Raw genomic sequence first — 113,158 nt, forward strand, 5'->3', positions numbered from 1 at the left:
TCCGGTGCCCGGCTGCCGCTTGTTGCAGCGCGCGCCTTCGACATCGTAGAAATATATGCAGCGCGTACGCTGTAGGATATTGCCCCCGACCGTGGCCATGTTGCGGATCTGCGCGGAGGCGCCGGCGAGCAACGCGCGCGCAAGCACCGGGTAGCGGCGGCGCACGACCGGATCGGCAGCGACGGCGGCGTTCTTGACTGACGCGTCGATGATCAGCCCGCCACCATCGGTTTCCCGGATGGCGCCCTCCAAAAGGCTGACGTCCACCAGGTCGCTCGCCTGTTCGACATTCTGCCGCAGAAGATCGACGAGGTTGGTCCCGCCGCCCAGAAACCGTGCGCCACTCTCCACGCGAGCAAGCGCGTCGGCCCGATCCGTAGCGCGACCGTAAGTCAAGGGCGTCATGCCGCTGTCTCCACCAGCATCGCCTCGATCGCCTCGACGATCCCGTTATGTGCGCCGCAACGGCAGAGATTGCCGCTCATGCGCTCGCGTATCTCCGTGCGCGTTGCGACCGGTGAGGCGGCGAGATCGAATGTCACGTAGCTTGGGTCGCCTCGGCGAAGTTCCTCCGCCATGCCGATCGCCGAGCAGATCTGGCCGGGCGTGCAGTAGCCGCATTGCAGCCCGTCATGCGCAACGAAGGCCTGCTGCAACAGGTGAAGATCCCCGTCTTCACCCGCCAGGCCTTCTATCGTCCGCACCTCGCAACCGTCCGCCTGAGCCGCCAGGGTCAGACAGGACAGGACGCGGCGGCCATCGACAAGAACTGTGCACGCGCCGCAGGCACCCTGATCGCAGCCCTTCTTTGTACCGGTGAGATGAAGATGCTCGCGTAGCAAATCCAGCAGCGAGACCCGGGCATCGCCGGGCGGCGGAACTTCTGTGCCGTTCACAGATATCGTCATGACTTGGCTCCATCCGTTCGCGCGACGCGACTCGTGCGATGTCATCCACAAGATACTACGAAGTTCGGACTATTCAATCTTCGTTGTAGACGATCTTTGTAATCATCGCGATGAACCGATCTCGTTCCTCGGCCGACAGCCGCGAAAGCATCAGCATATACATTTGCCGATATTTCTCGACCTGAGCCTGGGCGTGGGCCGCACCAGCCTCGGACAGGGTCAGCGCGACCGCCCGGCGATCCACTTCGATCCGCTCGCGCTTCAGGAAGCCTCGCTTCACGAGCCGATCCGTCGCCGACGACAAGGTCGTCGTCGGCACCGCGAGGAAGCGCGCGACATCCGTCGGCCCGCAACCGGCATGGTCCGCGACATAGAGCAGCACGGCCTTGTCCAACTCGGCGAGCGGCCGCTCGGAACGTCGGGCGTCGGCCAGCTTGTATCGCCGCGCGAAGGTGTCGAACGCGGCGCTCAGTGCGGCGAGCTGGTCTTCGGTCGGATCGCTCATTCTGCCCGCATATCGCGTCTTCGCCTGCGCGAGAAGCGCGACCGCGTGAATCGGTATCTGCTGCGTAAGCTGGTGATCGAGCGGCCCAATCACGTCCTCGTGTGCCGACGTGACCTGCGTCCCCCCGACATCGGGTTCACGCACATCGCAGACGGCGGAGGGACGTTCGCGCATGTCATAAGCAGCACGGCAGGTTGAAGCCGATCGGCTGCGACAACCCTATCCCGAACGGCTGGCTTAGCATGAATGTGATGCGGGCGCAGGCGGCGCGATCCGGTGCTGGGGCTGTGCCGCGTAGGGCGCGGCAGTAGTGCGTATGGAATTCCTCATTCATAGCGCAGAGCATGAATCGGGTTCGTGCGGGCCACCCGAAAGCTGTGCGCGCCAATGGTCGCGACCGCGATCAGCAGGGCCAGCCCGCCCGCCAGCAGGAACGGCAGCGGCGTCAGAGCGATCCGCGCGTCGAAGCCATTGAGCCAGTCGCGCATTACCCACCAGGCGATCGGCCAGGCTATGAGGTTGGCGATCAGCACCGGGCGGCTGAACTGCCACACGAGCAACTGCACGATCCGCAGTGTGCTGGCGCCCAGCACCTTGCGGATGCCGATCTCCTTGGTCCGGCGCTGGGCGGTGAAGGCCGACAGCCCGAACAGGCCGAGGCAGCCCACGATCACCGCCAGGAGCGCAAAGGCGGCGAAGGCCTGTGCGCGCGCTTCCTCGGCGCGATACAGGTCACGGACGATGTCGTCGCCGAACCGGGCGGTGAAGGGCACGTCGCGCGCGAGCCGCTTCCATACCGCTTCGATCCGGCCCAGCACCGCGGCGGGATCGCCGCGATAGCGCACCAGCATCTCGTTATGGCGAGCGCGGTCGTAGAAGAAGAAGATCGGGTCAATGGGATCGCGAACCGAACGGAAACGCGAATTCTGAACCACGCCGATGATCGTGACTGGCACGCTGCCGCCATATTCATCCTGCACCAGGCCGATACGGACCTGCTTGCCGATCGCTTCCTGCGGCGAGCGGAAGCCGAGCCGCTGAACCGCAAGCTGGTTGATCACCGCATTGGCGCCGCGCGCCGCGAATGCGCGTTCGGCCGCCGGGTCTTGCGGAAAGGGACGGTTCGAATCGTCCATCGGACGATTGATGTCGAACGCGCGCCCCGCCAGCAGCTTGATGCCCATCGTGTCGAAAAATTGGGTGTCGACCTGATAGACGCCCATGTTGATCGGGTCTTCGCGGCCGGGCACGATGACGCCGTTATTGGTGTTGTTCTTCGTATCGATGCCGATGGTCGTGCGGCCCGTCGCTACGACGCCGTCGACCCTTTCGATCTCGCGTACCATCGTTTCGAGTATCGGCGCGAGCTGCCGCCGGCTGATCCCGGCGATCTGGATCAGCCCTTCGCGCTGGTAGCCAGGGTCGGAATGGCGCGCATAGAGGGTCTGCGCATAGATGACGGCCGTGCAGATGATGAGGCCGATCGACACCGCGAACTGCGCGACGACCAAGGCGCTGCGCAACCGGCCCGATCCTTCGGCGTCGGCCGCCGACTTGTTCGCCTTGAGCACGCGCGCGGGCTGAAAGCGGGACAGGTAGAAGGCGGGATAGACGCCCCCGGCCACCCCCACCAGCAGGACAAGGCCCAATATGGGCAGGATCAGACCGCCGCCGCCGAAATAATGCAGCGTCAGCTCTGCGTCGAGGAACCGGCTGACCAGCGGCAGCAGCAATTCGGTCAGCGCCAGCGCGACCAGCATTGCCACTGCCGACATCAGGATGGATTCGCCGATGAATTGCAGGATCAGCTGGCGGCGATTGGCCCCCAGCACCTTGCGCAGGGCGACCTCCCGGGCACGCTGACTGGCGCGCGCGGTCGCCAGGTTGACGAAGTTGACGCAGGCCATGCCCAGGATCAACACCGCGACGATGGCGAAGGTGACGATCGAGCCGCGATCATTGCCCGGCGCCATCGCCCCGCCCTGCGCCCTCCCGAGATGCACGTCGCGAATATTGGTCAGCGCGAAATCCATGTCGTCGCCCTGGTTCAGGCGGCGGCCGCCGAAAAACTCGTCGGGAATGTTGCGCTTTTCCCATTTCGGCAGCTGGGCGTTGATCGCCGCCGCGTCCGCGCCCTGCTTCAGGCGGACATAGACCCAGCCCGACTGCCAGCCCCATTGCCGCAGGAAATCGGGCGTGTCGGCCCAATAGCTGACCGGATCGTAGCGCGCGAGCATCGAGATTTTGAGGTGCGAGGCCCTGGGCAAATCCTTGAGCACGCCAGTCACGCGATAATCCGCCGAACTGCCGCGCGAGACCAGCGTCAAAGTCTGGCCCATCGGATCATGATCGCCGAACCGTCGCCGCGCCTCGCTCTGTGACAGTACCATGTCGCCCGGCCGGGCAAGCGCGGTGCGGGGATCACCCCTGACCAGCGGCAGGGCGAGCACGTCGAACACGGGGCCGTCGACATAGTTCATGTCCTCGATCTCGCTCGCTTCGCCATTACGCAGCACGACCGGCCCGGCCGATAGGAGATGTACGGTCGCTGCGATCTGCGGAAAATCCTTCCGCAGCGCCGCCTGCGTGACATAGGGGGCCATTTGCAGGTTGTTCTGCTGGCCGCCATTGGGATCGGTGTAGAAGGTCTGGAACTGGAAGGTCCGGTCCGCCTGCGGCACCCAAGCGTCAAAGGTAAGCTCGTTGCGGACGAACAGCAGGATGATGAGGCAGGCGGCCATGCCGGTCGCCAGCCCCAAAATGTTGATCGCCGCATAGGTCCGGCTTTTGAGCAGCGACCGCAGGCCGACGGTCAGATAGTTGCGCCACATGGCTGGTCTCCGTGATCAGGGATGTCAGGCGGCGCGGCGGCGTTCCTGGAGGATGCGGCCGTCGAGCATGTGGACGACGCGGCTGGCATAGTCGGCATGGGCGGGCGAATGGGTGACCATGACGATGGTCGCGCCTTCGGCATTGAGCGTCTGGAGCATCTTCATCACCTCCTCGCCATGGCTGGTGTCGAGATTGCCGGTGGGTTCGTCCGCGAGGATGAGGCGCGGTTCGGCGACGAGGGCGCGGGCGACGGCGACCCGCTGCTGCTGTCCGCCCGACAGCTGGTTGGGCCGATGGCGCGCACGATGGGCGATGCCGACCCGGTCCATCACCGCCGCGACCTTCGCCTTGCGGACGGCGGGCGGGATGGCGTGATAGAGCAGCGCCAGTTCGATATTCTCGGCGACGGTCAGCTCGTCAATCAGGTTGAAGCTCTGGAAGATGAAGCCCAGATGCGTCTTGCGGATGCCCGCCAGCCTGGGTTCGGGCAGGCCGCCGACCTCGATGTCGCCGAAGCGGTAGGAGCCGCTCGACGGACCGTCGAGCATACCGATGACATTCAGCAGGGTCGACTTGCCGCAGCCCGACGGTCCCATGATCGCGACGAACTCGCCTTCGAAAATGTCGAGGTCGATGGCGTCCAGCGCTGTCGTTTCGACCAGATCGGTCCGATAGACACGGCTGAGTTCTCGCAGGCTTAGCATCGCTTGGGTCATGTCTTTGCCTTTCATTCGCGTTCGAGGACCAGCCGATCCTTGTCGGCGAACCCGGTATAGGGGGATGTGAGAACCTTCTCGCCCGGCTGGAGGCCGTCGAGAATTTCGATGAAGTCGGCGTTGCGCCGGCCAAGGCGGACGGCGCGCTTCACCGCCTCGCCGCCGTCCGGCGTCACCACGAACACCCAGCTGCCGCCGGTTTCATTGTAGAAACTGCCGTTGGGGATCAGCCGCGCCCGGACCGGGTCGCCCAGCGTCAGTTTCGTTTGCAGCGTCTGGCCGCGCTGAATCTGGGGCGGTTCACCGTCCAGAAATTGCAGGTCGATCTCGAACTGGCCGTTGCGGACGGTCGGATAGATTTTGGCGACCTTCATCCGGTAGGACTTGCCGTTCCAGTCGACGGCCGCAGCCTGGCCCGGCTGGACGCGGGGCAGATAATATTCGTCGATGCCGGCGACCAGCTTGTTGCGGCCGGGGCTGTCGATCTGGCCCAGCCGCTCGCCGCGCGCCATCGATTGTCCGACCTGAATCGAAAAGGCGGAGACGGTGCCAGCTACTGGCGCGCGCAGGTTCAGCGCTTCCAAACTGCCCCGCGCGACCGCCAGGCTCGATTGCAGCGTGTCGGCAGAGGCGCGCAGCTGCGCCAGCTGGCTCGATTGAAGCCGCTCGTCGGTGCGCTGCGCCTGCGCCAGGACGGCGCGCCGGTCGCGTTGATAGGCAAAGCCGTCGCGCGTGTCGGCGAAGGTCCGGCCGGCGACGAACCCGCGCGCGGCCAGCGGCGCTTCCCGTTCATACTGACGCTGCGCCTTCTTGAGGTCGAGATCGGCTTCGAGCAAGGCGCGCGCATTGGTCAAGCGGGTCTGCGACAGCGCCAGTTCCTGGCTGCGCATCGAATTGAGCTGCTGTGTCACCTCGGTCTGCCGGGCGAGCACGGATAGTTGCAGTTCCGCGTTGGACAGGCGGGCAAGCAGCTGGCCTTTCTGGACGGTCGCGCCATCCTCGACCAGCACGTCCTCGACCCGGCCGCCCTCGATGGCATCGAGATAGACGGTGACGAGTGGCGTGACGCGCGCGCGCAGGGGAAGGAAATCGTCGAACCGGCCCTCGGTCACCGTCGAGATGGCGATGCGGTCCGCAGGCACGGTCTGGCTGTCGCCACGCGGCAGATAGACCCAGCCGATGCCCAGCAAAGCGGCCGCGCCCACGGCGGCGAGGCCGATCTTCGCGCGCAACGGCAGAGTGCGACGGGCGACGACCCGGTCCATCGCGCCCCCGCTGCGAGGCTGCTCGGCCGGCCGGGCATCGGTCTGCATGGTGACAACGCTCATCGCGGGCCGCTCTCCTGTCCGATATCGGTCATATCTTGTCCGGTTTCGGACATCAGGCGAGATAGGGCTTGCATCGGGCGATCGCTTCCGCGCCGCAACGCGGGCCAGCGCAATCGGCTGCCGCGCGTCGCGGTAACTCGCACCCGATCGGGCGGGATTCCGCCTGTGGCGCGATCATCACCGACAAAACAGCCGCTAAACCGAAACTCGCGGCGAGCAATTTGGGCAGCAACAGGGCGGAATGGCGGTGCATCACGGGTCTCCGGCTGAGCGGGGGACACCGCTCTTCGTTCAAGCCTTTCGCAAGCCCCGTGCCAACCGCCTTGACGCGCCCCAATCCGCACCCGCGCGATGCAAAGCCGCGTTTTGGCATGGATATTGATTGCACGGTTCTGGACAGGCGCTGTACGGAAGTGGACACATGAGCCAGGCAAAGCCTTTTGATCTCTGCGTGGTCATCGACGACGATGACGACATATTGCTGGCCGCGCGTCTGCTGCTGCGCGGTATTTTTGCCGAAGTGCTGATCTTCCCCGATCCCGAGGCGGCCTTTGCCGCGACCGGCGGGCGGACCCCAGAAGCGATCCTGCTTGATGCCAATTTCTCGCGCGGGGCCACCAACGCGGCGGAAGGCTTCGCCTGGCTCGGCCGCTTCCTGGAGCGCGATCCCCAGGCCGTGATCGTGATGATCACCGCTCACGCCGGCGTTCAGGTCGCGATCGAGGCGATGAAGCGGGGCGCGACCGACTTCGTCACCAAACCCTGGTCGAACGAACGGCTGCTGGCCACGGTCCGAACCGCCGCCTCGCTGCGCGCGTCGCGCCGGATCGCGGCGGAGCGGGACGAGATCGCGCTGATCGCCGCCGCGCCGCCGGGGGAGACCCCGCTGCTGGGATCATCGCCCGCCATGGCACGGGTCCAGCAACTGATCGATCGCGCCGCGCCGACGGACGCCAATGTCCTCATTCTGGGCGAGAACGGCACGGGTAAGGAACTGGTCGCGCGCGAACTTCATCGCCGCTCGCGCCGCGCCAGCCGGATCATGATGCCGGTGGATCTCGGCGCGGTGGCCGAAAGCGTGATCGATTCCGAACTGTTCGGCCATGTGAAGGGCGCCTTTACTGACGCGCGCGCCGATCGGATCGGCCGATTGCAGGCGGCCGATGGCGGCACGCTGTTTCTCGACGAGATCGGCAACCTGCCGCTGCACCTTCAACCCAAGCTGCTGACCGCGCTGGAGCAGCGCAAGGTAACGCCGGTCGGCGCGAACAAGGCGGTGCCGGTCGATATCCGCGTGATCGCCGCCACCAATCTCAGCGCCGGCCAGATCGCCGACGAGCGGCGCTTCCGTCAGGATCTGCTGTTCCGGCTCAACACGGTGGAGATATTGCTGCCGCCGTTGCGCGATCGGCGAGAGGATATTCCCGCTCTGGTCTCGCATTATCACGCGCTCTATGCCCGCAAATATGCGCGGACGGTGCATCCGATCGCGGCGGAGTTGATGGCGGCGCTGCTCGCCTATGACTGGCCTGGCAATATCCGCGCGCTGCGTCATGCGATCGAACGGGCTGTCATCCTGGCTGGCGACGCGCCCTTCACGATCGACGACATCCCGCTACGCGGGCCTGACGCGGCCACGCCGGCCCGGGTCGATCGGACGGCTGTCGTCGAAGCCACGCCTGTGCCCGACGACATGAACCTGGAGCGGGTCGAGCGTCGGCTGGTGGAAGCGGCGCTGACCAAGCATGGCTACAACATCTCCGGCGCTGCGGCCGAACTGGGTCTCACGCGCGCATCCCTTTATCGCCGCATGGAAAAGCATGGGCTTTGACCGTCATTATACGCTGGGCCTGGCGCTTCACCTCGCCATGGCGATGGTCTGCCTCGCCGCCTTCGCCTGGTCGCTGCTGACCCCTGATCTCGGCGCGGTTCGGATTCTTTGCGCGGCGGCCGTCCTCATGAGCGGGATCGGGCTGTGGCGGCATGTTCGGCGCGCCAATTTCGAACTGGCGCGCTTCGTCGAGGCGATTGAGTTCGGCGATTTGCAGGCCCGCTTCGCTCGCCCCGGATCGGACAGCGGCTTCGACCGGCTGGGCGAGGCGCTGGATCGCGGCATCCGCAAGCTGCGCGACGATCGGGTGCGGCTTCAGGAAGCGTCACGCTTCTACGAAGCGCTCGCCGACGACGCGCCCGCCGCCCTGCTGACGATCGATCCCGACGGCAGAATCGAGCCGGTGAACAAGGCTGCACGCAAGCTGTTCAACCGCCATGTCGGCGTCCGCCCTGACGATTATGCCCCCTATGGCGGCCATTTCGCCGCGACGCTCACCGGGCTGGAGCCCGGCCGCAGCCAGACCATGCTGATCGAAACCGACATCGGACCGCAGCGCGTGCTGGTCCGCTGCGCCAGCCTGACGAGGATCGGCGGCGCGACGCGGGTCATCGCGGTGCAGGTGATCCAGCAGGCGCTGAATGCGGTCGAGGTGGCGGCGCAAAGCGATCTGATCCGCGTGCTGACGCATGAAATCATGAACAGCATGACCCCGGTGACTTCGCTGGCGCGAACCGCGTCGGACCTGATGGAGCAGGCGGACGATGGCCGCGATCCGCTGATCGCCGACGCCCGCGCGGCCGTCGATACGCTGGCCCGCCGCGCCGACGGGGTCATGCATTTCGTCGAAACCTATCGCACCATCACCCGCCCGCCGCAGGTCGATCGCCGTCTCTTCGCCGCCCGGCCGTTCGCCGACGAGCTCGCCAAGCTGTTCGCCGCCGACGCCGATCGGTCGCGCGTCCGGCTTGCCGTCGACGTCACGCCGGCCGACCACCGGATAGACGCCGACCCGGATCTGCTGGCGCAGGTCGTCATCAACCTGCTGCGCAACGCGGCCGACGCGGCGGAATGTCATCGCGACCGGCCGGAGGTTTCGATCACCATCGCGGCGACCGGCGCAGGGCGCACGCGGATCGAGGTGGCGGACAATGGCCCTGGCGTGCCCGAAGCGCTGCGACACGATATTTTCCTGCCCTTCTTCACCACCAAGAAGACCGGGAGCGGCATCGGACTGAGCTTCGCGCGGCAGGTGCTGCTGGCGCATGACGGCAGCATCGAAATCGACAGCGCAGCATCGGGCGGCGCCTTGTTCCGCCTCACGATTTGAGGCCTCGGCAAACATCGCTCTGCGACATTATCGGTGATGATCTCGGCGCCCCTTCCCGCCGCCGCCCGCGACGCGCTTGTCCTAAGCGCCCAGCCAACCCGATATGATGTCGCCCCTATGTCCTTCTGGTGCCAAGGCTTCGCGCAACGCCTCGAGCAGAGGCGGCAATGTCTGCGTGAAGGCGTAAGGCGGATTGACGATGAAGAGGCCGGCGCCGTTGTAGATGCCGGGTTGCTCGCTGTCGTACAGCCAATGCTCCACCCGCAGCAGTTTGGGGATGCCGAGCTTGCGCAACTGCTCCTTCCACTGCCGATGCGTCGCGCGGTCTTTCAGCGGAAACCAGATCACCGTGACACCATGCGCCCATTTGCGGTGAGCGGCGGCGAGGGTGGCAGTGATGCGAGCCCGCTCGTCCGTCTGCTCGTAAGGCGGGTCGACCACCACCATGCCGCGCGCGGTGCGGGTCGGCAGCATGGCCAGCCATAGTTCGTAGGCGTCGCGGTGATGCACGGCCGCATTGCTGTCCCGCATCACACCGCGCAGGGCATAAACATCCTTCGGGTGCTTTTCATTGAGGATCAGGACATCCTGTGGCCGCAAAAGCTGCGCCAGGATCTTCGGCGAACCGGGATAGAGGTGCGGCTCGCCGCCAGCATTCATCGCCTGCACGGCGGCGCGGTAGTCGTCCAGCAAGGGATTCCTATTGGCAAAGGCCCGCAGCACGCCGTGCACGGCCTCGCCGGTGCGTTGCGCGTCGTCGCTGCCAAGGTCGTACAGCCCGCAACCGGCATGGGTGTCGATCAGGGTCAACGCGCCCTCCTTCTGCTGCAACGCCCGCACCAGAGCGATCAGGAGGGCGTGCTTCACGACATCGGCGCTGTTGCCAGCATGGAAGGAATGGCGATAATTCATTGTGACTCAGAATTTGGTGAGTGGCCTCTACACGATGGTCTCAACCTTCTGCAAAGCGAAGCTGTGGCCGCGCTAGTGTCGCCGAGCACGCAAGAGTCCAGCCCGTTCACTTCATATCGTTGCGGCGGATCGGCGGACGCCGACGTCAGGCCGCATCCGCATCATGATGTCGACAGGGAGGCGTACAGGCCGCCGCCCCCGTGCTGTCGCGAAAGATCAGTTGATACGGCAGCAGCGGATGGGCGTCCGGGTCAGCGGGACTGGTCCTCAGTCGCGCGCTGACCAGGATATCGACCGCCGCCGCCGCCATCTCGGCCTTGGGCTGACGCACGGTGGTGAGCTGGGGCCAGGCCGCCCGCGAAGACGGCGCATCGTCGAAGCCGCAGATCGACAGGGCATCGGGCACCGGAATTCCGCGCTTCATGGCGGTGATGAGCACGCCCAGAGCCATGTCGTCATTGGCGGCGAAGATGGCCGTGGGCGGGTTCGCGCGCGACAGGAGGCACTCGCCTAGCTCCAGGCCGGTCCGCAGCGCAAAGTCGCCGCGCAAGATCAGGCTGTCGTCGACGTCGATCCCGGCGCGCGCCATCGCCTGCCGAAATCCTTCCTCGCGTCTGGCGGAGGCGCGGTGATGGGATGGCCCCTGCACGAAGCCGATGGTTCGATGGCCCAGCCCGATCAGATGCTCCGTCATGTCTCGCGCTGCGCCCAGATCGTCCATGTGCACCGTGCCTGAAGAGGGCGGCACGACGCTGGGCGCCACCAGGACGATCGGCAAGCCCAGCTCTTCGAAAAGGCGCGTTAAAGCCGGCTCATCACAGATTGGCGGCGCGACGATCGCCCCATCCAGCCGGAGCGCAGCGACGCCTTCTCGAACCCGCGCGTCCCAGTCCGGCTGGCTGAGGTCCACCGGCTCGACCACCAGATGATAGCTTCGGTCGCGGCACCGCATCATCGCCCCATGCTGCAGGTCGGCCGCATAGCCCGACGCCGGATCGTCGATGAACAGGCCGATCAGATAGGATCTGGAACCCGAAAGGCTGCGGGCGAAGGCGTTCGGCCGATAATTAAGCTCGGCGACGACCCGTTCGACCGACGCGCGCACTTCTGGCCGGACATAGGCTTCACCGTTGATGACGCGGGACACCGTCTTGGGCGACACGCCCGCCCTGGCGGCGACATCCTTGATGGTGATCATGCTTGTCCCGCCTCTCCCCTTGGCGCTCGGCTTAAAAGCGCGAAGAGCGCAATCACGGCATAGCAGGCGGCCGGCAGCGCCAGCGCCTGCAACAAACCGACAGCATCGGCCGCGGCGCCGGTGAGCAGGGGAATAATGGCCCCGCCGACGACGGCCATGCACAGCCACATGGAAGCGAGCGGCGCGAGCCGGCTGTCCTGCGGCAACGCCATCGCATAGATGACCGGGTACATGATCGCGTTGCACAGGCCGATCGCGATCAGCGCGGCCGATCCCGCCACACCCGGCAGGACGATTGCGGCCCCCGTCAGCAGGATGGCGCCCAGCGCAGCCAGGAACAGCAGCGTGCCCTCCGATATGCGTGCCATCATCCACGACCCGGCGAACCGGCCCACCATCGCGCCTGCCCAATAGAGACTGACGAGCCGGCCCGCATTCACAGGATCCAGCGCAAGCCGCTGTGGCAGCATGCGGATGTTGGTCATCAATGTGCCGATGGTCACCTCCGCCCCGACATAGACGAAGATGGCGATGCTTCCCCATAGCAGGCGGCGGTCGGCCAGGATGGAAAATATCTGCCTCCCCCACCCGTCGGGCAGGCGATGTCCACCCGGCTCCCGGTGACGCAGCAATGCGCCGTGCCGGAAATAGGCCAGCGCCAGCAACGCCAATACGCAGCCTGTCGCGATGAAGGGCGTGGACGCGGTGATGGCGCCCGCCTCACCCGGCCGGATGTCCGCCAGCAGGAACGGCGCGCTGGTCAACGGACCGAGCACTGTGCCGAGCGAGTTGAACCCCTGGAGCAGGGTGAGGCGCGATGCCGCGCGCCGGGAAGGGCCGATGATCGTGACCACGGTATTCGCGGCGATCTGCAACACCGTCTGCCCGGCCGACACCAGCAACAAGGCAGCCAGCAACAGCGAAAAACGAGCGATACTCTGCGTCACCACCACGGCAAGACAGCCAGCCGCCATGATCGACAGCCCCACGCAGATCGCGCGCATATAGCCCACGCGGACAATCGTCAGCGCGGCAGGTAGCGCGAACAGCAGATAGCTGGAATGGAACGCCAACTGGATCAACATGGCGCTGTGATAGTCCAGCTGCAGCACCGACTTGAGCTGCGGCACCAGCAGGCTGATCGAAGCGCTCAGGAACCCGCCGATGAAGAAGACGCCTATCGACAGCCGGAACAACCGGGTCGCAACCTCTTCCGCCGACAGCGGCTGCATTCCTTCCCCATGATCCGTCATGACGCCATCATGGCATTCTTTTCCCTCGCGCGGGAAGATGGTGATGCACAAAAAACACAGCGTCTGACATCGATGTCAAACACGCCTTGACAACGATGTCAGATCATCCGAATAGGCGCCCGAGAAGCAATTATGTTTTCGGGAGGATAGTCATGAAAAGGCGCGCACTTGTCGCGAGCACGGCGCTCGCAGCATGTCTTGTTTCCGTTTCGGCCGCGCAGGCGCAGACCGCGCCGGCCACGGCTCCGCAAGAGCCTCAGGTTGATGCCGGCGGCGACATCATCGTCACCGCAACCCGCCGCGAAACCAGCCTGCAATCCACGCCGATCGCGATATCGGCCTTCAACCAGGACACGCTGACGAAGAACGGCGTCAAGGACGTGACGGACCTCGCCCGGTTCGTGCCGTCGCTTCAGTTCAACCAGCAGGGCGATCAGTCCGCCGTGCTGTTGACTCTGCGCGGCATCGGCAACGACAGCGCCTATACCGAAGTCGCCGACCCTGAGGTCGCCATCTATGTCGACGGCATCTATTCCCCGCGCTCGCAGGGCGCGTCCGTCCTGATGTACGATATGGAACGGGTGGAAGTGCTGCGCGGACCGCAGGGCACCCTGTTCGGCCGGAACGCCACTGTCGGCGCGCTCAGCCTCATCTCGGCCAAGCCCAAGCTGGGCGCGTTCGAGGGCAATGTGGAATTCACCGCCGGCAATTACGACCGCTTCGGCGTGCGCGGCGCGATCAACATCCCGGTCACGGACACGCTCGCCTTCCGGGTCGCCTTCGTCAGCGATCGCCATGACGGCTATGCCGACTACCAGCCCGCCCCGAACATCCCCGGCATCAACCGGTCGGCCTTCGTCACCTCCGGCAAGAAATATTATGCCGCTGACCAGCAGTCCGGACGCGTATCGATGCTATGGCAGCCGAGCGACCGGTTCAGCTGGAACCTGTCGGCCGAAGGCTTCCTCGATACCGGCGCGCCGGTGATCGGCCTGCTCCAGACACCGCGCCCCGGCACCAAGCGCTGGTCGACCCTGAGCGACACGGCCCCCGATACCGACCGCTACTCGGTCGCGGTGCGCAGCACCATGAACTATGACATTACCGATGGCGTGCAGCTGAGCTACATCGCCGGCTGGTCGCGGATCGGCGGATCGACCCGGACCGACGCGGACGCAGGTGCGCTGCCCCCCACCGGCCAGCGGGACGCGGACGGCAACGACCTGCCGCTGGGCGCCTTCAACGAAAACCGGACGCTCTCGTCGCGCTATGATTTCCAGAGCCACGAAATCCAGCTGAAGTCGACCGGCGAGCAGGATCTCGACTGGATCTTGGGCGCCTATTACAGCCATGAAAAGAACCGCATCCGCTTCGACATCGATCAGCGCAACGGCTATCGCGACGGCACGTTCAGCTGGGCCGGCAGCTTCATCCAGGCCAACCGCCAGATCGACAGCCGCGCCGTCTTCGGTCAGGCCGTCTGGCACGCCACCGACTGGCTGCGCGTCACCGGCGGCCTTCGCTACACGTCTGACAAGAAAGAAGATATCGGCGGCCGCAACGTCACATTCTCGGGCGAAGGCTGCACTGTTGCGGACCGCGCGCCGGGCGGCGCGTGCACCGGCGGCATCTTCGGCGCCTATCCCAATGCGACCGCCGCGGAACTGGTGGCCCTGCTGCCGGGCTTCTCGATCTCGAACAATGACGTGAAGGGCAAGTGGGACAAGCTGACCTACCTCGCCCGCGTCGACGCGGACTTGGCGCCGGACACGCTCGGCTATGCCAGCATCTCGACCGGCTTCAAGTCGGGCAACATCCAGGACAATGCCGGCCTGACCGATCCGGAAACGCTGACCAACTATGAAGTCGGCATCAAGACGCGCCTGCTCGACCGCCGCGTGACACTGAACCTTGCCGCCTATTATTCGGACTTCAAGGGTTACCAGGTCAACCAGGCCGTCACCTTCCGCGACGCGGCCGGCAATGTCGTTCGCAGCCAGATCGTCACCCAGAATGCGCAAGGCGCCAAGGCCTATGGTCTGGAAGGCGAACTCAATGCCAACTTCACCGACAATGACCGCGTCCAGCTGTCGGCGACGGTCCAGAAGACCAAGCTCGATGAACTGCAAAGCGTCGACGGGCGGCTCTATGACGGCGGCAAGGCGTCGTCGATCGTGGAGCTGAAGGGCAACGAGCTGGCGCATGCGCCGCGCTTCTCCGCCACCCTCAGCTACGAACATGATTTCGAGCTGGCGAGCGGCGCGCGGATCACGCCGCGCTTCACGACCCATTATGAAACGAAGAGCTGGCTGAGCTATTTCAACGGCGACGCCAACCCGTTCGTGAACGCCAACCTGCCGGCAGACAACATGCCCGACCGTGGCACCAATGGCACCGACTGGGATCGGCAGAAGGCCTATTTCCGGTCCGACGCGTCGATCCGCTTCACCAGCGCGGACCAGAATTATTCGGTGGAGGCCTTCGTCCAGAACATCGAAAACGGCCGCATCCGCACCGGCGCGGGGGCGTTCGGCGCGCCCCGCTACGAACCGGTGTTCCTGTCCAACCTTCAGCCGCCCCGGACCTGGGGCGTTCGCGCTCGGGCCAATTTCTGATCGGCTGAAGCCGGGGGCCTATCCATGACGACCGACCTCCCCTCTCCCCCTCGGATCGTCATACTGGGCGGCGGCACGGCCGGATGGCTGGCCGCCGCCTGGCTTTCCCGCGCGCTGAAGATGCCCGACGTCACGCTGGTCGAATCCGGCGACATCGGCATCATCGGCGTGGGGGAAGGCACTTTTCCCACCATACGCACGACCCTGGCGGCACTGGGGATCAGCGAGGCCGAATTTCTGGTTCGCGCCGACGCGACCTTCAAGCAGGGCGTCCTGTTCGAAGGATGGTCCACCGGGACCGACAGCTATTTCCATCCGTTCAACCTGCCGGTGGGCGGCGACGATGAGGCGCTGCTGCCGCACTGGATCGCCGACGCGGACCCGCGCCGCCCCGCCTGGGCGGATGCGGTCACGGTGCAGGAACAGGTGATCCGCGCCGGGCGCGGCCCCAAGCGTCCCGGCGACGCGGACTTTTCCGGTCCCATGAACTACGCCTATCATTTCGACGCGCCGCGCTTCGCGGCCTATATGCGCGACATATCGATTGCCGCGGGCGTCAACCGGATCGAAGGCACGGTCTCGCGCGTGGAGCGCGCGGCGGACGGCGACATAGCGGCCCTTGTGCTGGAGGATGGCCGCAGGGTGGAGGGCGACTTCTTCCTCGATTGTTCGGGCTTCCGCGCGCTGCTGATCGGCCGAGAGCTGGGCGCCCGCTTCACCTCCTGCGCGTCCGCCCTGTTCAACGATCGCGCCTTGGCGGTGCAGGTGCCCTACCCAGCGCCCGACGCGCCGGTGCGCCCCTACACGCTCGCCACCGCGCATGATGCGGGATGGACCTGGGACATCGGCCTGAGCGGACGGCGCGGCGTCGGCTATGTCTATTCCAGCGGCCATGCGTCGGACGAAGAAGCGAGCGCCACCCTCCACGCCTATGTGGGCGCAAAGGACGGCAGCCTCGCCCCGCGCCTCCTGACCTTCGAATGCGGCTATCGCGACACCCAATGGATCGGGAATTGCGTGGCGGTCGGCCTGTCGGCGGGATTTTTCGAACCGCTGGAATCGACCGGCATCATGCTGATCGAAGCGGCGCTCAAGAAGATCGGCGACTTTCTGGTGCCGGGGGACCGCGCCGCGCGGGATGCCGCCGCGCGCAGCTTCAACCGCCTGATGGCCGGCCGGTTCGAGCGGATCGTGCATTTCCTGAAGCTGCACTACTGCATCACCCGCCGGACGGACACAGCCTATTGGCGCGACAATGCCGATCCTGCCTCTGTTCCGGAACCGCTGCGGGACATGCTCGCCCAGTGGCGCTATCGGCCGCCGTCGCGCTTCGATTTCCTGGTCGACCTCGAAACATTCCTGCCGCCCAGCTACCATTATATCCTCTACGGCATGAACTTTGCGACCCGACTGCCGGCCCATCCCACCGGCCATACCACCGCGGCGGAGGCGCGCTCGACCTTCGCCAGGGTGCGCGCCGCCCATGCCGGCGCCTGCGCCGCGCTTCCCGATCATCGCGCCCTGCTCGACCATTATCGCCGCCAAGCCTCTTCCTATCCAGCCAAGGTGAATTGATGCGCCTGTCCAACAAAACCGTCCTGATCGCAGCCCTGATGACAGCGGTCGCCTTTCCCACCCTGACCGCGCACGCGCAGACCGCGCCTGCGGCCGACACGCAGCAGGCGTCGCAGTCGCGCGCGGACGCTCTGGTCAGGGCCATGACGCTGGATGAGAAGCTGCAGCTCATCCACGGCTATTTCCCGCCGCTGGCAAAGCCCGTTCCGCCGATCAGCATGATCCCGTCGGCCGGCCACATTCCCGGCATCCCGCGCCTCGGCATTCCTACCCTGCGGGAAAGCGATGCCAGCCTCGGCGTCGCCAACCAGATCGAACAGCGCAAGGGCGATGTCGCCACCGCCCTGCCCGCCAGCATCGCGACGGCCGCGACCTTCAATCCGCAGCTTGCCTATGAAGGCGGTGCGATGATCGGCGCGGAGGCGCGCGCCAAGACCTTCAACATCCTGCTGGCGGGCGGCGTCAACCTGACCCGCGATCCGTGGGCTGGTCGCAATTTCGAATATCTGGGCGAAGATCCATGGCTCGCCGGGGTGATGGCGGGTGAACATATCAAGGGGGTGCAGAGCAACCATATCGTCTCGACGATCAAACATTTTGCGCTGAATTCGCAGGAGACCGGCCGCACCGTGCTCGACGCCCGCATCGGCAAAGCGGAACTGCGCGAAAGCGACCTGCTCGCCTTCCAGATCGCAACCGAAATCGGCCGACCCGGCTCCTATATGTGCGCCTATAACAAGGTGAATGGCGACTATGCCTGCGAAAATGACTGGCTGCTCAACACGGTTCTGAAGCGGGACTGGGGCTATAAGGGCTGGGTCATGTCCGACTGGGGCGCCGTCCATTCGACGGAGAAGGCGGCGATCACCGGCCTCGACCAGGACTCGGGCCAGGAACTGGACGACCAGATGTTCTTCGACAAGGCATTCGCCGACGCGGTGAAGGCCGGACGCATCCCGATGGCCCGGCTCGACGACATGGTCCGCCGCATCCTCTTCGGCGTCATCGACAGCGGCCTGATGGATCACCCTGTGCCCGACAGCGCGCAACCGATCGATTATGCCGCCAACGCCCAGGTGGCACAGCGCGCCGCGGAGGAAGGCATCGTCCTCCTCAAGAATGACGGCAACCTCCTCCCCCTCGCCAAGTCGGCGAAGAAGATCGTGCTGATCGGCGGGCACGCCGATGTCGGCGTGCTGTCTGGCGGCGGATCGTCGCAGGTCCGCTCGGTCGGCGGCGCGCCGGTCGAAATCCCGCTGACGAAGGGGGCCGCCGCCTCCTTCGCCCGCATCACCTGGCACGCCTCCTCCCCGCTGAAAGCCATCCGCGCGCTCGCGCCGCAGGCCGATGTCACCTATGTCGACGGCAGCGATCCGGTCGCGGCGGCCGCTGCCGCGCGCGGCGCGGACATGGCCATCGTTTTCGCATGGGCATGGCGGACCGAAGCGCAGGATCCCGAAAGCATGGCCCTGCCCGACAATCAGGATGCCCTGATCGACGCGGTCGCCGGCGCGAACGGAAAGACGCTGGTCGTGGTCGAAAGCGGCGGCCCGGTGCTGATGCCCTGGATCGATCGCGTGCCGGCGATATTGCAGGCCTGGTATCCCGGCCAGCGCGGCGGCGAGGCGATCGCCAACATCCTCTTGGGCGAAGTCGATCCTTCAGGACGGCTGCCCATCACCTTCCCGGTCAGCGCCGATCAGGCACCCCGGCCCGAACCGCTGGGCCTTGCTGAACTGCGCGCAGCCGATGCGCGACGCGACGCCGGTGACAAGACGGTTTATGGCATGAGCGGCGGGGTTGCCCCTTTCGCGGTCGACTATAAGGAAGGCGCGGATGTCGGCTATCGCTGGTATGCCGCCACGCAGCGCAAGCCGCTGTTTCCCTTCGGCTACGGCCTCACCTACACCCGCTTCGACTACGCTAACCTGCGCGTGAAGGGCGGCGACAGGCTGGTCGTGGACTTCGATGTCACCAATAGCGGCAAGCGCGCAGGCGCCGATGTGCCACAGCTCTATGTGGAGGCTATGAGCGCTGCCGGAACCAGGGCCTACAGGCTGGCGGGCTTCCAGAAGCTGCGGCTTCAGCCAGGCGAGACGGGTCATGTCTCGCTGACGGTCGATCCCCGCGTCATCGCCCGCTTCGATGAAGCCGCCCCCGGCTGGAAATTGGACGCCGGCGCCTACCGCTTGCGTATAGGCCATTTCGCTGGCGACGCTGCGCTGGAAGGCAAGGCGACGCTGAAAGGCATGACATTGCGGCCATAGGCCCGCCATTTGTGTGATCGATGGACGAGGCTGCTCCTGGCGGGCAAGGCTCCGGCTGCCGCCATGCACCATCTTCCGGGATTGTCATGTCCTTGCGGCGCTTCTCGCCCATCACCGCCTTGCGCTCAGCGCCGACCGCAAGGCCAATCCTTGCCACTCCCACCATGACAAAGCCCGCCGCTTCGCGCTGAAGCAGCGGGCTTTTCCTATGTTCCGGTGCGCCATATCGACCTGCGCTGATCGAGATCGGTAGGCGCCACGGACTTTCTTCCCCGCAAAAAGTGGGGCCGATCTGAACCACTCCGTTCGTGCCGAGCAGAGCTGAGCGAAGTCGAAGTTGAGCGGGTCAGGGTCGTCCCCCGGACGATCCGACCTGCTCAAGTATCGAAGCATCCGCGCGGCGCTGGTCCGTCGCTACGCCATCCTTGCAGGCACTCGAAGGGACTACTCAGGACGCACGGGTCATTTTAAATGGTGGCGCCTTCGCCAACCATCAGGGAAAACAGCCAGTGACCGTGCCATGCGAGACGATCGGCGGAAAGCGCATCCTCTTCATCATGGCGGTGGAGGCGGAATATGGGCCGCATCTGCGCGCCCGCTTCACCCCGTTGCTGACGGGCGTCGGCCCGGTCGAGGCGGCGCTCGCCACGGGCGTGACGCTGGCCGATCTCGCCCGCGCCGACGCGCTGCCCGACCTTGCCATATGCTTGGGCTCGGCGGGGTCGCGCATTTGCCCGCTGGGGCAAATCTTCCAGATCGCCAGCGTTTCCTGGCGCGACATGGACGCCTCGCGCCTCGGCTTTACGAAGGGGGTGACGCCCTTCGTGGATCATCCCGTCGACCTGCCGCTCGTCACCCCGCTCGCGCTTCCCTTGGCGCGCCTCTCGACCGGCGCGGATGTCGTGGGCGGCGACGACTATGCCGCGATCGACGCCGACTTGGTGGATATGGAGACCTTTGCCGTTGCCCGCGCCTGCGCCCGCTTCGGCGTGCCGCTGATGGGCCTGCGCGGCGTGTCGGACGGGCCGGGCGAGCTTGCCCATATCCACAGCTGGATGGAACTGCTCGGCCTGATCGACGAACGGCTGGCGGCGGCGGTGGATGGGTTGGAGCCGGCGCTTATCCTCGGCTGATTCATCATCTCCCCTCAAACAAGAGGACGAACCCAAAAATCCTATTCTCCTACAGACTGCGGCGAACAGTCTCCTGCACCCGCAAAATAAGAAGCCTGAATTCAATACCTTACAGATAGGAAAATCACAAACATACGAATCTGCTGTACAGATCGCTGTACAATTCGCCCGCGCGCCGCAGCGCCCTCAATGCCCCTCGAACGCCATGATCGCCCGCGCCGCCACGCCTTCCGCCTCCAGCGCCGCCATGCCGCCCAGGTCGGGCAAGTCGATGCCGAACAGCGCCATGAGCACGCTCGCCCCCTGCTCGCGGAGCAGCTGCGCCGCGGCGATCGCTGTGGCCCCGGTCGCGATCAGATCGTCCACCAGCAGCACCCGCGCGCCGGTCGGCACCTGCCCTTCGTGCAGTTCCAGCCGGTCGGTGCCATATTCCAGCACATAGTCGATGCCGACCGTCTTGCCGGGCAGCTTGCCCTTCTTGCGGACCGGCACGAACCCCTTGCCCAGCACCGCCGCGAGCGCCGCCCCCAGGATGAAGCCGCGCGCCTCGATCCCGACGATCAGGTCCGGGTCGAGCGGGCGGGCGATGTCGGCCATCTGCCCCACCAACTCGCGCAATCCCGCGCCATCGGCCAGCAAGGTGGTGATGTCGCGGAACAGGATGCCGGGCTTCGGAAAGTCCGGGATGGTGCGGACCAGGGCGGTCAGGCTGTCGCTGCTCATATCGCGCCTTCATACGCAAAGGGCGCGGCCTCCTCAAGGATGCCGCGCCCCAATGCGTCCGTCTTGAGCGGGAAAGCGCGGCTCAGGCCGGCTTCTTCTTTTCCGCCCAGATATTCTGGTAGGCCATGTAGGCCAGCGCCGTGGCGATCGCGAGGAAGATCAGCGTCGCCAGACCCGCCGCGCGGCGATTCTCCAGCTTGGGCTCGGCGGTCCAGGTGAGAAAGGCCGACACGTCCTGCGCCATCTGGTCGACCGTAGCCTTCGTCCCGTCGCCATAGGTCACCTGGCCATCGGCCGTCAGCGGCGGCGCCATGGCAAGGTTCAGGTTGGCGAAATAGGGGTTGTAGTGCAGCCCCTCGGGCGTCTTGGCGTCCGGGAATTCCTTCAGCAATTCCGCGGGCTGCGGCTGGAAGCCGGTCAGCAGCGAATAGACATAGGCCGACCCATGGTGCCGCGCCTTGGTCATCAGCGACAGGTCGGGCGGGATCGCATTGTTGTTCGCCGCCGCCGCCGCGACATTGTTCGCGAAGGGCTTGGGGAAGTGATCGGCCGGCACCGGATCGCGGCCCGCGACCTCGCCCGTCTTGGGATCGACGTCGGGGGTCTTGATCGCCCACTGCTTGGCGATCGCCTTCACTTCCGCCTCGTTATAGCCCAGCGCTTCCAAGTCGCGGAACGCCACGAACTTCAGGCTGTGACAGGCCGAGCAGACTTCCTTGAAGACCTGGAAACCGCGCTGCAACTGCCGCTGGTCATATTTGCCGAAGGGGCCGTCGAACGAGAAGCTGACATGCTTGGGCGCCAGGTGGAACTCATGCTCCACCGTCGGCTGCGGCGGCTCGGAGACATAGGCCACCGCGCCCACCAGGAAGGAGATCAGCAGCCAGCCCGCGAAGAAAAGGCCGACGAGAAATGCGCCGATGCGAACCATTATCCTGTTCCCCCTTAACCGGCGTTCGAAGGCTGCGGATCGGCGCCCATGCCGGGCAGCGCATCCTCTTCGCCTTTTATGTTGTGGCGATTAAGCACCGATTCCGTGATCGATCCCGGCAGCGGCAACGGCTTCTCGAAGCGCGAGATCAGCGGCAGGACGATCAGGAAGTGCGCGAAATAATAGGCCGCGGCGACCTGGCTGATCATGACATAGGGCTCTTCCGCCGGCGCGCCGCCGCAATAGCCCAGGATCAGCACGTCGATGATCAGGATCCAGAAGAACTTCTTGAAGGTCGGGCGGTAATTGCCCGACCGCACTGGCGACGTGTCGAGCCAGGGCAGGAAGAAGAGCAGCAGGATCGACGCGAACATCGCCAGCACGCCCAGCAGCTTCGCCGGCACGAAGAAGAAGTCAACGGTGAAGGCGCGCAGGATCGCGTAGAACGGCCAGAAATACCATTCGGGCACGATATGCGCCGGCGTCGACAGCGGGTTCGCCTCGATATAGTTGTCGGGGTGGCCCAGATAATTGGGCGCGTAGAACAGCATGATCGAGAAGAGGATCAGGAACACGCCGACCCCGAAGCCGTCCTTGGCGGTGTAATAGGGGTGGAACGGCACCGTGTCCTGCGGCCCCTTCACGTCCACGCCGGTCGGGTTCGAGCTGCCCGGAATATGCAGCGCCCAGATGTGCAGGATGATGACACCCGCAATCACGAAGGGGAGCAGGAAGTGAAGCGAGAAGAAGCGGTTGAGCGACGCGTTGCCCGGCGCGAAACCGCCCAGCAGCCAGGTCTGGATCGGCTCGCCCACCACGGGGATCGCGCCGAACAGGCCGGTGATGACCTTCGCGCCCCAGTAGGACATCTGCCCCCAGGGCAGCACATAGCCCATGAAAGCGGTCGCCATCATGAGGAGGAAGATGACGAGGCCGAGCAGCCACACCATCTCGCGCGGTGCCTTGTACGATCCGTAGAACAGGCCGCGGAAGATGTGGAGATAGACGACGATGAAGAAGAAGCTCGCGCCATTGGCGTGGGCGTAGCGCATCAGCCAGCCCGCGTTCACGTCGCGCATCGTCTGCTCGACGGTGCCGAACGCGACCAGGTCGTTCGCGCCATAGTGCATCGCCATGATGACGCCGGTGACGATCTGGATCACCAGGGCGAGGCCCGCGAGCACGCCGAAATTCCAGAAATAGTTGAGGTTGCGCGGCACCGGATAGCCCGCGCCGATCGCGTTATAGACGAGGCGCGGCAGCGGCAGCTTCTCGTCGACCCACTGCATCACCGGATGCTTGGGGGTATAATGTTCAGCCCATGGAAAGCTCATGACGGTCCCCCTCAGCCCACGAGAATGGCGGTGTCGGAAGTGAAGCTGTACTTCGGCACTTCCAGATTCTTGGGCGCAGGCCCTTTACGGATGCGGGCGGCGGTGTCGTAGGACGACCCGTGGCAAGGGCAGAAATAGCCACCGAACTCGCCCTTGTTCTCGCCCTCGCCCGCGCCCAGCGGCACGCAGCCCAGGTGCGTGCACACGCCCATGGTGACCAGCCACTGCTTCTTGCCGTCGACGGTGCGCTCTTCCAGCGTCTGCGGATCGCGCAGCGTGGAGGCGTCGACCTTGTCGGCCTCGGCGATTTCCTTGGGCGTCAGCTGCCGCACGAACAGGGGCTGCGACCGGAAGGTGGTCTTGATCGCCTGCCCCGGCTGGATCGCCGACAGGTCGACCTCGGTCGATGCCAGCGCCAGCACGTCGGCGCTGGGGTTCATCTGGTTGATGAGGGGCAGCGCGACGACGGCGGCGCCGACGCCGGCGAAGCTGACCGCCGCCACATTGATGAAGTCGCGGCGGCGCACCCCTTCCCCGCCGGAAAGAGCCTGCCCGTCACTATGCTCAACGCTCGCCATGCACCTCTACCCTTGCAAGACTTCCCTGACACACCGCATTGCCGGGACCGACTGTGATTTTCAAGGGATTTAGGGTGCGCCGCAGCGCCCCGCCTTCCCCCTCCGGCGCGGATCGGGGGCCTGATAACCGGGAAGCGCGCGCTTTGCCAACCGCAATCTTGCCCCCACTGTTACAAAAGGCGTCCATCGCCTATGGCGCGGCCATGCGTATCGCCCTGTACCAGCCCGAAATCGCCGGCAATGTCGGCGCCATCCTGCGCCTCGCCGCCTGCTTTGCCGTGCCGGTGGACATCATCATGCCGACCGGATTCGCCTTCTCCGACGCGCGGCTGAAACGTGCGGCGATGGATTATGGCGCGGCGGCGGATGTCACCCGCCACGCCAATTTCGCGGCTTTTGACGCAGTGCGGCGTGCGGAAGGCCGCCGCCTGCTGCTGCTGAGCGCCCACGCCTCGCAGCGGCTGCCGGAGGTGCGGTTCCTGGCGAATGACGTGCTGCTGATGGGATCGGAAAGCGCCGGCGTCCCGGTCGAGGTCCGCGACATGGCCGATATCCGCATCCGCATACCCATGGCGCCGGGCTTCCGCTCGCTCAACGTGGCGGTCTCGACCGGCATCGCCGTCGCCGAAGCGCTGCGCCAGACGAACGGCTTTCCCGGCTAAGCGATTCGCGCGGGTCACCGCCGCAGCAGCAGCATCCATTCCTCTTCGGGATGCGCGGCCAGCAGCGCGTCTCGGGTCGCCGGGATCACGCCCGTCGTCATGTCGATCCGCGCCAGCGAGAAACCGGGCGCGAGCAGCCGGTCGAGGAAAGCGGCCGGATCGGGATAGCGGCAGGAGGCCCATTCCAGCGCCACCGTCCGCAGCGCATCGCCCGCCAGCATCCGCGACATCCCCTCCCAGATCGCCGGCTCGCTGCCCTCCGCGTCGATCTTGACGAAGGCGACCCGCATCGCGTCGGGATGTTCGTCGAACCGCCTTATGGTCAGCGGCACCGCCAGGCCAAAGCCCTCATGCGGCACGGTCGTCACGAACCCGCCGCCCGCCTGATCGGGATGGCAGTAGAGCGTCACCGGCGATCCGCTGTCGCTCCCAAGGGGATCGGGCTCCAGCGCCACGATCGGCTCGAACCCGTTGGCGTGCAGGCTCCGCCGCAGCAGCCCCGCGACCTGCGGATTGGGCTCGAACGACAGCACCCTGCCCGACGGCCCCACCAGGTCCGCCATCAGCATCGTGAAATAGCCAAGATTGGCGCCCACATCGGCCGCGACCATGCCGGGCTTCACCGTCCGCGCGATCTCTTCCGACAGCCATAATTCCCAATAGCCGTCCATCATCAGATGGACCGAGATCGCATAGTCGCTGGGGTCGACATACATCTTGTACCGCCCCAGCACCCGCGTCACCGCCAGCCGCTCGCCGATGCTGACGGTGCGGCAAAGCGCCCGGACGCGATGCTTGGTGACGAAGCGGTCACCCCGCCGCAGCATGGCGAACAACTGCCGGCGGCCCAGCAAAGTGGGGCGGAGCCAGTGCCGCAGCCGGGCGAGCCATTGGATCATCGGTGCGGCCCTCTCCTCTTGCGGCAGGCCCTCCTAGGACCAGAAGGCGGCCGGAGCGTCAATGACAGATTGTCCGACGCCGCCCCGCCCCTCTTGCAACTTGGCGCAGCGGCGGGCATCGCCCGCTCTGTCCTGTCACCACGGAAAAGCGCCATGCTCCACCTCGACCCCCGCCAGCAGGCCGCCCGCGCCTGGTTCGAATCGCTGCGCGACCGCATCTGCGCCGAGTTCGAGGCGATCGAGCGAGAGGCCGGGAGCGACGCGACGTTCGACTATATCGCCTGGGATCGCGAAGCCGAAGGACAGGAACCCGGCGAAGGGGGCGGCGGCGTGCGCGGCGTGATGAAGGGCAAGATATTCGAGAAGGTCGGCGTCAACGTCTCGACCGTCGGCGGCCAGTTCGCGCCCCAATTCGCCCAAACCATCCATGGCGCGGCGGACGACCCCAGCTTCTTCGCCACGGGCATCAGCCTGGTCGCGCATATGGCGAACCCCCATGTCCCCGCCGTCCATATGAACACGCGCTATCTCGTCACCACCAAAAGCTGGTTCGGCGGCGGCGCGGATTTGAACCCTCCACTCCCGCGGGACGAGGACGCCGCCCATTTCCATGCCGTGCTCAAAGCCGCCTGCGACGCCCATGACCCGGACCATTATCCGCGCTTCAAGGCATGGGCCGACGACTATTTCTTCATCCCGCATCGCGGCGTGCATCGGGGCGTCGGCGGCATTTTCTACGATCATCTCGAATGCCCTGACGATGCTGCGTTCGACGCCAATTTCGCCTTCACCCGCGCCGTCGGAGATGCGTTCCTCGACGCCTTCCCGCCGATCGTCCGCCGCCGCATGGGCGAACCATGGACCGACGCCGATTACGCGACGATGCTCGAATGGCGCGGGCGCTATGCCGAATTCAATCTGGTGCATGATCGCGGCACGCTCTTCGGGCTCAAAACCGGCGGCAATATCGACGCGATCCTGATGAGCCTGCCGCCAATGGCGAGCTGGAACTGATGCCGCTGACGCCGGTCGAGCCGGGCATGGTGGCGACCATCGTCACCCATCTGGAAATGCGCGAACGCCCTCGTCCCGCGCCGATCCCGCCCGCCCCGCTGCGACTCGTGCCGTGGAAGACGCCCGATCTTGCCGCCTACCGCACCCTGTTCCGCCGCGTCGGCGAACCCTGGCTCTGGTTCTCCCGGCTGGTGATGGCGGACGATGCGCTGGCCGCGATCCTCCAGGATCCTGCCGTGGAGGTCTATGCCGTCACCGACCCGCGCGGCACGGAGCTGGGCCTGCTCGAACTGGATTTCCGCGCACTCCCCGACTGCGAACTGAGTTTCTTCGGCCTTGTCCCCGAACTCACCGGCAAGGGGCTCGGGCGCTGGCTGATGGCGCAGGCGAAGGCTTTGGCCTGGCGCAAGGGGGTGGAGCGCTTCTGGGTCCACACCTGCACCCTCGACAGCCCCGCCGCGATCGGCTTCTATGTAAAATCGGGCTTCGTGCCTTTCGCGCGCGAAGTCGAAACCTTCGCCGATCCGCGCCTCGCCGGCATCCTGCCCCGCGACGCCGCCCCGCACGCCCCAGTCCTCGAATAAAATGATGCTGGAATAGTTCAGCCCGCCGCCTGACGATACAGCCGCGCCAGCATCACCAGCATATATACCTGCACGATGCTGGACACGACCGCGCTCGCTATGCCGCCAGCCAGCCGCGCGCCATCCGGCCCGCCGACAAGGCTACCGAGCAGGCCGAACACCAACTGCGCGGCCGAGCCCGCCACCGCCGACAGCAGCATGATGACGATGAAAAAGGCCAGCAGCCGCCAGAAATGTCCCCGCGTCAGCGCCCAGGCACGGCGGAGCGACTCCATCACTCCCGACTGTCCGTCGATCACCACAGGATTGAGCAGCACCAGCCGGATGCTGGCATAGATCATCCCGCCGATCGCCGCCGCGCCCGCGATCAGCCCGATCAGCGCACCGGCCGCCTTAGACAGCGAGGCGACAAGCCCGCCGACCAGCGCGATCGCGATCACCCCGATCACCAACGCGGCGACCACCAGCGCCGCCGTACCCAGCAGCACCGGCAGCCGCGCGAGGCTGAGCCTCAAGGCTTCCCCGACGCTGATCCCCGGCCGCAGCGCCAGCGCGAACAGCGCCAGCGACCCGAACCAGATGAGGACGATCGTCAGCAGCATCGCAAGCCCAAAACCCGGCGGCATGGCAGGGATCGCATCCATATTCGGCTTCGCGAACCAGGCCTGCAACTCTGGCGGGGTCATCTCCTGAAGGATGAGGCCGGGCAGCGCCACGAACAGCAGCACCACCGGAAACAGCAGCGACGCTTCGCGCGCGACGAAGGCGACCGTTTCCTCCCACGCCTTGCCGATCGACATCGTCGCCATATCTTTGCTGCCTGCTTTGTTGTCGGGAAATGCGGGCCGAGACTTGATCGCTCGCCGCGCCCAAGTCAAGGAAACCGCATGACCGCCTCCCCGCCCTTTCCCGCCGCCGTCGAATGGCGGGTCGATCAAGCGCCGGTCGATTATCCGCACGCGCTCGCCGACATGGAGGCGCGCGCCGCCGCCATCCATGCGGGCGAGGCGGGCGAGCGCGTCTGGCTGCTCGAACATCCCCCGCTCTACACCGCCGGCACCAGCGCCGATCCGGCCGAACTGATCGACCGCCGCTTCCCGGTGTTCGACGCCGGACGCGGCGGGCGCTACACCTATCACGGGCCGGGCCAGCGCATCGGCTATCTCAACATCGACTTGGGCGCGCGCGGCAAGGATGTCCGCAACTTCGTCCAACATCTCGAAGGCTGGATGATCGAGGCGCTCGCCGACGTAGGCGTCCCGGCGCGGCGGGCGGAAGGGCGCATCGGCATCTGGACCGACGACGCGCAGGGACGCGAGGCGAAGATCGGCGCGCTCGGCATCCGGGTCCGCCGCTGGGTGACGCTACACGGCTTTTCGATCAACGTCGATCCCGACCTTTCCCATTTCGGCGGCATCGTGCCCTGCGGCATCAGCGAATATCCCGTCACCAGCATCGCAGCATTGGGCGGCAACGCCTCCATGCCGGCGCTGGACGCTGCGCTTGCAGCGCATTTCCCCGCCTTTCTCGGGCGGCTGGGCCGCTGCGGCGGGGGACTTGAGAGTTGCGCCGCGCCTCGCTAGGTTCCGCGCTTCATTGGCCGGGCGGGGGCTGCCGGGCATATTGCTAGGAGACCCGGATGCGCCTTCCCTTTGCCGTCGCGCTGATCGCTGCCTGTCTGCCCCTCGCCGCCTGTGGCGGAAAGGACGAGGGCAGCACCAAGGTGCAGATGAAGGATATGGAAGTGGTGGACGGCACCGCGACCGACGCCATGACCGATCTCGACGGCGTCCAGAGCGAAGGCACCGCCGTCGCCCTGCCCGGCAATGCGTCAGGCAACAGCAGCGCGCCCAGACCCGCCGAGGAAAAGCCGGCCGCCGACGCCGAAGTCGTCGCCGACCAATAAGCATTCAGCAGCGATACAGCGGCGCGACTGCATCGATGCCCGCCCCGCGCATGTCAAAGAGGCATTAGTGACCCGTCTTCCTCTCCCTCTGCGTCGCGCTGCCGCCATGGCGCTGGCCGCCGCCGCCCTTTCGGCGCAACCCGCCGTGGCGCAATTCTTCTGGTCGCCGCCCGACTTCAGCGCCCCCCCGCTGACCGACGCCGCCGCGGCGACCGCGCTCGGCATGCCGGGCGCGACCGCGGACGAGATCAAGGCCGGTCTCGCCTGGAACCTGCGCGCCGCGCTCAATGTCGCCGCGCTCCAGTGCGATTTCGATCCGACCCTGCTCACCACCAGCAACTATAATGCCATGATCGCCCATCATGACGCGGAACTGGACGCCGCGCAGGCGACGATCCTGGCCTATTTCCAGCGCACCGTGGGGAAGGGCAAGGCGGGCCAGTCTGCCTCCGACATGTATAATACCCGCATCTATTCCAGCTATTCGACGGTGCAGGCGCAGAAAGGCTTCTGCCAGCTGTCGGCAAAGGTCGGCCGCGACGCGATCTTCGCCGATCGCGGCACGCTGCACGATGTCGCGCGCAAGGGGCTGGGATCGATCAGGAAGTCGACCGTCGCGGCCGGCGAGCAATATTATGGCACGCCCGGCTACGACTATACGCTGGCCCTCCCCTCCTTCGACCCCAAATGCTGGAAGAAGGGCGCGCTCCTGCCGGTTTGCCAGCAGGCTTACAATGAGCGGGTCGGCATCAAACCCTGACGGCCTAACGCAACCCCAGATATTTATGCGCCTGTACCGTCAGCCGCCATTGCGGCCGGTCCATGACGAGCGCGATGGCGGCGCGGGCATTGTCAGCGGCATGGGCGTCATCGAGCGGCTGAATCAGATGATGGGAGAAGGCCCATCCCGCCATCGCGTCCACTTGCGCCAGGCTGTGCCCGCCGCCCGGCTGCGGCCAGACCAGCTTCAGCTCGTCGCCCGACTGCTGGACGACCGCACTCCCCGCCTTGGGACTGATGCAGACCCAGTCGATCCCCGGATGCGCCGCAATCGTCCCGTTGCTCTCGATCGCGATGGTGAAGCCGCGGGCATGGAGCGCGTCGACCAGCGCATCGTCCACCTGCAACATCGGCTCGCCGCCGGTCAGCACGATATAGCGCTCCTCCGCGCCGTCGCCCCAGAAGCCCAGCGCCGCGTCGGCCAGAGCGTCCGCATCGGCGAAGCGCCCACCGCCCAGGCCATCGGTGCCGACGAAATCGGTGTCACAGAAGCGGCAGATGGCAGTCGCGCGATCCTGCTCGCGCCCGCTCCACAAATTGCACCCGGCAAAGCGCAGGAACACCGCGCGCCGCCCGGCCTGCACCCCCTCGCCCTGAAGCGTCAGAAACATCTCCTTGACCGCATAGCTCATCGCCTGCCGCCTTTCAGGGCCGCGTCGCGTAAACGGTGGGATCGGGGATGCCGGCTTCCTCGAACCCCTTGGAGCGCAGCCGGCAGCTGTCGCACAGGCCGCAATGCTTGCCATCCGGCCTCGGGTCGTAGCAGGACCAGCTCACCCCCGCGTCCAGGCCCAGCCGGTCGGCTTCGCGCACGATGTCGGCCTTGCTCATATATTGCAGCGGCGTGTTGATGCGGATCGGATGCCCCTCCACCCCCGCTTTGGTGGCCAGCGTCGCCATCTTCTGGAAGGCGTCGATGAACTCGGGCCGGCAATCGGGATAGCCCGAATAGTCGAGCGCATTGACCCCGATATAGATGTCGCTCGCGCCCGCCACCTCGGCCAGCCCCAGCGTCAGCGACAGGAAGATGGTGTTGCGCGCCGGCACATAGGTGACCGGAATGTCGCTGCCCACGCCCGTTTTCGGCACGGCGATGTCGGCGGTCAGCGCCGACCCGCCGAAAGCGGTGAGGTCGAGCGGCAGCACGATGTGACGGATGGCGTTAAGCGATTCGGCGACGCGCGCGGCGGCGCGCAGTTCGACCCGATGCCGCTGATTATAGTCGATCGACAAAGCGAGGATGCGATAGCCCGCTTCGCGCGCCAGCCCACCCGCCACCATGGAGTCGAGCCCGCCCGAAAGCAGCACGACGGCGAATTTTCCATTATTGTTGGCAACCATGGCGCCGCGCTACCGCTCCTGCCGGGGGAGCGCAAGGTTCACCCCGCACAGGCGCCGACGCGCCGCGCCTCGGCCGCGATGGCGAAGGGCGCGCCGCCAGCCACGCCCTGGGTGCGTATCTGCACCAGCCGCGAGGTTTCGACGCGCAGGTCGGTGCGGCCATTGCCCGCGCCCGCGCAATCATAGGTGACCGACACCGCATGGGGGCTGTCGCTGACGGTGAAGCTGCGGCACAGCGCCTTGCCGTGCCGCACCTGGAGCAGCTGGCGCAGGTCGGTTACGCATAATTTCTGCGTTTCCGTCCCCTCGCCCCGGCCACGCAATTCCCATTGGCCCGGCTCCAGCGCCGCCAGCGCCACCGGCGCAGGCGCGTTCGCCGCCCCGGCACTCGCCGCCATGAACAACGCCATCGCGGCGCCCGATGCACGCGCAAATCCCGTCATTTCGATAAGCCCCACATTGCCGGCAGCATCACCCGCCGTCAGCCCGCCTGCTGCCTTACAATTGCGGCAGCTTCATAGCGGAAAAGGCGCGGCCTGCCTCAATTACAAATTTCGTTAACCAACCGGCCGACTTCAATGGGTGACGAAGCTGTCCAGCGCGATCGGGAAGATGCGCGCGCAAAAGGCGCAATCGACCGCGATCACCCCCTGTTCGTCGGCCATGTCGGCGCGCTGGTCTGCCGGGAAGCGGCCAATGACATCGCGGATATGGGCCAGGTCGCAGCGGCATCCTTTCGCCAGCGGCGCGGTTTCTGTGACGCGCACTTCCTCTTCCTCATGGAACAATCGCCAAAGGATGTCGGGCAGCGGCAGGTCGGGATCGGTCAGCTCCTCGCCTTTCAGCGTTTCGGCCAGCACCTGCACATGCTCCCATTCCGGGTGATCGTGGCGGACATGCAGCCGCTCGCGCCCCACCTCGCCCTCGGGCAGATGCTGGAGCAGCAGTCCGGCCGCGATGCAGCGCCCGTCCGCGCCATGATGGGTGGCAATGCGGATGAGGCTCGGTATCTGCTCCGACTGAAAGAAATAATGCTCCGCCGCGTCCGCCAGCGATTCGCCCTCCAGCGGCACGATCCCCTGATAGCGCTCGCCGGTAACGGCCTGGTCGAAGGTGATGGCGAGATAGCCCTTGCCGAACAGCCCGAACAGCGACGGGTCCGGCCCCAGCTCCGCCAAACGGTCGGCGTCGAACTGGGCATAGCCGCGCAGCGCGCCATTCTTGTAATCGGCAACCAGCAGGCGCACGACGCCATTCTCGGTCTGGGCCTGCAAGGTCAGCTGGCCGCCCTCGCCCTTGAGCGTGCTGCCGAGCAGGGCGGCGAGCACCAGCGCCGACGCCAGCAGCCGCTCGATCGCGGGCGGATAGGCATGGGCGGCCAGCACCTCGTCCAGCACCGGCCCCAGCCGCACCAGCCGGCCGCGCGCATGACGCTCGGTGATGGTGAAACCAAGGGCCTGGTCGAGATGGGGGGCAGAGTTCACGTCACGGCTCCGGTCGTCCGGTGGCGGGACCACCGGAACAGGTTTGAGCATCCAGCGATGCGGGCAGGCCGCCTAGATAGGAAGCCCGCCCGAAATCTCAACCGAGCCGCCCCAGCGCCCAGAGCAGCACCGACTTCTGGGCATGGATGCGGTTCTCCGCCTCGTCCCAGATCAGCGACTGCGGGCCATCGATCACCGCTTCCACCACTTCCTCACCGCGATGGGCGGGAAGGCAATGGAGGAACTTCGCTTGCCGCTTGGCCTGGGCCATCAGGTCGGGCGTGACCTGGTAGGGCATCATCGCCGCCAGCTTCTCTTCGGCATGGGCTTGGCCCATCGAAATCCAGGTGTCGGTGACAACGACGTCCGCGCCCGCTACCGCTTGCGCAGCATCGCGGGTCAGGGTGATCGTGGCCCCCCCGGCGCGCGCCGCATTGGCAAAGGCGGGATCGGGATCATAGCCCTGCGGCACGCCCACGCGCACGTCGAACTTCATGAGGCCCGCCGCCTCGATGATCGAATGGAGCACATTATTGCCATCGCCGAGCCACGCCCACTGGCTGCCCGGCAGCGCCACTCCATGCTCCACCACAGTCAGCAGGTCGGCGACGATCTGGCACGGGTGCGACAGGTCAGTCAGGCCATTGATGACCGGAACGGTCGCGTGATGCGCCATTTCCTCAATCTTGGCATGATCGTCGGTGCGGATCATGATCGCGTCGACCATGCGCGACAGAACGCGCGCCGTATCGGCGATGCTCTCCCCGCGCCCAAGCTGGCTGGTCGCGCCGTCGAGGATCAGCGACGTGCCGCCGAGCTGGCGGATCGCCATGTCGAACGACACGCGGGTACGCGTCGAATTCTTCTCGAAGATCATCGCCAGCGTATGGCCGGCGAGCGGCGCGTCGGCATCCGCCGCGCCCTTGGGCCTGCCCGCCCGCGCGGCCTTCCGGTCGATGGCGTCGGCGATCATCGCGGCGATGGCGTCGCCGCCCGCATCGGTGAGGTTCAGGAAATGCTTTGGCATGCTATGCCCTCAAACAAATGCCGTGCTCCTGCGAAAGCAGGAGCCCAGGGCGAGATTGCGCAAGTCGACCCTGGGCTCCGGCTCAAGGCCGGAGCAGGAATGAATACCCTAGGCCGCCTTCGCCTCGGAAAAACTCCGCGCACCGGCGGAAATCTTCTCGATGGCTTCGGCGATATGGCTTTCCTCGATGACGAGCGGCGGCAGGATGCGAACCACATTCTGCCCCGCCGACACCGCCAGCAGGCCATGATGGTCCCGCAGATGCGCGACGAAACCGCGCGCGTCATAGGCGTCATTCATGCGGATGCCGAGCATCAGCCCCATGCCACGCACATCCTCGAACATGCCGTCATGATTGGGGATGAGCTGCTCGAGCGACGATCGCAGCCGCGCGCCCATCGCCTGCACATGGTCCAGGAACCCGTCGCTCAGCACTTCGTCCAGCACGGCAAGGCCCGCCGCCATGGCGAGCGGGTTGCCGCCATAGGTCGAACCATGCGTGCCGAACACCATGCCCTTCGCCGCTTCCTCCGTCGCAAGGCAGGCGCCGAGCGGGAAGCCCGCGCCGATCCCCTTGGCCACCGCCATGATATCCGGCGTCACGCCATATTGGTCATGGGCGAAGAAGGTGCCGGTGCGGGCATAGCCGCACTGCACCTCGTCCAGGATCAGCAGCAGCCCCTTCTCGTCGCACAGCGCGCGCAGGCCCTTCAGGAATTCCTGCGTCGCCGGCGTCACGCCGCCCTCGCCCTGCACGGGCTCCAGCAGGAAGCCGGCGGTATTGTCATCGACGGCGGCGGTCGCTGCGTCGAGATCGTTGAACGGCACCACCTGGAAACCGGGCAGCAGCGGCTCGAACCCGTCGCGCATCTTCGGCTGGCTCGTGGCTGAGATCGTCCCCAGCGTCCGCCCGTGGAAGGCGTTGTCGAAGCTGATGATCTTGTGCCGGTGCGCCTCGCCATTGGCATAGTGATAACGGCGCGCGGACTTGATCGCGCACTCGACCGCTTCCGCCCCCGAATTGGTGAAGAAGACGGTGTCGGCGAACGTGTTGTCCACGAGGCGTTGCGCGAATGTCTCGCCCAGCGGCATCCCGTAGAGATTGGACGTGTGCATCAGCGTCGCCGCTTGGTCGGCGATCGCCTTGACCAGCTTCGGGTGCCCATGACCTAGCAGGTTGACCGCGATCCCGCTCGCGAAATCCAGATAGCGCTCGCCGCGCTCCCCGATCAGGTAACAACCCTCGCCTCGCACCGGACGCACATCGCACCGGGGGTAAACGGGCATGAGCGGCGTAATCGACATGGGCCTTCCCTTTCGCATGTGGTCCGAAACGCAAAAAGGCGGCCCCCGCCGGGCCGCCTGTTGCGAACGCCGCCTATACCGATGGCCAGAAGGGCGCGCAACCCCGCTGCATCGGGCCGGCGGACGGCGGGTCGACTTACCCGATCTGGTTCCAGGCGTCGGCGATTTCCGCGATCATCGCGCGCGCCTGATCGATCGGCGCGGCGGAACGTTCCTTGGCCCCCTGCATCAGCAGGCGACGCGCCTCGCGGTAGATTTGGGCGAGGCCCATGGCGATGTCGCCGCCCTTGTCATGGTCCAGGCTCGATTCGAGCGCGAACAGGATCGACATGGCGCGCGCCTGCTTGTCCGACACCTTCATGCGGTCGCCGTTGCGCTCGGCGAGCGCGGCGGCTTCCAGCGCCAGGATCAGCTCGTCGAACAGGATCTTGACGAGGCCATGGGGCGTCGCGCCTTCAGTGCGGCTGCCGCTATGCACCGCCGCATAGCGCCGCGCCGCCGTCCCGCCTGCATAGCCCTGATTGTAGAACATCGCTCTTCGTCCCCGGATTAGTCTTTGCTGTTGGTCCACACCTTGATCTGCTGATCGAGGTAGCTCTGCGTCGCCTTGAGCGCGCTGAGGCGCGTTTCCATCGACGCATAGATTTTGGTGAGGCTCGCCTCATAGTCGGTCATCTGGTCGTCCAGCTTTTCGAGCTGCTTCGCAAAGTCGTCGGCCAGTTCGCCATAACGCTCCTGCGCCAGCTTGAGCGGCCCGTCGTCCTTCTCGATATTGTCGCGTACCCGATCCATGAGGCTCGCAAGACCCGGATTCGCTGCGGTCGACGCCTGCGGATTGACCATGTTGGTCACGCCTGCCGGATCGCTTTCCATTGCCCGCGCCAGCATCGCCGTGTCGAGGCTCAGCGTCCCGTCGCGATTGGTGGTGACGCCGATGTCGGCCAGCGTCCGGTATGTGCCGGTCGAGGCGAGAGGCGTGGAGGTCAGCGCCGCCAGCTGCTTCTTCATGTCCCGCACGCCCGACACGCCGTTCAGCACGCCGGAGTTCGATTGGTCGGTGCCCGTCGCCGTCGCGGTGTTGAGCGCCTTCATCAGCGTGTTGTAGGCGTCGACAAATTCCTTGAGCAGGTCGGAAAGCCCGGCGGTCGGCTGGCTCATCGACAGGGTGACGGTGGTGCCCGGCGACGCCTTGTTGAGGTCGATCCGCAGGTACGGGATCGCGCCGTCGACGCTGTTGCTGGCATATTCATATTCCACGCCGTCGAGCGTGATCTTGGCGTTCTGCGGCGCCGACGTGCTGCTGATCGTCGCGCTATTGGTGCCGTTCCAGGCAAGCCCTTCCAGCACGCTGCCGCTGGCCGCGCCCGATACGCTCAAGGAAAAATCATTGTCCGCGCCGGTTTCGCCCTTGAAGACCAGGCGGGTGCCGCTCGCGTCCGTCACGACCCGCGCGGTCACGCCAGTGCCCGACGCATTCACCGCGGCGGCAAGGCCGGCATAGCTGTTGTTGGTCGAATCGATCGTGATCGTCTTGGTCTGGCCCGATGCGGTGGTGATGGTGATGCTGCCGGTGCCGACCGCGGTGCTGCCGGTCGCGCCTGCGGTGGCGGAACTGTTGAGCACCCGGCTGGTCGCGAGCTGCTCGACGGTGAGCTGTGCGGGCAGGCCCTGGGGCGAGCCGCCGCTCAGCAGGCTGACGCTGGCGATGCTGGCGTCGTTGCTGTTGGGGGTGCCGGTATAGGCGGCGTCGGACAGCACCGATGTCAGCGCGTCGGCGAACGTGTCGAGCGAGCCGATGGCCGAGGCCAGCGCGGAAATGCGCGCGCTGTTGAGCGATTGGCGGCTCGTGATCGCGCCTTCCTTGGGCTCGCGCGTCGCCTTCACCAGGCTCGCGACGAGCGAGGCGGTGTCGATGCCCGATCCCGCGCCCAGCGATGTCAGGATGCTGCTGCCTACCGAAGTCATGGACCGTCCTTTCAAGAGGGTAGAACGGCCCTAACGCCAAGACCTTTAGGAATGATTTTACCCTAAAGCCGCGCCGCCGCCTGATGCCGCGATCTGCTCCACCGTGCCGCGCGCCACATGCGCCTGCGCCGCATGGGCGTAGGCGGCGCGCTCGACGATCCGCTTGGCGATAGCGGCGGCATGTTCGACCGCTTCCTTGCTGGCGGGCGGCAGCGGCACGATCACGATCGGGCGGGGGATCAGGGCGTCGACCGCATCGGTTGCCCCCCGCACATCGGCGCGGCCGGCATTGAGGTCCGCCAATATCTCGGAAATGCGGGCATGAACCTCGACATATTCGGCGACACTGGCGAGTTCCTGGGCAGCGTCGGGCTGCTCGGGCGGCGGCGCGCTCCCGCGCCCGTCGCGAGTCAGCGCGTCATTGGCTCGGCTGGCGGCCACCGGCTGAACCGCGGCCGCAGAGGATGGCGCGCGGACGACCGTCCGGTCGACCGGCGTCAATTCGACACGCGAAACATAGTCGTTCATGACGCACCACCATCCTGCGTCCCCAAGGACAGAGAACGGACCGGCGCGCCCCGACTTTAATCTTTTCTTCAAAAAAATTTCAGCGATGCCTCAACCGGCTCAAAAGCTAGACTTTGCGCCCGTCCGCATCGAATCGCATATCGTCGGGCACGGTGATGAACGGCCGGTCGAGTTCGCTCGCCATCCGGTTCTCGACCCTGAAGACGAAGGCCAGCACCGTCGCCACCGCCATGTAGAGCCCTTCGTTGACTATCTGCCCGGCGCGGCTGGTGAAGTAGATGGCGCGGGCGAGGTCAGGATATTGCAGCACCGTGACCCCGTTCGTGTCCGCCAGCTCGCGGATCGCCGCCGCGATCGCGTCGCATCCGCGCGCGACCACCACGGGGGCGGCGTCCTGCCCCGGCTTGTAGCGCAGCGCCACCGCGAAATGGGTCGGGTTGGTGATAATGACGCTGGCTTCGGCCACCGCCTTGCGGGTCGATCCGCTCAGCACCTCGAACTGGCGGCGGCGGATATACCCTTTCAGCTCCGGCGACCCTTCGCTTTCCTTATGCTCGTCCTTCACTTCCTGCTTGGTCATGCCGAGGCGCTTGGCGCGCTGCATCAGCTGCGCGGGCACGTCGATCCCCGCGATCAGGAACAGCCCGCCCGCCATCAGCAGACAGGTCAGGATGAACAGGTTGCCCAGTTCCGCCATGGCCGGGCCGATGCCCGCCTTGCCCAAGCCGAAAATGTCGGTCAGCCGGTCCCAGATCAGCCACACGCCGATGCTGCCGAGCAGCCCGACCTTGGCGATCGACTTCACCAGTTCGATGAGGCCCTGCATCCCGAACATGCGCTTGATGCCCGCCATCGGGTTCATCTTCTCGGGCTTGGGTGCGAAGGCGCCGGGGCGGAAGCCCAGCGACCCCAGCAAAGCCGGCGCGGCGATGGCGGCGATGAAGGTCGCCAGCATCACGCCCGCGACCGGCAGGGCGATGCCCGCCAGCAGGTCCAGCCCTCTTTGCGCGGGGGAGAAATCCACCACATCTTCCCGCCGGAAGCGCAGCCCGTCCGCCAGCATGTCCGACAGCGCCTCGATCAGCGAAGGGCCGATCACCGCCATGCAGCCGATGCCGGCCATCACCACCATCGCCGTGCCCAGTTCGCGCGACTGGAGGATGTCGCCCTTCTTGGCGGCGTCCTGCAACTTCTTCTGTGTCGGCTTTTCGGTCTTTTCGCCGCCCTCGTTCCCGCCCGCCATCTCAGCGGCCCTCCGAGAGCGAGCGGGCCTGTTCGAGACCAGCCTTCAGCGCGGCGGTCATCCCCTCCGCCATGATCGGCGCGGCGATGGCGAGCAGCACCAGCCCCGCCATCATCGCCATCGGCATGCCCACCGCAAATAGGTTGAGCGACGGCGCGGCGCGCGCCAGCATCCCCATCACGATCTGCACCAGCACCAGCGCGAAGGCGACCGGCAGCGCCACCGTCACCCCCATGCCCAGCAGCGATCCGCCAAATTCGATGATGTGCCACACCGCATCGTTCGACAGCAGCGCGCCGCCGGGCGGTATCGCCACATAGCTTTGCACCACGAAGCTCGCGAGCAACAGGTGCCCGTCCATGCCGAGCAGCAGGAAGGTGGCGAGGATCGAGAGGAACTGCCCGACCGCCTGCGTGCCCTGCCCCGACGACGGATCGACCATCGCCGCGAAATTGAGGCCCATGGCGTTGCCGATCGTTTCCCCCGCGACGAAGGCGGCGGCATAGCCGATCTGTACCGCGAACCCCATGGCGAGGCCGGCGAGCACTTCGCCCGCGACCAGCATCACGCCTTCGAAACTGGCGACGCCGTCCTGCGGCAACGCGATCGTCACGCTGTTCAATGCGGCAAGGCCGAGCGCCAGCGCCAGGATCAACCGCAATTGCAGCGGCACCGCCGGCGCGCCGAACACCGGCGCCGCGATGAACGCCGCTCCGGGCCGGATCATTGCGATCAGCCAGACCCAAAGCTGCGTCTCCACGCCCTGAAAGCCCGGCGCGATCATTGCCGCCCCTTCATTGCAAAAGGTCCGGGATGCGCTCGAAAATCTCGCGCGTAAAATCGGCGATCAGCACCATGATCGACCCGCCGAAGATCACCAGCATCGTGCCCACCACCAGCAGCTTGGGGATGAAGCTCAACGTCTGTTCGTTGATCGATGTCGCCGCCTGAACCATGCCGATGACGAGGCCCGCGATCAGCGCCGGGATCAGGATGGGCGCGGCGGCGAGCGCCGTGATCCACAGCGCCTGCTGGGCGAGGCCCATGAAGAAATCGGCGTTTTCCACAGCTCCCGACCTCAATCCGTTGGGTTCGAGCCTGTCGAGAACCCGCGCGCGACGGTTCTCGACAGGCTCAAACTGAACGGATGAAGGGGCACAGGTCCGCTCATGTCGCGAACGACCCCGCCAAACTCCCCATGGTCAGCGCCCATCCGTCGACCAGCACGAACAGCAGCAGCTTGAACGGCATGGAGATAATCGTCGGCGACAACATCATCATACCCAGTGCCATCAACGTCGACGCGACGACAAGGTCGATGATGAGGAACGGCAGGAAGATCATGAAGCCGATCTGGAACGCGGTCTTGAGTTCGCTGGTGACGAAGGCCGGCAGCAGGATCGAAAAGGGTATGTCGGCGGGCGTGCGGAAAGCGGGCGCCTCCGCCAGATTGGCGAAGAGCTTCAAATCGCTCTCGCGCGTCTGCTTCGTCATGAAACCGTGCAGCACCTTGCCCGACCGGCCGACCGCTTCCTCGATGCTGATCTGACCTTTGCCATAGGGGTCGAAGGCCTGCGCGTTGATCGTGTCGATCGCCGGGCGCATCACGAACAGCGAGAGGAACAGCGCGAGCCCGACCAGCACTTGGTTTGGCGGCGTCTGTTGCAGGCCCAGCGCCTGTCTCAATAACGACAATACGATGATGATGCGGGTGAAGCTGGTCATCATGAGGATCAGCGACGGCAGCACCGTCAGCAGGCTCATGAGGATCAGGATTTGCAGAGAGAGCGACAGCGAACGCCCGTCGCCCGACACTTGACCCAGCGCCCGGCTCAGCGCGCCGCCATTGTCGACCGGCGGGGCAGCGGGAACGGCCTGCGCGAAGGCGGGAACTGCCATCATCAAAAGAAAAAGCACAGTCATTCCCGCGAAGGCGGGAATCCATCTCCCGCTCTTGCGCTGGGACGGCACGTCAGCGCAGGCGGGCATTGTCGCCTTCTGCGATCTTCTCGATCCGGCCGCGCGTGACCGCGACCAATATCTTCTTCCCCTCGAATTCCACGACGGCCAGCTTGCCGAACGCCCCCATCGGCAGCGCCTCCAGCAGTTTCAGCGACCGGTCACCCTGCCCGGCCATCATGCCGGGCTGGTACTTGCGCCACAGCCACAGCGCGCCGAACGCCATGCCGCCCACCAGCGGCAGCAGGATCAGCAGTTTGACGAAATACCAGACCATGGGGAAATCCCGCCCGCGACTATGGTTAACTTCAAACCCCTGCGATCCGCAGTTTCACGGGCAAAGGCAAGCGCAAAATCAGCGGCGCTCGATCCCCGCCAGCCGGTTCTCGGTCGCGGCGATATCGACGATACGGATGCCATAGCGGCCGTTGACCGTCACCACCTCCCCCTTGGCGATCAGCGCGCCGTTGACCATGATGTCGAGCAGGTCGTCCGCCTGCCGGTCCAGTTCCACGATGCTGCCTTCGGCCAGGTCCATCACTTCGGCTAGGCGCAGCGAGGTCGAGCCGACCTCCACCGACATGCGGACCGGGATGTCGGCCAGCAGCTTGAACTGGCGATTGCTGGTCATCCGGCTGACCGGGTCTTCGGCCCGCTCGATGCGTGGGGCTTCGCTCATGTCGCTCATTGGTCGGGTTCCTGTGCAAGCTTTTCAATCTGGAAGGCGGCGCGTCCGTCCTGTTCGCCGATCGTGCCATGGGCGACGATGCGGTTGCCCACGATCAGGGGCAGAGACCGGCCGATGGTGACGGGGATGACGTCGCCCACCTTCAATTCCATCAGGTCGGCGATCGAGAGATTGGGGCGCGCGAGCACGGTGCGCGCGGGCAGGCGGATGTCGCGCATCCGCCGCGCGATCCGCTGCTGCCAGATGGGATCGCGATGTTCGTCGTCCGTGGGGATGCTGGTCCCGGTCAGCGCCTCGACGGCGCGCAGCGCCGCCAGCGGGAACAGCACGTCGATCGGCCATTCCTGCTCGCGCGTCAGCGATACGGTGAAGCGCTGCAAGACCATCTGGTCCGCCGGCTGCCCGGCGGCGGCATAGCCCACCCCCGTCTCGCGCAGGATCAGGCCATGCTCCAGCGGCAATATGTCGGTCCAGGTATCAACCAGCTTGGCCGCGATCGTGTCGGCAAGGCGCGCGATCAGCCGGTCCTCGGTAGGCGTGAACTCGGTGCGCGCGGGCAGCGGCCGGTTGCCGATCCCGCCATAGAAGCAATCGACCAGCGTCGATATCATGCCGGCGTCCATCCGCAGCAGCATCTGTCCCTTCAGCGGCATCATGCGGTAGATGGACAGGCTGCAAAAGGCCGGCACTTCGGCCGACCATTGGCCGAATTCCAGCACGCGCGTGTCCTGCGCGGCGACATGCGGGCGCACGCCCGCGACCGGCTCGATCAGGGCACGGATGCGCCGGCCGAGCTTTTCGGCCAGCCGGTCCAGTCCCGACAGCATGATCGGCGCCTGCGCTTCCCCGCACCCGAAGGCGTAGGTCTGTACCTCGGTCATTTCAGTCCCCTGCCCCGATCGGATCAGGGGACGTCCCGATCCTTTCCAGACAGGGCCATAAATAACGAAAATGGTAAAATTCCGGTTAAACCGCCCGCGCCGGGCGGCCCCGTCACTGGATCACGAAATTGGTGAAATAGACATTGTCCACGCCGCCATAGCCGGTCTTCTGCTTCAGCACGTCGTTGACGATATCCTTGATCTTCTTCTGCAACCCCTGCTTGCCCTGTGGCGTGTCGAGCACCTGCTGGGGCTGCTGCGCCAGCATCAGAAGCACCTGGCTGCGGATCGGCGTTTCATGCTGCTTGATCGCGGCGATCACGCGATAATCATAATAGGTCGATACCGCGATGCTGATCTGGGCGAAGGCGTCGGTGTCCGACATGTTGGACGTAAAAGGCGCCTGAAGCTGGAAGTAGGTCGCCTGGTAAGCCGCCGGATTGGCCGGCGCGGGCAGATCGATGCCGTGGCCCGGCGCATGGCCCGCGAGCGCATGGGCGCTGCCGCCGCCCTCATGACCGCCACCACCACCCTCGCCGCCGCCTTCGCCGGCCCAGCCGTGGGCGGTCGCGATCGCCTGCGAGTCTTCCCCGGCAAGCACCAGCACAGGCTTGTTCGGATCTTCCTTGGGGCCTTCCTCCTTGGCGCTGAAGAAACCGGCGGCATAAAGCCCGCCGGCAGCCCCCGCGCCGCCGACGACGATGCCGACGACCAGCAGCAGGATCATCTTCATGCCCCCGCCTTTTTTCTTCTTGCCCTTCGGCTCGTCGCTCATCGGTCTTGTCCCCCGGAATTAGCGATCACGCATAGCGCGCGCGCGGCAGGTCCGTAGCGGTTGCGCCACCCTGTTCATGGTTAAGAACGGCAGCATCGCCGCCCCCTTTATGGGGAAGGACGATATTTTCCCGCGCGCGCCCGCGCCCGTGCGGATGGGATTGGGCTTGTGCCTGAGCTTGGGCTTGGCCGGAGGACTGACCCTGCCCTTGAGGGCTGGACTGCGGCCCCGCGCCATCGTTGCGCGCACTTTCGGCCGCCGGCGCGCGTTCGACCCGCACCTCGCTGATCCGCACCGCCGACAGCCCTGCATCGAGCTTCAGTCGGTCGCTGTCCTGCCGCAACGCCTGTTCGGCAAGATCGCTCGCGACCGTCAGGCTGACCGCCGCCCCGTCCGCGCTCTGGCGGATGTCGACCTGGATGGGGCCGAGCTGCGCGGCATCGATCTGGAACCGCCCCCGCGCGCCATGCGCCGACAGGCCCGCAATCTCGCGCGCCAGTCCGTCGATCCACTGTCCCGAAACGCCGATATCCACCACCTGCGCGCCAAGGCTGGCGGACAGATCGACGGTCGCCATCGGCGCGGGAACGGACTGCGCAACCTGCGGGATCGACGGGACTATAGCAGCCGGTGTCGCGGCGACTGGCAGGCTCTCGCCGCCCTGCACCGACGCCAACGGGTCATGTTCGACCGCATCGGTCCCGCCAGTTTTGACATGATCGCGCACCATTTGCAGCAACGCGGCGGCCTCCGCCGGAGGCAGCGGCTTTGCGTCGATCCTGGCTGTGTCCGCGGCTGCCGGCGATGCGAGCGAAGGCCCCGTATCGCTGGCGTGTCCCTGTGCCGCTACTGCGGCGGGTTCGGATGGAGCGCCCTCGCCTGACGCCGCATCGGGCTGCGACGATGGCGACGTGATCAGGAACGGCGAAACCGGCACCACCGTGGTCGGGGCATTGGACGATTGCGGCGCCTGGGTCCGGTCCTCGTCCAGCGCTTCGGCCCCATCGGCTTGCGCCTCGGATTTCCGATCCGCCTCGATCTCGGCAGGCGGAGCGTCGCTGGCGGAAGGGCCCGGCTCCCGCCGGATCTTTGCAGGGTGGGTGGGCTTATGAACCTTCGCCCCTGTATGCACAGGGGCGGCATCCCCTCCTTCGTCCAACGCCTGCGCCGGGCTTGGGTCAGCCGGCGCCGGTCGTTCGTCGGTCGGAACCGCAGCCACTGCGCCCTCTGCTCTCGCAACAGCCCTTTGAGGCCGAGGCGCATCCTGCGCGAGCACGGACAACGCCGCTTCACTCGAAGCTGCCGGCGCTGATGGTGCAGCCGACTGCACCGACTGTCCTTCCGGCGCCACGGGCTGCACCGCCTCCCCGCTCGGCAGCGCAGCGACTGTCCCCCCGGCCACGGACGTCGGTTCGTCCGCCGCTTTGGGTGCCGCCGCACCCTGCGCCGTCGCCATGAGCGCCGAAAAGGCCGGCCCCGCGCCGGCGTTGCGCTCGGCCGGTGTAGCGCCGCCGCGCGGCAGCCCCAGCATCGCCTTCAAGCCCGTCAGCACCGTCATGCTCATGCCTCTCCGCCCCGCTGCATCCGCCGATAGCGCGGCAGCGCGGCCAGCTTGTTCTCGCGCCATTCCTCCAGCGCCGCCCGGGCGCGGTCCTTGAGGCGTACGGCGATTTCCTTCTCGCGGTTGGCGGCCAGCGTCAGCCCCTCCTGCGCCTCCACCCGCTTGTTCGCATCATAGAGCGCGCCGTCGAGTTGCCGCCCCGCCTGCTCCAGCCGGGTCGCCAGCTCCTGCATCGCCGCAAAGGACGCGCCGGTCGCCGCCCCCTGCGTGGCGAACAGTTCGGCGCGCACCGCCCGAAGCCGCTCGATATTATGAGCGATGCCGTTCGCCTCGTCGCGCGCGCGCGCCGTGTCGGCGACCGCCATCGCGTGCTGCACATGGCGCACGCGCAGCACCCGATGCCGGCGGGAAACCAGCCCCTTCATTCGGCAAAGCCGGCGATCAGCGCGTTGGCGCTGGTGTCAAGGTCGATGCGGCTTTTCTGGTCCTGCCGGATGAAATCGAGCACTTCCTGCCGACGCCGCACCGCCTCGTCGATGACGGGATCGTTGCCGGGCCGATAAGCGCCCATCAGGATGAGGTCGCGATTTTCCTCGTAGGCGGCCCAGAGCCTGCGATAGCCCGCCGCCGCCTGCCGATGATCGTCGCCCACCACATCGGCCATGACGCGCGACAGGGACTTGCCGATGTCGATCGCCGGGAAGATCGCCTGTTCGGACAGCGACCGGGACAGCACGAAATGCCCGTCCACGATCGCGCGCGCGGCGTCCACGATCGGATCGTCGGTGTCGTCGCCGTCGGCCAGCACGGTGTAGAGCGCGGTGATCGATCCGCCGCTGCGCGTGTCCACGCCGGCCCGTTCGACCAAACGCGGGATCAGCGCCAGCGCGGAGGGCGGATAGCCCTTCATCGCGGGCGGCTCGCCCAACGCCAGACCGATCTCGCGCTGGGCATGGGCGCAGCGGGTCAGGCTGTCGATGAGGAGCAGCACCTTCTTGCCCCGCGCGCGGAAATATTCGGCGATGGCGGTCGCGCGCGCGGCGGCGCGCAGGCGCAGCACCGGCGGATGATCGGCCGGCACGGCGACCACGACGCTCTTGCCCATCGTGTGCTTGAGCTTGGTTTCAAGGAAATCGCTGACCTCGCGGCCGCGCTCGCCGATCAGGCCGACGACGACCACATCGGCTTCGGCCCCGGCGATCATCTGGCCCATCAACACCGACTTGCCGACGCCCGACCCCGCGATGATGGCGATGCGCTGGCCGCGCCCTGCGGTCAGCAGCGCGTTGACGGCACGGACGCCCAGATCGAACGGCTCGGTCACCCGGCCCCGATCGAGCACATTGCCCTTGACCCCATTGAGCGGCCAGCTTCCCCCGGCGATGATCGGCCCCTTGCGGTCGAGCGGCTGGCCCATCGCGTCTATGACCCGGCCGATGAGGCCATCGCCGACCTGCACCATGTTCGCTTGGCTGTCCGGCTCGACCCTAATGCCGCTTTCCAGCGGCGCGTCGGCGTCGAGCGGCACCAGCAGCGTGCGATCGCCGCGAAAGCCCACCACCTCGGCCCGGCAAACCGACCCGTCGCTCGCCAGCACCCGCGCGCCCGATCCGATCGGACGGCGAAAGCCGGTGACTTCCAGCATCCCCGCATCATGGCTGACGAGGCGTCCGACATGGCGCGGCGCCCTGTTCTGCACCTGCAAATGGTCGAACAGCGTTTCCGCCTGACGCAGCGCCGCCTGAATCATGCCTTGCCTTCCATGTCGTCCAGCAAGGCGCGCAGCCGTGACAGCCGCACGTCCGGCCCATCCTCGACCCATCCGTCGGCCGTTTCGAGGCGCACGCAACCGCGCTGCATCGCCTTGTCCGCCACCATCGGCACACCGATCGCCTCGTTCTTCAGCAGTTCGACGTCGTCGGGATGCAGATGCAGCGCGCTGCGATCCTGGTTGCTCTCGATAAAGGCGGCTACGGTGTCGCAGCGCTGCACCAGCCGCTCCATGTCGATCTCGACCTCGCCGACGATCTGCTCGACCAGCCGGACGACGGTGGCGGACAGCATGGTGGACAGCATCCCGCTCGGCGCGGGGGCCAGCAGCTCCAGCGCTTCGGCAAGGCGCGCCTGCGCCTCCCCCTCCTCCGCCTGGGCCTGCGCCGTGACACGGCAGCCTTCGTCAAAGCCCATGGTGAAGGCTTCGATCCGCGCCTCTTCCAGCACATCGACCGGCTCTACGGGCGTCAGTTCACCACGCAACGCAGCGGTCTGCTGCCCGGCCGGCGCAGTATAGAGGCTGCGAAAGCCCCCCTCCGCCGGTCGGAAACCGGCGACCGCCACCGGCGCGACATCCTGCACCGCTTCAGCGCCCCAAACCCTAGACATAGTCATTGCCCTTGCCGCCCAGCATGATGGTGCCGGCGTCCGCCATGCGGCGCGCGGTCGCGATGATCAGCTTCTGCGCGTCGATCACCTCGGCCAGGCGGATGGGGCCGCGTTCCTCGATCTCGTCCGCGATCGCCTGCGCCGCGCGGGCCGACATGCAGCTGAAAATCTTGGCCTTGAGCATATCGTTCGCGCCCTTGAGCGCCACGACCAGCACGCTGCTGTCGATCGTGCGCATCAGCGTGCCCAGATTCTTGTCGTCCATGTCGATCAGATTGTCGAAGACGAACATCTCCTCCTCGATCGTCTGGGCGATCATCTTGTCCCGCTTGGCGACGGCCTTCATGATCCTCTGCTCATTGTCCTTGCGGACATTGTTCATGATCGCGGCCGCCTCGACCGTGCCGCCGCGCTGCGACGCCGCGCCCTGCTTGCCCACCGGGCCGCGCAGCAGCAGCGTCTCCAGATCCTCCAGCGCCTCGTTGGAGACCGGCCCGAGCGTCGCGATGCGGTAAACGATCTCCTCCTGATAATCGACCGGCAGCAGTTGCAGCACGTCGGCCGCGACCGGCGCTTCCAGATGGGCCAGCACGATCGCCATAATCTGGGGATGCTCCGCCTCGATGAGGGCGGCGATCTCCTTTGCGTCCATCCATTTCAGCATTTCGAGCTGGGTAGAGCGGGTCGGCGGGGTGATGCGCGCCAGGATGGTCTCGGCCCGCTCCTCGCCCAGCGCCTTGGTCATCGCGCCACGGATATGGCGGGTGGCGCCATAGCCGATGGTGGTGCGCTTCTTCGCCTTGTTGACGAAATGGTCGAGCGCTTCGTTCACTTCTTCCGGCTCGACATCCTGCACGTCGTACATGGCGTAGCCCAACTGCCGCACCTCGTCGGGTTCCAGGCGGGACAGGATCTGCGCGGCTTCATCCTCGTTGAACAGCATCAGCAGGACGGCGGCGGCGGCGCTGCCCTTGAGCGCCTCGGGACGACCGGGGACGATCTCAGGCATTTTCCTTTTCCTTCTTCGCTTCCTTCAGCAGGTCGCGGACGACCAGAGCGGCGCGATCCGGGTCTTGCTTGACGAAATTGCGGATCAGCTCGGCCCGCTGGGCATAGTCGTAGGTCGAAGAGATCATGTCGAGCGTGATGGTCTGCTCGCCATTCTCCTGCGTCGACGGGACGGTCTGCTTGCGGATTTCCGACGAGATTTCCCGGCCGATCGCCTGGCCCTGCTCCGCCCGTTCGGTCGCGGCGGCCTCCTGTGCGGCGGCGCGGCGCTTGAGCAGCGGGCGGCCGATGCCGAAGATCACCAGCAGCGCGACAAGCAGCGCCGACACATTGCGCGCCAAGGGCGCGATCCAGTCGGCCTCATACCAGGGAACGACCGGCGTCTCTGCCTTCACGAAGCTGCGGGAGGACAAGGCGACCACATCGCCGCGCGCCTGATCGAAGCCGACCGCGCCCTTCACCAATGCTTCGAGCGCGGCGATCTCCTGCGCCGAACGCGGCTTGCCGTCCGCGCCATTGTCGAGCGCGACCGCGACCGACAGCCGCTTGACCGTGCCGATGGCGTCCTTGGTGACGGAGACTTCGCGGCCAAGCTCAAAGCTGCGGTTGAACGTTTCTTCGGTCTTCATCAGGGGGTTGGGCGGCGTGCCCGGCGTCTGCGCGCCATTGGCCGCTGTCTGCCCCTGCACGACGGCCTGGCCGTTGGGGTTGGTCTGGGTGACGGTCGGGTTGACCGGCGCCTGGTTGCTGAGCGCGCCCGGAATGCCGGACGCTTCGCCCGCGCCCTGCCCACGCGGATCGGACGCCCATGTGCCCTGCTCTGTGCGCAGCCGCGCCTCATCTTGAGGATAGGTTTCGCGCGTGGCCTGACGTTCGGCGAAGTTGAGTTCGGCATGAACCTCGGCGGAAAACTTGCCCTCCCCCAGTATCGGGGTCAGCAGCGCGATCACCGACTGGCGATAGCGATCCTCCATCCGCGACTGGATGGCGAGCTGGCGGTCGTCGGCGGCATTGCTGTCATTGTTGCTGATGAGCCGGCCATTCTGGTCGACCACCGAAATATCCTCGGGATTGAGTTCGGGGATGGACGACGCCACCAGATGCACGATCGCGCTCACCTGCGCGTCGGTCAGGCTGCGGCCCTGCGCCAGGCGCAGCATCACCGACGCGGAGGGCTTGGCCCGGTCGCGCAAAAAGACGCTGGGCGGCTCGACCGCCAGATGCACCTTGGCGCTCTCGACGCTGTCGATCGCCTCGATCGTGCGGGCGAGGTCGGTCTCGCGCGCGGAGCGCAGCTTCTCGCCCTCGACCGCGCGACTCGCACCCATCGGCAGGCTATCGATCATGCTGTTGCCGTCGGGCGCGCTTTTGGGCAGCCCCTGCGCGGCGAGCATCATCTTCGCCTTGAAATAATCGCCTTCGCCGACCGTCATCGCGCCGCTATTGTCGAAATCATAGGCGATGCCGTTTTGATCCAGCACCTGCGCGACAGCCGACTTGTCGGCATCCGGCAAGGCGCGGAACAGGTCGCGCTGCGGCGGTTCGCGCAGGGCGAGCCACGCCGCACCGGCCACGGCGACCGTGCCGAGCAGGCCGATCAGCGGCAGGCTCTTCGCCACGGCGGGCTGCCTGATCAGGCCGGTGAAGCGCGCCTTGATGGCGTCGAACCCCTTGGCCCCCGCGCCAAAGGGCGCGGCGGCGGCGGGAAGGGCCGGGGCGGCAGTGCCGACGGCGGTGGAGAGGGCGTTCTCGCTCATCGATTAAACCGGCATGCTCATGATGTCCTTGTAGGCGGACAGAAGTTTGTTGCGGACCTGAAGGGTCGCCTCGAAGCTGACCGACGCCTGTTGCTTGGCCAGCATGACGGCGGCGATGTCGGTGGTCTCACCCCGCTCGAACGCGGCGGCGGCTTCGCCCGCCTGGTTCTGGAGGCCGTTCACCTGATTGAGCGCGCTGTTGAGCGCTTCGGTGAAGGCGCCGGGTCGGGCGCTTTCCTGCGCGCCGCCCGCACCCGCCGCCGCGCCGGCATTGCCGGACTCGCTGATGTCGCGCAGCGTCGCATTCTTCTGCAGGATGGCGTTGCGGATCGCCATCACGCTGTCGGTCGGGGACAGGCCGTTGATCGCCATGGGTCAGCCCTCCCTTACGCCGCCGCCAGCTCGCGCATCTCGGCGAGCCGATAGCGCAGCGTGCGTTCGGAAATGCCGAGCTTGCGCGCGGCGGCGGCGCGGTGGCCGTCGGTTTCGCGCAGCGCGATGCGGATCGCCTCCAGCTTGGAATGGCGCGCGACATCGCGCAGCCGGATCGGCGCGGCAGGCGTGACCAGCGCCACCGGCGCAACGATCGGTTGAACAGCCTGGGGCGCGGCGCTGATCATCAGGTCGTCCGCCTCGATCCGGTCGCCGTCGCGCAGCACCAGAGCGCGCTGGAGCACATTGCCCAGTTCGCGGGCGTTGCCGGGCCAGCCATGGGCGCTGAGCTTGTCGACCGCCTCGGCGGTCGGCCAGACGAAGCCGGCCCTGCCCATGTCCGACAGGCGCAGCAGCATCGCGGCGGCGATGGCGCTGATGTCGCCCCGGCGCTCGACCAGCGGCCGCAGCTCCAGCGGCATGACGTTCAGGCGCCAGTAGAGGTCTTCGCGGAAACGGCCGGCGGCGACTTCCTCGGCAAGGTTGCGGTTGCACGCCGCGATCACGCGGACGTTGACCGGAACCGGGTGGGTCGCGCCGACGGGCAGCACTTCGCCCTCCTGCAACGCGCGCAGCAGCTTGGCCTGGAGCGCCAGCGGCAGCTCGGCGATCTCGTCCAGGAACAATGTGCCGCCATGGGCCGCCAGGAACAGCCCTTCGGACGCATTGGCAGCGCCCGTGAAGCTGCCCTTGCGATGGCCGAACAACATCGCCTCCATCATGGTTTCGGGCAGAGCGGCGCAATTGACCGCGATGAAGTCGTGGGTCGAGCGGCCCGACCGGGCATGGAGGAAGCGCGCCATGCCTTCCTTGCCGGTGCCGGTGTCGCCCTGGATCAGCACGGTCGCGTCGCTGCGTGCAACCCGGCCGGCGAGCGTCATCAGCCGCGCGCTGCCATTGTCGCCCACGGCCGGAACCGAAGCCGGCCGCGCGAGTTCAGCGATCAGCGCAAAGGCGAAACCCATGTCGCCCATGCCGAACGCGACTCGAGCCGGCAGGCCGTTGGCGGCCGGCAGCAGCGACGGGGCACCATTAACGATGGTGATGAGGATGTCGCGATGGGTCGCATGACCGATCTCGGTCGCCACCAATATGCGGCGGTCGTCCTTGCCGCGCGGGCTCGCGGCATCCACAATCCGAACTGCGTAAAGCGCATTTTCGAGCCAGTGCTGCAAGCCCGGAACGAGCGCACAGACGCCACGGCTCACGTCAAGCGATGACATGAGTTTCAACCCCAATATTTGGCTGGCTTGTACCCCCGTACGCCCCAAGCCCCTTCGATAATTAACTTTTACCCTGTCCGTGGTTATCAGAAGGTTAATTCGCATTGCCGCTTGCCGGCCGGCGGCAATTTATTTCCGGTGGAAACGGCAAAATATCCGGCTTCAGTCTTACGCGCGCGCGTAAGCGTTTGCCCGCCCACGCGAATCACCCCCCCTATCCGGCAAAAAAATCGCGGCGCCGCTAAAAGCCGCCGACGCCCCGCCGTTATCCCCTTCGAGGCCGCAAGCACACTGATAGCAGCGACCTGATGATGAACGGAAAGGGAAGATCATGACTGTTATCGGAACCAACTCGTCGGCGCTGCGTGCGGCCAACGCCTCCACCATGGCCGGCAAGGCTCTGTCGACCGCGATGGAGCGCCTCTCCACCGGCAAGCGCATCAACAGCGCGAAGGACGACGCCGCCGGCCTCGCCATCGCCTCCAGCATGACCGCGCAGATCCGCGGCATGACCCAGGGCGTCCGCAACGCCAACGACGGCATCAGCCTGGCGCAGACCGCGGAAGGCGCGCTCGGCGAAGTCAGCAACATGCTGCAGCGTATGCGTGAACTGACCGTCCAGACGCTGAACGGCACCAACGATGCCGATGCTCAGGCGAACATCCAGGCGGAAATGGACCAGCTGTCGACCCAGATCACCGACACGCTGACCAACACCGAATTCAACGGCACCAAGCTGTTCGACGGTTCGACCGCCTCGGTCGACATCCAGGCAGGCGCCAATGCTTCGGACGTGGTCACGATCACGCTGGACGACGTGCTGGGCGACGCCGACGTGACCGCCGCTCTCGCCGTCGACGCAACCGCTTCGACGACCGCCGACCTCACCACCTTCGACGACGCGCTGAAGGCGATCGCGACGACCCGTGCGAACCTCGGTGCGGTGCAGAACCGCCTCGAATCGACGGTCAACAACCTGACCAACAACATCACCAACCTGACCGATGCCCGCAGCCGCATCGAGGACGCGGACTTCTCGTCGGAAACCACCGCCCTCGCCAAGCAGCAGATCCTGAGCCAGGCGTCGACGGCGATGCTGGCGCAGGCCAACCAGAGCCAGCAGGGCGTGCTGAAGCTGATCGGCTAAGCCCAACGAAATTGGGCGGGTGAGGTTTTGGTCACCTGACATCCGTCCAAGTGGCCCCCGGCGCATCAACAGTCCCCACCGCGCCGGGGGCGACACCTTCGATCGAACGACCAGAGTTTGAAGCCTCCGTCCCCCCGGGCGGAGGCTTCTTCGTCTCGCCGCAAGCGAACAGATCGCATGGATACAAGGCTTGGCTTGGCCGTTTCCGCCGTCCATGATGCAATCCATGACCGAAATGAACCGGCGCGCTCTGCTGGCCGCCGCCTCCGCCGCGCTGCTGCGTCCCGACCATCTGTTCGCGCAAACAGGCGAAGGGCCGTTTTCCTGGGAACGGTTGGTCGCGCTCGCCCAGCAATCGTCCCGCGCGCCCTTTCGCGAAACCCCTGCCCATCCCGGCGCGGCGAAGGTCGATTATGACGCGCTCCACGCCGCCCGCTTCCGGGATGAGCGCACGCTCTGGGGCGACCGCCCCGGCGCGACGGGCATCCGCTTCTTCCCCCTGTCGGTCAACGCCGCCCAGCCGGTGACGATCGCCTCGGTAGAGAAGGGCCGCGCCACGCCGCTGCGTTATGATCCCGCCATGTTCGACATGCCCGCCGGCAATGCGGTCGCGGCGCTCGGAGCCGATGCGGGCTTTGCCGGCTTCCGCATCATGAACGCGGCGCGCGACGGCGACTGGCTGTCCTTCCTCGGCGCCAGCTATTTCCGCGCCCCCAGCCCGCGAAAGCAGTTCGGCCTCTCCGCCCGCGCCATCGCCATCAACACCAGCCTGCCCGGACGGGAGGAATTTCCCCGCTTCACCCATTTCTGGCTGGAGCGCGTGGGCGACGCCAGCGTCACAGTCTATGCCCTGCTCGACGGCGCATCGATCACCGGAGCCTATCGCTTCGCCAGCAGCCTCGGGCCGGACGGCGTGCGGCAGGACGTGACCGCCGCCCTCTTCCCCCGTCGCCCGATCGAGGAACTGGGGCTGATGCCGATGACCAGCATGTTCTGGTACGATCAGGCGAACCGGACCCAGGGCAGCGACTGGCGACCCGAGATACACGACAGCGATCTGCTCTCCATCGCCAGCGCGGACGGCACCGCCCATGCGCGGCCCATCATCAATCCGTCAGCCCCGCATTTCAGCGCGTTCCAGGAAACCAGCCCCAAAGGCTTCGGGCTGCTCCAGCGCGACCGCGATTTCGATCATTATCAGGATGACGGCGTCTTCTACGACCGCCGCCCTTCGCTCTGGACGACCCCGGCCCGGCCGCTGGGCACGGGGCAGGTGCGGATCTACGCCTTTCCGACCGACAGCGAATATGTCGACAATGTCGCGGCCTACTGGACGCCCGATGCGCCGGTACGGCCCGATCGGCGGGTCGACGCGGCCTACCGGCTCGACTGGAGCGCGGCCCGCGCACCCGCCGGCACCGGCACGGCGATCGTCGAAAATGTCTGGCGCGGCCGGGGAAGCCAGCCCGGCCAGGACAAGCTCGTGGTTGATTTTGCCGGCCTTCCAGCGCGCGTGAAGCCGGACCTTTGGGTGGACGCGGGCGACGCGCGCATCGTTAAAAGCGCCGGCTATCCGGTCCTCGGCCGGGACGGCCTCTTCCGCGTCGTCCTCGACATCGAACGCCCTGCCGGCAAAGCGGCCGACATCCGGGTCCAACTGCGCGCCGGCAATCGTGCGTTCAGTGAATATGTGCACTACCCGCTCGGCGCTTGATGGGAACCGACAACGCAACGATCGGTTCTGAACGCGGATCAGTCGGATCGGAACAGGCTCATGGGAAATGGAAGCGGGCCCGCGGCAACCGCCGCCGAAGATAAGCCATTGGCGCGCGCCTTCGAATCCGTGCCGGCGGAAGCACCGATCGCCATGCCGGAGCAGGATTTCCGCGCCCGCCCGCCGCTCATCGCTCCCCGGCCGCTCAACATCGACATCTGGGCGCGGCGGCTGCTGGTCGTCGCTCTCGCCATGCTGCCCGCCGCCATGGCCGCGCATGAGATGCGTCGCTCGATCGGCCTCGACGGCATCAGCGCGATGGAGGGCGTCTATCTCGCCCTCTTCGTTTCGCTCTTCGCCTGGATCGCCTTCGGCTTCGCCACCGCGACCATCGGCTTCCTCCTGCTGACGCTCGGCGGCGGGCGGAGCGTCGCCCCGCGCCCGCTCCACGCATCGGAACCGCTGCGCGGCCGCACCGCCATCCTCCTCCCCGTCTGCAACGAGGATTTTCTGGGCGTTCTCGGCCGCCTGTCGATCATGGAGCGTTCGCTATCGCAGGTGATGGGCGGCGAGCGGTTTGAATTCTTCATCCTCTCCGATTCCAACGCCGAAAATGGCGAGAGCGAGCGGCGCGCCTACCAGGAAATGCGCGGCTCCTTCTCGCGCCCCGTCCATTATCGTCGCCGCGCGCTCAACATCGGGCGCAAGCCAGGCAACATCGCCGAATGGGTTCGGCGCTTCGGCGGCGGCTATGACTATATGGTCGTGCTCGACGCCGACAGCGTAATGAGCGGTCAGACCATGGCCCGGCTCGCCGCCGACATGGCGCGGCATCCGCATGTCGGCCTGATTCAGACCGTCCCCACTGTCATGGGCGCCGCGACGCTGTTCGCGCGCTGGCAGCAATTCGCCAGCCGTCTGTTCGGCCCGATCTCGGCCGCCGGCATGATCTGGTGGGCGGGGTCAGAAGGCATGTTCTGGGGCCACAACGCGATTGTGCGCGTGCGCGCCTTCGCGGAAAGCTGCGGCCTGCCCGAACTGCCCGGCCGCGCGCCCTTTGGCGGTCACATATTGAGCCACGACATGCTGGAGGCCGCGCTGCTGCGCCGGCGCGGCTGGGACGTGCATATGGTCACGGCCGACGACAGTTTCGAGGAATTCCCGCCCTCCATGCCCGACCTCTTCACCCGCGACCGCCGCTGGTGCCAAGGCAACATCCAGCATGTCCCGTTGCTGGTGCGGATAGCGGGGCTGCATCCGGTCAGCCGCTTCCAGTTGCTGGTGGGGGCGAGCGCCTATTGCACGTCCCCCATGTGGCTGGCGCTGATCCTGGTGGTGCTGGGCGGCGCGGCCAGCGGCTTGTGGCCCGCCGCCGCGATCCTGCCGTCCGGCGGCCTGCTGGCGGTGACGGCGGTGCTGCTGTTCGGACCCAAAATCCTGGCGATCCTCTGGGCGATGGCGGACCCGGCGCGCCGCATCGGCTTTGGCGGCGCGGCGCGCATGACGCGCGGCGTGATGGCCGACATTCTCCTGTCGATCCTGATGGCCCCGGTCGCGATGCTGACCCAGACGATCAACCTCGTCACGATCCTCATGGGCAAGAAGGCGAGCTGGAACGGCCAGACCCGCGACCGCGACGGCATGGCGATCGGCAGCGCGATCTGGCTGTTCAAATGGCATATATTGTTGGGTGTCGGCTTGAGTCTGCTCGCGATCGAGGCCGGCGCGCTCGGCTGGACTCTGCCGGTCGTGATCGGCCTGTTCGCCGCCCCCCTTCTCGCCGCCGTCACCGCCCGCAAGGATCTGGGCCGCAAGGCGGAGCAACGCGGCCTCTTCCAGGTCGCCGATCCCTGGTGGCGGACCCAGAGCTACCGCCCCTTGCGCTTCCGCTGGCCGACCGGCGAACGTCGCCCGGCCATCGCCGCGAACGACGAATAAGATTATTCGACCCCGGATGTCGGGCTTCTCATCCTCTCCCTTGCAAATTGTAAGCAATACATACAATGTGGAGGGGAGAGGATGAGCCATGACCTGGATTCGCAATCGTTGGTATGTCGCCGCCTGGGATGCGGAGGTCGATCGTACGCCTACCGCCCGCATGATTTGCGGCGAACCCCTCATGCTCTATCGCAAGCTCGACCGCAGCGTCGTTGCGATGCGCGACGCATGCCCCCACCGGCTGCTGCCGCTGTCGATGGGATTCAAGGAAGGCGACTCCGTGCGCTGCCGCTATCATGGCCTGCTGGTCGGCGCGGACGGGTGCGCCACCGAAATGCCGATCAAGACCGAAAAAGTGCCCAAGGGCCTGTGCGCCACCCTCTATCCCGTGGTCGAGAAGCATCGGTTCGTCTGGATATGGATCGGCGAGGCGGAGAAGGCCGATCCCGCGCTGGTTCCCGATTTCTGGCCGTGCAGCACACCCGGATGGACGTTCGATGGCGGATATAAGCGCGTCGAATGCGATTATCGGCTGCTGATAGACAATCTCATGGACCTGACCCATGAAACCTGGGTGCACCAGGGATCGATCGGCCAGCACGAGATAACCGAAGCCGCGATCGAAACGGTGGTCGAGGGCGAACAGGTCCTTGTGCGGCGCTGGATGCCAGGTATCGAGCCGCCACCCTTCTGGCGCGACGCCCTTCGATCCACCGGCCTCGTCGATCGCTGGCAGGTGTGCCATTTCCTGCCGCCATCGTCGGTGCTGATCGACGTCGGCGTCTCCCCTGTCGAGGCGGGCGACACGATCGAGCGGCATGATTCGGGGGTGCGCGGCTTCGTGGTCGACGCCATGACGCCGGAGACCGAAAGCTCGACCCACTATTTCTGGGGCATGGCGCGCAATTTCGATATCGACGATCAGGGCTTTACCGCGCGCTTCAAGGCGCAGCAGGGCCATGTGTTCGACGAGGATGTCGAAGTGCTCGAAGCCCAGCAGCGCAGCATTGGCGCCAATCCCGACATGAAGCTGCGCGGCTATTCGATCGACGAAGGCAGCACCCGCGCGCGCCAGATCATCACGCGGCTGATCCGCGCCGAGGCGGTTTGAGCGGGCCGATCGGACGCGGCGACCTGGACCATAATCTCGGGCTGCGCCTCCGCCGCGCCCACAGCGCGGTGCAGCGCCATTTCGCCGATCATTTCGCCGATCTCGGGCTGACCCAGAAACAGGTGTCGGTTCTCTGGCTGACCGGCGACCATCCCGACCTGGCCCAGCGCGATCTGGCGCAGGCCATGGACATGGACCGCGCCACGACAATGGCGCTGGTTCACGGCCTGGAAAAGCGCGGATTGCTCTCGCGCAGCCCCTCCACGACCGACGGCCGGCGGATCGCCTTTCGCCTGACCGACGCGGGCGCGGCGCTGCTGGCGGACGCGAAGCAGGCCGTCGCAACGCATGAGGCTTGGCTCAAGGGCCGCTTTACCGCCGCCGAGCTTTCGATGCTTGAGGAAATGCTAGCGCGCATCTATCGTTAGACTGTTCTACAACATAACGATTTCTGGAGCAGGACATGGCCGCGACCGACCCGCGTGACCTGATCGATCAACAGCCTATGTCACGCTTCCAGTGGGGCGTCGTCGCGGTCATGGTGGGCCTCAACGCGCTCGACGGGTTCGACGTGCTGTCGATCAGCTTTGCCTCGCCGGGCATCGCGCAGGCATGGGGCATAGACCGGGCGGCGCTCGGCCTCGTCCTGTCGATGGAACTGGTGGGCATGGCGGCTGGGTCGCTACTGCTCGGCGGGGTCGCCGACCGGGCAGGGCGGCGGGCGACCATCCTGCTGTGCCTCGGCATCATGACCGCCGGTATGCTGGGCGCAGCGACCGCGTCGTCGGTGATGATCCTGTCCGGCTGGCGGCTGCTCACCGGGATCGGCATCGGCGGGATGCTCGCGGCCACCAACGCCGCCGTCGCCGAAGCGTCCAACGCGACACGCCGATCCTTGGCTGTGGTGCTGATGGCGGGCGGTTATCCGGTCGGCACGATCGTGGGCGGATCGATATCGGCGCTGCTGCTGGCGCATTATGACTGGCGCGCCGTGTTCCTGTTCGGCGCAGTCTGTTCGGTGCTCTTCATCCCGCTGGTGCTGTGGCGCGTGCCCGAGTCGGTCGCTTTCCTGATGCACAGGCGACCTCCCGATGCGCTGCCCCGGATCAACGCGATCCTGGCGCGCATGGGCCGCCCGCCAGTCGATGCGCTGCCCTCCGCCGAACCCGTCCACCGCAAGCTGCCGATGGCGGCGCTGTTCGGCCCCGATCTGCTTCGCCCCACACTGGCGCTGACGATCGCCTATCTCGCCCACATCATGACCTTCTATTTTATCCTCAAATGGATTCCCAAGATCGTGGTCGATATGGGCTTTCCCGCGCCACAGGCCGCCGGCGTGCTGGTGTGGGCGAGCGTCGGCGGCGCGACCGGATCGGTGCTGCTGGGGCTGATGAGCGGGCGCATCCGGCTGCTGCCGCTGACCGCCTTCGCGATGCTGCTCTCGACCCTGCTGGTCATCCTGTTCGGCCGGGGCCAGGCGGACCTGACCGCTCTCTCCACCATCGCGGCGCTCGCGGGCTTCGCCACCAATGCCGGCGTGGTCGGTCTATATGCCCTCATTGCCCAGGCGTTCCCGACCCAGGTGCGGGCGACGGCCACGGGGTTCGTGATCGGCGTCGGGCGCGGCGGATCGGCGCTCGCCCCTGCCCTTGCCGGTTTCCTGTTCGCGGCAGGCCATGGGTTGCAGACAGTGGCCATCCTGATGGGGCTGGGGTCGCTGGTCGCAGCGCTCACCCTGTTTGCGCTGCGCCGGTCGGTCGCGGCGTGAGTCAGGAACCCACCAGAGATGTCCGCTTCATATAGGCGCGCAACGCCGGATCGGCGACGCATTGATAGGAAGTGGCGTCCTTCGTCGGTCCCTTGCCATCGTACCGCGCCGCCTGCGGATAGGGGCAGAGCTTGCGCGTGAACGCCTCGCGCCCGTCCTCGATCTTCGCGGCGACAAGCGATGCGGGCGCCTTGCCCTTCTCCACCCAGCCGATCAGCGCCCAGAGCATGTCGCGCGACGCATCGCCCGGCACAGTGCGCTGGCCCGATCCGCCGACCTGGTCCGCGCCCGCCCCCCCGCCGCAATGATAGACGCCCGGCGCCATGAACAGCCGCACCGATTGGCCGAGCGCGTCCACCCCGCCCTGCGCGCGGGCGAGCGCGGCATAATAGTCGATCGTCGGCCCGGCATTGGTCGACGGGTCGGCCCAGCCTTGCCACAGGATCGTCTTGCCGCCGCGCCGCACGAACGGCGCGATGGAGACCCTGTCGGCGCGCAGTTCGGGCATGACGCGATTGGCCTGCGCCAGATCGCGCGCTTGTCGGAAGCTCTCCTCGTTCCAGTCCGGGTCGTTATAGACCCCGTCCGCCCACATCGCGCGCAGCAGCGGCGATGGCGGGCCGGGGCGCGTCCGCACGCCGGGGAAGAGGCCGTCGTCCATCAACCACCCCTTCTCGTCCCGCATCGGCGCGACGATGCTTGCCAGCATCGCCAACTTGGGCGCTGTGAGGCAGCCGTCCGCCTGACCGGGCTTGCAGAGCAGCGCCTTGGGCTTGAACCGGCAGGCGAGCGGGCTGGAAATGATGCCATCCTTTACCCCATCGTCGCCGTCGCAGGCCGCGACGGCCGCCTTCTCATAAAGTGACCAGTCGGCATCGGTCGGCGCCGCGTCGGGCTTGCCCTTCTGCGCCAGCGCGAACCAGAGCATCCGCACCGATTGCAGTGGCATGTAGGGGCCGGGCGCGCCGGCGATCACCCCGTCATAGTCGGCAGGGTAGTTCTGCATTTCCTTGAGCGCCTGCCGGCCGCCCCCCGAACAGCCCACGAAATAGCTGCGGTCCACATCGCGACCGTAGAAGCGCGCCGCGAGCACCTTGGCCGCCGTCGCGGTCAGGTGGACGGCGCGATGCTCGTAATCGACGCGCGCCTTGCTGTCGGCCATCCAGCGCGCCTGCGTCGCCTTGTGCCCGCTGTCGGTGGTGACAGTGGCGAAGCCCTCGGCGATGCGGCGGCTCATGTCGACATAGTTATAGATGCCGGCGTCGCCGCCCACGCCGGCCCCCAGCAGCCGCCCGTTCCACTCGGCGGGCAACCACAGCTCGAACCCGATATTACCCTCGATCGTCCCTTCGACCCGGCAGAAGGGGCGCGACAACGGCTCGGGGCGATAGCCCTTCTGCTCGGTCGGGGCGATCCACCCCTTCTCTTCGATCGGCGTCGCGCGCACGACCACGCCGCGCGGATGCGCGCCAGACAGCGCCGCACACCCCGCCAGCGCGGCAGCGATCGCCGCCGCCATCAGAATTTGACCAGCGCGGTCAGCGCGAACATGCGCGGGATCGGGTTGGCCGACTGCGGGTCATAGCCGTTGGTCGTATTCACGAAGGGCGGGTCTTCGTTGAACAGGTTCCGCACGTCGAACGACAAAGTGACATTCTTCGTGACGTCATAGCCCAGCAGCAGGTCGAACGTGTCGTAATTGCTGACCTGCTGCACCGGCGTCACCGTATTGTTCACATAACCGGCAAGATGGTTCCAGGTCAGGCGCGAGCGCAGCCCGCCGATCTTCGCGCCGATGTCCGCCTGGGTGCGGAACTTCTGGGTGAAGCCGAACGTGTCGAGCACATTCCGAAGCCCCGCGCCCGGCACCGCCTCGAACCGATAATCGAGCAGATAGGTGCCCTGGATGCTGCTGTCGAGTTCCACCCCGCCCCAGTTCCAGCGATAGCTGGCCGCGAAATCCAGCCCGCGCATCAGCGACGTGCCCAGATTCTGCCGCCGCCCGTCCTGGATGTAGGTGACGAGCGCCGGGTTGATCTGCGCGTTGATCGGCAGGCCCGATGCGATCAGCGCATCGACCTCCGCGCGGGTCGGATTGAACTGCACGAAGGGCGCGTAGATCGGGTTGGTCAGCAGCCCCGGCGTACCGCGCAGCGCCTGGATCTGGTCGCGATAGTCGATGCGGAAATAATTGAGCGAGGCGGTGAACCCCGGGATCTTGGGCGGCGTCACCTCCACGCCGAGGGACCAGGTGGTCGCCTTCTCCGGCGTCAGGTCGGGATTGCCGCCGGCGATGCCGATGCCCTGAAGATTGCCGTTGGGACCGGGCAGCGTGTCGAAATAAAGTCCCGCTCCGCCGCCCACGGTCGATACTTCGGTGAAGGTCGGCGCGCGGAAGGATGTGCCATATGTGCCCTTGAGCACCAGCCCTTCCCAAGGCGAATAGGTGACGCCGATCTTGGGATTGGTGGTGCTGCCGAAATCGCTGTAATTCTCATGCCGGGCGGCGATGCTGAGCGACAGCCGCTCCAGACCCGGCCCGCCATTGCCGCTGCCCACCAGGGGCACGAACAATTCGGTGAAGATCGCGTCGACGTTTCGACTGCCATCGTCGGTCACATGGTTGGCGGCGGTCGACTGGCCGATGAACAGGTCGGTATAGGTATATTCGACCCGATGCTCCGCGCCGATCGCGATGCGGACATTGCCGCCCGGCAGGGTGAAGAGCGTGCCGTCCATCTGGCCGTTCAGCACCTCCAGCCGCGTGCGGCCGGTGATGACGAAATAATTGTCGGTGATGCGCGCCAGCGTGGCGGGATTGTTCGGCCCGCCGAACACGTTGAGCGCGGTCGCCGGGTTGGTGTCGGCCAGCGCCGCGTTGAGCGCCGCGCCGTTGACGCCCGACCGGCGGCGATCGGCCACTTCGCTCGATTTGCCATAGGCGTAATAGACCGTGCCCTTGAAGTCGCCGAACAGGTCGGCCTCCACCCCGCCGCTGAGGTTCCAGGTGCTGGCGCGATAGGGGTTGGGCAGCGTGCCGAGATCACCCAGGAAATTGGTCTGCACCGTCACCGACTGCGCGCCCGCTACCGGCGAGACGAAGAAGGGATTGGTGCGCGGCACCGTCGCGTTGACGGTCGAATTGAACAGCAATGTGCCGCTGCGCCGCGACCAGAAGCCGTCGGCGAACAGGCGGATGCCATCGGTGATGTCCTGGCTCGCCGCCGCGACCACGCTCCAGCGCTCCTGCTCCGGGATCACCTGCTCGATGTCGCGGAATTCGCAGCGGTTGCTGGTGCCGGGGACGAGCGCTCCGACATTGGCGGCCGTGACCCCACCAGCCGGTATCGCATAGGTCCGCCCTCCGGCGGTCAGCGTGCCCGGCGCGCAGTTCATGCTGCGAAGGTCGCGCCCGCCCCGGTCGCGATTATCCTGCCGATAGAAATCGAGGTCCGATCCCATGAGGTTGTTGTTCCGGGCATATTCGCCCGCGGCCATGATCCAGCCGGTCGACCATTTGCGGCCGGCGAGCAGCGAAATCTGCTGCTCATTATAGCCTTCTTCGGTGAAGCCGGCGCGAGCGCGCGCCTCTAGCCCGTTGAAATCCTTGCGCAGGATGAAGTTGACGACGCCCGCGACCGCGTCCGACCCATAGACGGCGGAGGTGCCGTCGGCGACCACCTCGATCCGGCTGAGCGCGATCGAGGGGATGGCGGACGGATCGGTGAACTGGCCCTGCGTCCCCTGCGGCGGCAGGCGCTTGCCGTTATACAGCAGCAGCGTCGCGTTGGTCGACAGGCCGCGCAGGTTGATGCCCGCGCCGCGCGTGGCGTTCGCCGCGCCGTTCTGTGCCGTGCCGCCCGCGCGGTTCGCGCCCAGCGAGACGACCTGCGGCACGCGGCGCAGCAGGTCGTTGGTGGAGACGACCGGCTCTTCGAGAATTTTCTGCGAATCGATCGCGATCACATTCGATCCCACCGGGTCGATGCCGCGAATGCGGCTGCCGGTGACGATGATGTCCTCGGTCGTGGGCGCTGCCGCCGCATCCTGCGCCGCAGCCGGCACGGCGATCCCCATCGCCAGGCTGCCAAGGGCGGAACAGGCGAGCCATTTGCTCGCCGGACGGGTGACGAACCTCTTCATATTTCCCTCTCCTTTGGCCCATCCCGCCTTGTCATGCGGTTCGAGGGCGTGCGTGTTGAAATCTTAGCTTGTCTCCGCGCGGGCGGCACGGGCCGGTCGGTCGGCGAAGCGCGGCGCGAGCGACAGCAGCACGATCGCGCCGATCAATATGGCGGCGCCCACCAGTTCGGCCGGGCGGGGTGTCTTCAGCCCCCAGACCCAGGACAGGATCAGCGCCCCGCCGACCCCGGCGATCAGGCTCGCCGCGCGCTCCAGCGGCACGCAATAGGCGTTCTCGCGCGGGTCGAGCAGGATGATGATGGCGAACACCGAGACGATCGTCAGGGTGAGGCCGATGCCCAGCAGCGGCCAGATCACCGGGTCGGTCCAGACCTCGACGAAGCCCCAGCCCAGTTCGCCCGACTGGCCGCCGATGCCTGACGCTGAAATGGCGGCCAGAATCGCGACCGACAGCGGCAGCGCGAACACCTTCTCCTCGACGAAATAGCGCCGCACCGACGCGGGATCGCCCGACTTCGACACTTTGGTCATGACGGCGAGGCGGATGAAATAGCCCAGCGTGTAGAGAATGACGGTCAGTATGGCGAGCGGCGGAAGATGCAGCCCGCCCCGATCGCTGAGCGTTATGATCAGCGCCAGCATCACCAGGGCCAGCGCGACCCAGCTCCACCAACGCACCCGCCGCCCGAACGCCAGATCGACCAGCGGCGCGATCAGCAATATGTCGCCGCGCATCAGCAGCTGGATGAAGGGGATGCTGACCCCCTGGAAAGTGAAGGACAGGGGTACGGTGAACAGCACCAGCGCGGTGCCGATCCCCGACAGCAGCGTCCAGCGCGTCGGCACCGGCACCCGCCGCCCCAGGATCATCACGCCATGCGCGTCGCGATGCCAGCCCGATCCCCAGATGAAGAGATAGGTGAGCAGAGTGCTAATGATGAGCGACGCGGGCAACGTCTCCAGCCCCGTCAGCGGCCGGCCTAGCCCCGGATGCGGCGTGCTCGTCACCAGCTTGGTGATGATGACGTTGGGCAGATAGGCGAGCAGATAGAGGGCCACATAGCCCTCCAGCGGGAAAGCCGATGCGGCGGCCTTGCTCATGCCGCTGCCTCCAGCTCGACCATCGCCTCACCCGTGTGATAGCGCGCGTTGAGGCCCGCTTCCTGCGTGACGGCGCTCATATAATCGACCACTTCGGCATGGCGCGCGCTGCCCGGCTCGACGAAGCGGGGCACGGCGTCGCGGTCGATATAGAGCGGCAGGAAACCGCTACGGACGATCCGCCCTCCCGCAATTTCCAGCCGCGCGACCATCGACAGGCGCGACGCTTTGGGGAAATTATAGAGGCTCTGGAAATCCGGCTCCCATTCCTCGGCAAGCACCCGGATTTCGTTGAAACTGCGCGATGCGGCATGGATCGGGTCCATCCGCAGGTCGGTCGCGAAATTGCAGAGCGAATAATAGACCGGCTTGCCGTCGAGCAGCTCGCAGCCCTTGAGGATATGGGCGTGCCCGCCGAGGATCGCGTCGGCCCCGGCGGCGATGGCGGCGCGGGCGACATCGCGCTGATAGTCGGCGATGGACGCGCGCACGAAATGGATGCCCCAGTGGAGCGATACCAACACCACATCCGCCTGTTGCTTGGCGGCGCGGATATCCTCCTCCAGCGCGGCCAAATCCTCGCGATGGGGGTAGCTATGGATGCGCGCGGGCGTGCCTGGCTGGTCATGCTCGATCTGCTCGTAGAGCGTATGCGCGCGCATCGGCGCGCAGCCGGGACGGCGCTCGTCGGCCCAATAACTGTGCGGCAGGATGCTCGAATAAGCGAGCATCGCGACCCGCGTGCCGTCGCCCAGCACGGTGATGACGGGCCGGCGCGCTTCGACGATGTTCGCGCCCGCGCCCACCACTTTCAAGCCGGCGCGCTCCAGATTGGCCTTGGTCTCGAAAAAGGCGTCATTGCCCCAGTCGAGCACATGGTTGCCGGCCATCGAGATGATGTCGAACCCCGCCCGCGCCAGCGCATCCGCGCCCTCGGGCCGGGCCAGCACCGCATGGCGCGCCTGGGGCAGGCGCACGCCCTTGGCTGCAAAGCTGGTTTCGAGCTGGCCGAAAGCGATGTCGGCGGCGCGCAGCACGTCGCGGGTCGCGACATAGCTTTCGTCATAATCGTTGCGATCGGGCGCAAGATCGCCGGCGGCCAGCACGATATGGGTCATGCCGTCGGTCCCTCGAACCGCACCGGCACCGACAGCGCGCCGATTTCGGGGAAGCGGGTCTGGCGCGGTTCGCCTGCCAGCACGAAGGGCGGCGCGGACAGCAGCATGTCGAGCGCGACCTGAAGCTCCAGCCGGGCGAGCGCCGCGCCGACGCACATATGCGGCCCGCGCCCGAAAGCCAGCGAATCCTTCATGTTCGGCCGGTCGATCCGGAAGCTGTCCGCATCCTCGAACACGCTTTCATCGCGATTGGCGGACGCATAGACCAGCGCGATCGGATCGTCCTTCGGGATCACCTTCCCGCGCACCGTCACATCCTCCACCGCCGTCCGCGCAAAGCCGCGATAGGGGGTGTAAAGGCGCAGAAATTCCTCGATCGCGGCCGGCACCAGCGAACGGTTCGCGCGCAATTGGTCCTGCAACGCGCGATCACGGCCCAGATGGACGGCGATCGACCCGATCATGACGCTCGGGGCGATGATGCCGACCACCAGCACTTGGCGGATGGTGCCGACGATCATCTCCTCGGGCAGCGGCGCGCCATCGACCCGCGTCGCCAGCAGCGCGCTGGTCGCGTCCTCGTCCGCCGGCATCGGATTGGCCTTGCGATCCGCCACGATATCGCGCGCCATGTCGTAGAGCAGCAGGCTCGACTCCTTGGTCGCGTCGATATCGTTGGACTGGACTGCGATATTGTAGCGCTGGCCCACGCGGGTCAGTTCCGCGACGGCGTCGGCAGGCAGGTTCATCCAGTGGGCGAACACCGCGATCGGGATATGCGCGGAATAGTCCGCGACGATGTCACCGCCCCCCGCCGCAATCATGGGGCCAAGCAAATCCTGGCAGATGGTGCGGATCACCGGCTCCAGCCGCGCCACCTTCCGCTCGGTCAGCAACGGTGCGAGAGCGCGGCGATAGGGCGTATGTTCGGGCGGGTCGAGGTGCAGCGGCGGCCGCCGTCCGGTGAAGGCGACCTTGGGAATGACATTCTGCCGCGACGTGACGAAGGTCTGCCAGTCGGCCGCCGCCATGGCGACATCCTCATGCCGGGTCAGCGCCCAGAAGCCGCCCCAGCTGTCGCTGTGCGCCACCGGACATCCCGCCCGCAGCGCCGCATAGTCGGCATAGGGACTGTCGAACGTTTCCGGCAGGGTCGGATCATAGTCATGTGCCATAACTAATTTCTAAGAGGATTTGAAAGCGCTTGCAACTGCTTTTCTGACGGTATTCTCCGTATGGTTCCCGCCCCCATTTATATGGTTGAAATCCAGCGCACTTAGCCGCTTCTGTCTGTATTCCCGGCGCGGAAACAAGCGGGATAGTGGCGGCGCAAATCCGGGGCTGCGGGCGGCCTCCAATGAAAACGCTTGTGTCCCGCACGGGCCGATGTAGTTTTACGACATAACCAAACGGGAGATGATGGATGCGGACAAGCCTGATCGCGCTGGCGATGATCACGGGAGCCTTGCCTTTGGCCGCGGCGGCGCAGCAGCAACCCCGGCCCACCGCCGAAGCGGAACGGCGCGCGGCCGACGCCAACCGCCCCGATACGCCCGGCACCGGCGCCTATCCCGCGCTCAAGGAAATGGTCCCCGGCCTCCCCGACCATGTCGTCTATCGCCCCGCCAATCTCGCCGCGCTCGGCGGCAAGAAGCTCGGCGTGTTGCTCTGGGGCAATGGCGGATGCGCCGCCGACGGGGCGAGCGCGCGCTTCCACCTCGCCGAAATCGCGTCGCACGGCTATGTCGTGATCGCACCGGGCCGCATCCGCAGCGGGCCGGGCGCTGAGCCTTCGGCCACCCCGCCCGCTCCCCGCCAGCCCGAAGGCACGCCCCGCCGCCTGCCCCCCGTCGCCACCACCGCGCAGGATGTGACGAAGGGCCTGGACTGGATCCTCGCGGAAAACGCCCGCGCCGGCAGCCCTTACAAAGGACTGATCGACCCCGCCCAGGTCGCGGTCGCGGGGCATAGCTGCGGCGGGCTCCAGGCGATCCAGGTCGCGCCCGATCCGCGCATCAGGACCGTCATCGTCAACAATAGCGGCGTCTTCACCGATGGCACCAATCCGATCCAGGGGCTGGTGGTCGACAAATCCATGCTGCGCGGCATTCACACCCCCGTCCTCTACGTGCTGGGCGGAAAGGGCGACATCGCCTGGCCCAACGGCACCGACGATTTCGCCCGCATCGACCATGTACCGGCCGTTCTGGTCGATGGCGACGTCGGCCATGGCGGCACCTTCGGCGAAGAGAATGGCGGCGATGTCGCGCGCTTCACCGTCGCCTGGCTGAACTGGCAACTGCGTGGCGACGAGACAGCCGGCCACCTGTTCAAGGGCGCGGATTGCGGCCTCTGCACCGACGCCAAATGGCGCATCCAGCGCAAGGGGCTGTGACGGCGGAGGCCGGCCTGTCGCGCCGGATCGCGGCGCATATGGCCGGCCTTACCTTGGACGCCGTGCTACCGGCGACACACCATGCCACGCGGCGCGCACTGCTGGACGCGATCGGCGTGATGCTGGGCGCAAGCGGCCTCAGCGACGATGCCCTCCCCTACCGTGCCCATGCCGCCGCCACGCCCGGCCCCGCCCGGCTGATCGGCACCGACGCGCGCAGCACCCCGCCCCTCGCCGCGCTCGCCAATGGCGCGCTCGCTCATGCGCTGGACTATGGCGACACGTTCGACGCCGGGCCGGCGCATCCGCATGCGGCGCTGGTGCCCGCGCTGCTGGCTCTGGCCGACACGCGGCCGGAGATCGATGTCGGAACGTTGCTGACCGCGCTGGCGGCCGGCGGCGACCTCGCCTGCCGCCTGTCGCTCGCCCCCGCCCGCCCCTATGAGGAAGGGGGCTGGTATCCGCCCCCGCTCGTCAACCTGATCGCCAGCGCGGCGGCCTGCGCCCGCCTGCTGGGCCTCGACGCGGACGGGGTGCGGCAGGCCATGGGGCTGGCGCTGGTGCAGGGCGCCTTTCCCGGCATCATCAAATATGATCCCACCTCGCCGATGCGGGGAATGCGCGAAGCCTTCGTCGCCCGCGCCAGCGTAGAGGCGGCGCTGCTGGCCGAAGCCGGCGCGCGCGGCTTCGATGCGCCACTGGAGGGCAAGGCAGGCTTTTTCGAGGTCTATGGCGGCGGCGCGCCTGGCGCGGCCTTGACCAACGGGCTGGGGGAGCGCTTCCTCGGCGCGGAGGTCAGCTTCAAACCCTGGCCCGCCTGTCGCGGCACCCATCCCTATATCGAGGCGGCGCTGGCACTGCGCGACCGGATCGACCGCGCCGCGATCGACCGGATCGAGGCGGAGACCGGGCCGATCCAGGAAATGCTGATCCGGCCCCTTGACATAAAGGCCGCGCCGACCCGCCCTGTCGAAGCCAAATTCTCGATTCCGTGGACGGTAGGCGTGGCGCTGGTTCATGGCGTGGTGACGCTGGACAGCTTTTCGTTGGAAGCGCTGGACGATCCGCAAGTGCGCGCCGTCGCCGCGCGCGTGGTCGAGTGGCGCAACCCCGGCTGGGGCCGCGCGCAGGCGGCGAGCGGATCGCTGACGATCCATCTGCGCGACGGCACGATGTTTACACACACCGTGTCGCAGGCAGCGGGCCATCCCGACCGGCCGATGACCGATTCGGACCTGATCGCCAAATTCGCCCGGTGCGCCGCTCATGCCGCGACACCCATTGCCGGGCCGGAAGCGGAGGCGCTTGCCGCACACATATTGGGTTTTCCGGCCAACAACCCAGCGCACGGCCTGCTGCAACATCCGGCTTGCGCGACCGCGATTTAAGTTATATCGCATAACAATAAAGGAGAGAGGCATGGCTACCATCGCACCCCCGGCACCCGCCACCTTCGATCGCCTGAACCCCGTCACCGGCGCTATCGCCACCACCGCGCGCGCCTTCAGCACTGAAGACGCCAATGCCGCCGTCGAAGCGGCCGCCGCCGCTTTCCCCGCCTGGTCGGCGCTCGGCCCCAATGCCCGCCGCGCCGCGCTCAATCAGGCCGCCGATGCGCTCGCGGCCAAGGCCGACCAGTTCGTCGACGCGATGATGGGCGAGATCGGCGCGACCGAGGGCTGGGCGCGCTTCAACCTGATGCTGGCGGTCGGCATGGTGCGTGAAGCCGCCGCCCTCACCACCCAGATCGGCGGCGAGGTCATCCCGTCCGACAAGCCCGGCTGCATCGCCATGGCGATCCGCGAGCCGGTGGGCGTGCTGCTCGGCATCGCCCCTTGGAACGCGCCGATCATCCTCGGCGTCCGCGCCGTCGCCGTGCCGCTCGCCTGCGGCAACACGGTGGTCCTCAAAGCCAGCGAGCTATGCCCCCGCACCCACAGCCTGATCGCCGAAGCGTTCGACGAAGCGCTGCCCAAGGGCGCGGTGTCGATCGTCACCAACGCGCCCGCCGACGCCGCCGAGATCGTCGGCGCGCTGATCGACCATCCTGCGGTCAAGCGCATCAACTTCACCGGATCGACCGCCGTCGGCCGCATCATCGCGCAGCGCGCCGCCGGGCATCTGAAGCCCGCGCTGCTGGAGTTGGGGGGCAAGGCACCGCTGATCATATTGGAGGACGCGGACCTCGACGAAGCGGTCAAGGCCGCCGCCTTCGGTGCGTTCATGAACCAGGGGCAAATCTGCATGTCGACCGAGCGGATCATCGTGGTCGATGCTGTCGCCGACGCCTTCGTCGCGAAGTTCGGCGCGAAGGTCGGATCGATGGCGGTCGGCGATCCCCGCGAAGGCAAGACGCCGCTGGGCGCGGTGGTCGACCGCAAGACGGTCGATCATGTCCAATCGCTCATCGCCGACGCGCTTGCCGCCGGGGCGACCCAGGTGACGGGCGGCGCGGCGGACGGCGTGCTGATGCCCGCGCATGTTATCGACCGCGTGACCCCCGACATGAAGCTGTTCCGCGACGAAAGCTTCGGTCCGGTCGTCGGCGTGATCCGCGCGCGCGACGAAGCCCATGCGATCGCGCTTGCCAATGACACCGATTATGGCCTGTCCGCGTCGGTCTTCACCCGCGACACGGCGCGCGGGTTGAAGGTCGCGCGGCAGGTCAAGTCGGGCATCTGCCATGTCAACGGCCCGACCGTACACGACGAGGCGCAGATGCCATTCGGCGGGGTCAAGGCGTCGGGCTATGGCCGCTTCGGTGGCAAGGCCGGGATCGACAGCTTCACCGAATTGCGGTGGATCACGATCGAGACCGAACCCGGCCATTATCCGATCTGAGGCCCGCCATGACCCGCACCGCCCTCTCCTCGACGATCGCCGCGCTGGCGGTGGCTGGAAGCGCGCAGGCGCAAGGGCCTGCCGCCCCCGCGCCAACCCTCGCTTACGCCTTCTCGGCACGGGTCGAGGTTGCCGCCCCGATCGAGCAGGGCGAGATCGACGGCGGGCGCAAGCGCTTCGTGCCGATCACCGGCGGCACGATCGCCGGCCCGCGCCTCACCGGCGCGGTGCTGCCGGGCGGGGGCGACTGGCAGACCATCTTCCCCGGCGGCCTGACCCGCGTCGAGGCACGCTATTTCCTGAAGGCGGCCGACGGCGCGGTCATCGGCATCCACAATGAAGGCGTCCGCGTCGCGACGCCCGAGATCACCGAGAAGCTGGCGAAGGGAGAGCGGGTCGATCCCGGCCGCTATTATTTCCGCACCAGCACCCGCTTCGATCCCCCGCCCGGCCCCCATGCCTGGCTGCGGGGCAAGGTCTTCGTCGGTCGCGGCGTGCGGATGCCCGACCATGTCATCATCGATTTCTACATCGTCGAATGAGGCGCGCGAGCGCCCCCAGCCCAAGGACAAGACCATGAGTGAACTCAGCAGCAACGGCGTCGTCGCCTATGATGTCGAAGACGGCATCGCATGGGTGCGGTTCAATCGCCCCGACAAGCGCAACGCGATGAGCCCCACGCTCAACCGCGACATGATGGAAGTGCTGGACGCCCTCGAATTTCGCGACGATGTCGGCGTGCTGGTGCTGTCGGGCGAAGGCGCGTCCTGGACCGCCGGCATGGACCTCAAGGAATATTTCCGCGAGACCGAAGCGCAGGGACTGGCCGGCACGCGCAAGGCGCAGCGCGAAAGCTATGGCTGGTGGCGGCGGCTGCGCTGGTATCAGAAGCCGACGATCGCGATGGTCAATGGCTGGTGTTTCGGCGGCGGCTACGGCCCGCTCTTCGCCTGCGACCTCGCCTTTGCGGCGGAGGAAGCGACGTTCGGCCTCTCGGAAATCAACTGGGGCATCCTGCCGGGCGGCGGCGCGACCAAGGTGGCGCAGGAACTCATGCCGTTCCGCAAGGCCATGTATCACGCGATGATGGGCGAGAATATCGACGGCAAGACCGCGGTCGAATGGGGCCTGGTCAACGAGGCGCTGCCCCTGGCGCAGCTCAAGGACCGGGTGACTGAAGTGGCGCAGGTGCTTCTCAGGAAAAACCCGGTGGCGCTCAAAGCCACCAAGGACGCGATGAAGCGCGTCGGCGTGATGAGCTATGACGATGCCGAGGATTATCTGGTCCGCGCGCAGGAAGCCGCCAACAGCTACGACAATCAGGGCCGCAAGGAAGGCATCCGCCAGTTCATCGACGAGAAGAGCTACAAGCCGGGCCTTGGCGCCTATGACAAGGACCGGGTGAAAGCGTAATCAAGCCCCTCCCCTTTAGGGGAGGGGCCAAGAGAGAGACGACATGCCCGACCTTTCCCGCCTCCTTACCCCGCGCTCGGTCGCCATCGTGGGCGCATCGCCCACGCCCGGCGCGCTCGGCAACAGCGTGCTGCGGAACCTCGACCGGCACGGCTATGCGGGCGCGATCCACCTCATCAACCCGAAGCGCGACGCGATCGACGGGCGACGGTGCCTGAAGTCCATCGACGACCTCCCCCACGGCGTCGACGCGGCAGTGCTGGCGATCCCCGGCCCGGCGGTGCTGCCGGCGATCCGGGCGCTGGCCGAACGCGGGGTGGGCGCGGCGATCATCTTTTCCGCCGGCTTCGCCGAGGGCGGCGAGGAAGGACTGGCGGCGCAGGCGAAGGTCGCCCGCATCGCCCGCGACAGCAACATGGTGGTCGAAGGCCCCAACTGCCTGGGGATGGTCAATTATGCCGCCAGCGTGCCGCTGACCTTCGTGGAAGCGCCCGTGCTCGACCTTACGGGCAAGCCTGCGGTCGGCATCGTCAGCCAGTCTGGCGCGATGGCGGTGGTGCTGGGCACGACCCTGATAGCCAAGGATCTCGGCATCACCCTCTCGGTCTCCACCGGCAACGAGGCCGCTTCGGGCGTGGAGGATTATCTCGAGCATCTGCTGGACGATCCCGCCACACCCGCGATCGCGATGATCGTCGAGCAGTTCCGCCAGCCCGCCCGCTTCCTCGCGCTGGCCGACAAAGCGCGCGCGTCGGGCAAGCCCATCGTCCTCCTCCACCCCGGCACGTCGAGCGCCGCGCGCGAATCCGCCGCCACACATACCGGCGCGATGGCCGGCGACTGGCAGCTGATGCGCGCGAAGGTGGAGCGCGCCGGCGTCATTCTGGTCGACAGCCTGGAGGCGCTGGGCGATGTGATCGAACTCGCCGTGCGCTGCGGCGTCCCGAAGGCGGGCGGCACGGCAGTCCTCACCGAATCGGGCGCGTTCAAGGCGCTGACGCTGGACCTCGCCGAAAGCATCGGCCTGCCCCTGCCGGCGATGGACGGGGCGACGGCCGCCGCGATGCGCGCCGCCATCCCCGATTTCATCCCTGTCTCCAACCCGATGGACCTGACGGCGCAGGCGCTGGTCGATCCCGACCTCTACCGCCGCACGTTGATCCCGCTGCTGACCGACGACAATTATGCCGCTTTGGTCTTCGGCATCATCCAGACCGATGAAGCCACCAGCGCCCGCAAATTCCCCGCCATCATCGACGCGGTAAAGGCGCTCGCTCCCAAAAAGCCCGTGATCTTCGCGGGGCTGGACGATGGCGCGCCGGTCCCGGCGGAGTATATCAAGGGCCTGCGCGAGATCGGCGTAGCCTATTTCCCCAGCCCCGATCGTGCCTTCCGCGCGCTGCGGCATCTCGGCCGCCTCGCCGATCGCGACTTCGCCCGCAGCGACGCCGCGCCGATAACGCTCAACTTGCCCTCAGGCGTCATTCCCGAATATCGCGCCAAGCAACTGCTCGCGCCGGTCGGCATCCCCTTTCCCGCCGGTGGCTTCGCCGCCGATGTGGCTGAAGCCAAAGCCATCGCCGCGCGGATCGGCTATCCGGTCGCCCTGAAAGCGCAGGCCGCCGCCCTCAGCCACAAGAGCGACGCCGGCGGCGTGATCCTCAACATCACCGACGACGCGGCGCTCGACGCTGCCTGGGAGCGGCTCTACGCCAATGTCGCGGCCTATGACCCCACGATCGCGCTCGACGGCGCTCAGGTCGAGGCGATGGGCAAGCGCGGGGTCGAACTGATCGTGGGCGCGCGCACCGATCCCGACTGGGGGCCGGTCATTCTCGTCGGCTTCGGTGGCGTAACGGCCGAACTGCTCCATGACGTTCGCCTGCTCCCGCCCGACCTGACCCGGGACGCGATCAAGGCGGAATTGCGCGCGCTGAAGCAGGGCGCTCTGCTCGACGGCTATCGCGGATCGCCCGCGCTGGACGTGGACGCGGTGGCGCGGCTGATCGGGACGCTGGGCCAAGTCCTGATCGGCACCCCGTCGATCCGCGAGATCGATCTCAACCCGATTGTCGTCCATCCTGCGGGCGAAGGCGCGGTTGCGCTCGACGCGCTGATCCTGGCGCGATAGGCGGCGTCAGGCGACCGTCGGCGCGCGCCGCTCGATCCGCCCGAGAAGCTCCAGCAGCGTCGCCTTTTCCGCGTCGGTGAAGCCGGCGAGCATCCGTTGCTCATGCGCGGTGATGCGGGCGATGCACTCGTCCAGCATCGCTCGCCCGGCATCGGTGATGTGCAGCGCCACCACCCGCTTGTCGGCCGGATTGGCCTCCCGCGTCAGATAGCCCGCTTCGGTCAGTTCGGTGATCAGCGACACCATGTTCGCCCGCTTGATCCCCAGGATCGCGCCCACTTCCCCCTGTTTGATGCCGCGATTGCCCGATACCACCGCCAGCACGCCGACCAGCACCTGCCGCATCCCCGTGCCCTCGACCGCCGCGGCAAAGTCCGCCGCGAACGCGCCCGACGCCCGGCGAAGATGATAGCCCATGAGGGGCGCCAAAGGCCCTATTTCGTCGATCTGCTGCGCCATGTGTCGCCGACAAACAAGTTTTTCGTTCCGCCGTCAACCGCGCCGGCATGGACGGCCCGGCCCCATGAAACGGCTTTCAAGCGCCGCCGCGATACGGCATAGCGACGCCATGGCATTGCCCCGTGCTCCCCGGCTCGATGAAGTGGCCCGTCTGGCCGGCGTTTCGGCAGCGACCGTATCGCGCTACCTCAATAATCCCGGCATGGTCGCGGCGGCGACGGCGCGGCGTATCCAGCAGGCGGTGGAAGAAACCGGCTATCTCCCCAACCTCAATGCCGGGGCGCTGGCCTCCAGCCGGTCGCGGCTGATCGCGGTGCTGGTGCCCGAAATCGCCCAATCGATCTTCAACGACACGGTCGAGGCGATGATCGAGGAACTGGCCGCCGACGGCAACAGCGTGATGCTGGCGCTGACCGGGGCGGATAACCGTCTGCTTGACCAGCAGATCAACGCCGCGCTGTCGCGCCGGGTGGACGCCATCATCCTGACCGGCATATTGACCGATGCGGATGCGCGGCGGCGGCTGCGCGAACAGCCCGCGACCGTGATCGAGACCTGGGCGCTGCCGGACGATCCGATCGACGTCGCCATCGGCTTTTCCCACCGCGCCGTGGGGCATGAGATCGCCCACTTCCTCCGTAGCCGGGGCTATCGCCAGCCCCATCTGGTCGTCCCGCGATCGCCCCGCGCGCAGGAACGCGCCAGCGGCTTCATCGAGCGATGGACGGCCGAAGGGGGGATCGCGCCGAGCCAGATCGACGTGCCGGTCCCCAGCCATTTCGGGCAGGGCCGGCTCGCCTTTCGCGGCATGGCGGATCTGGCGACGCCGCCCGATGTGGTCGTCTGCGGCTCCGACTGGATCGCCCAGGGGCTGATCGTGGAAGCGCAATGTGCCGGGGTGCGCGTACCCGATCAGCTGGCCGTCATCGGCTTCGGCAACCTGCGGCTGGCGGGCGACATGCGCCCCACCATCACCTCGGTCGATATCGACGGCCGCCACATCGCGCGCGAGGCGATCCGCGTGCTCAAGGGCCGCGCCGCCGGCGATCCGCCACAACCAGCGTCGATCGACGTGCATTTCCGCGTCATCGCCCGCGAAAGCGCCTGAAAGCTCGATGAAAACGCTTGCATGAATTCTGGTGGGGCGGCACTTTCTGCTCAAATCAGCAGAAAGGACAAGCGGATGAGGGCGATGGCGCGGCATAGGCTGGCAGCTGTTTTGGCAGGAGCGGGCGCGATCTGGCTCACCCTGTTAAGCGCTGCCGCGCAGGAGGTGCGCCCCCTCTATGCCGGCCCCGCGCCCGGCTCCGAAAACTGGACCTTGCCGGAGGAAGCCCGCAACACCCCGGATGGCACCACCTATTTCAACGTCAGCGCGCCCTCCTTCACCGCCTATCTGCCGGCCAGGGACAAGGCCAATGGCATGGCCGTCATCATCCTGCCGGGCGGCGGCCTGCGCCTTCTGGGCGTGGACAAGGACACGCACAGCGTCATCCGCCGGCTGAACGACGCCGGCATCGCCGCCTTCATCCTCAAATATCGCATTCTCCAAATGCCGCCACCGACGCCCACCCCGCCGCGCGCCGATCCCATGCCCGCGCCCAAATTCCCGCGCATGGACATCCGCAACGCCAACGCCAACCCCGCCCCCGGCAACGCCCAGCTGACGCAGGTGCTGGAAATGGCGGTCGCCGACACGCGCCGCGCCATGGCGATGATCCGGCAGGATGCCGCGCATTGGCGCATCGATCCCCAGCGTATCGGGCTTATGGGCACCTCGGCCGGCGGCGGCGTCGCGATCGGCACGCTGCTGGCGCAAGCGCCGACGGACCGCCCGATCTTCATCGCCTCGCTCTACGGCCCCGCCTTGCAGGATGTGACCGTGCCGACGGACGCCCCGCCCCTGTTCCTCGCTACCGACAGCAACCATGGCGCGGTCACCGATGGCCTCGTCGCGCTCTTTTCGATGTGGAAGCGGGCCGACCGACCGGCCGAACTGCACAGCTACGAAGTGCCCGCCTTCGACTTCCCGTCGTCGCTCTGGCTCGACCGCTTCATGGCCTGGCTCGGCCGGACCTTTCCCGCCGCCAAGCGTTAAGGCGCCGCCTCGTCCAGCCAGGCCAATATCTCGTCGCGATGCTGGTCGAGGCGCGGCGGGGCGTCGGTCGCGACATGACCCGGCTCCATATGGAATCCCGTGCCGGGCAGGCGCACGGGCGCATCGTTGGGCAGGCCCTCCACCATGACGGAGAGCAGCGCGTCCTCGCCCGCCAGCGCCGCCGCTTCGTCCACGCGGCGCACCATGCCGCACGGGATGCCCGCCGCGCTGAGGCCGCTTTCCCATTCCTGCGCCGTGCGCGTCGCCATGACCGCTTCCAGCTCCACCTTCATCGCGTCGAAATTGGCGCGGCGCGCCTCGGGCGTCGCGAACAGCGGGTTCTCCAGCCAGTCCTGCCGCCCCACATAGCGGGCGAGCGCGTCGAACTGGTTGGGCTGCACCACGCCCAGCGACACCTGCCGCCCGTCCAGCGTGGTGAAGAGCGAGGCGGTGGGCAGGCCGCTATAGCCGGTATTGCCCATGCGCGACATGGCCTGCCCCGTCACCAGGTAGGGCGTCAGCGCCGATGTCATGAAGGCAAGGCTCGCGTCGAACATCGACACGTCGATGAAGCTCCCCCCCGCCCCCTGCATCCGCCGCACCAGCGCGGACAGGATGGCGAGCGCCGCCGTCTGCCCGGTCAGCGTGTCGACGATCGGAAATCCCACCCGCACCGGCGGGTCGCCCTCCTCGCCGCTCAGCATCATCATGCCGCTGGTCGCCTGCACGATATTGTCGATCGCCGGCCAGTCGCGCTGCGGGCTTTTCTGCCCATAGCCCGATACGGAGCAATAGATGATGTCGGGCCGCAGGTCGCAGGCGGCCGCGTAGCTCAGGCCCAGCCGGGCGATGACGCCGGGCCGGAAATTTTCCAGCAGCACGTCGCTGCGCGCCACGATCCGCCGCGCCACGTCCAGGTCGGCGGCGTCCTTCAGGTCCAGCACGATCGACTTCTTGCCCGCATTGGCGGCCATGAAGGCGGGCGACAGGCCGTCATAGCGCCGGTCCGCGCCGTAGGATCGGAACGCGTCGCCGCGCGGCGATTCGATCTTGATCACTTCCGCCCCCATCAGCTGCAACAGGTGGGACGCATAGGGGCCGGCCATCACATGGCTGAAGTCGGCGATGCGGATGCCGGCGAGCGGCTGGGTCATAAATTCTCCGAAGCGGTATTGCGATGCGCGCACTGAATGTCGTTCTTCCCGCGTACCGAAGCACGCGCGGATCGGAACGCCGCCATGCCGTCGATTCCGAACCGGTCAAGCGCCCGCGCATTGGCGGCGGCATCGCGCAGGTAGAGCGCATCGAAGCGCGTCTGCTCGGCGGGGGCCACGCCGCTGATGACGACGCCGCTCTTGCGCGCCTCTTCCATCCCCTTGTCGAAGGCAGCGACGATCTCGCGGCTAAGCGCCGCTTCCCAAACGCCCTGCGATTCTGTCAGGATCGCGCGCTGCTCCGGGGTCAGCCGGTTCCACCGCTCGACCCCCATCGCTCGCGCCGGATAGGCCCCGCGCGGGATGGCGAGCCTGTTGTAGTAACGCGCGACCTCGGCGAAATGCAGCGACCGGAACGTATCGCCCGGCGCGATCACCCCGTCGATCACCCCCTTCGCCATCGCCGAATAGACGTCCGCCATGGGCATGTTCACCGGGTCCGCCCCCAGCGATTCCAGCACCGTCAGCAATTCGGTCGGCGCGCGCAGGCGCAGCCCGCGCAAATCGGCAAGGCTCCGCACCGGCCGCCCGGTCGTGACAACTCCCGCCAGCGACCCGCCCTGCACCGCCAGCACCTTCAGCCCCTCCAACTCATGCCCGATCTCGGGATTGGCCCCCGCAATGCAGCGGTACAGCGCCAGCTGCGCCTCGATACTGTCCGCGCCGCTGTAGAAGCCGGTCTGGATACGCAGCAGATGCGTGCCCCCGCGCGCATAGATGGGGGTGATGAGACCCACATCCGCGACCCCGTGGCGCAATTCCTCCATCGACATGTCGGACGACAACAGCGCGCCCGACCAGCTCGGCCGGATACGCAGCCGCCCGCCCGATCGCTGCTCGACGAACTGCATCCACGCCTGGTCGGCCTTGCTGAACGGATGATTGGGGCTGTAGGGCGACGCATAAGTCAGTTCGGTCACCCCCGGCGGCGCGGGCCGCGCACAGGCGGCGACCAGCAACAGGCCAAGGAACGCGGCAAACCTCACGCCAGCCCTCGCGCGACCAGAAAGTCCGCGACCATGCCGACCATCCGCTCATGGTCCCAATATTTCGCGTCCACCATGTCGGCGTCGATCGACAGCACTGGCACCCCCGCCGCCTCCAGCGACAGGGCGGTCAGCTTCGTTCCCGATTGCGACAGGCGATTGTCCGGCGGCAGCAGCACGATGCAGGCGTCGATCCCGCACCGGCCCGCCTCGCTCGTCATCCACCCGTTCATCCACGGCGGCAGGTGCAGCACCTCGTTCATCGAACAGATGCGGCTCGCCAGCGCGTCCATCGGCTGGCCCTGCAAATCGCGAATATATTGCGGCCCGGCAAAGGGCATATACATCGACCAGACGAACACCGCGCCCAGCCTTTCCTCCAGCGCCTGGTAGAAGCCGGGATCGTGCCACACCCCCGCGCCGATCCACATGAGGCGCAGCTTCTCATGTTCCGCCGCGCCCGCGCCGTTCGCCACCCGCTCCATTACCTCGTCGCGGAAGCGCTTCGCGTGCGCGACCGCCCAGTCAGAGCCGCGATGCCATTGCGGGATCATCGTGTTGGGCATCTGCTCGGCGATCGAGACCGGGCAGGGCCGCGCCGTGCCGATCGCCTGCGCCGCCTCCCAGATATAGCCCTCCTGCTCGTTTATCCGCTCCATCAGATGATGCAGCTTCGCCTCGTCGAACCGCCGCCCCGTCCGGTTCTCCAGAAGCGTGATGAGGCCGCGCATCTCCTCGACCATCAGCGCGATGCGATCGGCGTCATAGACCGTCCGCCAGTCGGTCCGGCTATGCGCGAACCAGCGCGGGTCTTTATGCTCCCACGCGGGCGCTTCCATCGGAAAGAATTCGGTCCCCAGCGCCTTCGCCCATTGGCCGAACACATGCTGGATGCAGTCGCAGGTCAGCCGCGCGACCAGCACCGTCGGCTTGGGAAGGCCGCCCCAGGGGGCGGTCGCGGGGTCGTTCGCCAGCGTGCAGGCGAGGCCAAGCGAGCAATATTTGCAGCCATTTTCGGGATAGCCATGCTGCGCCATCACCTCGAAATAGCGGTTCGACAGCTGCTTGGCGGAAATATAGGCCGACCACCACTGGTTGGTGATGATGGGTATGTCCATCACATGGAAAATCTCGTGCGGCGTATCGGCCTGCACGATGGCGAAGGGTTCGCCCTCGTCCACCACCCGGCGCTTCAGATCCGCGCCGAACTGCTTCTGGTAGGCGGATGCAGCGGCGGTGCAGGCCAGATGCTTGCGGCTGCGCTGGCCCGAGGGCGCGGTGACGGTGTCGCTCATTCAAATACTCCTGCCGCGTCCAACTCGGCGATGCGCGCGTCCGAAAGGCCGCACAGGTCGCGGGCGATCTCCCGCACATGCTCGCCCATGCGCGGCGCGCGATAGGGCTGGAAGGCGTCGCGCGAAAACCGGATCGGCGTGGCGATATGGCCGAAGGGGCCGAGCAGCGGATGGTCCAGCGTCACCAGCGCGCCGCGTGCCGCAAGCTGCGGATCGCGCTCGATCATGTCCTCGCTATCCTGCACCACGCCGCAGGCGATCCCCGCCGCCTGTAGCTCCGCCGCAATGGCATGATCCTCACGCGCCGCCGTCCAGGCGGCAGTGTCCGGGCCGATAATCGCCTCCAGCCGCGCCCGATCGTCCCGCCCGAACAGGCTGATCGCCACCCAGCGATCCTCCCCCGCGGCCGGGAGCACATCCTGAAAGAACAGGCCCGGATCGGCATTGCCCGTCCGCCGCGGCAGCTCGCCGCGCCGTGCCGCCGCGAGCGTATCGCGCATCTGCTGCACGCAGATTTCGTACATGGAGGCGTCGATATGGCATCCCCGCCCGGTCTCGCGCCGATGCTGGAGCGCCGCCGCCACCGTGCCGGCCATGACAAAGGGCACGATCACGTCGCCATAAGGCACAGCGCCGGGGATCACCGGATCGCGATCGGGATAGCCGGTCAGGAAGGTCCGCCCCGATAGCGCGCCGCCGGTCCCGTCCACGCCCCACTCCTGCGCCATCGGCCCGGTCTGGCCAAAGACGCTGCCCGATACCATGACGATCCCCGGATTGCGCGCGGCCAGCGCGTCATAGTCCAGCCCCAGCTTCTTCATCGTGCCGGGCGAAAAATTCTCCACCACCACGTCCGCCCATTCGATCAGGGGATCGATCAGCTCTCGCGCCTCCGCCTTCTTCATATTGAGCGACAGGCTGCGCTTGGAGCTGTTCAAATGCGCGAACCAGGGCTTGTCGTCCCACTCGCCCGCCTTCGAGGCCGCAACCTGAACGTCCAGCCGCGCAAGGTCGGGCCGCGTCCGGCTCTCGATCTTCACGATCTCCGCGCCCAGGTCGCCCAGCGTCTTGGTGGTGATCGACCCGACCAGCGCCCAGGCGAAGTCAAGCACCTTGACGCCCGCCAGCGGCCCCGGCCGATCGCCGGTATGAACCGCCGGCGCGGCGACCCCCGCCCCTTCCCGGATCGCCGCGAACCGCTCCGGCAGGCCCGACGCCGTATCGAAAAAGCCGCGCGCCGCCAGATGCGGGTCGGCCAGCACATCGGCCGGCTCATTGGCGACGCAGGCATTGATCCCCCGCCGCAAGCCTTCGGTCGCGATCTCCGCCTTGGTGCGCGATGCGAAGAAAGCCGCGATCGCCGCCTCCCACAGCGCCCGCGTCTCGGCCGGGAGGGTGGAGCGATTATATTTTAGCCAATCGGTGCCCTGGAGCGGATTGGGCACCCCCACCTCGTCCATCCAGTCCGACAGCGCCTGATTGGCCGGCGCGCCTAGCCGCCCGGTCATCAGCGAATGAAAGCACCAGCCGTCGGCCAGACGCCAGATCGCCCGCACCGTCGCCTTGCCATAGGCGAGCGCCCCGCCGACCCGCGCCAGCTTGCGCCGGTCAAATTGCCAGCAGAGGATACCGTTGAAGTTGCGGCTGAAGGCGACCTGCTGGATCGACACGTCGACATGCTGCCCTTTCCCATGCGTCCCGCGCGCATAATGGGCTGCCATCGCCCCGCTCGCCGCGACCATGTCGGCGTGGAAGGTGCAGGCGTCGCCTGCTTCCTTGACCGGCGGCCGGTCCGGCTCGCCCGTCACGCGCAGCGCGCCGCCCATGGCGGAGGCGACGAACTCGCCGCCCTTCCAGCCCGATCGCGGCCCGCCCGACCCGAAGGTCGTGACCGACACATGCACGGCGGTCTCGGGAACGGCGACGTCGCTCAGCCCCTCCAGCCCGATATCGTCGATGGCGAAGGAGGCGCCTTCGACCGGCCCGCCCAGTTCCGCGCCGAGCGACGCCAGATAGCGCGCCAGCGGCCGCTCCATCATGCCGCCCAGCACCGCGACCCGATGACCCTCAAGCGGCCTCATGCCGCAACCCCTTCCAGAAATCGTCCAATATCCTCTGCTTCGCCACTGTTCGCGCGCCAGTCGCGCCGCGTCATCACCAGCGCCGGAATGCCTTCCGCCGCCAGCGCCGCGCGCTGCGCCGGCAAGTCCCAGAGCCGCGCCTCATCCTCCTCGGCAAACCACAGCAGCACCCGCCGTGCGCCGATCCGACGCACCTCCGCGATCAGCGCCGCCGCCCGATCATGGAAAGCCCGACTGCCCCGGACGTTATCATGCAATTGCGCCGCAATAGCGACAAAGGGATCCCCCTCCTCGTCCACCGCCGGCCCCAGCGCCGCCCAGCTCTCCGCCAGAGTCGCCCCGGCGGCGCGCCAGCCCGTTGCCTCGATCATCGCGTGCAACCGTCGATCCGGCGGCGGCGTCCCCGCGATCAGGCAGACCGGCCCCTCGGCCCGTTCCGCCAAGACAGCCGCCCGCCGCGCATTGGTCTCCCTTATGCCCCGCGCCAATGCCGCCGCATCCACGCCCAGCCGCTCCGCCAGCGCCCGCACCGCCGCCGCCATCCGCCGCGCGCTGCTCGCCCTCGGGATCGTCGCCGCGTCGAAGATCGACGGCTCCGGCCCCTTGACCACCCCCTGCCGCCGCAACTCGCAGAGATAATAATAAAGCCGCTGCGCCGCATCGTCAGCCCGCGAGAAAATAACCGCCTCACAGCTGTCCAACTCGCTGTCCAAATAATCCTCAAGGACCGACCGCGCCCACAGCGGAAACTTGCTTTCCAGCCACTTGTCGGCCGCCGGCATGGCTCGATCGATCCGCCAGGGCAACGGCCCGCCGCAGCGTCCAGTCGCGGCCAGAAGATCATGGGGAAGGTCGGGTCCGACATAAAGGATCATGGTCATTGTCCGAACATCGATGGCAGCCACAGCGCCATCGCGGGGAAGAGGATCAGCAGCAGCAGGTGAATAAGGTCGCTCGCCAGAAACGGCAGCACGCCCCGGAAGATGCGACCCAGCGGCACGTCCTTCGCCACGCCCTGGATGACATAGAGGTTCATGCCGAGCGGCGGATGGACAAAGCCGATCTCCATCGCGCGGGTGATGAAGATGCCGAACCAGATCGGCGACATCCCCACCCCCTCGACCACCGGCAGCAGGATCGGCGTCGTCAGCAGCATCAGCGCCAGGCCATCGAGCACCGACCCCAGCAGCAGCAGGATCGCCGCAACCACCAGCAAGGTCGGGATTGTGCCCATCCCCAGTTCGGTGACGCCGCTGCCGACCGCTTCGGTGATGCCCGTCACGCTGATGAAGATCGAAAAGCTCAATGCCCCGATGATGACCAGGAAGATGAGGCCACTCGTCCGCAGCGTCTCGGAAAAAGCGCGGAATAGCACCTCCTTCGTCAACCGTCGCCGCCATGCGGTGATGAGCAAAGCCCCCGCCGTGCCGATGGACGAAGCTTCGGACGGGCTGAACCAGCCGAGCACGATCCCGCCGAGTACGATGCCCAGCAACAGCAGCATGTCGGCGATCCGCATCAGCGCCCGCCCCCGCTCGCCCCAGCTCGCCCGCTCGCCCACCGGCGCGATCGACGGCTTCCAGCGGACCAGCAGCCAGACGACGAGGCAGTAGAACAACATCTGCGAGATGCCGGGAATCAGCGTCGCGGTGAAGAGCTTGCCGATCGACTGCTCCGCGATGATGCCATACACGATCAGCGCGCCCGACGGCGGCAGCATCTGCCCCAGCGTGCCGCCCGCCGCCACAGTGCCGGTCGCCAGCGCATCGGAATAGCCGCGCTTGCGCATCTCCGGCAGCGCAACGAGGCCGATCGTCGCCGCCGTCGCCAGGCTCGACCCATTGATCGACCCGAAGCCGGCGCAGCCCGCGACGGAAGCATAAGCGAGGCCACCACGCCGATGGCCCATCAGCTTGGCCGCCGCATCGAACAGGTCGCGGCTCGCATTGGCGGAAAAGAAGAGATGCGCCATCAGCATGAACAGCGGCAAGGTGCCGAGTTCATAGCGGGTCAGCGTCTCGACGATGACGACTCCGCCCTTGATGATCGCCGCCTCGAACCCCAGCGCGACGACAAGCCCGCCGATCCCGACGAGCCCGAGCGACACGCCGATGGGCACCCCGCCCAGCAGCAGCGCGAAAAGAATGACAAGGCCGATAAGGCCGGTTCCCGGCGTCGCCAGCGTCATGGCTCCCGGCGCTCCACAAGCTGCCGCGCCAACAGGATCAGGATCATCACCAGCGAGACGTTGAGGAACAGCCGCATGAACCGCCACGGCACCCCCACCAGTTCGCTCACCTCCTGCGCGTCCCACAGGTCGACCGCCAGCCAGACCGATCCGGTCAGCAGCAGCAGGTAGAGAAGCATCGTCAAGGCGGTGCAGATGCGCTCGGCCCAATCGCGCGGCGCGCCGCTCAACCTGTCGAGCAGCAGGTGAACCCGCGCATGGCTGTGCGCCAGCGTCGCGGCGATCAGCGCCAGCGATCCCGCCACCAGCACGGCAAGCTGGATGACCTCGATCGCGCCCTTCAACGGCAACCCGGTATGTCGCCCCACGACCGCCAGCACATTGAGCAAGGCCGCGGCTATCAACGCCGCGCCCGCCGCCCATGTCATCGCCTGCCGCGCGGCGTTCATGCCGCTTCCTCGCTCACCCAACCATCCGCTCCGATCCGGATCGCCGGCAATCCGGCATCGCGCGTGATGCCCTCAACATAGGCCCTGATCTCCTCGGCCCGTTCGGGCGACGCCAGCACCGGGCGTCCGGGCGGCTCGACATGGACGGGCAGGATGCCCGCCCGGGTTGATCCGTCAGGCTCCACCAAAAGGCGGCCGATAAAGGCATTGATCGCATCCGGATGGAAGGGCGCCAGCACATAGGCGGGGTCCGGCTCGAACCCGAACATCGCCTTGCGCCGCTGCGCCCAGGCGGCGCGCGCCGGATGGTCCTGCGCCGGGCTCAAGGCCCGCGTTACGACGCAGCCATTGCCGAGGCCATGGAAGATCGGCTTGCCGCGATGAAATTCGATCCCCCGCACGATATGCGCGTGATGCCCGATCACCGCATCCGCCCCCGCCTCGATCGCCGCATGGGACAAGGCCCGTTCATAGGGGGCAAGCCGCGCGGGCGTATGGACGATGCCCTTGTGCAGCGCGACCAGCACCAGATCGGCCATTTCCCGCACCGCCGCTATGTCGGCGCGCAATGTCTCGACCGCCTCGTCAGTCAGGATGGCAAGGTCCGCCGCCGGCGCGATCGGCGCGCCATCGGCCGTCTCGATCCTCAGATACGCGCATCCCGCCCGGTCTTCGCCGGCCCAGCTTATCTTCGGCCCGACGCAGTTATAGCTGAGCAGCGCGACCGCCATCCCGCCGACCACCGTCACCGCCGGTCGACGCGCCGCCGCCAGCGTCGGTCCCGCGCCCGTATGCGCCACCCCGTGCGCTTCCAGACCAGCGATCGTGTCGGCGATCCCCTCCGCCCCGCAATCGGCGATATGGTTGCCGGCCAAGCTCAGCATCGCGAACCCCGCCTGGGCGATTGCCGCCAGATTTTCGGGCGGTGCGCCGGGCGCGGGCACGTCGCCCTTCAGTTCCGCGCCCCTGTCGGTATGCGGCACCTCCAGATGCCCGACCGCCACATCGGCGGACCGGAGCGCGGGCGCGATACCCTCCAGCCACCAGGCGCCATCCGGCTCGTCCAGAACCAGATCGCCCGTCAGCAGGATCGAGATCGCTTGTCGTGCCACGCTCCGTTCGCTCAGAAGGACTTGCGGACGCTGACCGCGAACAGGCGGCCGATGGGGTCGCTCGCCGTCGCGTCATAGCCGCCGCTGCCATTGCCGCTTGGCGCCAGATTGACGTAGGGCGGATCGGTATCGAACAGGTTTCGCACCTCGAAGCCCAAGGTCATGCCCTTCGCTAAGAAGCCGTCCGCGCCTGGATCGCCGATCCGCCACGTCAGCGACAGGTCTATCGGGGTATAGCTATCCACTTTCTGCCCCGGGTTGGACAGGTTGTTGTAATAGCCGCCGACATGCGTCGCCAGCACCCGCGCGCTCAGCGGGCCATGGTCCCAGGTCACGCTGGCGCGCGCCTTGAACTTCAGCGGATTGAAGATGTAGTTCTTGCGGTCGATCAGCGGCGCGACCGGGGTCACGGCCACCACATATTTGGTGAGGTAGGTGCCCGACACATTGACGGTCAGCTTGTCGGATGCGCCCAGGTCGGCGTTCCAGGTGCCGGTGAAGTCGATGCCGCGCGTCACCGACACGCCCAGATTCTGCGACCGCCCGTCGACGAAGAGGGTGACATTGTTCGGATCGCCGCCGGGGAATGAGCCGCCCGCCAGCGTCACCCCCTGCGCCACCAGTTCGCGCACCCGCGCCGCCGCCTCCGCGCCGCGCAGGATGATGCCGGTGCCGGCATATTGCGCCTCATTGCCCAGGATCGCGAGGTTGGAGAGGTTGGCGAGCACCTGATTCTCATATTTGACGTCCCAGTAGGTGACGCCAAAGCGCAGGTTCGGCAGCGGCTCGAAATCCGCGCCGACCGACCAGGTCGTCGCCGTTTCCGGCTGGAGATCAAGGTTCGGCCCCGACAGCGCATAGCTCTGAAGCGGCGCGCCGCCCGCCGGGTTTTGATAACTCTGGCCGAAGAGGTTGTTCGAGTTGCCGTAAATCTCCGGGATCGTCGGCGCCCGGAAGGACGTGCCATAGCTCGCCCGCAGCTTCAGCGCCCGGAAGGGCTGCCAGTTGATGCCGAACTTGGGATTGGTGGTGGTGCCGACATCGCTATATTTGTCGTGCCGCACCGCCGCGTTCAGCTCCAGCCGCTGGAACCCGCCCGTCGCATTGTCCGCCCCGAAGATCGGCACGTAAAGTTCGGCATAGAGCGAATCCACCTTGCGACCGAAGTGGCGGAACGTGATCGGCACGGTCGGATTGCCGCGCGCCGATCCCAGCGCAACGGTAAAATCCTGCCGCTCATAGCCCGCCGCCAGCTTCACCTCGCCGCCCGGCAGACGGAACAACGGCCCGTTGAGCCGCGCCTCATAGGTTTTCAGTCGGCCGTTGGTGGGGGCAAGGAAAATCTGGTTCGCCAGCGTCGAAAGCACCGCGTCGCTGGTGCGGCCCAGGCCATAGGGATCGAACGCCGTCGCCGGATTGCTGCTCGCCAGCGCGGCGTTCAGCGCGGCATTGTTGATGCCGAAATAGGAACCCGAAAAATCATTGGTCTTGCCATAGCCGAACAACGCCTCGGCTTCCCATCCATAGGGCAGCTTGGCCCGCACGCCCGGCGTGATCTGCCAGCTCTTGGCATAGCCGAAACTGTCGTTCACCGGCACATCGTCGCGGAAATTATAGTCGAGCGTATAGCTCGTGCCCGCAAAACCCGCCGGGCGCACGAAGAAGGCATTGGTCTGCGGCACCGTCAGGCGCGCATTGGAAAAGGCCGAATTGCGGTAGAATTCGCGCTTGGAATAAAAGCCGTCGTAAAAGACGCTCAGCCAGTCGGTGACATCGAACCGCCCGGTGCTGTTGACCGAGTCATAATTTTGCTCCGGCATCAGATCCTGGTTGGTCAGTTCGTCGCAGCGGTTGATCGTCCCCGCCGTCAGCGAGCCCGCCGTCGCCTGCGTCACGCCCCCCGGCGGGATCGCATAGGTGGTACCGTTTGCGTTGATATTGCCCGGCGCGCAACGGGCGATGCGATAATCGCCGCCGCCGAACCGCCTCTGGTCGCTGGTGAAGAAGTCGCGGTCGTCGCCGCTCAGGTTCGATCGCTCGACATGTTCATAGGCGACCATGATCTGGCCGCGGTCGAACACCTTGCCGATCGCCGCGCCGAGTGTCTTCTCGTTGAAATCGCCCCGATCGGAAATGCCCGACCGCGCGAAGACCTCGCCGCCGTCCAGCGACCGGCGCGGTATCAGGTTGACGACGCCCGCGACCGCGTCCGACCCGTAAATGGCCGATGCGCCGTCCGCCACCACCTCGACCCGCTCGACGCCCAGCGAAGGCAGCACGGACGGGTCGATCGATCGGCTGTTGTTGGTGACGCGGTGCCCATCGATCATCACCAGCGTCGCATAAGGGCCGATGCCGCGCAGATTGACCGAGTTGCCATAGGTGATGTTGCCGCTGCCGCCCGACTGGCCGCGCGAATTTTCGGACACGCCAAGGTCGAAGACCTGCGGAATTTCCTTGATCATGCGATCGACCGTGACGGCACTCGACGCCTCCATCTCGGCCCGGCCTAGCGTCGTGACGGTGGAGCCGACCGGGGTCGCACCGCGCACCCGGCTGCCGGTCACCACGATGTCGGCGGCGCTCGTCGCTTCCTGGGGCACGTCCTGCGCCATCGCCGGCCAGGCCAGCGCCATCAGGCTCGTCCCCATCGCCAGCACGCTCAGCGCCCGGCCTCCTTCGCTCTTACTCATGCTGTTCATCCTTCCCCTGGAGTTAGCGCGGCGTCCTTTGTTCTGGCCGCTTACTTGGTCGTCGGTTGCGCCATCGGCAGGTCGATCCACGACCCGCCGCCCGCCCCGTGCCGGACGCTGATGGTCGGCGGGGGCGTCTGCTGAATGTCCTTCAGGTTGCGCTGGCGCGGATCGGCGCCAGCGATCGTCACGCGCAGCCGCGCGCCGGCGGGCACGACCCGCGACACCGGCGTCAGGTCGATCGCGAGATCCGCTTCAGTCCCCGGCGGCAGCGGCGCGACGTCGACTTGCAACCCGGAATGATAGGGCAGGCCCCAGGTTGCGTAGGGCGCCTGGCCCTCCTTGCGATGCGACAGAGCGAGGCGGCCGAAGGCCACGACCTCCGCCTTCCCGTCCGCGCCGACCTGATCCAGATAGGCGAAGATGGTGTCGGGCTTGTCGGCGGACAGGCGCAGATGCACCACCGGATAGCCGATCAGGGTCATCGGCCGGGCGAGCGGCGCGCTGGTATAGCTCAGCCCCTTGTCGTCCATCGGCTTTGCCCAGAAGGCGAAATAGTCGGCAGGCGGAAGGTCATAGCGAACGGTGAAGCGATCGACGCCCTTGCCTTGTGACTGCATCGCCAGCAGCCCGTCATTGACCGACCGCGCCGTGCCGCTCCGGCCGCCGTTCAGATGCCACCGCGCCGGCCTTGCCTTCTCGCCCGGCAGATCGGCGGAGCGGACATAGCCGCCTTTTCCGTCCAGCCCCTCGACCCAGTAGGTGGCGCGCGGCGCTGTATCGACGCCATTGTCGGCGCCCTTCAGATGATGATCGAAATAGCGCTGTACCTCGCCGGTGAAGTCGAAGCCCGGCGGCGGCAGGCAATGGCTGCCCGGCCCCGCCAGGAATTTGGAGCCCGGCAGGTTGGCCGCGCTCAGGATCGACTGGGCGGTGGGCTCGTCCTGCCAGTTGCCCCAGAAATAGGTGGCGATGCCCGCCTTCCGGATCGCGTCGAGATAGTTATAGACGCCGACCTCCTGCCAGAAGGCGTTGCCGGTCAGCGGCGACACGCTGTCGCGATAGGGCATCCCATACCAGAGCGCCGCCATCGGCGTGTTGCGGGCATGCGCCTCGACGGCAGCTTTCAGTTCGGCCCCGTCCTTGTCGGCATCCACCGGCAGGCTGGCAAGGTCGACGCTGGCCGGCTCGTCGGGCCGGGTGTTGAACTGGGCCGTGATGCCGCCGCGCCGCACGAACGCATATTTGTCGAGGTCCGACGCGCCGATGAACACGGCCTTGAGCGACGGCGGCGCGGTCGTCGCGGTGTGGAACGTCGTGCCGCCGAGATAGGAGCAGCCGATCATCCCGACCTTGCCGCTGGCGAAGGGCTGGCGCGCCAGCCATTCGACCAGATCATACCCATCCAGCGCCTCGGTCCGATCCTGAAAGCCGCGCCGCGTGCCATAGGACGCGCCCTTGCCGCGAATATCGGCCACCGCCACGATATAGCCGGCAGCGATCAGCGACCGCAGCGCCATGTCGTCCCTTAGCGCCACCTCATTTATCGTGCCGTCCTCGGCCCGGAATCGCGCGCGATAGGGGGTAAAGACGAAGATTACCGGCAGCGGCTTGGCCTCGACCTGCTCGCCGGTCGCGGGGCGGTAAATGTTGACCGCCAGCCGCGTGCCATCCCGCACCGAAACATAGAGCGACTGGCGTTGCACATCGGGGTAGCTTCCCGACGCGCTCTCGGCTGCCACGCTCGCCGACAATGCAATCAACGCCGCCGCGACGATGGCCCATCTGGCTCGCATCGCCCCCTCCATTTTGTCGACGATTTCATCGGCGATAGGCAGCAACGGCGCAATCGAAAAGTGGCTGACGATATTGTTGACAATATTGTTTGGACTGTAGAAGGTTAGGCGCATGGCTGAAACCCTACCCCTCCTCACCGGCAGTGAAGTCGCCGATTGGATCCGCGAACGCATCCGCGTCGGCCGGTTCGTGCCGGGTCAGCGGCTGGTCGAGGTCGACATCATCCGCCAGACTGGCACCAGCCGCTCCAAGGTGCGCGAGGCGCTTCAGCGGCTGGAAGGCGAGGGGCTCGTCCAGATCGAGGAATTTCGCGGCGCATCGGTGAAAAGCACCAGCCTGGACGAGGTGCGCCAGATCTACCGCGCGCGTGTCGCGCTGGAGGGGATATGCGCCGCCGATTTCGCCCGGCACGGATCAGCCGAGCACAAGGCGTCGCTGCGCGATCTTCAGTCACAACTCGACCAGTGCGTGGACGAACGCTCGCCCGAACGCTTCGGCCGGCTCAATCTGGAATGGCATCGCCTGGTGGTGGAAGGATCAGGCAACCGGACCATCGCGGAGTTGCTCAAGCGCCTCAACGTGCCGATCCACCGGCTGCTGTTCGAGAGTTTTTACGACGAAGCCCGCCTGCGCCGCGCCAATGCCGACCACCAGCGGATGGTCGCGCTGTTCCTGGCCGGCGATGCCGATGGCGCCGAGGCCGCGATGCGCGACCATATCGGCGACGGCTTTGAAACCCTTTCGAAGATCGAGAGCGAATTTTACCGCTGATCGTTCATCAGGTCGGCGATCGTTGCCTGCAGCTTGGAGGGCGAGCAGGGTTTACCACACACCATGGCCCGTGGATAGCGATCGCGCAGCGAGATCGCGTCGGCGTGGCCCGAATGAAAGATAATCGGCACCCCAGCCTCATGCAGCAGGTCGGCGGCGGGAAACACCTCCCCGTCCGACAATTGCACATCCAGGATCGCGCATGCCGGCAAGTGCTTGCCGACCGCCGCCACCGCCTCGGCCACCGACACATAGGGGCCGTCCACCGCGAACCCAGCCGCCTCGATGATGTCCTGCACGTCGAACGCGACGAGCAGTTCATCCTCCACCAGCATCACCGTCTTAGTCATCGGCCAATACCTTCGATGGCAAATGGATGCGGATGAGGAAGGTGTCGCCTTCGACCACCCGCGTCACCTGCGCGCCCAATTGGCGCGAGGAGGTGTCGACCAGGATGGTGCCAAAGCCCGTTCCCTGCGCGATTCTCACCTCACGCCCGCTTTCTTCGCGCCAGACCAGATCCAGCCCATCCCCATCCCGCGCCCAGCTGACCGCCAACATGCCGCCCGGAGCGCCCAGAGCGCCATATTTGACCGAATTGGTCGCCCATTCATGCAGCATCAGCGCCAGCGGCGACAGACAGGCGCGCTCGATCCGCGCCTTTGGCCCGTCGATGGAAATCGCGGCATGATCGCGATAAGGGGCGATGGTCGCATCGACCAGCTCGCCTAAGTCGATCGCCTGCATCTCCCCGGTGGGGGACGCCAGCGAATGAGCGCGACCCAGCGCCGCGATGCGTTCGCGAAGATCGGCGGCAAAGCCACGCACATCCTCATGCGAGCGCGCGCCCGCCGAAATCATGCCGCCGACGATCGCGAACAGATTCTTCACGCGATGATTCATCTCGCGCAGCATCAGCTCGCGGGTTTCAGCCAGCCGATATTCGGGCGTGATGTCGATCGATACGCCGACCAGCCGGCGCGGGCCATCGTCCACGATCATCCGGCCAAAGCTCTTGATCCGGCGCGTTTCGTCATTCTGGACCACGCGATAGCTGCACTCGAAATCGCCGCCCTCGGCGGTCACCTGAGCCAGCGCCGCGTCGAAGACCGATCGGTCGTCGGGGTGGAGCCGCGACAGCCGACCGGCTGGGTCATCCGCAGACACGGCGGGATCGATGCCCAATATCGCGCGCGCATGATCGTCGATCACCGCCTCGCGCGTATCGACGCGATACTCCCACACGGCGACGCCGCCCGCGCGGATCGCCATGTCCAGCCGCTCGCGCTCGGCGGCGAGATCGCGCTCCATCGACAGCGCCTCGGTAATGTCGGTCAGCACCAATGTCGCGCCGTCAACCAACCCGTTCTGCGTGCGATAGGGCAGAGTGCGGAGCGACAACGTCCGCCCGCCGTCGCGGGTCGTCACCCGCCGCTGCATCGCCGCCTGCCCGCCTGCGACCGCGCGGGCATCGTCCAGATATTCGCTCCCCGCAAGGCGCGTGGACACATCCTCCAGCGGCCGTCCCCGATCGCTCGGCTGCAGCGGGAAGAGCGCAGTCGCCGCTTCGGTAAAGCTCCGCACGCGCAGTTCGGCGTCGAGCACGATCACCGCCAGCTCGGTCGATTCGAAGAAATTCCTCAAGTCCGAATTGGCGACAGTCAGCTGATCAACCTTCGATTTCAACTCGTCATTGACCGTCGAAAGCTCTTCGTTAGTCGACTGAAGCTCCTCGTTCATCGACATCATTTCTTCGTTGGAGCTTTTCAGCTCCTCGTTCGCCGTCTCCAGTTCCTCGACGGTCGAACGCAGCCGGTGCCGCGTCACCCGCAGTTCGTCCTCCAGCGCGTCGAGATGATCGTCGCTCGCGTCCAGTTCGACGATATCCTCGTCGAGCGCGGGGCGGAACGGCGCGGTCTCGCGGAACACGAAGAGCAGGGTGCCGTCGGGCAACGGATCGCACACGACATCGATCTGCTGCTGCCCATATTCCGACGCGACCAGCACGTCGCGCGCCACCACCCGCTTGCGGCCGTCGCGCCCCTCACGCAGCAGCGGACCCATCACGTTGCGAAGGCCGCCGCGCGCCAGGCTGATCGCGCTCGATCCGCCGGTGCGACTAACGGGAAAGTCGAAATAGCGACCGAGCCGGCCATAGGCGGCTATGATGCCCCCATCCTGGTCCAGCACCAGGGCGGGCGGCGCGTAGCGATCGACCATGCGACGGACCGCCGCTGTCTCGTCACTCGCCGTCCGTCCGCCACCGCGGTCGCTGCGCCCATCGCCCCGTGCATCGCGCTGGCGGGTCTGGCCGGGCAGGTCGATCGGATAATTGGGTTGCCCTGGCGCGCGCTGGAACAGTCGGGCCTGCTGGTCGATGGTGGGGAACAGATGCTCGAACCGTCCTACGCTCTCGGACGGACCCAAGAACAGATAGCCATCGGGCCGGATCGCATAATGGAGCAGCGGCATGACCGATTGCTGCAATCGGTCGTCGAAATAGATCAGCAGGTTGCGGCACGACACCAGGTCGATGCGCGAAAAGGGCGGATCCTTGACGATGCTGTGGTTGGAAAAACGGATCATGTCGCGGATCTGCGGCGCAATGGTGAACCGTTCGGCGTGGGGGATGGCGAACAGTTCGCGCAGAGCCGGCGGCATATCCGCCAGCGCCGATGCCGGATAGGTGCCCTCCCGCGCAATCTGCAGCATCTGCTCGTCGATGTCGGTCGCGAATATCTGCACCGTGGCGGGCGAAACACCGCGCGCCCGCGCCGCCTCCGCAAAGAGCATTGCAATACTGTAGGCTTCCTCGCCCGAGGAGCATCCGGGCACCCAGACGCGGATATCCTCCCCCTCCGCCTGCCGCACCAGCGGCTCGATCACCTTGTCGCGCAACCGATCGAACAGTTCGGCGTCGCGAAAGAAGCGGGTGACGTTGATGAGAAGGTCGCGAAACAGCGCCTCGCATTCGTCGGAATCGGACTTTATGCGTGCCAGATAGCTGCGCCCCGTTCCGATCCCCAGAACATGCATCCGCCGCTCGACCCGGCGGATCAGGGTGGTGCGCTTGTAGCCCGCAAAATCATGGCCCACCGCAGCCCGCAGCACCCTGCAAAGGTCATCGACATGGTCTGCGACCAGCGCCGCTTCCTGCTCGGGCGCTTCGGCCGAGGCGCGGTGATTGAAGAAGCCGAACAGGCAATCGAGCATCTCGCCTGGTTGTCTGACATAGTCGACAAGCCCGGTGCCCACCGCTGACAGCGGCATGCCGTCATAGCGCGCGCTTTCGGGCTGCTGCACCAGGCAGACGCCGCCATGCTCCTTCACCGCGCGCAGGCCCGTCGTCCCGTCCGCCCCGGTGCCCGACAGGATGACGCAGGCAGCGTCGGCCTGCTGGTCGATGGCGAGCGAGACGAAGAAGTCGTCGATCGGGCGGCGCAGCCCGCGCGGCTGCGCGAACTCGGTCAGTTCCAGCACACCGTTGCGGATCGCGAGGCCATGGCCGGGCGGAATGATATAGACCTTGTCCGCCGCAATCTTTTCCCCACCCTCGCATTGCAGCACGTCCAGCACCGTGTGCCGATCGAGCAGCTGCGCCATCATGCTTTCATGATTAGGGTCGAGATGCTGAACGATGACGAAGGCCATGCCCGTGGGCGCGCGCGCGGGTGCGAGCATCTCGCGCAGCGCCTCCAGCCCACCGGCGGACGCACCGATGCCGACCACGGGAAGCCGCGCTTCGCTCACAATAGGCTGCCGCTATCGAGATCGGCCAGGGTCAGTTTCGCCTGGGCGATGGTGGCCGCCGCATTGGCTATGGTCATCAGCGACCCTTCGACCACGATCCCGCTTTCGGCCAGCACCGGGCTCAGCCGCGCCAGCGTCCCCGACAATTTGTCGTCATAGTCGCTGAGCCGCTCGGGCTGGGACCGGCTAACGTCGAACTGGGAGGCAAAAATGTATCGCACCTCACCCGATTGCGCGCGCAGCTTTGACATATAGAGCAGGTTGACGAAAGGCTGGCCATCCTTGCGGAAGTTGACGATCGGCGTGCGGACATTGGCATGCCGGTCATGGCGCAGGAATGCGTGGATGGCCTCGCGCGCCTCGTCGTTGCGGCTGTTCCCCTGAAGGAAGCGGCAATTCTGGCCGACGATTTCGCCGGTGGCATAGCCGGTCAGATCGCGAAAGCGCCGGTTGGTCAGCAGCAAGGGATTGTCGCCATCGGCGGCACCCAGCGAGAGGGCGATCGGCGAAGCATCGAAATAGTCCCGAAGCTCCGTCGGCAATTCAACATCAGGCATTGATGCTCCAGTGACTCCCGGATGTCAGCACTCGGCAAAGCCACCCGCATCGACCGATACCGACGACCGCCCAAAGAGACAAGCCAGCCCGAATTGATCTGGATTGCGGAGCATTAAACTGTTGCGGCGGCGATTCGATCCCTGCGCCTGGGCCGCCGCGCAACGACGAAGGGCGCCCGGTCGCCCGGACGCCCCCGCCCCTTCGTAAAGCGCGGATAAGCTTACGCCTTGTACACCTTGTCCACTGCCGCGCGGAATTTCGCCATGTCGTCCGACGAGCCGACGGTGACGCGCGAAACCGTGGGCCAGATCGCCCAGCTGCGACCGATCTGCACCTTTTCCGGCGCGGCCAGCAGCGCAGCCTGCACATCCTTGGCCGGCTTTTTCCAATTGACCATGAACATGTTGGCCTGGCTGCCGGACTGTACTTCGATCCCCTTCTTGGCCAGATAGGCGATCGTTTCCTCCCGGTTGCCGATCATCTCGGCGCGGCGCGCCTTGATCAGCGCGGCTTCGGTATAGACGGCGTTGCCGCAATGCATGGCGGTGATGGCAAGCCCGCCTGCCGACGGGCCGAACAGCATGATCCGCTTCTGCACTTCTGGGTCGGCGAAGGTGAGGCCCAGGCGCACGCCCGCCATGCCGAACAGCTTGGAGAAGGTCCGCATGACGATGATGTCCTTGCGGTTGCCGATCAGGCTGGCGGCGCTCGGCGCTTCGGAAAAGTGGATATAGGCTTCGTCCACCAGCAGCATCGCATCGGCCGGCTTGTTGTCCAGCAGCCATTGGATGTCGGCGAGCGGCGTGACGGTGCCGGTCGGATTGTTGGGGGTGCAGATATAATAGAGGCCGGCGTTCGGATTGGCGGCCAGCATCGCCTTCACGTCATGGCCCTTGCCGATCGCCTGGGGAGCCTTGGCGATCGGCGCCTTCATGTAATCGGCTGTGCGCCAGGCAGACTCGAACGTCGGGTCGGCGGTCACCAGCCCTTTGGTCGGCGAGCAATAGGCCGCGACGATGCTGACCAGGGGGCCGCCGGAACCGGGCCAGGGCATGATGCTGGCTTCGGGCAGTCCCTCGACCGATGCCACCGTCTTGATCAGGCTGTCGCGATAATTGTCGGGATCATACCAGTTGCCGAACGAGGCAGCCTCGGCCGCCGCCTGAACGCCTGAGGGAAACGGGCCGGTCCAGCATTCGTTCGCGCCGATCCGCACTGCGCCCTTGATGCCGCGCCCGGCCTGCTGCTGCGCCAGCGCGACGGCGGGGAGCAACGAACTCGCCGCAACGCCCGCACCCACCAGCGCCGTGATCTCCGCCAGCTGGCGGCGCGAATAGCCCCGGTCCATCAAGTCATCGCGGGCATCCTTGTTCAGCATCAGTGTCATGGCGCTCATTTCCCTGTCTGCGATCATCATCTGGTGTCGCAACGGAAAACGAAGCGGCGGCGCATGTCCGCCATGCGCCGCCGCCTGATCGAGAAAAGAATCTTCGTTACGAAGCCGTTATTCGGCCTATGCTTTCCACACCTTGTCGATGGCGGCGTTAAACGCCTCCATTTCGCTCATCGATCCCACCGAGATGCGCGAGACATTGGGCCAGATCGGCCAGCTGCGGCCAATCTGCACATTCTGCGCCATCAGCGCGTCCATCATCGGCTTGGCGGGCTTGCCCCAGTCGACCATGAACATGTTGGCCTGGCTGCCAGGGATGACCTTGATCCCCTTGCTCTGGAGGTGGCGCACCGCTTTGTCGCGCGCCGCAACCATTTCGGCGCGGCGCTGCTTGATCAGCTCGGCTTCGGTGACCGACGCCGTGCCGCAGGCGACGGCGGTCATGGGCAGCATCGCGCTCACCTGCCCACCGTCATAGCGCATCATCTTCTCCATGAGCGTGGGACTGGCAAAGGTGAGGCCCAGGCGCATTCCCGCCATCCCGAACAGCTTGGAGAAGGTCCGCAGGATCAGCACATCGTCGCGCGTCGCGGCCAGCTTCGCGGCATTGGGGCCGTCGACCCAGTGGATATAGGCTTCGTCCACCACCAGGATAGCGTCCTTGGGCTTGTTGTTCGCCAGCCATTCGATGTCGGCGATCGGCGTCACCGTGCCGGTCGGGTTGTTGGGCGAACAGATGTAATAGACGCCGGCATTGGGATCGGCCGCCAGCATCGCCTTCACGTCATGGGCGTAATCCTTGGTCAGCGGCACCTTCGTCACCTTTGCGCCGAGCCAGTCGCCGGTGCGCCAGATCGCTTCATAGGTGGGATTCGCCGTCACGATCCCCCGGCTTGGCGAGGCATAGGCCACCGCGACGCGGCTCAGCGGATCGGACGATCCGGGCCAGGCGACGATCCGATCGGCGGGAATGCCTTCGACCGAAGCGACCGCGCGGAATAGCTTTTCATGCTCATTGTCGGGCTCGTAGCGATTGCCTTCGTTGACCAGCTTGTAGGCCGCCTCCGCCGCGACCGGAAAAGGGCCGGTCCAGCATTCATTCGCGCCGATCCGCACCGCGCCTGCGACCGCCTTCGCCGCCTGCTGCGCCTCCACGCTGCCGACGCGCACGGTGGCGGCGGCCGCGCCCAAAAGCGCGGCGACCTTCGCCATTTGTCGGCGCGAATAGCCGCGATCCAAAAGATCCTGTTCCATTTGGGGTTCGAGTTGCGTCGCCATGGTCCCTGTCCCTCTCAAAAAGTCCGTGCGAGGCAGCCGGCCCCGTCGATCTGCTTGACGATTGTACAGAATGTTTCCGCCATGCAAACGGCGAAAGAGGTGCGATCGGCCTCTTACCGTAGCGTTCAGCGGAATCGCCTTGGTAAGCGCGGCATCTATCTGATAGCGCAACAACATGCCCAGCACGCCCGCCGCCGCCGCCCGCCAGATTCTCACCCGGCTTCAGGAGGTCATGGCCGCGCGCACCAGCGCCCAGGCGAAGCTCAACAAGGTGGTCGAGATCATCGGCGAGTCGCTGTCGAGCGAGGTCTGTTCCATCTATCTGGTCCGCGAAGGCGTGCTGGAACTGTTCGCTACCCGCGGCCTCAAGCAGGAGGCGGTCCATGTGACCCGGATGGCGATGGGCGAAGGTCTGGTCGGCCTCATCGCAACCAATGTCGAGACGCTCAACCTGGACGAGGCGGCCGCCCACCCCGACTTCTCCTACCGCCCGGAAACCGGCGAGGATCGTTTCCACAGCTTTGCGGGCGTCCCGATCGTGCGCCGCGAACGCGCCATCGGCGTCCTGTGCGTTCAGCATGTCGAGCCGCGCCGTTACGAGGAAGTCGAAATCGAGGCGTTGCAGACGGTCGCCATGGTGCTCGCCGAGCTGATCGCGAACGCCGAACTTGCCGATGACGGCCCCATGGACCTGCGCCCGGCCGATACCGGCACGACGATGCTGCACGGGCTTCAACTCGTCATGGGCATGGCGCGCGGCCATGCCGTGTTCCACCAGCCGCGCGTTCATATCGAACATACGGTTGCGGAGGATACCGAGGCCGAGCGCGCCCGCGTCATTTCGGCCTTCGCCAAGATGCGCGAGCAGATCGATCGCATGACTGGCGCGGCCGAATTCGGCACCGAAGGCGAGCATCAGGAGGTGCTCGAAACCTACAAGATGTTCGCCTATGACGAAGGCTGGATCCGCCGCATCAACGAGGCGATCGACAGCGGCCTCACTGCCGAGGCCGCGATCGAGCGGGTGCAGCAACGCACCCGGATGCGGATGCGCCAGATCGACGATCCGCTGCTGTCGGACCGGATGCACGATCTGGAGGATATGGCGAATCGCCTGCTGCGGATCGTGTCGGGGCAGTTGGGCACGGCGGCGCAGATGGGCCTGCGGCAAGACGCGATCCTGATCGCGCGCAATCTGGGTCCGGCCGAATTGCTCGAATATGACCGCCGGCGCCTGAAGGGCGTTATTCTGGAAGAAGGATCGCTGACCGCCCATGTCACCATCGTCGCGCGCGCCATGGGCGTGCCGGTGCTGGGCCGGGTGCGCGACGTGCGCCATCAGGTGAGCGAGGGCGACCTCATCCTGATGGACGTCAACGAAAATGCCCTGCTCCTGCGCCCGAGCGCCGATATGGAGGAGGCGTTCGAGAACAAGCTGCATGTAACGCAGAAACGCCGCGCCGAATTCGCCGCGATGCGCGACCTGCCGTCCGTGACCGCCGACGGGCAACGGGTGGAGCTGATGGTCAATGCCGGCCTGCGCGAAGACGCGCAGGCGCTCGATCTGGTTGGGGCGGACGGCATCGGCCTCTTCCGCACCGAGTTCCAGTTCCTCGTGTCCGCCACCCTGCCCCAGCGCGAAAAGCAGCAGCGGCTCTACAAGGATGTGCTCGACGCCGCCGGCGACCGGCCCGTCATCTTCCGTACCGTCGACATCGGCGGCGACAAGGCGCTGCCCTACATGCAGCGGGACGATGAGGAACATGAAGACAATCCGGCGATGGGCTGGCGCGCGCTGCGGCTGGCGCTCGACCGCGACGGCCTGATGAAGGCGCAGGCGCGAGCCCTGCTGGAAGCCAGCGCGGGCAAGATACTGCACATCATGTTCCCGATGGTGTCGGAGCCCTGGGAATATGAGGAAGCCCGCGCGCTGGTGGAACATCAGCGCGACTGGCTGCAATCACACAAGAAGAAGCTGCCCATCGCGGTGCGCTACGGCGCGATGCTGGAGGTGCCGGCGCTCGCCGAGGTGCTCGACATATTGCTTCCCCGTCTCGATTTTCTGTCGATCGGCACCAATGACCTTACCCAGTTCCTGTTCGCCGCCGACCGCGCCCATCCGCGGCTCGCAGAGCGCTACGACTGGCTCAGCATCGCCATATTGCGCTTCCTCGACCGGGTCGTGCGCGCCTGCATCGCCCATCAGGTGCCGGTGGGCGTCTGCGGCGAAATGGGCGGACGGACACTGGAGGCGATGGCGCTGATCGCGCTCGGCATCCGCCGCCTGTCGATCACGCCTGCGTCGGTCGGCCCGGTTAAGGCGATGATCCGCGCGATCGACGCGGCGCAATTGCAAGAAGCGATGCGCGGCTGGCTGGATAGCGGCGCGACCGACATCCGCGCGCGGCTGACCGGCTGGGCGGTCGAACGGGGCATCGAACCGGGCTGAATTGCACAGCGATGGCGTTGACAAGCGCCGTACTGCGGTGAGACAAGGCCGGGCCTAAACGGTCGCGGAGCAGCATGACAGAAGACGTTCACCCGGAATCCGGTGCGATCGGCGCATCGGCGGCGCAGCCCACTACCCCCGGCGCGACGCTACGCGCTGCGCGGGAAGCACAGGGCCTTTCGCTTTCCGACGTCGCCACCCGCACCCGCATCGCGCAGCGCCAGCTCGAAGCCATAGAGCGCGACGATTATGCCGCCTTGCCGGGCATCCCCTATGCCGTCGGCTTCGCACGCGCCTATGCCCGCACCATCGGCATGGACGAAGTCGCGATCGCCGCCGACGTGCGCCGGGCGGTCAATGACAGCGATCTGGGCACGACCCGCTACGAGGCCTTCGAGCCGGTCGATCCCGCCCGCGTGCCGCCGCGCAAGCTTGCCTGGGTGGTCGCGATCGTGGTCGTGGCGCTGGTCGCCGGTTACACCATCTGGCGGACCCAGTTGCTCACGCCCCCCACTGGCGAGGAAATCGCGCAGGGCGAAACCCGTGCGGCGCCTTCACCCGCCGCCGGCCCCCGCCCGGTCCCGCCCGCCGCGCAGCCGGTGGTTTTCACTGCGGTCGACGACGTTTGGCTTCGCATCTATGACGAAGCGGGCGAGCGGTTGAAGGACGGCCTGCTGAAGAAAAGCGAGCAGTTCACCCTTCCCCCTGGCGCCAAGAACCCGATGATCCTGACCGGCCGGCCTCAAGCCTTGTCGGTGACCGTCGGCGGCAAGCCGATCCCGCCGCTTGGCGAGGCGGACCGTACCATCGCCGACGTGCCGGTAAGCGCCGAAGCGCTACTGGCGCGGGGGGCTGCGCCCCCCGTGAACGCCGCGCCGCCCCCTGTCCCGGCGCCCACCCGGCGCGCAACGCCGCGCCGCGCCGCTCCTTCGGCCGTCCCGACCGAAACCGCCGCGCCGGCATCGCCTGCTCTGGAACCCGCCCCCGCCGCGCCGGCCGCCGCCGAACCCCAGACCTGACGGACGCCTGAAGGCGCAACGTCGTGCTTTACCGCGCGGAATAACGCCTTATGGTTAAGCGCAGAACGTCAGTCGGGGATCATCATGCGTAACGCCCTTTTCGCCACCACGGCCCTCGTGCTGGCCGTCTCAGCGCCCGCGTCGGCGCAGACCACGGTCGAAGGGCGGGTCGATCGCCTGGAGAAGGAAATGCGTGCGGTCCAGCGGAAGGTCTTTCCCGCCGGCACCCCGCTGGAGGCGGAGATCACCCGTCCCGCCACCCCCGCGCCGACACCCGGCACCCCCGCCAGCACCCCGATCGCGGACCTGACCGCGCGGGTCGGTGCGCTCGAAACCCAGCTTGCTTCGATCACCGGCCAGGTCGAGGAGAATAGCTACAAGCTGCGCCAGCTCGAAGCCGCCTTTGCCAAATATAAGGCTGAAACCGACGCTAAGCTCCCGCCCCCGCCGCCGGCGGCCGAACCGAGCGTCGCCGCGCCGGTCGCGGTGGAACCCGCCCCCGTCGCCACAAAACCCGCACGGGCTAAGCCATCTCCGGTCGTCGCCAAGCCCCCCAGCGCCCCCGCGCCGGCCCCGGCCAGCGAGGAGCGCAAGACCGCCGTTGCCGCGATCGAGCGGCCCAGCACCGGCGACGCGGCGAACGATGCCTACACCTACGGCTTCCGCCTGTGGGACGCCAAATTCTTCCCCGAGGCGCAGGCCCAGCTCAAGGCCACGGTCGACAAGTTCGGCACCAGCCCGGTGGCCAGCAAGGCGCAGAACCTGCTCGGCCGCGCCTATCTGGACGACGGCAAGCCGGCGCTCGCCTCGGTCGCGTTCTACGAAAATTACCAGAAGCGCCCGCGCGGCGAGCGCGCGCCCGACAGCCTCGCCTATCTTGGCGAAGCGCTGATCCAGCTCAAGAAGCCCGCTGACGCCTGCAAGGTCTATGAGGAGCTGGAGCAGGTCTATGGGCAAAGCCTGTCGGGTACGCTGCGCGGCATGATGACCGCCGGCCGTGCGAAGGCGAAGTGCAGCTGACGATCGACCGGGCGGCGCTCACGGCGCGGCTGCGCGCCGCCATCTCGTCCCTGATCGGCGACGATCCCACTGCGCGGTTGGGCGTCGCCGTGTCGGGCGGGCCGGACTCGATGGCCTTGCTGTTCCTCGCGATTGAGGGCTTTTCTGGCCGGGTCGCCGCCGTCACCGTCGATCACGGCCTGCGCGCAGCTTCCGCCAACGAAGCCGCGATGGTCGCGCGCTGGTGCGCGGATCGGGGCATCGCCCACAGCATCCTCACACCCGATCGCCCGGTGGAGGGCAATGTCCAGGCATGGGCGCGCACGACCCGATACCGGCTGATCGAACATTGGCGCGTGGCAGCGGGCATCGACTGGGTCATGACCGCTCACCATGCCGACGACCAGCTCGAAACGCTGCTGATGCGGCTCAACCGAGGATCGGGCGTCGGGGGATTGGCGGGGGTGCGTGCGCGATCCGACCATATCCTCCGCCCGCTGCTCGACGTCAGCAAGGCCACGCTTCTCGCGCTGGCGGAGGCGGAAAACCTCCCTTTCGTCCATGATCCCAGCAATGCCGATCCTCGGTTCGACCGCGCCGCCTTGCGTGCTGCCCTGGCTGACGCGCCCTGGCTTGACGCACGTGCCGCGGCCCGCAGTGCGGCGGCGCTGGCGGAGGCCGATGCCGCGCTAGACTGGAGCGTTGCGGCGCTCGTACGGACCCACGTCCAGAAACATGGAGCGGGATGGCGGCTTGATCGCACCGACCTGCCGCGCGAATATCTCCGCCGCTTGCTGCTCGCCATGCTGGCCCGCGCCGACGCGCCTGCCCCGCGCGGCGAAACGCTCGACCGCGCCATTGCCCAAGCGCTCGACGGCGGGCAATCGAGTCTGGGCGACTGGCTGCTGAAAGGCGGCCCTGTCTGGACCCTCACCCCCGCGCCACCCCGCCGTTGATGAGCATCCTTGGGATGGTTCCACGGCCCATCGCATAAGTTCAACGGCTTGCCGCTTGGTTGCAGTGCAGTAGCCTTTCCTTAAGGCGCCTCATGGCTATCCTGCGCGCATCGAGCGGGGATAAAGCGTCTATGATGGAATTTGCAGCACTTACCTACGGCCTGTTGGCCAGCGTCATCCTTTCGGCGGCGCAACGTAACCGCAAACTGGCGCAGCCGCACCCGCCGCTTCTGCTCTATGCCGGCTATCTCGTCTGCGGCCTCTCCGCCGGCCTCGCGCTCGCGCTCGCCTATGTGGCGCTCACGCTCTCCGGCATTCTCTGACCCGTCTTCAGCATCGGTAAAGCCGGCAGGCGGCATAGCCCCATGCTGCTTGCGCTTTTGCCGGCGCGCCCTATCTTGACGGGCGAAAGAGAGTGATGATGAACGACGAGAAAGACCCGCAGGGCAACCCCTGGATCAAGAGCGCGATGATTTGGGCCGGCGTGATCGTCGCCCTGCTGCTGTTCGTGTCGATCTTCGACAGCCGCTCCGCCTCCACAGCCGGCTCTGGCATCGCCTATTCGGAATTCCGCTCCAAGGTCGCCGAGGGGCAGGTCAAGGATGTCGCGATCGCGCCCGACCGCATCACCGGCACCTTGTCGAGCGGGCAGAAATTCTCGACCGTTCCCGTCAACGATCCGGGCCTCACCGGCCTTCTGGACGACTATAACGTCAAATATTCGGGCCAGGCGCAGGAGCAGCCGAGCTTCTGGCAATATCTGCTGTTCCAGTCGCTCCCCTTCCTCCTGATCCTGGGCATCGCCTTCTTCGTGCTGCGCCAGATGCAGAAGGGCGGCGGCGCGGGCGGGGCCATGGGCTTCGGCAAGTCCAAAGCGAAGCTGCTGACCGAAAAGCATGGCAAGGTGACGTTCGACGATGTCGCCGGCATCGACGAAGCGCGCGAAGAATTGCAGGAGATCGTCGAGTTCCTGAAAGACCCGAGCAAGTTCGCGCGGCTGGGCGGCAAGATTCCCAAGGGCGCGCTGCTGGTCGGTTCGCCGGGCACCGGCAAAACGCTGCTGGCCCGCGCCATTGCGGGTGAGGCGGGCGTGCCCTTCTTCACCATTTCCGGCTCGGACTTCGTCGAGATGTTCGTGGGCGTCGGTGCCAGCCGCGTGCGCGACATGTTCGAGCAAGCGAAGAAGAACGCGCCCTGCATCGTCTTCATCGACGAGATCGACGCGGTCGGCCGCCATCGCGGCGCGGGCCTCGGCAATGGCAATGACGAGCGCGAGCAGACGCTGAACCAGCTTCTGGTCGAAATGGACGGGTTCGAGGCGAACGAGGGCATCATCATCGTCGCAGCCACGAACCGTCCCGACGTGCTCGACCCCGCGCTGCTGCGTCCAGGCCGCTTCGACCGGCAGGTCGTGGTGCCGCGCCCCGACATTGAGGGCCGCGAGAAGATTCTCGCCGTCCACATGAAGAAGGTGCCGTTGGCCCCTGACGTCAACCCGCGCACCATCGCGCGCGGCACGCCGGGCTTCTCCGGCGCGGACCTCGCCAACCTGGTCAACGAAGCCGCGTTGATGGCCGCGCGTCGCGGCAAGCGCCTCGTCGCCATGGACGAGTTCGAGGCGGCCAAGGACAAGGTCATGATGGGCAGCGAGCGCCGCTCGATGGTCATGACCGACGACGAAAAGAAGATGACCGCCTATCATGAGGCCGGCCATGCCATCATCGCCGTTCACGAGCCCGCATCCGATCCGATCCACAAGGCGACGATCATTCCGCGTGGCCGCGCGCTGGGCATGGTGATGCGCCTGCCGGAGCGGGACAGCTACAGCTATCATCGCGACAAGATGCACGCCAACATGGCCGTGGCCATGGGCGGGCGCGTGGCCGAGGAGATCATCTTCGGCTACGACAAGGTATCGAGCGGCGCATCGGGCGATATCCAATATGCTACCCGCCTGGCGCGCGACATGGTCACGCAATGGGGTATGTCGGACGAGCTCGGCCCGCTCCAATATGAGGAGCAGCAGGGCGAGACCTTCCTTGGCTATTCGCAGAGCCAGCGCGTCCATATGTCGGACGAGACAGCCAAGCTGATCGACAAGGAAATCCGCAGCCTGGTCGAAAAGGGCTATACCCGCGCGCAGGACGTGCTGAAGGGTCATGAGGATCAGCTCCACCTGCTCGCCAATGCCCTGCTCGAATATGAGACGCTGTCCGGCGAGGAGATAAAGACGCTGCTCGACAAGGGCGAGATCACCCGTGACGACGGCACGACGATCAAGCCCTCCACCATCCCGGCGGCGGGCAGCTCGATCCCCCGCAGCCGCAAGCGCAAGGGACCGTTCGGCGATCCCGCCCCTCTCGGAACCTGACGAAAGCGCATCCACATGAGGGGCGCCGCCGCAAGGCCGCGCCCCTTTTTTGCTCGCCCATCGGTGAGGATCAGGGTTAATCCCCTCCCCTCGCTGCTCAAATCGCTTTAGGCAGGCGCAATGACCCGCTTCGCCGCCCTGTTCGCCCTTGCCCTCGCCGCCTGCGCCAGTCAGCCACCCGCAGACAACGCCGCCCAACCTGAAGCGCGCGCCGAGGCCCCGACGAACACCATCCCGCTCGTCATCCGCACGGCGAAGAGCACGCACCGCTTCGACGTGGAGGTCGCCCGCACGCCGCAGCAGCAGGAGCAGGGGTTGATGTTCCGCAAGAGCCTCGGCCCCGACACCGGCATGCTCTTCCCCATGGACCCGCCCCGCACCGCGAGCTTCTGGATGAAGGACACGCTGATCCCGCTCGACATGCTGTTCATCCATACCGACGGGACGATCGCCTTCCTCAAGGCCAACGCCGAACCCTATTCACGCATTCCGGTGTCGGCCGGCGTGCCTGTCGCCGCCGTGCTTGAACTGGCAGGTGGGCGGGCGGCGGCGCTCGGGATCGGGGAAGGCGACAGCGTTGCCTGGGGCGGGTGCGCCGTGCCGCAGGAGAAGCGGACCACCGACCTCAATTTCTGTCCGCCCCCGCCGCGCTGACGCCCGGTGCCTCTTGCCCGCGTCCGCCGCAGCGGCTAAGCGCTGGAGCCATGGGCATCCTCGGCAAGATCTTCACCTGGTGGGATGGCGCGACCATCGGCACTTCGCTCTTCACCGCTCGCAAGGGCAGCAAGGTGGGCGAGGATCATATGGGCAATCTCTATTATGAGGGCGGGACCGGCATCGACGGCCGCCCGCGCCGCTGGGTGATCTACAACGGCGCGAACGACGCCAGCCGCGTGCCCGCCGAATGGCATGGCTGGCTGCACCACACGATCGAGGGCACGCCCGAAAGCTTCCTGCCGCCCGCTCGCATCTGGGAACGGGACTATACGCCCAACGCCACCGGCACGGCCAATGCCTATCGCCCGTCCGGCGCTCTGGAAAAGGGCGGCCTCCGCCAGAAGGCGACCGGCGATTACGAAGCCTGGAGCCCCGACGCGGCATGACCCGGCCTGCGGCGGGCCTTTTCCCGCCGATCCTGCGCGCAATGCCCGCCCTCTGCTGCCTCGCGGCGCTCGGTGCCTGTGGCGGGGACGACATGCCGACGGCGAATCGCACCGGCCCGGTGAAGGTGGAGGGCAGCCCGATCCGCACCGTGGGCGCGGGCGCGCTCTCGGGTACGCCGATGGCGCAGCGGACCGCCGTCGTTGGCCTGCTCAACAAGCGCAATGGCCTTACCCGCGACCTCAGCATGAAACCCGGCGAGGCGCTGCGCGTCGGTGACGCGATCGTCCGGCTCCAGGCGTGCGAGACCACCGCGCCCTGGGAGAATGTTCAGGAAACCGGCGCTTTCGTGCAGCTGGACGTGCGGTCGACCGCCGACAATAAATGGCGGCGGGCCTTTTCCGGCTGGCTCTTCCGCGACCGGCCCGACCGCAATGTCGTGCAGCACCCCGTCTATGACGTCTGGGTCAAGAGTTGCGCGATGGAATGGCCCGAAAGCGGCCCGGCGACCGTCAAGCTCGGCGGCAAGGGCGAGCCCGTCGCCGCCTCGTCGCGGACAAGCGGATCGAACGCCAGCGACGCCGCCTCGCCCGACCCCGCCAGCAACGCGCCCGCGCCCAGCGGCACCCCGCCGACCGCGGCGCCCAGCAACTGAAGATAATCCCGCTGGCTGATCTCCACCGCCCCCATGGTGCGGAGGTGATCGGTCATGAACTGGCAATCGAGCAGCGCAAAACCGGCAAAGCGCAGCCGCGCCGCCAGCCAGGCCAGCGCGACCTTCGACGCATCGGTGCGGCGCGACACCATCGATTCGCCGAAGAAGGCGCGGCCGAGAGCCACGCCATAAAGCCCGCCGACCAGTTCCCTGCCGTCCCATACCTCGATCGAATGGGCGTAGCCCATGGCGTGCAGCTGCCGATAGGCGCGTTCGATCGCATGGTTGATCCAGGTCGACGGCCGGTCCGCCGCGCTCTGCGCGCACAAGGCGACGATGCCGGCGAAATCCCGATTGGCGGTCACGCGGAACCGATCCCGCCGGATGACTTTGGACAGCGAGTTGGACAGGTGAAACGCATCCAGCGGCAGGATCGCCCGGCGCTTTGGCTCGACCCAATAGACGTCCGGCGCGTCCCGATCGTCGGCCATGGGGAACACGCCGATCGAATAGGCTTGTAGCAGGATGAGCGGTTCGATGCTGGTCACGGGCAGCCACGTTAGCAGAGCCGGCGTGCGCGAACAGCCCGGATGATGCGGCCGATTGACAGCGCCCGTCGCGCTCCTACGCTTGCCGCCATGAAGACACGCCTGATCCTGCTCGCCCTCTGCCTCGCCGCGCCCGTTGCCCAGGCTGCCGACGATCCCTACGCCGCCCGCATCGCGCGCCTCCTCAAGGCCACGCCGCTGATCGACGGGCATAATGACTGGCCGGAGGCGCTCACCGAAAAGGCGAAGGACGCGCGCTGGACGATGGACCTCACCCGGCTCGACCCGGCCGTCTATCATACCGACATCACCCGCCTGCGCGCCGGCGGCGTGGGCGGGCAATTCTGGTCGGTCTGGGTGTCCGCCGACAAGCCCGAGCTGCAACAGGTGCAGGACACGCTGGAGCAGATCGACCTCGCCCACAGTTTCGCGCGGCGCTACCCTGGTAGTTTCGCTTTCGTAACGACTTCGGCGGAGGTGCGGGCCGCGCACAAGGCGGGGAAGATCGCGTCGATGATCGGGGTCGAGGGCGGCGGGCAGATCGACGGCAACCTCGCGGTGCTGCGCGCCTATCGCGACCTTGGCGCATCCTACCTGACGCTGACCCACAGCCGCACCATCGCCTGGGCCGACAGCGCCACCGACAATCCCCAGCATGACGGCCTCACCCCCTTCGGCGAGAGCGTGGTGGCCGAACTCAATCGCCTGGGGATGCTCGTGGACCTGAGCCATGTCAGCGAAGCGACAATGCTCGACGCGCTGCGCGTCAGCAAGGCGCCCGTCATCTTCTCCCACTCCAGCGCCCGCGCGCTCTGCGACACGCCGCGCAACGTGTCGGACGCGGTGCTGCGCGAAGTGGCGAAGAATGGCGGCGTGGTGATGGTCAACTACGCCCCGCAATATGTCTCCGAAGCGCGGCGTGTATGGGGAGCCAACCGCAGCGCCGAGATCGCGCGCTACAACGCCCCGCCCTTCGGCGGTCTCTACATCGGCGACCCGGAAGCCGCCAAGGCGGCGCTCGCCGCATGGGAGAAGGCCAATCCCGAGCCGGTCGTCACCTTGAGCGAGGTCGCCGACCATATCGACCATATCGCCAAGGTCGCGGGCGTGGATCATGTCGGCATCGGCAGCGACTATGACGGCGTGGGGTCATTGCCGCAGGGTCTGGGCGGGGTGGAGACCTACCCCGCCCTCCTCGCCGAACTGATGCGCCGCGGCTGGACCGACCGCAACCTCGCCAAACTGGCGGGCGAAAATGTGCTGCGGGTGATGGCGGCGGCGGAGACAGTGGCGTCGGGGGTGAGGCGGTAGGGCTATTGGTGTGCTGACGACAACCAACAGATACTTTTTACGAAATAGGCCGCCGCTTTTTACGTCGATTTCGCCTGCCATCATCCCCTGCCCACCATCGGATTGGTTGAGTGTTAGCTCCGAATATTAGGCAAGCCATGTTCTGCACCATTTGTAGCGCGATCATCGACAGCCAAACAGATACGATGATTGAAATTGCGACTACGGCACAGGCGACCGTTTTGCTCAAGTCGCCCGTCAAGTGGCCAATGATTAGTCCAAAACCCGTTGGGCCAAGTAGTAGTGGCATCCGCATCGCCAAGATGGGTACAGCTATCCAGCCTGACCTCGGTCCGCTCGGCAGGCTTGCCAAGTACCCGCCAATCAACCCACTTCCTAGCAAGCCAACTACCCAGAGTAAGCCAGCACGGACGGCAATGATTTCTGTCGTTAACTCTGTCACGCTTCCTGCCCATATCGCGAATGTTGACCGAGCGTTCGCCTTCCACCCTCGTCATGCCAGCGAAGGCTGGCATCTCTCTTCTTGTGGCGGTGCGCCTGAAAGAAAAGAGAGATCCCAGCCTGCGCTGGCATGACGGATGAAGACCAACCCTAGCCAACCGCCGCCTCCAGCAGCCGGATCGTCCCCGCGCCCGCATCCATCTCCGCCATCACCCCCATGGGCAGGCTATACTGGTTGGCGACATGGCCGAACTGCGCGCCTTGGAACGCCGGCACGCCGAGCGGCTCCAAATGCTGTTGCAGCACTTCCGACAAGGTAAAGCCGCCATAGCTCGCCCCCGCTGGTCCGCAGTCGGTGCACTGGCCGAACGCAACGCCCGCGACCTTCCCCAGCACGCCGGCCAGCGCCAACTGGGTCATCATCCGGTCGATGCTGTAGGGCTGTTCGCTGATGTCCTCCAAGAACAGGATCGCGCCGCTGAAGTCGGGCACATAGGGGGTGCCGATCAGGGCCGTAAGGACGCTCAGGTTTCCGCCGATCAGCCGCCCGCGCGCCATGCCGGGGCGGAAGGTGCGGATGCGGCCCGCGCGCTGCGCCAGCCGGTCCTCCTGCCCCAGGGGCGTTGAGAGCGTCGGCGTCGCGCCATCGAAGGCCACCGCGCGAAAGGCGTCCCAGCTGAAGCGGCTCCAGCCGCTCGCCGCGACCGGGCCATGGATCGTCACGAACCCCGCCTTCGCCGCGATCGCCAAGTGCAGCGCGGTGATGTCCGAAAAACCGACCAGCAGCTTGGGATTGCGCCGGATCATCGCGAAATCGAGCAAGGGCAGGATACGCGCGCAGCCCCATCCGCCGCGCACCGCGAAGATCGCGCGCACTTGGGGATCGGCGAACATCGCGTTGACGTCCGCCGCGCGATCCTTGTCGGTGCCGGCGAGATAGCCGTAGCGCCCCGCCAGATGCGGCGCGGCCCTGGGCTTGAGGCCCATGGCGACGATCGTTTCCTTGACCACCTCAAGGTCGAACGTGTCGTCGGTGAAGCCCGCCGGCTCAATCAGTCCGACCGTGTCGCCGGGGCGCAGCCGGGCAGGCTTCACCGGCCTCGCATCCGCCGCCTCAACCCGCGTCGCGCCCAGCAACGCGCCCGCGCCCGCCATCCAGGACCGCCGGCTCACCTGCATCAATAGAGGCTCCCGTCCCGCCGCCGGTAGCGCCCGCCCGAATAGAGCATGTCGATATCCGAATAATGGCAATCGCCCGCCGGCGGGCGCCCGACCGCCAGGAACACGCAATCCTCCTGCCCTTCATTGACCAGATGATGACCGTTGGGCTCGCCCTTCGGAAAAGCGGCCATATCGCCCGCGCGCATCGGCGTGCGCGTGTCGTCCTCCACCAGCACCGCCTCGCCCGACAGCAGGATGACGAACTCGTCCTCATCCTCATGCCAGTGGCGGTGCGAGGAACCCGCGCCGGGCTTCAGCACGACATGGCTGATCCCGAAATCGGCGAGCCCGCTCGCCGGCCCCAGCCGACGCGCCCAGCGGCCCGCCACCATCGCGGCATGTTCGGCGGGATAGCCGGTCATGTTGGTCTGCGCGACCTGTTCCAGTTCGATCCGTGGCACGGTGCGTGTCTCCTGCCGCTGGTCAACCCTCGCTGTGTTCGCTAACGCGGCGGGATGCACATGACCAGCACCAATGACGATGTCGTGGCCCTTGCGCAGCGGTTGATCGCCTGCCCGTCCGTCACCCCGGCCACCGGCGCTGTGTTCGATACGCTGGAGGCGATGCTGGTCCCGCTCGGCTTTACCGTCGACCGCTTCATCGCCGGGGAAGCGCCGGACGGGCCGGTCGAGAACCTCCTCGCCTGGCGCACGGTGGGCGCGGGGCCGCATCTCGCCTTTGCCGGCCATCTCGACGTGGTGCCGCCGGGCGCGGGCTGGGCCAGCGATCCCTTCGCGCCGGAGCTGCGCGGCGACCTGCTCTACGGGCGAGGCGCGGTCGACATGAAGGGTTCGATCGCGGCCTTCGTCGCGGCACTTGGCGCTCTGCCCGACGACCTGCCCGGCACGATCAGCCTGATCATCACCGGCGACGAGGAGGGGCCGGCGACCTATGGCACGCTCGCGCTGATGGACCGGATGGCGGCGCGCGCGTTGAAGCCGGACCTTTGCATCGTCGGCGAGCCGACATCCTCGGCCCGGCTGGGCGACGTCATGAAGATCGGCCGGCGCGGATCGGTCAATATGTGGGTCAGCGTCGCGGGCAGCCAGGGCCATGTCGCCTACCCCCACCTCGCTGACAATCCCATCCCGCGCCTGCTCCGCATCCTGAACGCGGTCGAGGCCGAAGTGCTGGACGAAGGCACCGACTGGTTCCAGCCGAGCAATATCGAGATCACCGACCTGGAGGTCGGCAACCCCGCGCACAATGTCATCCCGGCGAAAGCCACAGCGCGCATCTCGATCCGCTTCAACGACCGGCACAGTGGGGCGTCATTGATCGAACGCATCCGCACGCTCGCCGCGATCGAGGGCGGAATGGTGGAGGCGAAGATCAGCGGCGAGGCGTTTCTGACCCAGCCGGGCGCGTTGTCCGACCTGCTGGCCGGTGCGATCCGCGACGTGACGGGCACGGAGGCTGAACTTTCCACCAGCGGCGGCACCTCCGACGCGCGCTTCCTCTCGCGCCTCTGCCCGGTGGTGGAATTCGGCCTTTGCAACGCGACCATGCACAAGCTGGACGAGGCGGTCGCGGTGCAGGATCTGCGCGACCTGACCCGGATTTACGCGCTGGCGGTGGAACGGGCGTTGGGGTGAACCTATTGCTCCCCTCCCGCTGCCCTTCAAACGAGTCACGTGCCTCGTTTGAACGCGAGCGGGAGGGGAACTCATGATTTGCTACCCCGCATCCCTCAGCGCCATCGCGCCCTGACCGCCAAATTGCGCCAGGTACGCGCGCTCTCCGATCGGATGCGCGAGATGATAGCCCTGGAA

At 66.6% G+C, this 113,158-nt stretch carries 103 protein-coding genes and 1 pseudogene (2 of these 104 running past the window's edge); 39 read left to right on the plus strand and 65 right to left on the minus strand.

Annotation, left to right across the window (positions count from 1 at the left end; genetic code table 11):
* The 6 genes from ACETPF_RS04850 to ACETPF_RS04875 all read right to left on the minus strand — a co-directional run.
* Positions 1 to 405: the start of an FAD binding domain-containing protein gene (locus tag ACETPF_RS04850; RefSeq protein ID WP_373933178.1), read on the minus strand. Its footprint begins 582 nt before the window's first position; 405 of the gene's 987 nt are visible here — the first part of the coding sequence; the start codon lies at positions 403 to 405; the stop codon falls past the left edge of the window.
* On the minus strand, positions 402 to 908 hold the full coding sequence (locus ACETPF_RS04855) for a 2Fe-2S iron-sulfur cluster-binding protein (protein ID WP_373933179.1): 507 nt from the start codon (positions 906 to 908) through the stop codon (positions 402 to 404). Before ACETPF_RS04855 ends, ACETPF_RS04850 begins: the two co-directional genes overlap by 4 nt.
* Positions 909 to 981: 73 nt before the next feature.
* Positions 982 to 1,557 (minus strand): MarR family winged helix-turn-helix transcriptional regulator, encoded by a 576-nt coding sequence (locus ACETPF_RS04860; RefSeq protein WP_373933180.1) that lies wholly within the window; start codon positions 1,555 to 1,557, stop codon positions 982 to 984.
* A 182-nt stretch (positions 1,558 to 1,739) separates the two neighbouring features.
* Positions 1,740 to 4,244, minus strand: coding sequence for an ABC transporter permease (locus tag ACETPF_RS04865; protein WP_373933181.1), 2,505 nt, complete (start codon positions 4,242 to 4,244; stop codon positions 1,740 to 1,742).
* Positions 4,245 to 4,268: 24 nt separating this feature from the next.
* Positions 4,269 to 4,961, minus strand: a complete 693-nt coding sequence (locus ACETPF_RS04870; protein WP_373933182.1) for an ABC transporter ATP-binding protein — start codon at positions 4,959 to 4,961, stop codon at positions 4,269 to 4,271.
* A gap of 11 nt (positions 4,962 to 4,972) precedes the next feature.
* On the minus strand, positions 4,973 to 6,289 hold the full coding sequence (locus ACETPF_RS04875; RefSeq protein WP_373933183.1) for an efflux RND transporter periplasmic adaptor subunit: 1,317 nt from the start codon (positions 6,287 to 6,289) through the stop codon (positions 4,973 to 4,975).
* A 421-nt stretch (positions 6,290 to 6,710) separates the two neighbouring features.
* Between ACETPF_RS04875 and ACETPF_RS04880 the strand changes: the two genes are divergently transcribed.
* Positions 6,711 to 8,120, plus strand: a complete 1,410-nt coding sequence (locus tag ACETPF_RS04880; RefSeq protein ID WP_373933184.1) for a sigma-54-dependent transcriptional regulator — start codon at positions 6,711 to 6,713, stop codon at positions 8,118 to 8,120.
* Positions 8,110 to 9,450 (plus strand): sensor histidine kinase, encoded by a 1,341-nt coding sequence (locus tag ACETPF_RS04885; RefSeq protein ID WP_373933185.1) that lies wholly within the window; start codon positions 8,110 to 8,112, stop codon positions 9,448 to 9,450. Before ACETPF_RS04880 ends, ACETPF_RS04885 begins: the two co-directional genes overlap by 11 nt.
* Positions 9,451 to 9,531: 81 nt before the next feature.
* Here the strand turns inward: ACETPF_RS04885 and ACETPF_RS04890 are convergent, their stop codons facing one another.
* The 3 genes from ACETPF_RS04890 to ACETPF_RS04900 all read right to left on the minus strand — a co-directional run bounded on the left by ACETPF_RS04890 (position 9,532) and on the right by ACETPF_RS04900 (position 12,813).
* Positions 9,532 to 10,362 (minus strand): 23S rRNA (adenine(2030)-N(6))-methyltransferase RlmJ, encoded by an 831-nt coding sequence (locus ACETPF_RS04890; protein WP_373933186.1) that lies wholly within the window; start codon positions 10,360 to 10,362, stop codon positions 9,532 to 9,534.
* Positions 10,363 to 10,507: 145 nt separating this feature from the next.
* On the minus strand, positions 10,508 to 11,560 hold the full coding sequence (locus ACETPF_RS04895; RefSeq protein ID WP_373933187.1) for a LacI family DNA-binding transcriptional regulator: 1,053 nt from the start codon (positions 11,558 to 11,560) through the stop codon (positions 10,508 to 10,510).
* Complete coding sequence (locus ACETPF_RS04900) at positions 11,557 to 12,813, minus strand: MFS transporter (RefSeq protein ID WP_373933188.1); 1,257 nt, start codon at positions 12,811 to 12,813, stop codon at positions 11,557 to 11,559. Before ACETPF_RS04900 ends, ACETPF_RS04895 begins: the two co-directional genes overlap by 4 nt.
* 152 nt (positions 12,814 to 12,965) lie before the next feature.
* Between ACETPF_RS04900 and ACETPF_RS04905 the strand changes: the two genes are divergently transcribed.
* From ACETPF_RS04905 to ACETPF_RS04920, 4 genes are all read left to right on the plus strand, one after another.
* On the plus strand, positions 12,966 to 15,428 hold the full coding sequence (locus ACETPF_RS04905) for a TonB-dependent receptor (RefSeq protein WP_373933189.1): 2,463 nt from the start codon (positions 12,966 to 12,968) through the stop codon (positions 15,426 to 15,428).
* A 24-nt stretch (positions 15,429 to 15,452) separates the two neighbouring features.
* Positions 15,453 to 17,003: a tryptophan halogenase family protein gene (locus ACETPF_RS04910; protein ID WP_373933190.1), complete on the plus strand. Its 1,551-nt coding sequence runs from the start codon at positions 15,453 to 15,455 to the stop codon at positions 17,001 to 17,003.
* Positions 17,003 to 19,270, plus strand: a complete 2,268-nt coding sequence (locus ACETPF_RS04915; protein ID WP_373933191.1) for a beta-glucosidase — start codon at positions 17,003 to 17,005, stop codon at positions 19,268 to 19,270. The genes ACETPF_RS04910 and ACETPF_RS04915 overlap by 1 nt, the downstream gene beginning before the upstream one ends.
* 509 nt (positions 19,271 to 19,779) lie before the next feature.
* Positions 19,780 to 20,403, plus strand: coding sequence for a 5'-methylthioadenosine/S-adenosylhomocysteine nucleosidase (locus ACETPF_RS04920; protein ID WP_373933192.1), 624 nt, complete (start codon positions 19,780 to 19,782; stop codon positions 20,401 to 20,403).
* Between the two features lie 186 nt (positions 20,404 to 20,589).
* Here the strand turns inward: ACETPF_RS04920 and ACETPF_RS04925 are convergent, their stop codons facing one another.
* From ACETPF_RS04925 to petA, 4 genes are all read right to left on the minus strand, one after another.
* Positions 20,590 to 21,126, minus strand: a complete 537-nt coding sequence (locus tag ACETPF_RS04925; RefSeq protein WP_373933193.1) for an adenine phosphoribosyltransferase — start codon at positions 21,124 to 21,126, stop codon at positions 20,590 to 20,592.
* Positions 21,127 to 21,208: 82 nt separating this feature from the next.
* A complete protein-coding gene (locus tag ACETPF_RS04930) occupies positions 21,209 to 22,057 on the minus strand; it encodes a cytochrome c1 (RefSeq protein WP_373933194.1) in 849 nt (282 codons plus the stop codon).
* A gap of 14 nt (positions 22,058 to 22,071) precedes the next feature.
* The gene (locus tag ACETPF_RS04935; protein ID WP_373933195.1) at positions 22,072 to 23,391 is read right to left on the minus strand and encodes a cytochrome b; all 1,320 of its coding nucleotides are present in this window, start codon (positions 23,389 to 23,391) and stop codon (positions 22,072 to 22,074) included.
* 11 nt (positions 23,392 to 23,402) lie between these two features.
* Entirely contained in the window at positions 23,403 to 23,969 is a 567-nt protein-coding gene (gene petA / locus ACETPF_RS04940) for a ubiquinol-cytochrome c reductase iron-sulfur subunit (RefSeq protein WP_373933196.1), read from the minus strand.
* 203 nt (positions 23,970 to 24,172) lie between these two features.
* Here petA and ACETPF_RS04945 point away from each other — a divergent pair, with 203 nt between their 5' ends.
* Positions 24,173 to 24,631 carry a tRNA (cytidine(34)-2'-O)-methyltransferase gene (locus ACETPF_RS04945; RefSeq protein WP_373933197.1) on the plus strand — a complete coding sequence of 153 codons (459 nt, stop codon included), beginning with the start codon at positions 24,173 to 24,175 and terminating at the stop codon, positions 24,629 to 24,631.
* A 14-nt stretch (positions 24,632 to 24,645) separates the two neighbouring features.
* Here ACETPF_RS04945 and ACETPF_RS04950 read toward each other — a convergent pair whose 3' ends face one another.
* Positions 24,646 to 25,530, minus strand: a complete 885-nt coding sequence (locus tag ACETPF_RS04950; RefSeq protein WP_373933198.1) for an FkbM family methyltransferase — start codon at positions 25,528 to 25,530, stop codon at positions 24,646 to 24,648.
* A 153-nt stretch (positions 25,531 to 25,683) separates the two neighbouring features.
* Between ACETPF_RS04950 and hemF the strand changes: the two genes are divergently transcribed.
* Together hemF and ACETPF_RS04960 are read left to right on the plus strand one after the other, a co-directional pair.
* Positions 25,684 to 26,544 (plus strand): oxygen-dependent coproporphyrinogen oxidase, encoded by an 861-nt coding sequence (gene hemF / locus ACETPF_RS04955; protein WP_373933199.1) that lies wholly within the window; start codon positions 25,684 to 25,686, stop codon positions 26,542 to 26,544.
* Entirely contained in the window at positions 26,544 to 27,128 is a 585-nt protein-coding gene (locus ACETPF_RS04960; RefSeq protein ID WP_373933200.1) for a GNAT family N-acetyltransferase, read from the plus strand. The genes hemF and ACETPF_RS04960 overlap by 1 nt, the downstream gene beginning before the upstream one ends.
* A 17-nt stretch (positions 27,129 to 27,145) precedes the next feature.
* On the opposite strand, the gene ACETPF_RS04965 is transcribed toward ACETPF_RS04960, so the two are convergent.
* The gene (locus ACETPF_RS04965) at positions 27,146 to 27,937 is read right to left on the minus strand and encodes a DUF7847 domain-containing protein (RefSeq protein ID WP_373933201.1); all 792 of its coding nucleotides are present in this window, start codon (positions 27,935 to 27,937) and stop codon (positions 27,146 to 27,148) included.
* A 78-nt stretch (positions 27,938 to 28,015) separates the two neighbouring features.
* On the opposite strand from ACETPF_RS04965, the gene lipB reads away from it, so the two are divergent.
* From lipB to ACETPF_RS04980, 3 genes are all read left to right on the plus strand, one after another.
* Entirely contained in the window at positions 28,016 to 28,711 is a 696-nt protein-coding gene (lipB, locus tag ACETPF_RS04970; RefSeq protein ID WP_373933202.1) for a lipoyl(octanoyl) transferase LipB, read from the plus strand.
* Positions 28,712 to 28,767: 56 nt separating this feature from the next.
* Positions 28,768 to 29,034, plus strand: a complete 267-nt coding sequence (locus ACETPF_RS04975) for a hypothetical protein (protein WP_373933203.1) — start codon at positions 28,768 to 28,770, stop codon at positions 29,032 to 29,034.
* 106 nt (positions 29,035 to 29,140) lie between these two features.
* Entirely contained in the window at positions 29,141 to 29,794 is a 654-nt protein-coding gene (locus ACETPF_RS04980; RefSeq protein WP_373933514.1) for a hypothetical protein, read from the plus strand.
* Positions 29,795 to 29,798: 4 nt separating this feature from the next.
* Here the strand turns inward: ACETPF_RS04980 and queE are convergent, their stop codons facing one another.
* The 25 genes from queE to ACETPF_RS05105 form a co-directional block, all read right to left on the minus strand.
* On the minus strand, positions 29,799 to 30,446 hold the full coding sequence (gene queE, locus ACETPF_RS04985; RefSeq protein ID WP_373933204.1) for a 7-carboxy-7-deazaguanine synthase: 648 nt from the start codon (positions 30,444 to 30,446) through the stop codon (positions 29,799 to 29,801).
* 13 nt (positions 30,447 to 30,459) lie between these two features.
* Complete coding sequence (gene queC / locus ACETPF_RS04990) at positions 30,460 to 31,155, minus strand: 7-cyano-7-deazaguanine synthase QueC (protein WP_373933205.1); 696 nt, start codon at positions 31,153 to 31,155, stop codon at positions 30,460 to 30,462.
* Positions 31,156 to 31,193: 38 nt separating this feature from the next.
* Positions 31,194 to 31,598 (minus strand): DUF3617 domain-containing protein, encoded by a 405-nt coding sequence (locus tag ACETPF_RS04995; RefSeq protein ID WP_373933206.1) that lies wholly within the window; start codon positions 31,596 to 31,598, stop codon positions 31,194 to 31,196.
* Positions 31,599 to 31,730: 132 nt separating this feature from the next.
* Entirely contained in the window at positions 31,731 to 32,690 is a 960-nt protein-coding gene (gene hslO / locus ACETPF_RS05000) for an Hsp33 family molecular chaperone HslO (protein WP_373933207.1), read from the minus strand.
* Positions 32,691 to 32,736: 46 nt separating this feature from the next.
* Complete coding sequence (argF, locus tag ACETPF_RS05005) at positions 32,737 to 33,666, minus strand: ornithine carbamoyltransferase (RefSeq protein ID WP_373933208.1); 930 nt, start codon at positions 33,664 to 33,666, stop codon at positions 32,737 to 32,739.
* Positions 33,667 to 33,774: 108 nt separating this feature from the next.
* Positions 33,775 to 34,971, minus strand: coding sequence for an aspartate aminotransferase family protein (locus ACETPF_RS05010; protein WP_373933209.1), 1,197 nt, complete (start codon positions 34,969 to 34,971; stop codon positions 33,775 to 33,777).
* 136 nt (positions 34,972 to 35,107) lie between these two features.
* Complete coding sequence (locus tag ACETPF_RS05015; RefSeq protein ID WP_373933210.1) at positions 35,108 to 35,503, minus strand: flagellar export chaperone FliS; 396 nt, start codon at positions 35,501 to 35,503, stop codon at positions 35,108 to 35,110.
* Positions 35,504 to 35,520: 17 nt separating this feature from the next.
* A complete protein-coding gene (gene fliD / locus ACETPF_RS05020) occupies positions 35,521 to 36,936 on the minus strand; it encodes a flagellar filament capping protein FliD (RefSeq protein WP_373933211.1) in 1,416 nt (471 codons plus the stop codon).
* Positions 36,937 to 36,993: 57 nt separating this feature from the next.
* Positions 36,994 to 37,464, minus strand: coding sequence for a hypothetical protein (locus ACETPF_RS05025; protein WP_373933212.1), 471 nt, complete (start codon positions 37,462 to 37,464; stop codon positions 36,994 to 36,996).
* Between the two features lie 106 nt (positions 37,465 to 37,570).
* Positions 37,571 to 38,707, minus strand: coding sequence for a flagellar type III secretion system protein FlhB (flhB, locus tag ACETPF_RS05030; protein ID WP_373933214.1), 1,137 nt, complete (start codon positions 38,705 to 38,707; stop codon positions 37,571 to 37,573).
* Position 38,708: 1 nt separating this feature from the next.
* A complete protein-coding gene (gene fliR / locus ACETPF_RS05035) occupies positions 38,709 to 39,491 on the minus strand; it encodes a flagellar biosynthetic protein FliR (RefSeq protein WP_373933215.1) in 783 nt (260 codons plus the stop codon).
* 10 nt (positions 39,492 to 39,501) lie between these two features.
* Entirely contained in the window at positions 39,502 to 39,774 is a 273-nt protein-coding gene (gene fliQ / locus ACETPF_RS05040) for a flagellar biosynthesis protein FliQ (RefSeq protein ID WP_373933216.1), read from the minus strand.
* A gap of 100 nt (positions 39,775 to 39,874) precedes the next feature.
* Positions 39,875 to 40,609, minus strand: a complete 735-nt coding sequence (gene fliP, locus ACETPF_RS05045; RefSeq protein ID WP_373933217.1) for a flagellar type III secretion system pore protein FliP — start codon at positions 40,607 to 40,609, stop codon at positions 39,875 to 39,877.
* Positions 40,610 to 40,679: 70 nt separating this feature from the next.
* On the minus strand, positions 40,680 to 40,943 hold the full coding sequence (locus ACETPF_RS05050; RefSeq protein WP_328280989.1) for a FliO/MopB family protein: 264 nt from the start codon (positions 40,941 to 40,943) through the stop codon (positions 40,680 to 40,682).
* 78 nt (positions 40,944 to 41,021) lie between these two features.
* A complete protein-coding gene (gene fliN / locus ACETPF_RS05055; RefSeq protein WP_373933218.1) occupies positions 41,022 to 41,354 on the minus strand; it encodes a flagellar motor switch protein FliN in 333 nt (110 codons plus the stop codon).
* On the minus strand, positions 41,351 to 42,235 hold the full coding sequence (locus ACETPF_RS05060; RefSeq protein WP_373933220.1) for a flagellar motor switch protein FliM: 885 nt from the start codon (positions 42,233 to 42,235) through the stop codon (positions 41,351 to 41,353). The genes fliN and ACETPF_RS05060 overlap by 4 nt, the downstream gene beginning before the upstream one ends.
* Positions 42,236 to 42,347: 112 nt before the next feature.
* The gene (locus ACETPF_RS05065; RefSeq protein WP_373933221.1) at positions 42,348 to 43,010 is read right to left on the minus strand and encodes a flagellar basal body-associated FliL family protein; all 663 of its coding nucleotides are present in this window, start codon (positions 43,008 to 43,010) and stop codon (positions 42,348 to 42,350) included.
* 25 nt (positions 43,011 to 43,035) lie between these two features.
* Positions 43,036 to 44,574 (minus strand): flagellar hook-length control protein FliK, encoded by a 1,539-nt coding sequence (locus tag ACETPF_RS05070; RefSeq protein ID WP_373933222.1) that lies wholly within the window; start codon positions 44,572 to 44,574, stop codon positions 43,036 to 43,038.
* On the minus strand, positions 44,571 to 44,996 hold the full coding sequence (locus ACETPF_RS05075; RefSeq protein WP_373933223.1) for a hypothetical protein: 426 nt from the start codon (positions 44,994 to 44,996) through the stop codon (positions 44,571 to 44,573). Before ACETPF_RS05075 ends, ACETPF_RS05070 begins: the two co-directional genes overlap by 4 nt.
* The gene (locus ACETPF_RS05080; protein ID WP_373933224.1) at positions 44,993 to 46,321 is read right to left on the minus strand and encodes a FliI/YscN family ATPase; all 1,329 of its coding nucleotides are present in this window, start codon (positions 46,319 to 46,321) and stop codon (positions 44,993 to 44,995) included. The genes ACETPF_RS05075 and ACETPF_RS05080 overlap by 4 nt, the downstream gene beginning before the upstream one ends.
* Positions 46,318 to 46,953, minus strand: coding sequence for a FliH/SctL family protein (locus ACETPF_RS05085; RefSeq protein WP_373933225.1), 636 nt, complete (start codon positions 46,951 to 46,953; stop codon positions 46,318 to 46,320). Before ACETPF_RS05085 ends, ACETPF_RS05080 begins: the two co-directional genes overlap by 4 nt.
* On the minus strand, positions 46,946 to 47,962 hold the full coding sequence (fliG, locus tag ACETPF_RS05090; RefSeq protein ID WP_373933226.1) for a flagellar motor switch protein FliG: 1,017 nt from the start codon (positions 47,960 to 47,962) through the stop codon (positions 46,946 to 46,948). The genes ACETPF_RS05085 and fliG overlap by 8 nt, the downstream gene beginning before the upstream one ends.
* Complete coding sequence (fliF, locus tag ACETPF_RS05095) at positions 47,955 to 49,718, minus strand: flagellar basal-body MS-ring/collar protein FliF (protein ID WP_373933227.1); 1,764 nt, start codon at positions 49,716 to 49,718, stop codon at positions 47,955 to 47,957. The genes fliG and fliF overlap by 8 nt, the downstream gene beginning before the upstream one ends.
* A 3-nt stretch (positions 49,719 to 49,721) precedes the next feature.
* Positions 49,722 to 50,084: a flagellar hook-basal body complex protein FliE gene (gene fliE, locus ACETPF_RS05100; protein WP_373933516.1), complete on the minus strand. Its 363-nt coding sequence runs from the start codon at positions 50,082 to 50,084 to the stop codon at positions 49,722 to 49,724.
* Between the two features lie 20 nt (positions 50,085 to 50,104).
* Positions 50,105 to 51,373 (minus strand): sigma-54 interaction domain-containing protein, encoded by a 1,269-nt coding sequence (locus ACETPF_RS05105; RefSeq protein ID WP_373933228.1) that lies wholly within the window; start codon positions 51,371 to 51,373, stop codon positions 50,105 to 50,107.
* A gap of 331 nt (positions 51,374 to 51,704) precedes the next feature.
* On the opposite strand from ACETPF_RS05105, the gene ACETPF_RS05110 reads away from it, so the two are divergent.
* The 6 genes from ACETPF_RS05110 (at position 51,705) to ACETPF_RS05135 (ending at position 59,051) form a co-directional block, all read left to right on the plus strand.
* The gene (locus ACETPF_RS05110; RefSeq protein WP_373933229.1) at positions 51,705 to 52,520 is read left to right on the plus strand and encodes a flagellin N-terminal helical domain-containing protein; all 816 of its coding nucleotides are present in this window, start codon (positions 51,705 to 51,707) and stop codon (positions 52,518 to 52,520) included.
* A 226-nt stretch (positions 52,521 to 52,746) separates the two neighbouring features.
* A complete protein-coding gene (locus tag ACETPF_RS05115; protein ID WP_373933231.1) occupies positions 52,747 to 54,234 on the plus strand; it encodes an OpgD/OpgG family glucan biosynthesis protein in 1,488 nt (495 codons plus the stop codon).
* 60 nt (positions 54,235 to 54,294) lie between these two features.
* Positions 54,295 to 56,172, plus strand: coding sequence for a glucans biosynthesis glucosyltransferase MdoH (gene mdoH / locus ACETPF_RS05120; protein ID WP_373933232.1), 1,878 nt, complete (start codon positions 54,295 to 54,297; stop codon positions 56,170 to 56,172).
* A gap of 88 nt (positions 56,173 to 56,260) precedes the next feature.
* The gene (locus ACETPF_RS05125; RefSeq protein ID WP_373933233.1) at positions 56,261 to 57,283 is read left to right on the plus strand and encodes a Rieske 2Fe-2S domain-containing protein; all 1,023 of its coding nucleotides are present in this window, start codon (positions 56,261 to 56,263) and stop codon (positions 57,281 to 57,283) included.
* Entirely contained in the window at positions 57,280 to 57,711 is a 432-nt protein-coding gene (locus tag ACETPF_RS05130) for a Saro_0803 family transcriptional regulator (RefSeq protein ID WP_373933234.1), read from the plus strand. Before ACETPF_RS05125 ends, ACETPF_RS05130 begins: the two co-directional genes overlap by 4 nt.
* Before the next feature lie 35 nt (positions 57,712 to 57,746).
* Positions 57,747 to 59,051 (plus strand): MFS transporter, encoded by a 1,305-nt coding sequence (locus ACETPF_RS05135; RefSeq protein WP_373933235.1) that lies wholly within the window; start codon positions 57,747 to 57,749, stop codon positions 59,049 to 59,051.
* Between the two features lies 1 nt (position 59,052).
* Here ACETPF_RS05135 and ACETPF_RS05140 read toward each other — a convergent pair whose 3' ends face one another.
* From ACETPF_RS05140 to ACETPF_RS05160, 5 genes are all read right to left on the minus strand, one after another.
* Entirely contained in the window at positions 59,053 to 60,570 is a 1,518-nt protein-coding gene (locus tag ACETPF_RS05140; RefSeq protein WP_373933236.1) for a tannase/feruloyl esterase family alpha/beta hydrolase, read from the minus strand.
* A complete protein-coding gene (locus ACETPF_RS05145) occupies positions 60,570 to 63,194 on the minus strand; it encodes a TonB-dependent receptor plug domain-containing protein (protein WP_373933237.1) in 2,625 nt (874 codons plus the stop codon). The genes ACETPF_RS05140 and ACETPF_RS05145 overlap by 1 nt, the downstream gene beginning before the upstream one ends.
* A gap of 63 nt (positions 63,195 to 63,257) precedes the next feature.
* Complete coding sequence (locus ACETPF_RS05150; RefSeq protein WP_373933238.1) at positions 63,258 to 64,295, minus strand: hypothetical protein; 1,038 nt, start codon at positions 64,293 to 64,295, stop codon at positions 63,258 to 63,260.
* Positions 64,292 to 65,413: a CapA family protein gene (locus ACETPF_RS05155; protein ID WP_373933239.1), complete on the minus strand. Its 1,122-nt coding sequence runs from the start codon at positions 65,411 to 65,413 to the stop codon at positions 64,292 to 64,294. The genes ACETPF_RS05150 and ACETPF_RS05155 overlap by 4 nt, the downstream gene beginning before the upstream one ends.
* A complete protein-coding gene (locus tag ACETPF_RS05160) occupies positions 65,410 to 66,588 on the minus strand; it encodes a cytochrome P450 (RefSeq protein ID WP_373933240.1) in 1,179 nt (392 codons plus the stop codon). Before ACETPF_RS05160 ends, ACETPF_RS05155 begins: the two co-directional genes overlap by 4 nt.
* Before the next feature lie 248 nt (positions 66,589 to 66,836).
* Here ACETPF_RS05160 and ACETPF_RS05165 point away from each other — a divergent pair, with 248 nt between their 5' ends.
* From ACETPF_RS05165 to ACETPF_RS05190, 6 genes are read left to right on the plus strand one after another with little or no spacing between them, the layout of a single operon-like run.
* Positions 66,837 to 67,808 carry an alpha/beta hydrolase gene (locus ACETPF_RS05165; protein ID WP_373933241.1) on the plus strand — a complete coding sequence of 324 codons (972 nt, stop codon included), beginning with the start codon at positions 66,837 to 66,839 and terminating at the stop codon, positions 67,806 to 67,808.
* Positions 67,781 to 69,196, plus strand: a complete 1,416-nt coding sequence (locus tag ACETPF_RS05170) for an MmgE/PrpD family protein (RefSeq protein WP_373933243.1) — start codon at positions 67,781 to 67,783, stop codon at positions 69,194 to 69,196. The genes ACETPF_RS05165 and ACETPF_RS05170 overlap by 28 nt, the downstream gene beginning before the upstream one ends.
* A 31-nt stretch (positions 69,197 to 69,227) precedes the next feature.
* Positions 69,228 to 70,649, plus strand: coding sequence for an aldehyde dehydrogenase (locus ACETPF_RS05175; protein ID WP_373933244.1), 1,422 nt, complete (start codon positions 69,228 to 69,230; stop codon positions 70,647 to 70,649).
* A gap of 8 nt (positions 70,650 to 70,657) precedes the next feature.
* On the plus strand, positions 70,658 to 71,191 hold the full coding sequence (locus tag ACETPF_RS05180; RefSeq protein ID WP_373933245.1) for a DUF3237 domain-containing protein: 534 nt from the start codon (positions 70,658 to 70,660) through the stop codon (positions 71,189 to 71,191).
* A 34-nt stretch (positions 71,192 to 71,225) separates the two neighbouring features.
* Positions 71,226 to 72,062 (plus strand): p-hydroxycinnamoyl CoA hydratase/lyase, encoded by an 837-nt coding sequence (locus tag ACETPF_RS05185; protein WP_373933246.1) that lies wholly within the window; start codon positions 71,226 to 71,228, stop codon positions 72,060 to 72,062.
* 43 nt (positions 72,063 to 72,105) lie between these two features.
* Positions 72,106 to 74,193 carry an acetate--CoA ligase family protein gene (locus ACETPF_RS05190; RefSeq protein ID WP_373933247.1) on the plus strand — a complete coding sequence of 696 codons (2,088 nt, stop codon included), beginning with the start codon at positions 72,106 to 72,108 and terminating at the stop codon, positions 74,191 to 74,193.
* Positions 74,194 to 74,199: 6 nt separating this feature from the next.
* Here ACETPF_RS05190 and ACETPF_RS05195 read toward each other — a convergent pair whose 3' ends face one another.
* A complete protein-coding gene (locus ACETPF_RS05195) occupies positions 74,200 to 74,652 on the minus strand; it encodes a MarR family winged helix-turn-helix transcriptional regulator (protein ID WP_373933248.1) in 453 nt (150 codons plus the stop codon).
* Between the two features lie 109 nt (positions 74,653 to 74,761).
* Here ACETPF_RS05195 and ACETPF_RS05200 point away from each other — a divergent pair, with 109 nt between their 5' ends.
* A complete protein-coding gene (locus ACETPF_RS05200) occupies positions 74,762 to 75,760 on the plus strand; it encodes a LacI family DNA-binding transcriptional regulator (RefSeq protein WP_373933249.1) in 999 nt (332 codons plus the stop codon).
* Between the two features lie 75 nt (positions 75,761 to 75,835).
* The gene (locus ACETPF_RS05205) at positions 75,836 to 76,750 is read left to right on the plus strand and encodes an alpha/beta hydrolase (RefSeq protein ID WP_373933250.1); all 915 of its coding nucleotides are present in this window, start codon (positions 75,836 to 75,838) and stop codon (positions 76,748 to 76,750) included.
* On the opposite strand, the gene ACETPF_RS05210 is transcribed toward ACETPF_RS05205, so the two are convergent.
* From ACETPF_RS05210 to ACETPF_RS05255, 10 genes are read right to left on the minus strand one after another with little or no spacing between them, the layout of a single operon-like run.
* On the minus strand, positions 76,747 to 77,904 hold the full coding sequence (locus ACETPF_RS05210; protein ID WP_373933251.1) for a CaiB/BaiF CoA transferase family protein: 1,158 nt from the start codon (positions 77,902 to 77,904) through the stop codon (positions 76,747 to 76,749). The two genes, ACETPF_RS05205 and ACETPF_RS05210, sit on opposite strands and share 4 nt — an antisense overlap.
* Entirely contained in the window at positions 77,901 to 78,950 is a 1,050-nt protein-coding gene (gene dctP / locus ACETPF_RS05215; protein ID WP_373933252.1) for a TRAP transporter substrate-binding protein DctP, read from the minus strand. The genes ACETPF_RS05210 and dctP overlap by 4 nt, the downstream gene beginning before the upstream one ends.
* The gene (locus tag ACETPF_RS05220; RefSeq protein ID WP_373933253.1) at positions 78,947 to 80,245 is read right to left on the minus strand and encodes a 2-hydroxyacyl-CoA dehydratase subunit D; all 1,299 of its coding nucleotides are present in this window, start codon (positions 80,243 to 80,245) and stop codon (positions 78,947 to 78,949) included. Before ACETPF_RS05220 ends, dctP begins: the two co-directional genes overlap by 4 nt.
* Complete coding sequence (locus ACETPF_RS05225) at positions 80,242 to 82,326, minus strand: CaiB/BaiF CoA-transferase family protein (protein ID WP_373933255.1); 2,085 nt, start codon at positions 82,324 to 82,326, stop codon at positions 80,242 to 80,244. Before ACETPF_RS05225 ends, ACETPF_RS05220 begins: the two co-directional genes overlap by 4 nt.
* A complete protein-coding gene (locus tag ACETPF_RS05230; RefSeq protein WP_373933256.1) occupies positions 82,323 to 83,201 on the minus strand; it encodes a hypothetical protein in 879 nt (292 codons plus the stop codon). Before ACETPF_RS05230 ends, ACETPF_RS05225 begins: the two co-directional genes overlap by 4 nt.
* A gap of 2 nt (positions 83,202 to 83,203) precedes the next feature.
* Positions 83,204 to 84,514, minus strand: a complete 1,311-nt coding sequence (locus ACETPF_RS05235; RefSeq protein ID WP_373933257.1) for a TRAP transporter large permease — start codon at positions 84,512 to 84,514, stop codon at positions 83,204 to 83,206.
* The gene (locus ACETPF_RS05240) at positions 84,511 to 84,963 is read right to left on the minus strand and encodes a TRAP transporter small permease subunit (protein WP_373933258.1); all 453 of its coding nucleotides are present in this window, start codon (positions 84,961 to 84,963) and stop codon (positions 84,511 to 84,513) included. The genes ACETPF_RS05235 and ACETPF_RS05240 overlap by 4 nt, the downstream gene beginning before the upstream one ends.
* The gene (locus ACETPF_RS05245) at positions 84,960 to 86,075 is read right to left on the minus strand and encodes a CapA family protein (RefSeq protein ID WP_373933259.1); all 1,116 of its coding nucleotides are present in this window, start codon (positions 86,073 to 86,075) and stop codon (positions 84,960 to 84,962) included. The genes ACETPF_RS05240 and ACETPF_RS05245 overlap by 4 nt, the downstream gene beginning before the upstream one ends.
* Positions 86,076 to 86,086: 11 nt before the next feature.
* A complete protein-coding gene (locus tag ACETPF_RS05250; protein ID WP_373933260.1) occupies positions 86,087 to 88,768 on the minus strand; it encodes a TonB-dependent receptor in 2,682 nt (893 codons plus the stop codon).
* Between the two features lie 50 nt (positions 88,769 to 88,818).
* Positions 88,819 to 90,564 carry a CocE/NonD family hydrolase gene (locus tag ACETPF_RS05255; RefSeq protein WP_373933261.1) on the minus strand — a complete coding sequence of 582 codons (1,746 nt, stop codon included), beginning with the start codon at positions 90,562 to 90,564 and terminating at the stop codon, positions 88,819 to 88,821.
* Between the two features lie 112 nt (positions 90,565 to 90,676).
* Between ACETPF_RS05255 and ACETPF_RS05260 the strand changes: the two genes are divergently transcribed.
* Positions 90,677 to 91,336: a GntR family transcriptional regulator gene (locus ACETPF_RS05260; RefSeq protein ID WP_373933262.1), complete on the plus strand. Its 660-nt coding sequence runs from the start codon at positions 90,677 to 90,679 to the stop codon at positions 91,334 to 91,336.
* Here ACETPF_RS05260 and ACETPF_RS05265 read toward each other — a convergent pair.
* The 5 genes from ACETPF_RS05265 to ACETPF_RS05285 all read right to left on the minus strand — a co-directional run bounded on the left by ACETPF_RS05265 (position 91,327) and on the right by ACETPF_RS05285 (position 98,315).
* Complete coding sequence (locus tag ACETPF_RS05265; protein ID WP_373933263.1) at positions 91,327 to 91,686, minus strand: response regulator; 360 nt, start codon at positions 91,684 to 91,686, stop codon at positions 91,327 to 91,329. The two genes, ACETPF_RS05260 and ACETPF_RS05265, sit on opposite strands and share 10 nt — an antisense overlap.
* Positions 91,679 to 95,086 carry a CheR family methyltransferase gene (locus tag ACETPF_RS05270; RefSeq protein WP_373933264.1) on the minus strand — a complete coding sequence of 1,136 codons (3,408 nt, stop codon included), beginning with the start codon at positions 95,084 to 95,086 and terminating at the stop codon, positions 91,679 to 91,681. Before ACETPF_RS05270 ends, ACETPF_RS05265 begins: the two co-directional genes overlap by 8 nt.
* Positions 95,083 to 95,643: a PAS domain-containing protein gene (locus ACETPF_RS05275; RefSeq protein WP_373933265.1), complete on the minus strand. Its 561-nt coding sequence runs from the start codon at positions 95,641 to 95,643 to the stop codon at positions 95,083 to 95,085. The genes ACETPF_RS05270 and ACETPF_RS05275 overlap by 4 nt, the downstream gene beginning before the upstream one ends.
* 221 nt (positions 95,644 to 95,864) lie before the next feature.
* Positions 95,865 to 97,031 carry a pyridoxal phosphate-dependent aminotransferase gene (locus ACETPF_RS05280; RefSeq protein ID WP_373933266.1) on the minus strand — a complete coding sequence of 389 codons (1,167 nt, stop codon included), beginning with the start codon at positions 97,029 to 97,031 and terminating at the stop codon, positions 95,865 to 95,867.
* Positions 97,032 to 97,157: 126 nt separating this feature from the next.
* Positions 97,158 to 98,315 carry a pyridoxal phosphate-dependent aminotransferase gene (locus ACETPF_RS05285; protein WP_373933267.1) on the minus strand — a complete coding sequence of 386 codons (1,158 nt, stop codon included), beginning with the start codon at positions 98,313 to 98,315 and terminating at the stop codon, positions 97,158 to 97,160.
* Between the two features lie 175 nt (positions 98,316 to 98,490).
* Between ACETPF_RS05285 and ptsP the strand changes: the two genes are divergently transcribed.
* The 9 genes and pseudogenes from ptsP to ACETPF_RS05330 form a co-directional block, all read left to right on the plus strand.
* Entirely contained in the window at positions 98,491 to 100,764 is a 2,274-nt protein-coding gene (ptsP, locus tag ACETPF_RS05290; RefSeq protein WP_373933268.1) for a phosphoenolpyruvate--protein phosphotransferase, read from the plus strand.
* Between the two features lie 74 nt (positions 100,765 to 100,838).
* A complete protein-coding gene (locus ACETPF_RS05295) occupies positions 100,839 to 101,783 on the plus strand; it encodes a helix-turn-helix domain-containing protein (RefSeq protein WP_373933269.1) in 945 nt (314 codons plus the stop codon).
* Positions 101,784 to 101,867: 84 nt separating this feature from the next.
* Complete coding sequence (locus ACETPF_RS05300; RefSeq protein ID WP_373933270.1) at positions 101,868 to 102,803, plus strand: hypothetical protein; 936 nt, start codon at positions 101,868 to 101,870, stop codon at positions 102,801 to 102,803.
* Entirely contained in the window at positions 102,794 to 103,738 is a 945-nt protein-coding gene (tilS, locus tag ACETPF_RS05305) for a tRNA lysidine(34) synthetase TilS (protein WP_373933272.1), read from the plus strand. The genes ACETPF_RS05300 and tilS overlap by 10 nt, the downstream gene beginning before the upstream one ends.
* A gap of 131 nt (positions 103,739 to 103,869) precedes the next feature.
* Entirely contained in the window at positions 103,870 to 104,061 is a 192-nt protein-coding gene (locus ACETPF_RS05310; RefSeq protein WP_373933517.1) for a hypothetical protein, read from the plus strand.
* A gap of 98 nt (positions 104,062 to 104,159) precedes the next feature.
* Positions 104,160 to 106,109, plus strand: a complete 1,950-nt coding sequence (ftsH, locus tag ACETPF_RS05315) for an ATP-dependent zinc metalloprotease FtsH (protein ID WP_373933273.1) — start codon at positions 104,160 to 104,162, stop codon at positions 106,107 to 106,109.
* Positions 106,110 to 106,229: 120 nt separating this feature from the next.
* A complete protein-coding gene (locus tag ACETPF_RS05320; RefSeq protein ID WP_373933274.1) occupies positions 106,230 to 106,763 on the plus strand; it encodes a DUF192 domain-containing protein in 534 nt (177 codons plus the stop codon).
* Between the two features lie 50 nt (positions 106,764 to 106,813).
* Positions 106,814 to 107,212, plus strand: coding sequence for an NADH:ubiquinone oxidoreductase subunit NDUFA12 (locus tag ACETPF_RS05325; RefSeq protein WP_373933275.1), 399 nt, complete (start codon positions 106,814 to 106,816; stop codon positions 107,210 to 107,212).
* A 245-nt stretch (positions 107,213 to 107,457) separates the two neighbouring features.
* A pseudogene (locus ACETPF_RS05330) lies at positions 107,458 to 107,628 on the plus strand (DUF2155 domain-containing protein); the annotation flags it as partial.
* Positions 107,629 to 107,663: 35 nt separating this feature from the next.
* On the opposite strand, the gene aat reads toward ACETPF_RS05330, so the two are convergent.
* Positions 107,664 to 108,413 carry a leucyl/phenylalanyl-tRNA--protein transferase gene (gene aat, locus ACETPF_RS05335; protein ID WP_373933276.1) on the minus strand — a complete coding sequence of 250 codons (750 nt, stop codon included), beginning with the start codon at positions 108,411 to 108,413 and terminating at the stop codon, positions 107,664 to 107,666.
* A gap of 90 nt (positions 108,414 to 108,503) precedes the next feature.
* Here aat and ACETPF_RS05340 point away from each other — a divergent pair, with 90 nt between their 5' ends.
* The gene (locus ACETPF_RS05340) at positions 108,504 to 109,724 is read left to right on the plus strand and encodes a dipeptidase (protein ID WP_373933277.1); all 1,221 of its coding nucleotides are present in this window, start codon (positions 108,504 to 108,506) and stop codon (positions 109,722 to 109,724) included.
* A gap of 137 nt (positions 109,725 to 109,861) precedes the next feature.
* Entirely contained in the window at positions 109,862 to 110,299 is a 438-nt protein-coding gene (locus ACETPF_RS05345) for a hypothetical protein (protein WP_373933278.1), read from the plus strand.
* A 16-nt stretch (positions 110,300 to 110,315) separates the two neighbouring features.
* On the opposite strand, the gene ACETPF_RS05350 is transcribed toward ACETPF_RS05345, so the two are convergent.
* Together ACETPF_RS05350 and ACETPF_RS05355 are read right to left on the minus strand one after the other, a co-directional pair.
* Complete coding sequence (locus ACETPF_RS05350) at positions 110,316 to 111,344, minus strand: S66 peptidase family protein (RefSeq protein WP_373933279.1); 1,029 nt, start codon at positions 111,342 to 111,344, stop codon at positions 110,316 to 110,318.
* Positions 111,344 to 111,787 carry a cupin domain-containing protein gene (locus ACETPF_RS05355; protein ID WP_373933280.1) on the minus strand — a complete coding sequence of 148 codons (444 nt, stop codon included), beginning with the start codon at positions 111,785 to 111,787 and terminating at the stop codon, positions 111,344 to 111,346. Before ACETPF_RS05355 ends, ACETPF_RS05350 begins: the two co-directional genes overlap by 1 nt.
* Before the next feature lie 54 nt (positions 111,788 to 111,841).
* Between ACETPF_RS05355 and dapE the strand changes: the two genes are divergently transcribed.
* On the plus strand, positions 111,842 to 112,981 hold the full coding sequence (dapE, locus tag ACETPF_RS05360) for a succinyl-diaminopimelate desuccinylase (protein ID WP_373933281.1): 1,140 nt from the start codon (positions 111,842 to 111,844) through the stop codon (positions 112,979 to 112,981).
* A gap of 81 nt (positions 112,982 to 113,062) precedes the next feature.
* On the opposite strand, the gene ACETPF_RS05365 is transcribed toward dapE, so the two are convergent.
* Positions 113,063 to 113,158, minus strand: the final stretch of a protein-coding gene (locus tag ACETPF_RS05365; RefSeq protein ID WP_373933282.1) for a putative bifunctional diguanylate cyclase/phosphodiesterase. 1,590 nt of this gene lie beyond the right edge of the window; 96 of the gene's 1,686 nt are visible here — the last part of the coding sequence; its start codon lies off the right edge, out of view — the gene reads right to left on this strand; the stop codon is at positions 113,063 to 113,065.

The sequence above is a fragment of the Sphingobium agrisoli genome, assembly GCF_041877245.1.
Taxonomy (GTDB): domain Bacteria; phylum Pseudomonadota; class Alphaproteobacteria; order Sphingomonadales; family Sphingomonadaceae; genus Sphingobium.

What these genes read in the sequence shown, in the direction of transcription:
- ACETPF_RS04855 (WP_373933179.1), bottom strand. Translation starts at nt 908, where the DNA reads ATGACGATATCTGTGAACGGCACAGAAGTTCCGCCGCCCGGCGATGCC.
- ACETPF_RS04865 (WP_373933181.1), bottom strand. Translation starts at nt 4,244, where the DNA reads ATGTGGCGCAACTATCTGACCGTCGGCCTGCGGTCGCTGCTCAAAAGC.
- ACETPF_RS04870 (WP_373933182.1), bottom strand. Translation starts at nt 4,961, where the DNA reads ATGACCCAAGCGATGCTAAGCCTGCGAGAACTCAGCCGTGTCTATCGG.
- ACETPF_RS04875 (WP_373933183.1), bottom strand. Translation starts at nt 6,289, where the DNA reads ATGAGCGTTGTCACCATGCAGACCGATGCCCGGCCGGCCGAGCAGCCT.
- ACETPF_RS04880 (WP_373933184.1), top strand. Translation starts at nt 6,711, where the DNA reads ATGAGCCAGGCAAAGCCTTTTGATCTCTGCGTGGTCATCGACGACGAT.
- ACETPF_RS04885 (WP_373933185.1), top strand. Translation starts at nt 8,110, where the DNA reads ATGGGCTTTGACCGTCATTATACGCTGGGCCTGGCGCTTCACCTCGCC.
- ACETPF_RS04890 (WP_373933186.1), bottom strand. Translation starts at nt 10,362, where the DNA reads ATGAATTATCGCCATTCCTTCCATGCTGGCAACAGCGCCGATGTCGTG.
- ACETPF_RS04895 (WP_373933187.1), bottom strand. Translation starts at nt 11,560, where the DNA reads ATGATCACCATCAAGGATGTCGCCGCCAGGGCGGGCGTGTCGCCCAAG.
- ACETPF_RS04900 (WP_373933188.1), bottom strand. Translation starts at nt 12,813, where the DNA reads ATGACGGATCATGGGGAAGGAATGCAGCCGCTGTCGGCGGAAGAGGTT.
- ACETPF_RS04905 (WP_373933189.1), top strand. Translation starts at nt 12,966, where the DNA reads ATGAAAAGGCGCGCACTTGTCGCGAGCACGGCGCTCGCAGCATGTCTT.
- ACETPF_RS04910 (WP_373933190.1), top strand. Translation starts at nt 15,453, where the DNA reads ATGACGACCGACCTCCCCTCTCCCCCTCGGATCGTCATACTGGGCGGC.
- ACETPF_RS04915 (WP_373933191.1), top strand. Translation starts at nt 17,003, where the DNA reads ATGCGCCTGTCCAACAAAACCGTCCTGATCGCAGCCCTGATGACAGCG.
- ACETPF_RS04925 (WP_373933193.1), bottom strand. Translation starts at nt 21,126, where the DNA reads ATGAGCAGCGACAGCCTGACCGCCCTGGTCCGCACCATCCCGGACTTT.
- ACETPF_RS04930 (WP_373933194.1), bottom strand. Translation starts at nt 22,057, where the DNA reads ATGGTTCGCATCGGCGCATTTCTCGTCGGCCTTTTCTTCGCGGGCTGG.
- ACETPF_RS04935 (WP_373933195.1), bottom strand. Translation starts at nt 23,391, where the DNA reads ATGAGCTTTCCATGGGCTGAACATTATACCCCCAAGCATCCGGTGATG.
- petA (WP_373933196.1), bottom strand. Translation starts at nt 23,969, where the DNA reads ATGGCGAGCGTTGAGCATAGTGACGGGCAGGCTCTTTCCGGCGGGGAA.
- ACETPF_RS04945 (WP_373933197.1), top strand. Translation starts at nt 24,173, where the DNA reads ATGCGTATCGCCCTGTACCAGCCCGAAATCGCCGGCAATGTCGGCGCC.
- ACETPF_RS04950 (WP_373933198.1), bottom strand. Translation starts at nt 25,530, where the DNA reads ATGATCCAATGGCTCGCCCGGCTGCGGCACTGGCTCCGCCCCACTTTG.
- hemF (WP_373933199.1), top strand. Translation starts at nt 25,684, where the DNA reads ATGCTCCACCTCGACCCCCGCCAGCAGGCCGCCCGCGCCTGGTTCGAA.
- ACETPF_RS04960 (WP_373933200.1), top strand. Translation starts at nt 26,544, where the DNA reads ATGCCGCTGACGCCGGTCGAGCCGGGCATGGTGGCGACCATCGTCACC.
- ACETPF_RS04965 (WP_373933201.1), bottom strand. Translation starts at nt 27,937, where the DNA reads ATGGCGACGATGTCGATCGGCAAGGCGTGGGAGGAAACGGTCGCCTTC.
- lipB (WP_373933202.1), top strand. Translation starts at nt 28,016, where the DNA reads ATGACCGCCTCCCCGCCCTTTCCCGCCGCCGTCGAATGGCGGGTCGAT.
- ACETPF_RS04975 (WP_373933203.1), top strand. Translation starts at nt 28,768, where the DNA reads ATGCGCCTTCCCTTTGCCGTCGCGCTGATCGCTGCCTGTCTGCCCCTC.
- ACETPF_RS04980 (WP_373933514.1), top strand. Translation starts at nt 29,141, where the DNA reads ATGGCGCTGGCCGCCGCCGCCCTTTCGGCGCAACCCGCCGTGGCGCAA.
- queE (WP_373933204.1), bottom strand. Translation starts at nt 30,446, where the DNA reads ATGAGCTATGCGGTCAAGGAGATGTTTCTGACGCTTCAGGGCGAGGGG.
- queC (WP_373933205.1), bottom strand. Translation starts at nt 31,155, where the DNA reads ATGGTTGCCAACAATAATGGAAAATTCGCCGTCGTGCTGCTTTCGGGC.
- ACETPF_RS04995 (WP_373933206.1), bottom strand. Translation starts at nt 31,598, where the DNA reads ATGACGGGATTTGCGCGTGCATCGGGCGCCGCGATGGCGTTGTTCATG.
- hslO (WP_373933207.1), bottom strand. Translation starts at nt 32,690, where the DNA reads ATGCTCAAACCTGTTCCGGTGGTCCCGCCACCGGACGACCGGAGCCGT.
- argF (WP_373933208.1), bottom strand. Translation starts at nt 33,666, where the DNA reads ATGCCAAAGCATTTCCTGAACCTCACCGATGCGGGCGGCGACGCCATC.
- ACETPF_RS05010 (WP_373933209.1), bottom strand. Translation starts at nt 34,971, where the DNA reads ATGTCGATTACGCCGCTCATGCCCGTTTACCCCCGGTGCGATGTGCGT.
- ACETPF_RS05015 (WP_373933210.1), bottom strand. Translation starts at nt 35,503, where the DNA reads ATGTTCTACAATCAGGGCTATGCAGGCGGGACGGCGGCGCGGCGCTAT.
- fliD (WP_373933211.1), bottom strand. Translation starts at nt 36,936, where the DNA reads ATGACTTCGGTAGGCAGCAGCATCCTGACATCGCTGGGCGCGGGATCG.
- ACETPF_RS05025 (WP_373933212.1), bottom strand. Translation starts at nt 37,464, where the DNA reads ATGAACGACTATGTTTCGCGTGTCGAATTGACGCCGGTCGACCGGACG.
- flhB (WP_373933214.1), bottom strand. Translation starts at nt 38,707, where the DNA reads ATGGCGGGCGGGAACGAGGGCGGCGAAAAGACCGAAAAGCCGACACAG.
- fliR (WP_373933215.1), bottom strand. Translation starts at nt 39,491, where the DNA reads ATGATCGCGCCGGGCTTTCAGGGCGTGGAGACGCAGCTTTGGGTCTGG.
- fliP (WP_373933217.1), bottom strand. Translation starts at nt 40,609, where the DNA reads ATGATGGCAGTTCCCGCCTTCGCGCAGGCCGTTCCCGCTGCCCCGCCG.
- ACETPF_RS05050 (WP_328280989.1), bottom strand. Translation starts at nt 40,943, where the DNA reads ATGGTCTGGTATTTCGTCAAACTGCTGATCCTGCTGCCGCTGGTGGGC.
- fliN (WP_373933218.1), bottom strand. Translation starts at nt 41,354, where the DNA reads ATGAGCGACATGAGCGAAGCCCCACGCATCGAGCGGGCCGAAGACCCG.
- ACETPF_RS05060 (WP_373933220.1), bottom strand. Translation starts at nt 42,235, where the DNA reads ATGACCGAGGTACAGACCTACGCCTTCGGGTGCGGGGAAGCGCAGGCG.
- ACETPF_RS05065 (WP_373933221.1), bottom strand. Translation starts at nt 43,010, where the DNA reads ATGAGCGACGAGCCGAAGGGCAAGAAGAAAAAAGGCGGGGGCATGAAG.
- ACETPF_RS05070 (WP_373933222.1), bottom strand. Translation starts at nt 44,574, where the DNA reads ATGAGCATGACGGTGCTGACGGGCTTGAAGGCGATGCTGGGGCTGCCG.
- ACETPF_RS05075 (WP_373933223.1), bottom strand. Translation starts at nt 44,996, where the DNA reads ATGAAGGGGCTGGTTTCCCGCCGGCATCGGGTGCTGCGCGTGCGCCAT.
- ACETPF_RS05080 (WP_373933224.1), bottom strand. Translation starts at nt 46,321, where the DNA reads ATGATTCAGGCGGCGCTGCGTCAGGCGGAAACGCTGTTCGACCATTTG.
- ACETPF_RS05085 (WP_373933225.1), bottom strand. Translation starts at nt 46,953, where the DNA reads ATGTCTAGGGTTTGGGGCGCTGAAGCGGTGCAGGATGTCGCGCCGGTG.
- fliG (WP_373933226.1), bottom strand. Translation starts at nt 47,962, where the DNA reads ATGCCTGAGATCGTCCCCGGTCGTCCCGAGGCGCTCAAGGGCAGCGCC.
- fliF (WP_373933227.1), bottom strand. Translation starts at nt 49,718, where the DNA reads ATGAGCGAGAACGCCCTCTCCACCGCCGTCGGCACTGCCGCCCCGGCC.
- ACETPF_RS05105 (WP_373933228.1), bottom strand. Translation starts at nt 51,373, where the DNA reads ATGTCATCGCTTGACGTGAGCCGTGGCGTCTGTGCGCTCGTTCCGGGC.
- ACETPF_RS05110 (WP_373933229.1), top strand. Translation starts at nt 51,705, where the DNA reads ATGACTGTTATCGGAACCAACTCGTCGGCGCTGCGTGCGGCCAACGCC.
- ACETPF_RS05115 (WP_373933231.1), top strand. Translation starts at nt 52,747, where the DNA reads ATGACCGAAATGAACCGGCGCGCTCTGCTGGCCGCCGCCTCCGCCGCG.
- mdoH (WP_373933232.1), top strand. Translation starts at nt 54,295, where the DNA reads ATGGGAAATGGAAGCGGGCCCGCGGCAACCGCCGCCGAAGATAAGCCA.
- ACETPF_RS05125 (WP_373933233.1), top strand. Translation starts at nt 56,261, where the DNA reads ATGACCTGGATTCGCAATCGTTGGTATGTCGCCGCCTGGGATGCGGAG.
- ACETPF_RS05135 (WP_373933235.1), top strand. Translation starts at nt 57,747, where the DNA reads ATGGCCGCGACCGACCCGCGTGACCTGATCGATCAACAGCCTATGTCA.
- ACETPF_RS05140 (WP_373933236.1), bottom strand. Translation starts at nt 60,570, where the DNA reads ATGGCGGCGGCGATCGCTGCCGCGCTGGCGGGGTGTGCGGCGCTGTCT.
- ACETPF_RS05145 (WP_373933237.1), bottom strand. Translation starts at nt 63,194, where the DNA reads ATGAAGAGGTTCGTCACCCGTCCGGCGAGCAAATGGCTCGCCTGTTCC.
- ACETPF_RS05150 (WP_373933238.1), bottom strand. Translation starts at nt 64,295, where the DNA reads ATGAGCAAGGCCGCCGCATCGGCTTTCCCGCTGGAGGGCTATGTGGCC.
- ACETPF_RS05155 (WP_373933239.1), bottom strand. Translation starts at nt 65,413, where the DNA reads ATGACCCATATCGTGCTGGCCGCCGGCGATCTTGCGCCCGATCGCAAC.
- ACETPF_RS05160 (WP_373933240.1), bottom strand. Translation starts at nt 66,588, where the DNA reads ATGGCACATGACTATGATCCGACCCTGCCGGAAACGTTCGACAGTCCC.
- ACETPF_RS05165 (WP_373933241.1), top strand. Translation starts at nt 66,837, where the DNA reads ATGCGGACAAGCCTGATCGCGCTGGCGATGATCACGGGAGCCTTGCCT.
- ACETPF_RS05170 (WP_373933243.1), top strand. Translation starts at nt 67,781, where the DNA reads ATGGCGCATCCAGCGCAAGGGGCTGTGACGGCGGAGGCCGGCCTGTCG.
- ACETPF_RS05175 (WP_373933244.1), top strand. Translation starts at nt 69,228, where the DNA reads ATGGCTACCATCGCACCCCCGGCACCCGCCACCTTCGATCGCCTGAAC.
- ACETPF_RS05180 (WP_373933245.1), top strand. Translation starts at nt 70,658, where the DNA reads ATGACCCGCACCGCCCTCTCCTCGACGATCGCCGCGCTGGCGGTGGCT.
- ACETPF_RS05185 (WP_373933246.1), top strand. Translation starts at nt 71,226, where the DNA reads ATGAGTGAACTCAGCAGCAACGGCGTCGTCGCCTATGATGTCGAAGAC.
- ACETPF_RS05190 (WP_373933247.1), top strand. Translation starts at nt 72,106, where the DNA reads ATGCCCGACCTTTCCCGCCTCCTTACCCCGCGCTCGGTCGCCATCGTG.
- ACETPF_RS05195 (WP_373933248.1), bottom strand. Translation starts at nt 74,652, where the DNA reads ATGGCGCAGCAGATCGACGAAATAGGGCCTTTGGCGCCCCTCATGGGC.
- ACETPF_RS05200 (WP_373933249.1), top strand. Translation starts at nt 74,762, where the DNA reads ATGGCATTGCCCCGTGCTCCCCGGCTCGATGAAGTGGCCCGTCTGGCC.
- ACETPF_RS05205 (WP_373933250.1), top strand. Translation starts at nt 75,836, where the DNA reads ATGAGGGCGATGGCGCGGCATAGGCTGGCAGCTGTTTTGGCAGGAGCG.
- ACETPF_RS05210 (WP_373933251.1), bottom strand. Translation starts at nt 77,904, where the DNA reads ATGACCCAGCCGCTCGCCGGCATCCGCATCGCCGACTTCAGCCATGTG.
- ACETPF_RS05220 (WP_373933253.1), bottom strand. Translation starts at nt 80,245, where the DNA reads ATGAGCGACACCGTCACCGCGCCCTCGGGCCAGCGCAGCCGCAAGCAT.
- ACETPF_RS05225 (WP_373933255.1), bottom strand. Translation starts at nt 82,326, where the DNA reads ATGAGGCCGCTTGAGGGTCATCGGGTCGCGGTGCTGGGCGGCATGATG.
- ACETPF_RS05230 (WP_373933256.1), bottom strand. Translation starts at nt 83,201, where the DNA reads ATGATCCTTTATGTCGGACCCGACCTTCCCCATGATCTTCTGGCCGCG.
- ACETPF_RS05235 (WP_373933257.1), bottom strand. Translation starts at nt 84,514, where the DNA reads ATGACGCTGGCGACGCCGGGAACCGGCCTTATCGGCCTTGTCATTCTT.
- ACETPF_RS05240 (WP_373933258.1), bottom strand. Translation starts at nt 84,963, where the DNA reads ATGAACGCCGCGCGGCAGGCGATGACATGGGCGGCGGGCGCGGCGTTG.
- ACETPF_RS05250 (WP_373933260.1), bottom strand. Translation starts at nt 88,768, where the DNA reads ATGAGTAAGAGCGAAGGAGGCCGGGCGCTGAGCGTGCTGGCGATGGGG.
- ACETPF_RS05255 (WP_373933261.1), bottom strand. Translation starts at nt 90,564, where the DNA reads ATGCGAGCCAGATGGGCCATCGTCGCGGCGGCGTTGATTGCATTGTCG.
- ACETPF_RS05260 (WP_373933262.1), top strand. Translation starts at nt 90,677, where the DNA reads ATGGCTGAAACCCTACCCCTCCTCACCGGCAGTGAAGTCGCCGATTGG.
- ACETPF_RS05265 (WP_373933263.1), bottom strand. Translation starts at nt 91,686, where the DNA reads ATGACTAAGACGGTGATGCTGGTGGAGGATGAACTGCTCGTCGCGTTC.
- ACETPF_RS05275 (WP_373933265.1), bottom strand. Translation starts at nt 95,643, where the DNA reads ATGCCTGATGTTGAATTGCCGACGGAGCTTCGGGACTATTTCGATGCT.
- ACETPF_RS05280 (WP_373933266.1), bottom strand. Translation starts at nt 97,031, where the DNA reads ATGACACTGATGCTGAACAAGGATGCCCGCGATGACTTGATGGACCGG.
- ACETPF_RS05285 (WP_373933267.1), bottom strand. Translation starts at nt 98,315, where the DNA reads ATGGCGACGCAACTCGAACCCCAAATGGAACAGGATCTTTTGGATCGC.
- ptsP (WP_373933268.1), top strand. Translation starts at nt 98,491, where the DNA reads ATGCCCAGCACGCCCGCCGCCGCCGCCCGCCAGATTCTCACCCGGCTT.
- ACETPF_RS05295 (WP_373933269.1), top strand. Translation starts at nt 100,839, where the DNA reads ATGACAGAAGACGTTCACCCGGAATCCGGTGCGATCGGCGCATCGGCG.
- ACETPF_RS05300 (WP_373933270.1), top strand. Translation starts at nt 101,868, where the DNA reads ATGCGTAACGCCCTTTTCGCCACCACGGCCCTCGTGCTGGCCGTCTCA.
- ACETPF_RS05310 (WP_373933517.1), top strand. Translation starts at nt 103,870, where the DNA reads ATGATGGAATTTGCAGCACTTACCTACGGCCTGTTGGCCAGCGTCATC.
- ftsH (WP_373933273.1), top strand. Translation starts at nt 104,160, where the DNA reads ATGAACGACGAGAAAGACCCGCAGGGCAACCCCTGGATCAAGAGCGCG.
- ACETPF_RS05320 (WP_373933274.1), top strand. Translation starts at nt 106,230, where the DNA reads ATGACCCGCTTCGCCGCCCTGTTCGCCCTTGCCCTCGCCGCCTGCGCC.
- ACETPF_RS05325 (WP_373933275.1), top strand. Translation starts at nt 106,814, where the DNA reads ATGGGCATCCTCGGCAAGATCTTCACCTGGTGGGATGGCGCGACCATC.
- ACETPF_RS05340 (WP_373933277.1), top strand. Translation starts at nt 108,504, where the DNA reads ATGAAGACACGCCTGATCCTGCTCGCCCTCTGCCTCGCCGCGCCCGTT.
- ACETPF_RS05345 (WP_373933278.1), top strand. Translation starts at nt 109,862, where the DNA reads ATGTTCTGCACCATTTGTAGCGCGATCATCGACAGCCAAACAGATACG.
- ACETPF_RS05350 (WP_373933279.1), bottom strand. Translation starts at nt 111,344, where the DNA reads ATGCAGGTGAGCCGGCGGTCCTGGATGGCGGGCGCGGGCGCGTTGCTG.
- dapE (WP_373933281.1), top strand. Translation starts at nt 111,842, where the DNA reads ATGCACATGACCAGCACCAATGACGATGTCGTGGCCCTTGCGCAGCGG.